We start from the raw sequence: 115,343 nt of genomic DNA, 5'->3' as shown, positions 1-115,343 counted from the left end.
CCGCTGCCCTTGCAGGCAAGCCGCGCGCTGCTCTATCCGGCTTTCTTCGTCGCCGGCGTCACCCTCGGGGCGGCGGGCCTCACGACGGCGCCGTTCGCCGCGCAAGGCGCGCTGGTGCAGCGCTGGCTGGTCTGGTTCGCGTTATCCTATGGCTGCTACGGCATGATTCTGTTCCTGGCTTATGTCCACCACAACTGGATCACCGATTTCGACGCACCGCCGCTGTGGTGGCGCGCGGCCTACGGCATTGCCGTGGCGAGCTTCTGCGCCGCGATGGCCTTCGGGGTGCCGACCTTCTTCCAGCGCTGGGCCGGGGCGCCGCTCGAACTGATGGACCGCATCCAGCCGTCGGCCTACGGCATCTATCTGCTGCACTTCCTGCCGCTGCTGTGGCTGCAATATCTCGTCTATGACCCGGCGTGGCCGGCCGCGGTGAAATTTGCCATCGTGCTCGTCGGCACGCTGTCGGCAAGCTGGCTCGCCGCGGCCGCGTTGCGCCGCATCCCGCTGGCGGCGCGGATCATCTGAAGATGTGCTGCCGTTCGACGCAGCGAACGAAGTCTGCGGGTCGTGCCGTGTAGGGTGGGCAAAGCGGCCGCCGTCAGGCGGCAGCGTGCCCACCGTCGATCAGCACATGCATCGGTGAGACGGTGGGCACGGCGCCACCGCGATCTCGCATGGGGAGGCAGCACGGCTTTCGCCTTTGCCCACCCTACGATTTCGGTGCGCCTGTCATCGACGATCCTCCAAAATCATCGACGCCGCCTTCTCGGCGATCATCGCTGTCGGCGTGTTGGTGTTGCCGGAGGTGATGGTCGGCATGATCGAGGCGTCGGCGATGCGCAGGCGCTCGATGCCGTGGAAGCGCAGTCGTTCGTCGACCACCGCCATCGGATCGTCTGATGTGCCCATCCTCGCCGTGCCGACGGGATGGAAGATGGTGGTGCCGATGTCGCCGGCGGCCTTGGCCAGCGCCGCATCGTCGTCGCCGACGGAAGGGCCGGGCAGATATTCGGCCGGCTGATAGGGCGCCAGCGCCTGCTGCTTCATCAGCCGGCGCGTGACGCGGATGGCGTCGGCCGCGACCTGGCGATCGTCCTCGGTCGCGAGATAGTTCGGCGCGATCGACGGCGCCTCATCGATTTGAGCGGAGCGGATGCGCACGCTGCCGCGCGAGGTCGGGCGCAGGTTGCAGGCACTGACGGTGATCGCGGGAAAGCGATGCAAGGGATCGCCGAACTTGTCGAGCGACAGCGGCTGCACGTGGAACTGGATGTTGGCGCGATCGCGCGTGGTATCCGAGCGCGTGAAGATGCCGAGCTGCGACGGCGCCATGGTCAGCGGGCCGCGGCGGCGGAAGGCGTAGTCGAGCCCCATCAGGCCGCGGCGGACCAGCGAGTAGTAGGTCTCGTTCAGGGTCCGCACGCCGGACACCTTGTAGATCGCGCGCTGCTGCAGATGGTCCTGCAGGTTGCGGCCGACACCGGGCTTGTCGCTGATGATGTCGATGCCGAGATCGCTCAGCAGATCCGCCGGACCGATGCCCGAACGCTGCAGCACCTGCACCGAGCCGATCGAGCCGGCGCTCAGGATCACCTCGCCCTTGGTGCGCGCCTCGATGGTCTCGCCATTCCGCTGGTAGCGGACGCCGACGGCACGGCCGTTCTCGACGATCAGGCGATCCACGAGGACATTGGTTTCGAGCCGCAGATTGGAGCGGCTGAGCGCCGGCTTCAGGAAGCCGCGCGCCGACGACCAGCGCCGGCCGCGCTTCTGGTTGACGTGGAAATAGCTGATGCCTTCATTGTCGCCGGTATTGAAGTCCGGGATGCGGCGAATGCCCATCTGCTCGGCGGCGTCGCCGACCGCATCCAGCACCGCCCATGACAGCCTGGGCGCCTCGATGCGCCAGCCGCCGCCGACGCCATGGTGCTCGCTCTCGCCGAGGAAGTGGTCCTCCAGCTTCCTGAACACCGGCAGCACGTCGGAATACGACCAGCCGGCAAGGCCCAGCTGGCGCCAATGGTCGTAGTCGGCGGCCTGGCCGCGCATCGAGATCATGGCGTTGATCGCCGAGCAGCCGCCGATCACCTTGCCGCGGGGATAGGCCAGCGAGCGGCCGTTCAGGCCGGGCTCGGCCTCGGTGCGAAACATCCAGTCGGAGCGCGGATTGCCGATCGCGAAGAGGTAGCCGACCGGAATATGGAACCAGATCCAATTGTCGTGGCCGCCGGCCTCCAGGATCAGGACGCGGGTCTTCGGATCGGCCGACAGCCGGTTGGCGAGGATGCAGCCGGCGGTGCCGGCGCCTACCACGATATAGTCGTACTCCCCCTCGAGCGGTGTCGGCATCGGTGTTTCCTTCCCATCGTTGGGAGGCTTTTAGTCAGCCAGGACGGGACCGGACAAGTCCGTCGTCATGGTCATGGCTGGTTGACCGAGCCATGCGATGAGCGCAGCCCAGATGTTGGGCGGTGCGGGTTTTGCATGCTAAACAGGCGCAAAGTCCCACCGGAGTTACGAGATTCCCCATGCCCATCGTCAACCGCGTCGCCGATCTGCAGCCCGATATCCAGGCCTGGAGGCAGGATATCCATTCGCATCCCGAGCTGCTCTACGACGTGCATCGAACCTCGGCCTTCGTCGCCGAGCGCTTACGTGAATTCGGCTGCGACGAGGTCGCGACGGGGCTCGGCAAGACTGGCGTGGTCGGCGTCATCAAGGGCAGGAAGCCCGGCAACGGAGACGTGAAGGTGCTCGGGCTGCGCGCCGACATGGACGCGCTGCCGATCGAGGAGGCGACCGGGCTGCCTTACGCGTCGAAGACGCCGGGCATGATGCATGCCTGCGGCCATGACGGCCACACCGCGATGCTGCTCGGCGCGGCGCGCTATCTCGCCGAGACCCGCAACTTCGCCGGCGAGGTCGCGGTGATCTTCCAGCCGGCCGAGGAGGGTGGCGGCGGCGCGGACGCGATGATCAAGGATGGCCTGATCGAGCGCTTCAAGATCGATCAGGTCTACGGCATGCACAATGGTCCCGGCCTGCCGGTCGGCGCGTTCGCGATCCGCCAGGGCCCGCTGATGGCCTCGACCGACGGGATCGACATCACGATCGAGGGCCATGGCGGCCACGCCGCCAAGCCGCACAATTGCATCGACTCGCTGCTGGTCGGCGCCCAGCTCGTCACCTCGCTGCAGCAGATCGTGTCGCGCAGCGTCGATCCGCTGGAGGCTGCCGTCCTCTCGATCTGCGAGTTCCACGCCGGCAATGCCCGCAACGTGATCCCGCAGAGCGCGGTGCTGCGCGGCACCGTGCGGACGCTGACGCCGAAGGTGCGCGAGCTGATGGAGAAGCGGGTGCGCGAGGTCGTGACCGGAGTCGCGCAAATGACCGGCGCCAAGATCGATCTCACTTACGCGCGCGGCTATCCGGTGGTGGTCAATCACGCCGAACAGACGGACATCGCCATTCGTGCCGCCAAGGAGGTTGCAGGCGATGCCAATGTCCACGAGATGCCGCCGATGATGGGCGGCGAGGATTTCGCCTACATGCTCGAAGCCCGCCCCGGTGCCTTCATCTTCGTCGGCAATGGCGACTCGGCCGGCCTGCATCACCCCGCCTACAACTTCAACGACGAGGCCATCGTCTACGGCACCTCGTTCTTCATCAAGGTGGTGGAGAACACGCTGGCGGCGTGAGCCGATGATTGAGGCCGCGAATTCTCCGGTTGAACCCAACGAAAGAGCAAAGGCCCGCGCTGATGGCGCGGGCCTGGCACTACGATCGTTCGTGTCGCGTCAGAACAGCCGCGAGAAGATGAAGTAGAGCGAGCCGGAGAGCAGGATCGCGGCCGGCAGCGTGAGCACCCAGGCCATCAGCAGGTTGCGGATGGTCGCCATCTGCAGGCCTGAGCCGTTGGCCGCCATCGTGCCGGCCACGCCGGAGGACAGCACGTGGGTGGTCGAGACCGGCAGGCCGAAAACGTCGGCGGCGCCGATCGTGGCGGCGGCAACCAGCTCGGCCGAGGCGCCCTGCGCATAGGTCAGATGCGACTTGCCGATCTTCTCGCCGACCGTGATCACGATCCGCTTCCAGCCGATCATGGTTCCCAGGCCCAGCGCGATCGCGACCGCGATCTTGACCCAGTTGGGAATGAACTTGGTCGCGCTGTCGAGCGAGCCCTTGTACGCGGTGAGGACGGCGACGTCGTCCTTGCTGAGATCGTTCTCCTTGTCCTTCATCAGGAAGCGGATCGCCTCGGAGGTCAGGTACATGTCGTTGCGGGTGTTGCCGACCGCGTCCGCCGGCACCTTGTTCAATGAGCCGTAGGTCCGCACCTGGTCGCCGACATCCTTGACCAGCACGGCAAGCGACGGATAGGTGCCTTCGTTGATCTTGCGCTGGGAGACGTAGAGCGTGACCGCCGGACGGGGGTCGCCGATCACGTTGTAGCCGTCGGCCTTCGCCGCGATGACCTTGGACGCGGCCTGCGAGGTCTCCTGGAACTTGGCAATCTGCGACTCCGGCAGCGTGCGGTTCAGGGCATAGGCGGTCGGCACCGTACCGATCAGGATGAGCATGATCAGGCCCATGCCCTTCTGGCCGTCATTCGAGCCATGCGCGAACGACACGCCTGTGCAGGTCAGGATCAGGAGACCGCGGATCCACCACGGCGGGGCCTTCGGGCCTTCCGGGGCGGCGTAGAGGGCCGGGTTGCGGACGACGAATTTCAGAAGATAAAGCAGCAGGGCAGCGCAGACGAAACCGACCAGCGGCGACAGCAGGAGGGCGTAGCCGATCTCCGTCGCCTTGCTCCAGTCCACGCCCGAGGTGCCATCGCGGCCGCGCAGCAGCGCATTGGCGATACCGACGCCAATGATCGAGCCGATCAGCGTATGCGAGGACGAGGCCGGCAGACCGAAATACCAGGTGCCGAGATTCCACAGGATGGCCGCGATCAGGAGCGCGAACACCATCGCGAACCCGGCGCTCGATCCGACCTGCAGGATCAGCTCGACCGGCAGCAGCGAGACGATGCCGAACGCCACCGCGCCGGTCGAGAGCAGGACGCCGAGGAAATTGAAGAAGCCCGACCAGATGACGGCGACTTCCGCCGGTAGCGAATGGGTGTAGATCACCGTCGCGACCGCATTTGCCGTGTCATGAAAGCCGTTGACGAATTCGAAGCCGAGCGCGATCAGCAGCGCAATGAACAGCAGCATGTAAGGCAGGTAGGTCGTGACCTTCACGCCCGTAGCATCGACATCGACGTAGATGCTGTAGGCGACGAAAAGCAGCCCAGCGGCGAGAACGCCGAAGAAGAGGATCATCGTGAGCGGGTTGAAACCCTTGTCCAGGTTCGGCCGTGCGGCCGGCTGGATCGCCGCGCCTTCGCCCAGCGCGGAATTGACGGTCATATCGGTCATGCAAACGCCTCTCGTTACGATGGGAAGCTCCGTTGTGACCGACGGATGCAAAGCCTGCATGACAGCTTGAGGAACGGTTCAGCCTGCTGCTGCGCATTGGCAGGACCGGACACGTTGGAATTGTTCAAACTCACGCCGCGTGCGCGGCATGCTTCATTGCCCGCGCAGCAACCTTCAGATCTTCGACAAACCGCTCATATTCGCGTGCCTTGGCGTCGGCGTCCGGCAGCCGCAGCAGATAGGACGGGTGCACCGTGACCATGGCCTTGGGGCCGTCGGGCAGGTCGATGACATGGCCGCGGCTCCTGTTGACGGGCGTGATCTTGCCGAGCACGCTTTGCGCCGCGGTGGCGCCGAGCGCGACGACCAGGGCCGGACGGACAGCGGCGAGCTCACGCTCGTACCATTGCCGGCAGGCCTTGATCTCCGGCGTGTTCGGCTTCTGGTGCAGCCGGATCTTGCCGCGCGGCACGAACTTGAAGTGCTTCACCGCATTGGTGACGTAGACCTTGGACCGGTCGATGCCGGCCTCGGCCAGCGCGCGGTCGAGCATCTGGCCGGCGGGGCCGACGAAGGGATGGCCGGCGAGGTCCTCCTTGTCGCCGGGCTGCTCGCCGACCAGCATCAGCGGCGCATGTTCAGGGCCTTCGCCGAACACGGTCTGCGTGGCGTCCTTCCACAGCGGGCAGGCGCGGCAGGCGGCGGCCTGCTCACGCAAGCTCTCGAGATCCGTTGTGTCGAGCTCACGTGAGGTCTCAGCATCGGCCTCGCCACGTGCTTTCGGCTTGCGGGTCATCGCGGCGTCCTCGACGCGTTTCTGCGGCTTGTGTGGTTCGGTGCCGGGCTCGGCGATCATGTCGGTGGTGCGCCGGGCGGTGGCGGCGATCAGCGGCTGGATCAGCTTGGCTTCAGGCAGGTTCTGCCAATATTTCTTCGGCATCTCCTTTTCCATCGCCTTCACTTTCAGCCGCGCCGGATTGAAAATGCTGGCGTAATAACGCAGCCACACCTCTTCGAGCCGGTCTTCGGACGGCGCTTCAGCCTTGCTCACACCGGGCGTGAAGGAGACGTGGCTGCCGTCCCAATGCGCACAGATTTCGGGCGTGAGGATCGACCACGGCATGTCGGCGAAGCGGCGCGCGAAGAACGGCGCGGCGCATTCGACGACGTGGTGCTCGGGCTCGAACCAGGCGACGTAGCGCGCCTCGCGCTCGCGGCCGATCTCGCGGAAGCGGACGAAGGCGTGCATCTTGTGAACGTCGCGGCGCACCCCGCGCGCCAGCGCGTTGGCCTGCGCCACGTCCGGATCGGTCGCGATCTCCATCAGGTCGTGGTTGGCCTTGAGCCGCCACAACAGCCGATAGAGCAGGGCGAAGCGGTTGGGATCACGGTGCAGGATCGCGCTCTCGGCGAGCTCCATGAAGCTCGCCGGCACCGAGAACGTGCCCTTGGGCACCTCGGGCAGCTGCGTCTCGGCGGCATCGTCGAACAGATCGGGCGCCGCGCCCTTGACGCGCCAGGTGACATCGGCCGGTCGGACGTCGTTCATCACGAGCGCCCGCGCGGCCGTGCGCCAGCCGTCGAAATCGGTGTCGCTGTCGAGGGTTACGACGTGCATCTGTCTCCTCACGTCATTGCGAGGAGCGAAGCGACGAAGCAATCCAGAGTCTTCAAGTCGCCCCTGGATTGCTTCGGGGCTTCGCCCCTCGCAATGACGGCTTCCGTTAGAATCCAAATCCCAGCTGCTGCGGTTTCGGCCGCAGCCGCGCCGCGAGGCCGGCGCCGTCGAGCAGGGACGGCTGCGGCCGGTGGTCGGAGAGAACGATGAACGGCAGCGCCTTGTTCCGGATCACATTGAGCTGCGCCAGATCCGCAAAGCGGATCGTGGTGGTGCGGCGCGTCGACAGGATGCGCTCCACGGTGCGGGTGCCGAAGCCCGGCACGCGCAGCAGCTCCTCGCGGCTCGCTGTGTTGATGTCGAGCGGGAAACGGTCGCGGTGGCGCAGCGCCCAGGCGAGCTTGGGGTCGATGTCGAGCGGCAGCATGCCTTCGCTCTCCTCGACAATTTCATCGGCATCGAAGCCGTAGAAGCGCATCAGCCAGTCGGCCTGGTACAGCCGGTGCTCGCGCACCAGAGGCGGCGCCTGCAGCGGCAGCGCGCGGCTGGCATCGGGGATCGGGCTGAACGCAGAGTAATACACGCGCCTGAGCTTGTAGGCGCCGTAGAGATTGGCCGAGGTCGACAGGATGGTGCGGTCGTTGGCATCGTCGGCGCCGACGATCATCTGCGTGCTCTGGCCGGCGGGCGCGAAGCGCGGCGGCCGCGCCCGGCGCGCCGTCTTCTTCGCCTCCGCCGTCTCGTCGAGCTTGAGCCGGAGCCGGCCCATGGTGCGGCGGATCGCGCGCTGGTCCTTCTCCGGCGCGAGCTTCGTGAGGCTCGCCTCCAGCGGCGTCTCGATGTTGATGCTGAGCCGGTCGGCATATCGGCCGGCCTCGGCGATCAGCGCCTCGTCGGCCTCTGGAATGGTCTTCAGATGGATGTAGCCGCGGAAGCGGTGCTCCTCGCGCAGTTTGCGCGCCACGCTCACGACCTGCTCCATGGTGTAGTCCGGGCTGCGGATGATGCCGGACGACAAAAACAGGCCCTCGATGTAGTTGCGGCGATAGAAGTCGATGGTGAGCTTCACGACCTCGTCGACCGTGAAGCGCGCGCGGGCCACGTTGGAGGAGGCGCGGTTGACGCAATACAGACAGTCGTAGTTGCAGGCGTTGGTGAGCAAAATCTTGAGCAGCGAGATGCAGCGTCCATCCGGCGCATAGGAGTGGCAGATGCCCATGCCGGGCGCGGTCGAGCCGAGGCCCTTGCCGTCGCGGGAATCCCGCATCTCCGTACCGCTGGAGGCGCAGGAGGCATCGTACTTGGCGGCATCGGCCAGGATCTCCAGCTTGCGGAGCAGCTCCATGCGTTCGAATCCCTTTGATTCCATTGCTTGAATCACACCCGGGGTAATCCCGATTGACTCATCGTCCGGCGTTAGCTTTATATTAGAACATATCATGAACAAAGAGGTTCGTCGCGGGTTCACTGCCCAAGTTGACTGCAAGCCTCACCGCAAAGAACGGCAGCGCCCGCACGATGGATTTTGAGAGGAGCGGCGACGGATGACCGGCGCACGCATGGAGACGCTCGCGCAGTTGCGCGGCCGCATTGCCCGTCTCGAGGTGGCCGATGGCGCACATGACATGCGCAGGGTCGCGCTCGGCCATGACGCGGCCGATGCGACCCTGCAGGGCGGGCTCGCCACCGGCGCGCTGCACGAGGTGTTCGCCGAGACCGAACGTCAGGCGGCGGCCGCGACCGGCTTCCTCTGCGGGCTGGCCGCGCGGGTCGCGGCGCAGCGGCCCTTGATCTGGATCCGGCAGGATTTCGCCGAGCGCGAGATGGGCGCGCTGTCGATGAGCGGGCTCGCCGAGCTCGGGCTCGATCCGCGCCGCATCGTGATCGTGCGCGCGCCCGACCTCGATCACGGCTTACGCACCGCCGCCGACGCGCTCGCCTGCGATGCGCTCGGCAGTGTGATGCTGGAGGTGTGGGGCGAGACGCAAAAGCTCGATCTCGTCGCCAGCCGCAAGCTGACCCTGGCCGCGCAGGAGTCCGGCGTCACCGCGCTCATGTTGCGCATTGCGGCCACACCCGAACCCTCGACCGCCGAGACGCGCTGGATCGTCCGCACCGCGCCGTCGCTGCCCTCGGCGCCGTGGATGGCGTGGGGCGCGCCGCGTCTCGACGCCGAGCTCATTCGCAACCGTCACGGCCAGACCGGACGATGGATCATGGAGTGGACCCCCGATGCGTGCCGTTTCAGCGAACCGGCGGCGGATCCTCAGCCTGTGGCTGCCGCGCCTGCCCATCGATCGCATCATGCGCAGCCGCGCCGCCGCTCTGCCTGATGCCAAGCCGCAGGTCGTCGTCATCAAGGACGCCAATGCGCTGTTGATCCATTCGCTCGACGAGGCGGCGGCGCGCCATGGCGTGAGCCTCGGCCAGCCGCTGGCGAACGCCCGCGCCGTCTGTCCCGACCTCGTCGTGCACGAGGCCGATCTCGCGGCTGACGCTCATATGCTGGAAGGCATCGCCGACTGGTGCGACCGCTTCACCCCGCTGGTGGCGCTCGATTCCCCGCATGGGCTGACGCTCGACATCACCGGCTGCGTCCATCTGTTCGGCGGCGAGGCGAAGCTGATGCAGTCGGTCTGCGATGCACTGACCGCGCGCGGCGTCACCGTGTCGGCGGCAATCGCGTCCAATGCGGTGTGCGCGCGTACGCTGAACCGGCAGGTGCATGGCCGCATCGTGCCGGACGGCGAGGAGGCGGCCACGGTGTCGCTGCTGCCGGTGGCCGCGCTCGGCGGCAGCGAGGCCATCACGCTCGGCCTGCGCCGCGCCGGCCTGAAGACGATCGGCGACGTCGCCGCGCGCGGCCGCAATGAGATCACGGCGCGCTTCGGCGCCGGCTTCACCCGCGTGCTCGCCCAGGCGCTGGGCGAAGCCGATGCGCCGATCAGCCCGCGGAAAGTCCCGCCGGACTACATCGTCGAGAAGCGCTTCGCCGAGCCGGTCGCGACCGACACCGTGATCGCGGCCAGCCTGTCCAGCCTCGCCGCGATGCTGGTGAGGGCGATGGCGCAGCAGGGCAAGGGCGCGCGGCGGCTGGAGGCCTGCTTCTTCCGTACCGATGGGCTGGTGCGGGTGATCGCGGTCGAGACCGGCCAGCCGGTCACCGAGGCCACGGTCATCGACCGGCTGTTCCGCGACCGCCTGGAGGCCCTGAACGATCCGCTCGATCCCGGCTTCGGCTTCGACATGATCCGGCTGTCGGCGAGCCGCAGCGAGATCGTGGTGCAGCAGCAGCGCGATCTCGATGCCCATGTTCATGACAATGACGAGCTGGCGGCCCTGATCGACCGTATCGCCGCGCGCATCGGCGGCAGGCGCGTGGTCGTATATCTGCCGGTGGAGACCCACATCCCGGAGCGGGCGACGCTGCCGTTACAGGCGCAGCAGCATCTCGCCGCCGCCACCGCGGCCGATTGGCCGGAGCGTGAGGCAGACGAGCCGCCGCTGCGACCGCTGCGGCTGTTCGCGCAGCCGGAGGCGATCCAGGTGATCGCCGAGGTGCCGGACGGCCCGCCGGCGCGCTTCGTCTGGCGCCGCGCCGCGCATGCGGTGGTGCGCGCCGAAGGACCGGAGCGCATCGCGATGGAATGGTGGCGGCCGGAGGGACAGGGGCTGACCCGCGACTATTTCCGCGTCGAGGACGAGCACGGCCTGCGCTTCTGGCTCTACCGCGACGGGCTCTACGACCGCGAGCTGGAGCAGCCTGAAGGCCGGCCGGTGCAGCCCGCCTGGTACATGCACGGGCTGTTCGCATGAGGGGAGGGGAGATTGCCGCGGTGCCGACGTCTCTCCGCTTGCGGAAGAGCGATCGCATAGGGTCGCTCATTGTCCCCGCCGGCGCGGCCGTCACCATCCTTCGAGATGCGCGCCACGAACTCGGTCTCAATGACTTCGTCATTCCGGGGCATTCGCGCGCAAAATGGCGAAGCCATTTTGGAGCAGCGCGAATGAGCCCGGAATCCATATCCACAGGCCGTCATTTGTCGAAGAAAGATGCCATGCGCAGCCCGCTTCCCACGTCCGGCGGTGGTTATGGATTCCGGGCTCGCGCTACGACTCGAGGCCGACGTGCGTCGGCCTCGATCTCCGCACGCCCCGGAATGACGAGTGGAGAGAATGTGCGTAACCAGTTGAACACGGCCTCGCCATGACACCGGTCCCCTATGCCGAGATCGGCATCACCACCAATTTCTCGTTCCTGCAAGGCGGTTCGCATCCGCAGGACTACGTGCGTCAGGCCGCCGAGTACGGCCTCGAAGCCATCGGCATCGCCGATCACAACACGCTGGCCGGCATCGTGCGCGCCTATAGCGAGCTCGGCAATGACCGGCTGAGCTACAAGCCGAAGCTGCTCTACGGCGCGCGGCTCGTCTTCACCTGCGGCACGCCGGACATCCTGGTCTATCCGCGCGACCGCGCCGCTTACGGCCGGCTGTGCCAGCTGCTCACCCGCGGCAAGCGCGGCAGCGACGCCGACAAGGTCGACAAGGGCGATTGTCGTCTGAGCTTCGATGATCTGTTCGAGTTCATCGAGGGCCAGCTATTGGTCTTGATGCCGCCACATCGCTTCGACGAAGCCGTCCTTACCCCGACCCTGACGCGGCTGAAGGACAGCCGCGCCGAGGGCGTGTGGCTCGCCGGGAGTCTGCTCTATCGCGGCGACGACCGCCGCCGGCTGGCGCGGCTCGCGCGCCTGGCTGCGTCACTGAAGGTGCCGCTGATCGCCACCAACGACGTGCTGTATCACCATCCGCGGCAGCGGATGCTGCAGGACGTGCTGACTTGTATCCGGGAGAAGGCCTCAATCGAGGCGATCGGCCGCCGTCTCCAGGCCAATGCCGAGCGCCACCTCAAGCCGGGACACGAGATGGCGCGGCTGTTCCGCGATCATCCCGGCGCGATTGCCGAGACCATCCGCTTCACCGACCGCATCAGCTTCTCGCTCGACCAGCTCAAATATCAGTATCCTGACGAGCCGGTGCCGCCGGGCAAGACCGCGCAGGGGCATCTGCAGGACCTGACCTGGGCCGGCGCCAAAACCTGTTTCGGTGATGATCTCGACGACCGCCTGCGCGCCGTCCTCGACAAGGAGCTGGCGCTGATCGCCGAGCTCAACTACGCGCATTATTTCCTCACCGTCCACGACATCGTCCGCTACGCGCGCAGCCAGGGCATCCTGTGCCAGGGCCGCGGCTCGGCGGCCAATTCGGCCGTGTGCTACGTGCTCGGCATCACCTCGGTCGATCCGACCAAGATCGATCTCCTGTTCGAGCGCTTCATCTCCAAGGAGCGGCTGGAGCCGCCCGACATCGACGTCGATTTCGAGCATTCGCGGCGCGAGGAGGTGATGCAATATGTCTATCGCCGCTACGGCCGCCACCGTGCCGCGATCATCGCCACCGTCATTCATTATCGTCCCCGCAGCGCCATCCGCGACGTCGGCAAGGCGCTCGGCCTGACCGAGGACGTCACCGCCGTTCTCGCCGACACGGTGTGGGGCAGCTGGGGCGACGGCCTGTCCGACATGCAGGTGCGCCAGGCCGGGCTCGATCCACATAATCCGATGATCCGCCGTGCGGTCGAGCTCGCCTCCGAGCTGATCACCTTTCCGCGCCATCTGTCGCAGCATGTCGGCGGCTACGTGCTGACCCAGGACCGGCTCGACAGCACCGTGCCGATCGGCAATGCGGCGATGGACAACCGCACCTTCATCGAGTGGGACAAGGATGATGTCGACGCGCTGTCGATGATGAAGGTCGACGTGCTGGCATTGGGCATGCTGACCTGCATCCGCAAGAGTTTCGCGCTGATCGAACGGCACAAGGACATCTCTTACGAACTGGCGACGGTGCCGCGCGAGGAGCCCGCCGTCTACGACATGCTGTGCAAGGGCGAGTCACTCGGCGTGTTCCAGGTCGAGAGCCGGGCGCAGATGAACATGCTGCCGCGCCTCAAGCCGCGCGAATTCTACGATCTCGTCATCGAGGTCGCGATCGTCAGGCCTGGGCCGATCCAAGGCGACATGGTGCATCCCTATCTGCGCCGTCGGAATCATCAGGAGAAGGTGACCTATCCCTCGCCGTCGCCGGATCACGGCCCTGCGGACGAGCTGCACAAGGTGCTGCACAAGACGCTCGGCGTGCCGCTGTTCCAGGAGCAGGCGATGCGGATTGCAATCGAGGCCGCCAGGTTCTCGCCGGAAGAGGCCAACGGCCTGCGCCGCGCGATGGCGACGTTCCGCAACGTCGGCACCATCGGCTCCTACGAGGAGAAGATGGTCGGCAACATGATCGCGCGCGGCTATGATCCAAAGTTCGCCAAGAGCTGCTTCGACCAGATCAAGGGCTTCGGCTCCTACGGCTTTCCGGAAAGCCATGCCGCCAGCTTCGCCCAGCTCGTCTATGTCTCGTCCTGGCTGAAATGCTTCCATCCCGACGCCTTCTGCTGCGCGCTGTTGAACTCGCAGCCGATGGGCTTCTACGCGCCGGCGCAGATCGTCGGCGACGCCCGCAAGAACGGCGTCGAGATCCGCGACATCGACGTGTCCCACAGCTTCGCCGACAACACGCTGGAGGAGACGAACGGCAAATACTGCGCCGTGCGTCTCGGCTTTCGCCAGATCGACGGCTTTCGCTGGATCGACCGCGACGAGGAGCGGATCAGGAAGTTGTCGGAGGCGTTGAGGAGCGAGGCGCAGGCGGCTTCCGCATTGTCATTGCTGGACGATGCGCAAGCTCTCTCTACGTCGTCATTCCGGGGCGCGCGCAGCGCGAGCCCGGAATCCATAACCCCGAATCGTGGTTATGGATTCCGGGCCTGCGCCCAAGAGGGCGCATCCCGGAATGACGGCGCGGAGGGAGTCGTTCTTGTCTCGCAACCCGCCGCTGAATTTCGAGGGCTCGACGCTGTCGCGTCGCCCCGCAACGACAACGATAAACACACTCACGCATCGTTCCAGAATGACGATCGCGACGACGACTGGGCCGACCGCATCATCAAGGCCCGCGCCCGCGGGCCGTTCACCTCGCTGGAAGACTTCGCCCGCGACACCGCCTTGCCCAAGCGCGCGCTCTTGCTGCTCGCCGATGCCGATGCGTTCCGCTCGCTCGGGCTCGATCGCCGCGCAGCACTATGGGCCGTGCGCCGGCTGCCCGACGATGTGCCGCTGCCGCTGTTCGAGGCCGCTGTCGCGCGCGAGCAGCCGGACGAGGGCGCGCGGCCATTGCCGCAGATGCCGCTGCCCGAGCAGGTGGTCGCGGACTACCAGACCATCCGCCTGTCCCTGAAGGGCCATCCGATGGAGTTCCTGCGCCGGCGCTTCACTGCCGAGCGCGTGCTGGCCTGCCGCGACGTCAATCATGCCAATGACCGCCGCGTCGTCCGCTGTGCCGGCGTGGTGCTGGTGCGGCAGCGGCCGGGCAGCGCCAAGGGCGTGGTGTTCATGACCCTGGAGGACGAGACCGGAATCGCCAACATCGTGGTGTGGCCGAAGGTGATGGAGTCCTTCCGCAAGGAGGTGATGGGCGCGCGCCTCGTGCTGGTCGAAGGCCGCATCCAGAGCAGCCCCGAAAAGGTCGTCCATCTCGTCGCCGAGCGCCTGGTCGACCGCAGCGCCGATCTTGCGCTGCTCTCCGACGATCGCCTCGGCGCAGCCGTGCCGCATGGCCCGATGCCCGCCGAGCCGCTCAACGACGACCGCCGCGATCACCCCGACCATCCCTCCCAGCGCGTCGGCCACCCCCGCAACGTCCGTATCCTACCGCGCTCGCGCGATTTTCATTGAGGGTCCTTGAATCGTGGAGAGGCGGTGGGCACGGCGCATCGTGCGATGCTTCGCATCGCCGAAGCGCCTTTGCCCACCCTACGATTCTTTGTTAGTTTGTAAGATCGAGCTTACGAATTGTAGGGTGGGCAAAGACGCGGCGCGCATCGCGCGTCGTGACGTGCCCACCGGCCGCAGGCGCGATGGAGGTGATCATGCCGAACTATCGCAGAGCATCCATCAAAGGCGGCATGTTCTTCTTCACAGTCGTCCTGGAGGATCGCACGAGTCGTCTGCTTGTCGATCAAGTCGACCGGCTCCGATCATGCTATCGCCTCGCGCGTGAACGCCGTCCTTTCGAGACGATTGCGATCTGCGTTCTGTCCGACCATCTCCATGCAATCTGGGTATTGCCGGAAGATGACTCCGACTATTCAATCCGCTGGAACATGATCAAGAGCAGTTTCTCCCGAGGACTGAATCCTCAGACGAAATCGCAAAGCCTGTCCGCAAAACGCGAGAAGGGAATCTGGCAGCGCCGCTACTGGGAGCATGTCATCCGCAACGATGCCGATCTGGACCGCCATATCGACTACATCCATTTCAATCCCGTCAAGCACGGGCACGTGGCCCGCGTTGCAGACTGGCCAGACAGCAGTTTCCATCGCTTCGTCGAACGCGGTTGGCTTGCCCCAGATTGGGGAGGAGACGTCAAGGAGATTGCCGGCTCGTTTGGTGAGTGAAGACGGTGGGCACGACGCTCCGTGCGATGCTTTGCATCGCCCGAAGCGTCTTTGCCCACCCTACGGTCCATCATGAGCCGCCGCGATTGCGTAGGGTGGGCAAAGGCACGGCGCGCATCGCGCGTCGTGACGTGCTCACCGGCCGCAGCACGGACTGTCATCGGAGGGTAGCGCCGCGATCCCGAAATTCAGAAAACAGCGACGCTGCGCCCAAAATTTCCGCTTTCTTTTTTTCAGAATTCATGCTCTAGTCCGCGCATCCCGCCTCATCGAGAAGGGGCGTTGCGCGCGATCGTCACGACACGCGGGGCGGGGATGCGATGGCTGTGAGATGCCGCAGCGCGGGGCGACCTGCGCGGACGAACGGCAGCTTGCGGACGTGAAGGCGTGTGGTCCTGGCGCCCCGATGCTGGCGCCAAGTCCGCGGGTGATGATCCCGCTGACGACGGTGGCTAAAAGCCGGACACCGGGGAGAGCGCGCTATAAACGTGAAAACCGTCGCGCAGGGAAGGCCGGGCGTTCTCGGCTGCACCTGTGGTACCTGCCGCCTGCATTTTTTTCGCAGGCGGGCCGCAGGCGTCAGCCGACGCCTGGCCTTCCCTGCGCCCTTCTCACGAGAGGGTGAAACGATCGGCAAGACTCGGACGCATCTGCGCCGCGAGACTACGTATTCATGTGCGCGTCACAGTCACCTGATCGAGGCTGCAATCGATGATCGCACGACGGACCGTCACCAATCGCAGGGCCATGGAAACCATGACTCGATTTTGGCGGAAACGCACCACGTTGCGATCCCGTCCGAGCCGAGACGCAAACCCGGAACATGGATGTGAGGCTGGAGTAGGCGCGTACCCGCAGAGGTTGGCTTGCAGGTCGGCAACACCGTCACGGCGATCCGTCGCGCCCCGATGCTGCCATGGTGCGTCGCGGTGGAACCGCGATTGCCCAAAACGAGCTGAATGCAAGCTGAACGGCTGTCGTTGAACTTTCAAATTTTTAAAGCAAAACAGAGGCGAGTTGGGCGATTTTTAGGTTGTTTAAAGCTCCAGTTCCGCACTATTAGCGCAACGATGAGACCGCCAAAGCCGGAATCGTCGACCGATCAAGCGAGCCGATCTGACCAGCCATGGCGTCTGACATGAACCCATCTCCGCAGATGCTCAGCACCAAGCGGCTGCTGATCGGCCTTGCTGCCCTGGCGATGGCCGGCGCGGGCGGCTATGGCTACATGCAATTCCAATCGGGATCGGCTGCGAAGGACAATATCGAGCTCTCCAGCCAGTCCAAGCGCAACGGCACCACCTTCACGCCCTCGGCGGCGGAATGGGCGACGCTGACGATCGAGCCGGTCTGTGAAAAGATTTTCCGCGCCGAGCACGTCACCGAGGGCAAGGTTGCCGTCGACGAGGACCGCTCGACGCCGGTGTTTTCCCCCTATGCCGGCCGTGTCACCAAGCTGCTTGCCCGCCCGGGCGACAACGTCAAGCAGGGCCAGCCGCTGTTCGTGATCGAGGCCGCCGATACCGTGCAGGCCCAGAACGATTTCATCGCCGCCATCACCTCGATGAACAAGGCGAAGTCCGCGCTCGATCTCGCCGACATCCAGTACAAGCGCGCCAAGGATCTGTTCGAAGGCCGCGCGATCCCGCTGAAGGATTTCCAGCAGGCGGAGGCGACCTCCGTTCAAGCCCAGAATGACATGCGTTCGTCACAAACGTCGCTGGAAGCCGCGCGCAACAAGCTGCGCATTCTCGGCTTCACGGATGCCGCGATCGCGGATTTCCAGAACAAGGGCGTGATCGACCGCGAGATCACGATCTATTCGCCGATCGCCGGCACCGTCGTGCAGCGTAAGGTCGGCCCGGGACAATACGTCAACTCGGGCGCGAGCGATCCGGTGTTCGTGATCGGTGATCTCTCCACCGTCTGGCTCACCGCCTTTGTTCGCGAGAGCGATGCGGCGCTGGTGAACATCGGCGAGGAGATTCTCGTCAACGTGCTGGCGCTGCCCGGCCGGCCGCTCAAAGCCAGCATCAACTACGTCGCCGCATCGATCGACCCGGCGACCCGGCGGCTGCTGGTCCGCGCCACCATCGACAACAAGGATGGCCTGCTGAAGCCCGAGATGTTCGCCAATGTGACGATCTATTCGCCAGGCGAACAGCCCGCCGTCGCAGTGCCCCGGCAGGCGCTGATCTACGAAGGCAACCAGGTTCGCGTCTGGGTCGCCCGCCCCGACAAGTCGATCGAGCTGCGCAAGATCAAGACCGGTTTGATCAATGGCGATCAGGTCGCGGTCGAAAGCAATCTGAGCTCGGGCGAGCAGATCGTCACCAAGGGCAGCCTGTTCATCGATCGCGCAGCCTCGGGCAGCTGAGATGCGGTCCTCCTGCCTGCCTTTCTGAAAGTGCCGATCTGAATGGACCGTCTCGTCGCCATCGCCGTCCAGCGGCGCTTCCTGATGGTCGGAATGTTCGTCGCCGTCCTGATCGGCGGCCTGATCGCGTTCCGCCAGCTCAACATCGAGGCCTATCCCGATCCGACCCCGCCGATGGTCGACATCGTGACGCAGAGCAACGGCCTGTCGGCGGAGGAGATCGAGCGCTACATCACGATCCCGATCGAGACCCAGGTCGCCGGCATCAAGAACCTGCGCACCATCCGCACGATCTCGCTGTACGGCCTGTCCGACGTCAAGCTGCAGTTCTCGTTCGACTACACCTATGACGAGGCGCTGCAGCAGGTACTGAACCGGCTGTCGCAGCTCTCGCCTCTGCCGGGTAACGTGACGCCGCAGATCTCGCCGTTGAGCGCGGTCGGCGAGATCTATCGCTATCGGCTGCGCGGCCCGCCCGGCTACAGCGTGCTCGATCTCAAGACCTTGCAGGACTGGGTGTTGCAGCGCCGCTTCCGCGCCGTGCCTGGAGTCATCGACGTCACCGGCTGGGGCGGCAAGACCAAGACTTATGAGATCCAGGTCGATTTCAACAAGCTTGTCGCCAACGGCCTGACCCTGCCGCAGCTGCTGCAGGCGGTGGGCAATTCCAACATCAACGTCGGCGGCAACACGGTCGATATCGGCACGCAATCCGCTGTCGTGCGCGGCGTCGGCCTGATCCGCTCGATCGACGACCTTGCCAACACGATGGTGTCGCAGAGCGGCGGCAATCCGGTTCTGGTGAGGGACGTTGCCACCGTCACCATCGCGGAAAAGCAGCGGCTCGGCATCGCCGGCCTCAACAACAACGACGACATCGTCCAGGGCATCGTGCTGATGCGGCGCGGCGAGCAGAGCTCGCCCACGATCGCGCGCGTCGAGCAGTTGGTGGACCAGATCAACAGCTCCACCATCCTGCCGCCGGGCGTGCACATCGAACGTATCTACGACCGCAAGGACCTGATCGACACCACGACCCACACCGTTCTGCACAACATGGTCGTCGGCATCGGCCTGATCGTGCTGCTGCAGTGGATCTTCTTGGGGAACCTGCGCAGCGCCCTGATCGTCGGTGCCACCATTCCCTTTGCGCTGTTCTTTGCCGTCATCATCCTGGTGCTGCGCGGCGAATCCGCGAACCTGCTGTCGGTCGGCGCGATCGATTTCGGCCTGATCGTCGATGCCACCGTCATCATGGTCGAGGCGATCTTCCGCCGCCTGTCGCAGACCACGCCGCTGTCCGCAGCCGAGGAGAGCCACATCTCTCCGGAAACCATGATGGGCATGAAGAGCCACGGCATCCTGTCTGCCGCGGCGGACGTGTCGCGCTCGATCTTCTTTGCCGCCGCCATCATCATCGCCGCGTTCCTGCCGCTGTTCACCTTGAGCGGCGTCGAAGGCAACATCTTCGGGCCGATGGCGCGCACCTACGCCTATGCGCTTGCGGGCGGTCTGCTCGCGACCTTCACCGTCACGCCCGCGCTGAGCGCGATCATCCTGCCGGCGCATGTCGAGGAGACCGAGACCCGGCTGATGCGCCTGCTGCACCGGATCTATCTGCCCGCGCTGCGCTGGGCCGTCGGCAACCGCAATCTGGTGATGACCGGCGCAATCGGTCTGGTGGTGCTGACATTGGTGGTCGGCCGGCTGCTGGGACTGGAATTCCTGCCCAAGCTGGAGGAGGGCAATCTCTGGATCCGCGCGACCCTGCCGCCGACGATCTCGCTGCAGGAGGGCAACGCCTACGTCAACGAGATGCGCAAGATGATCCGCGCCCGGCCCGAGGTCGAGGCCGTGGTCTCGCAGCATGGCCGTCCCGACGACGGCACCGATGCTGCCGGCTTTTTCAATGCCGAGTTCTTCGCGCCGCTGAAGCCGGTCAAGGACTGGCCCGGCACGAAGGATAAGGAGCAGCTCACCGCCGAGTTGTTGAAGCAGCTTGATGAGCGCTTTCCTGGCGTCGAGTTTAACTTCTCGCAATATCTGCAGGACAACGTCTCCGAAGCCGTGTCCGGCGTGAAGGGCGAGAACTCGATCAAGCTCTACGGCAACGATCTGCAGGCGCTGACGGACACCGCCAACAAGATCAAGCAGGTGCTGTCCACTGTGCAGGGCGTCACCGACCTTGCGGTGTTCACCTCGCTCGGACAGCCGACGGTCCAGATCGACATCGACCGCGCCAAGGCGGCGCGCTACGGCCTTGCACCGGGTGACATCAACGCCACCATCAAGGTCGCGATCGGCGGCGATACCGCTGGCGACCTCTACGAACCCGGCAGCGATCGGCATTTCCCGATTATCGTTCGCCTGGCGCCGGAGTATCGCAAGAGCGCGGAGGCGATCGAGAATTTGCGCATCGGCGCGCAGGGGCCCAACGGCATCACGCAGATCCCGCTCAGCGAGGTCGCCACCATCAAGCTGGTGTCGGGCGCCGCCTACATCTACCGCGAGCAGCAGGAGCGCTATCTGCCGATCAAGTTCTCGGTGCGCGAGCGCGATCTCGGCAGCGCGATCCAGGAGGCGCAGCAGAAGGTCGCCGACCAGGTGCAGTTGCCGGCCGGCTCTCGCGTCGAATGGGTCGGCGAGTTCGGCAATCTGCAGGACGCGATCAAGCGGCTGTCGATCGTGGTGCCGATCAGTCTCGCTTTGATCGGTGTGCTCTTGTGGTTCAATTTCGGCTCGATGGCCGACACCTTGCTGGCCATGAGCGTGATCCCGATGGCGATCTTCGGCGGCGTCGTCGGCCTCGTTTTGACCGGCATCCCGTTCAGCGTGTCCGCGGCGATCGGCTTCATTGCGTTGTTCGGCATCGCCGTGATGGACGGCATCATTATCCTGTCGCAGTTCAACCAGCTGATCGACGAGGGTGTCGAGCGCATCGAGGCCGTCATCCGCACCGGCGAATTGCAGCTGCGCCCGGTGCTGATGACCTGCGTCGTGGCCGGCATCGGCCTGTTTCCCGCGGCATTGTCGACCGGCATCGGCTCGCAGGTGCAGAAGCCGCTCGCGATCGTCGTCGTCACCGGCATGATGCTGGCGCCGATGGTCATCCTGATCACGCTGCCGGTGCTGATCTCGCTGTTCTCGCGGCGCCGGGCTCGCTAGATCCGCATATGCGCGTCGATGCGGGCGGCGGCGTCGGCATCGACGATGGCGGCATCGACGATCTCGCCGCGCTTGAATACGAGGTAGCGGTCGCTGATCCCGAGCGCGAACGGCAGATGCTGCTCGACCACGATCATGGAGGTGCCGATCTCGCGGCGGACGCGCACCAGCACTTCGGACAAGCGATCGACGACGGAGGGCTGCAGGCCCTCGGTGACCTCGTCGAGCAGCAGCACGTCGGGTTTGGCCATCAGCGCGCGCGCCACGATCAGCATCTTCTGCTCGCCGCCCGACAGCGTTCCCGCCCGCTGGTTCAGCCGTTGTGTGAGCACCGGAAACCAGCCGCCGACCTGCGTGTACTGGGCATCGATGTCCTTGTCGCTGAGCAGGCCGAGCCGCAGATTGTCGCGCACCGACAGGTCCTGGAACAGCGCATGTTCCTGCGGGACATAGACGAGGCCGAGCTTGCGCTTCAGATGCGGGGCCAGGCGCGTCACATCGCGGCCGTCAAGTGCGACGCTGCCGCGCCAGGGCGGCAGGAAGCCGATGATCGCCTTGAGCAGCGAGGTCTTGCCCATGCCGTTCTTGCCGACGATGGCGAGCGTCTCGGCCTTTGCCAGCTCAAAGCCGACATTGCTGATGACCTCCGACGAGCCGTAACCGCTCGCCAGTTCGTTCACTTCCAGCGCGGCGCTCATGCGTGTGACTCCGCATCGGGCACATGCTGGCCGGTGTATATTTCGCGCACCAGCGCGCTGTTCACGACCTCGTCGACGGAGCCGTCGAGCGCGAGCCGGCCCTGGTGCAGCACGATGATGCGCGAGGAGATCTCGCGGACGAAATCGAGATCGTGCTCGACCAGGAGAATGCAGAGGCGGTCGCGGCGGGCGAGGGCGGTGAGGATGTCGGCGAAGCTCTGCCGCTCGGCGCGCGCCAGTCCGGCCGTTGGCTCGTCCAGCAGCAGCACGTTCGGCTCGAGCGACAGCACCATCGCAAGCTCGAGCGCCTGCTTCAGACCGTGGCTCAGATTGCGCGCTTCCTCATCGAGCCGCTCGCTGAGCCCGGACCGTTCGACGACGGACATGGCCGCGGGCGGCAGCGCCAGCGTCGACGCGCGCGACGCCAGGGCAGGAGGATCCGCATGCGTCCGTGCGACGCGCAGGCACTCGGCGACCGTCAGGGTTTCGAACACCGAGGCGGTCTGGAACTTGCGGCCGAGGCCAAACCGAACGACACGATCCGCCGGCAGTCGCGCGATGTCATGGCCGGCGATCGCGACGTTGCCTGCCGAGCGCTCGCGCCCGTCGGACAGGCAGCGGATCAAGGTGGTCTTGCCGGCTCCATTGGGACCGACCAGGCTCAGCAATTCGCCGCGATATGCCGTGAACTCCACGCCGTCCAGCACCGCGAGACTGCCGTAATGCTTGCCGAGCGCACGGACTTCGATTGCGACGGCGTCTGGATCGCCGACCGCCGTGGCGGCAACGGCGGGACGCAACATCGTCGCAGTGGTTCGCCCCGATCCGCCGCCACGTTTGAGCAGGCGCATCGCTGCGCCGAGGAGGCCATCGGGGAAGACGAGGATCACGATGATGAGCGCCAGCCCGACGATCAGCTCCCAGACATATGGAAGACTATTGGCAAGATAGGCGCTTGCCACCTCGATGCACAACGCGCCGATCACTGGACCGATGACGGTGCCACGGCCGCCGAGCGCAACCATGATGACGAGATTGGTGCCGAAGGTGAAGCTGGCGTTTTCAGGGGCGGCGACGCCGCCGAAGCCCGCATAGAAGAATCCGGCGAGCGCGGACACGATCGCAGATAGGACGAGGACGATGATGCGCAGCCGCGAAGTGTCGATGCCGAGATAGGTGCAGCGCGCGTCGTTGTCGCGCAACGCTGCCAGCAGCCGCCCGGTGTCGCTGCGCATGACGATGAGGGCCAGCACCGCGGTCGCCAGCAATCCGAGACCGGCGAGGCGCAGCCAGGTCTCGATCTCCAGATCGAAGCTCTCGAAGCCGACGAGGCCGCTCGACGAGCCGGTGAAGGTGCCGCCGGAATAGAGGATCTGGACCAGCACGATCGGCACCACCAGCGAGATGATCGATGCATAGAGTGGGGTGGAGCCAGGGTAGAACGAGAGCCAGCCGGTGAAGGCGGCGACTGCTGCAGCGACGGCAACCGTGGCTGCAATTGCCGCACACACCTGCCAGGGGCCGAAGCCGTATTCCGTGAACATGATCGCGAGCGCGTAGGCGCCGATGCCGAAAAACGCCGACTGGCCGAAGGTCAGCGTGCCGCAATAGCCCCACATGATGTCGACGGTGATGGCGGCGATGGCGACGAAGCAGGCCCGAACGAGGATGTTGACGAGATAGGTGTCGAGCAGGGCGGGCGCGACGAGGATCGCACCTGCAGCCATCGCAACCAGCAAGGCTGGAACGATCAGGCGCGGCATGGGGCGGCGCGACGCCGGTGTGTCGGGCGAGGCGAGGGGACGCGCATCAGGCACGGGCGAAGCCCTCTGGCCGGATCCGCAGCACGATGGCGGCGCAGATCGCAATGGTCAGCCCGCCGAGGATCGGATTGAGGAAGGTGGAGACCAGCACCTGAAGCGTGCCGAGCACGATGCAGGAGGCGGCCAGCGCCAACAGCGAGCCGCCGGAGACCATCACCAGCATGAACGCGCCGATCAGCCAGGGCACGCCCATGTTCGGATCGACGCTGGACAGCGGCGTGATCAGGGCGCCTGAGAGTGCGGCCAGTCCGCTGCCGAGCGCGAACGTAATGAGCCGCACGCGCGAGGAATCGACGCCTAACCCCTGCGCCAGCATCTCGTTCATGATCACGGCCTTGGTCGATAGGCCGAGCCGCGTTCCGTTGAGCAGACCTGTGAAGAGCAGGGCCACGATCACGGCGGCGACGATCATCACCAGCCGATAGGCCGAATAGTCGGCGCCGAACAGATGGACCGTCCCCGAGATCGGCGCCTGCACGAACTGCACCTCGCGGCCGAACATGAGGGTGATGAGCTGGCCAAGGACGATGCCGAGCCCCCAGGTGGCGAGGATCGCGTCGAGCGGGCGCTTATAGAGACGCCGCACGATCACGATCTCGGTGATGCCGCCGCAAACGGCACCGGCCAGGAAGGCCAGCGGCAGCACCAGGAACCACGGCAGGTTCAGCTGTGCGCCGACCAGCGCGGCATAGGCGCCCACTGTCAGAAAAGCGGCGTGGGCGAAGTTGATGATCTTCATGACGCCGAACACGATCAGCAGACCGGCGGCGATGATGAAGAGCATGGCTGCCGTCGTGACGGCATCGAGGGCGACGGTCAGCATGGTCATTTCCAGACAGGAAAAGCGAGGCGGACCAGGTCCGCCTCGCCGGGATCATAGGCGATCAGGACTTGGCCGGGCACTGCGCGCCGGGATCGACGTTCGGGAAGCTCTGGATCACCTTCACGCTGCCGTCGGCCTGGACCTGTCCGAGATACATGGTCAAGGGCGCATGACGCTGCTTGTCCATCTTGATCGCGCCGCGCGGACCATCCACCGAGACCTCGGCCAGCGCCTTCAGCACCTTGTCCTGGTCGGTGCTGCCGGCCTTCTCGACTGCCGCCTTGTAGGCGTAGACCGCTTCATATTCCGGAACCGAGAGATCGTTCGGGGTCTTCAGCTCACCGCCGAACTTCTTGCTCATCGCCGCCAGGAAGGTCTTGTTGGCGGGCGTGTCGATGCCGGTCACGTAGGACGCCGACAGGAAGATGCCGGTCGCATCCGCGCCCATCCCCTTGGCGGTGCCTTCGTCGACGGCGAGATTGCCGTAAGGAAGGTTGACGCCCGCGGCGCGCAGCTGCTTGGTCAGGGTCACGTTCGGCGCGCCGCCCGCGGTCGAGGTGATCAGCGCATCCGCGCCCGACGCCTTGAGCTTCGAGATGATCGAGGTCCAGTCGGAGCCGTCCATCGGCAGGTATTCCTCGCCGACCACCTTGCCGCCGGTCTTCTCGATATACGTCTTGGTGAAGGCGAGCATGCCGCGGCCGAACGCGTAGTCGGAGCCGATCAGGAAGTAGCTCTTGGCCTTCTTCTCCTTGTTGAAATAGTCGACGATCGGCGGCACCTGCTGGTCCGGTACCCAGGCGTTGACGTAGAGGTACGGGCTGCAGGACCTGCCTTCGTAGAACGAGGTGTAGATGAAGGGCGTCTTGCCGCGGGCGACGATCGGCAGGCCGGCGTTGCGGGCCGCGCTGGTCTCCATCGAGATCAGGACATTGACCTTCTTCTGGAAGATCAGGGCGTCGAATGCCTTCTGGGCGCCGGCCGCGCCCGAGGCATCATCGGCGACCTCGAGCGCGAGCTTGCGGCCGAGCACGCCGCCCTTGGCGTTGATCTCTTCGACCGCGAGCTCGGCTGACTGCACCACGGACGGGGCAACGACGGAGTTGGCGCCGGACAGGCCGACGGGAACGCCGATCTTGATCGGATCGGCGGCCAGCGCCGGCGAGAGTGCCGTGCCGGCCGTAAGGGCGAGCGCCAGCGACGTGGTGATGAGACGTGACGTCATCGATTGTCCTCCATGAATGGTTGAGATTGCAAACTGTGTCGAAGCGGTCAGTACCATCCGCGTTTCACGTCACTGCCGAGCATCTCGTCATAGACGTCGGAGCGGCGGTCGCGCAGAACCTGGTTGAAGGCGTTCCAGTTGCGGGCGCGGCGGGCTTCGCCCAGCGCCACGTCCGCAACGACGATCTCTTCCTTGTCGCGGCTCGCGGGTCCCGCGACCGGCCAGCCGGTGTAGCTGACGATCAGGCTCTGGCCCTCGAATGGCTGGCCGCGCTCAACGCCGACGCGATCGGCGCAGGCGATGAAGATGGAGTTGGAATGGGCGGCGGCCATCGCCAGGATGTTGGCCATCGCCTCGCGGCCCGGCGCCTGTCCGGGAATCGGCACCCAGTTGGTCGGCACGCAGACGATGTCGGCGCCCTGCAGCGCATTGAGGCGATAGCTTTCCGGGAACCAGCCGTCGTAGCAGATCGCCATGCCGATGCGGCCGATCTCGGTGTGGTAGACCGGGAAGCCGAGATTGCCGGGTTCGAAATACAGGTTCTCCTCGTTCCACAGGTGTACTTTGCGGAACGTGCCGATGTAGCCCTTCGGCCCGATCAGGACGGCGCTGTTGTGGAGCTTGGTCCCGTCACGCTCGCAGACGCCGGCGACGAGGTGAAGCCCGTGCTTCGCGGCGATCTCGCTCCAGGCCGTCACCGCGGGGCCGCCGGGCACCGTCTCGGAGGCGGCGAAGGCTTCCTCGCGCGATTTGAACACGTAGCCCGAGGAGGCGAGCTCGGGCAGCACCACGAGCTTCGCCCCCTGCGCCACCGCCTGTTTGATCAAATCGAGGCTGTGGGCGAGGTTGGCTTCCACTTCGCCGACCATCGGCTGCATCTGGATGCAGGCGATCCGCACTTTGCTGTCGTCATCCGTCGTCAAGGCGCGCGTCTCCGTTGCGCCCGCGGGAGCCGCGCGCGCCAAACAAAAAGCCCCCGACTGCGCCTTGCGGCGCAATGCGAGGGCTACATAGCCTGATGTGAAATGGCCGACCGGCCATTGGCGGACATCCGATGTCCGCAACTGTCCCAAGTAACTCTCATGCGCGAAACGAAGTCAACGCTATCGCTTGCAAAAATTTCAGGCCTGTGCTGCCCAACGCATGAGCGCGCAAACACACGTTCAGCGCGACGCGGGGGCATCGAGCACACCCAATCCACCCAGCGTCTCCTGCGCATTGATGATCGAGATCGCGATGTCGGCCATCGCCACGCGCTTCTGCGTCGCCTGCGCGCGGATCAGCTCATAGGCTTCGACCTCGCCGACCTGCTTCAACCCCATCAGGATCTTCACCGCCTTGTCGACGTCGCGCCGCGCCTTCAGCGTCTCCTCCAGCTTCTGCACCTTGCCTTCGAGTCTGCGCGTATAGCCGCGCAGCGAGCGAGCGAGCACCAGCGAGGACAGGATGCCGAACGAGCGGATCGGCTTGTTGACGACGCCATGCGCGTTGCTGTCGAGCAGGCGCTTGAGGATCGTCGGATTCTCGTAGTCGACGATGGCGATGAAGGTGAGGGGATGATCGCTGGTGCCTTCCGGAAAGATCATCTCCTCGGAGGTCTCGATCAGCTGGAACACCGTGTCGATGTCATGTGGGATCGCGGCCGGCGGCGGCCACACGCCACGGACGTTGCAGCCGATGCGCTTGAGTTGGTCAATCAGCGCGTCGCCCTCGGCATCGCGCGGATGAATCACGAGCACGCGCGCGCCGCGCAGATCCTCGATGAGGCGGCGTACGCCCGGCTTCATGCGGTCATCCGGCCTCATGCCGACAGCGCCTCTTCGCTCAGCCAGCGGCCGCCGATCGGCGACACCGAGAGATAGGGGTCGGGCTTGATCGGGCTCTTGCTCTCCCAGACGATGTCGAACTGGCCGTCGGCGCGTACGCGCCCGATCCGCGGCGTGACCCACACGTGGTTGTTGTCGGGATCGATCCGGATCGGGCCCTCCGGCGCTTCGAGGCTGAGACCGAGCGCGGCCTCGACCAGCTTCTGCGTGTCGAGGCTGCCGGCCTGCTCCAGCGCCCGCGCGAACAGCTTGATCTGCGCATAGGCCGATGCGCTCCACATGCTGACCGGCGTGTCGGTGCCGAAGGACGCCGCAAACGCCGTCTTGAAGCGGTCGTTGCTGTCGCGCGCGAGCGTGCCGAAATAGCTCGCCGCGGTCAGGTGGCCGGCGCAGTATTCGGCGCCGATGGCGCGGACCTCGCCTTCGGCCATGGTGAGGCTTGCGATCGGCAGCCGCTTGGGATCGAAGCCTGCGCGCGCATACATGCGATAGAAGCGCTGCGCGGTGCGGCCGACGATGGTCGAGAACACGACGTCCGGGGCTGCGTCCCGGATGGCATCGAGGCCGCGTGCGAGCTCGGCGTCGGTCGCTTCCATCGTCACATATTGCTCGCCGACCACGCGTCCCGCATAGGATTCGACGAGGTCGCGCATGATGCGGTTGGATTCGCGCGGATAGATGTAGTCCGAGCCGATCAGGTAGACGCGCGGGCCGTGCTTGCGCACGATGTATTCGGCGAGCTGGAATGCATTCTGGTTCGGTGCCGGCCCGGTGTAGATTACGTTCGGCGAATATTCAAAACCCTCATAGAGCGACGGATACCAGAGCAGGCCGTTGCGGCGCTCGATCGCCGGCAGCACGGCCTTGCGTTCGGCCGAAGTGGAGCAGCCGAAGATGACGGAGGCGCCGTCCTCGGTGAGCAGGCGGTCGGCCAGCTTGCGGAAGGTCTCGGGCTGCGAGCCCGGATCGTAGGCGATGACCTCGATCTCGCGGCCGAGCACGCCGCCTGCCTCGTTGATCTCCTGGATCGCCAGCGCGGTGCCGAAGAAGTGCTCGGATTCCGTGACCTCCATCAGTCCGCTGCGCGAGAACAGCACGCCGACGCGCCAGACATCCTTGTCGGATGATTTTGCGGTCGGTCTGGTCGTCATCATCATGCCTCCACGTCAACGGGCCGGTCGCGCCGGGTCGCGGACTATTGCGGCTCGCTGCGCGCTTGGCAACAGCCGGGCGCGGCCGGCCGGCGTGTGTCCGAGGAACCCGCGCAGAACGGCGGAAGCGCGGATGTCGGCTTCGTTCGGTGTCGATGTGACGTTCGAAAGCAGGGGGTGATGGCGCATGATCATGATCCTTCACATAACGTCGATGGCCGGATATCCGGGCGAGCTACGGCGATACCGCGACGCTATCAGCGTCCGGGTGATGCATCAGGCGAGCCCTCGCAAAATGATGAGGGCGCAGGGAATGCCGGGCGCTGGCCGCACCCATGGCCCGCGTGCGAAAGAAAGTGCACGCGGCGGTCACCACAGGTTCAGCCGAGACATCCCGGCATTCCCCGCGCGATGGTTTTAACGCTTATACGCGCTCTCCCCGGGGACCGGCGTTCTTGCCCCCGTCGATCGCGGAGTTCATCGAGACTCCGCAACCTTGGCCTCAGCACCGGGAGGCCAGGACCACGCGACTTCGCGTCCGCAAGCGCATCGTTCGTCCGCGCATCACGCGCGTCGGTGCTCTCACGTCCACCGCATTGCCGGCCCAACGTATCGTGACGACGCGTACGCCCCTCATCCGGACCGGAACGCGGGCAGCATACGCCTGATTTGCTGATTTTCAGAAGCGATTTATTTTTCGCGCAGGCTCTTGAAGCGGTGCTTGTCATTGAACGCGCGAGCAAAATCAGCGTTTCGGCGCCCGGCTTCGCCACGTATCCGATCGTCATTCCAGGGCCGCCACGCCAGCGGCCCAGTCCGGAATCCATCGACACGAACGGTCGTCGAGTCCAAACGCCAACTCGAACGTTGACGGTGTTGGCGGCAAGCGATTCGCCGCGTAGAGCAGATCAAGCGGCGGGTCCAAGTGGTGTTCCCGGTCCGATAGGAAATCCACATGCGTAGCTTCGAAGACAGAGTCCTGTTGCTCCTGCTCGTCGCGATATCACTGACGTTCGGGTGGATCCTTCTGCCATTCTACGGAGCCGTTCTGTGGGGTGTTATCGGTGCGATCGTCTTTGCGCCACTTCATCGTCGATTGTCGCGATCGATTCACGAACGTCGTGGCCTTGCAGCGGTCGTGGTCGTGTTGCTCGTCGTCCTGATTGTCATTCTCCCGCTGTCGCTGATTGCGGCGTCGTTGGCGCAGGAGGCGTCCGGTGTCTACAAACAGCTTCAGTCCGGTGAGCTGGACATCGGACAATATTTTCAAAGAATGCTGGACGCGTTTCCCACGTGGGTGGTCGATCTGCTCAACCGTTTCGGGCTCGGCAGCCTGGCTGGGATGAAAGACAAGCTGTCGGCCGGCCTGCTGAAGGGCAGCCAGATCCTTGCAGGCCAGGCGCTCAATATCGGTCAGGGCACCTTCGAGCTGTTCGTCGATCTGTTCTTCATGCTTTATCTGCTGTTCTTCCTCCTTCGTGATGCCGAGACGTTGTCGAAGCGCATCAGGGACGCCATTCCACTGCGCCCGGAACAACTGAATGCGCTGCTGCTCAAGTTCACGGTCGTCATCCGCGCGACGGTGAAGGGCAGTCTGCTCGTCGCTCTGGCGCAAGGTGCGCTGGGCGGCCTGATCTTCTGGTTTCTCGATATCCCCGCGTCCTTGCTATGGGCGGTCGTGATGGCTTTCCTGTCCTTGCTTCCTGCCGTCGGAGCGGGCCTGGTCTGGTTTCCGGTCGCGCTCTATCTTCTCGCGACCGGATCGATCTGGCAGGGCGTGGTTCTGATCGCCTATGGCGCCCTCGTTATCGGCCTGGTCGACAATGTCCTGCGTCCGATCCTGGTCGGACAGGACACCAAGATGCCCGACTACGTGGTGTTGATCTCGACATTGGGCGGGATCGAGGTGTTCGGTCTCAATGGCTTCGTCATCGGGCCCGTGATTGCAGCGATGTTCATCGCGATCTGGGACATGTTTTCCGCCGCGCGACGCGAGGCGGCTGTCGCGGCTGAAACCACGGGTGGGGCGGATGGATGAACGGAGCGCGGTGCGCGATTTGAGGTGATGGCGGCGCCAGGGGGGCTGTGCTTCAGGAACCCGCCAGGCCAGATTGGTTTGCCGTCATTCCGGGGCAGCCGCGCCGTTTTTGACTCAGTAGTATTAGCGGGGCGTAATCCGCCATCGCATGACCACGGGTAGTTGGGCGGGTTACGCTCCGCTAACCCGCCCAACTAACTAACACAGCGTACCCCTCAAAACCCGTACAATCTCGCCGGATTGTCGACCAGGATCTTCTTGCGGATCGCGGCGTCGGGCGCCCAGACCGGCAGCTGATTCATCAGGCGGCCGTCGTCGATCTGATAATAGGGCCTGACGTCGGTGACCTTGAGCTCGGGATGGGCCGAAGAATCCGGGTGCGGCCAGTCGGTGCCCCACACGATGCGGTCCGGATTGGCCTCGATCAGCGTCTTGGCGAACGGGATCACGTCCGGATAGTCCGGACCGCGCGTCGAGGCGCGGTAGGCGCCGGAGATCTTCACATAGGCCTTACCGCTTCGGACGAGCTCGACGAGGTCGCCGAAGCCCGGCTGCTCGAGGCCGAGGGCGGCCTGCGCGCCGCCGAAATGATCAAACACGGCGGGCACCGGCGACTGCAGCACGAGGTCCTTGATCGCCGCGATCATCGGCGTGTTGGTGTAGAGCTGGACGTGCCAGCCGCGTGCCTTCATGCGATCGACCGCGGCCTGGAAGCGGGCGCGGCCGACGGAGGGATCATTGATGCCGCCGGTCGCGAGATTGAGGCGGATGCCGCGGAAGCCGTCCGCGTTCATCGCATCCAGCTGGCCCTCGGTGGTCTTGTCGTCGATGACGGCGACACCGCGCGCATCGTTGCCGCGCGCCTTCATGCCGAACAGCGTCGCCGAATTGTCGGTGCCGTAGACGCTCGGCGTCACGATCACGACGCGCTGGATGTGCAGCGCCTTGTGCAGCGCCGCCATCTCCTCCGGCGAGGCCGGCTCGGGTGTGTAGACGCGGCCGGCGAAGAACGGGAATTTTTCCGGATCGCCGTGAATGTGGGTGTGGCAGTCGCAGGCGCCGGCCGGCACGTCGAAATCGACCGGTGTCGCAGGCTGCGCCGCCTTGGCGCGGACGGCTGTGGTGTCCGTCGTCACTCCGGCGGCGAGCGAAGCTAGCAGCAGGCTGCGGCGGTTCAGCATGGTGATCCTCCCGGGATGTCGCGCGTGCGTTGAGCGTGACGCGCGTGTTGTCGAGGAAGGGTGGACCGGCGCGGAGCAGGGGGCAAGAGCGAACAGCGTCGCAAAAAGCTCGGTGTCATCCCCGCGCACGCGGGGATCCATAACCACAGGAGGTCGTGTGGCGGCACACGCGTGGCTCCGATCTCGTTCCACCACATCGTCCTGGGGGTATGGGTCCCGGGTCGGCGCCTCCACGGCGCTGGCACGCCGTTCCGGCTTGCCCGGGACGACAGCGGAGGGTGAGGTCGCTCGCTCCCATCTCACTGTGGTTTGACGACCGCGAGGCTCGACAAGACCTCGTGAGCCCGCCGCATTGGCCTCATTAAGGCACGATTATGCTTCCCCGATCGGGACACTTATTCGCGCCTCAATTGGCCCTTTGTGGCAGCATCGTGGAATACTGTTCACGATGCGCCGATCGCGCCCTACTGCCCCGACGGCGTGCGCAGGCCGTGCCAGGCGTCGCGGACCTGGTGGTAGTGAACCTCCGGCAGATAGTCCGGCGTGTTCAGATTGAGGTTCTTGACGTCGAGCCGGCCGACGGCGCTGAGCAGCGTGTAGGAGGCGATGACGCGGTCGCGCTGGGCGCCGATCAGCCGCGCCTTGGCCTGGATCAGGTCGGCCTGCGAGTTCAAGACGTCGACCGTGGTGCGCTGGCCGCCCTGCGCCTCGCGCGAGACGCCCTGCAGCGCGACGGTCGCGGCCTTCACCTCGGCCTCGGAGGCGCTGACGGCGACCTTGGCGCCTTCATTGGCGACCCAGGCGCTGACCACGGCGGTGCGGGCCTGGTTGCGGACCTGATCGAGCACGAGGCGGCTCTGCGCCGCGACCTCCTTGGCCTGCCGCGTTTGCGAGGCCGCGGTGCCGCCATCATAGATCGGCGCGGTGACGCTGCCGACGATCGAGGCCTGGTCGGTGCCGAAAGTGCCGAGCGTCTGATCCGAATCGCGGCTGCGGCTGACACTGCCTTGCAAGGTCACGCTCGGCAGCAGTGCGCCCTCAGCGACGTGAATCGAGGTCGATGCGACGTCGACGTCGAAGCTGGCGGCGGCCACCGCCGGGTTTTCCTTGCTGGCGAGCGCGGTCGCATCCTCGCGGCTGCGCGGCAGCAGGCGATCGATCGGGTCGGCTGTGCGGAGCAGGCTCGGCGTCATGCCGATCACCTGCGCGTAGGTGGCCTGGCTGATGGCGAGATTGACCTCGGACGCGTTGAGGTCGGAGAGCCCGCGCGACAGCCGCGCTTCCGCCTGCGCCGAGTCGGTCGGGGTGACGTCGCCGGCGTTGAGGCGGCGTTGCGTGACCGACAGCGTTTCGCGCAGGAAGGCGACGTTCGAGCGCTGCGCCTCGACCAGCGACTGATTCGCGAGCACGTTGGTGTAGGCGGTCACGGCATCGAGCAGGACGCCCTGGCCGACATTGCGCAGCGCCTCGCGGCCCGACTGCACCTGCAGCTCCGCCATCCGCACGCTGTTGGCGGTCCGAAAGCCGTTGAACAGCGTCTGCGTGACGGTCACGCCGATGGTCCAGGGCTTCAAGGTTGCGGTCTGGATCGTGTTGGTGGGCAGCAGGTTGCGCACCGCCTGCAGTCCGGCACCAAGGCTCGCGATGAGCTGCGGCCGATAGCCGGCCAGCGCCTGCGGCACGTTCTCGTCGGTGGCGCGCTGCCGGGCACGTTCGGCGTTGAGGGCCGGGTTGGTCTGATAGGCCTTGGTCAGCGCGGTCGCGAGATCTTCGGCGCGTGCCGGCGAGCAGACTGCGACAAGGCTGGCGGCGATGGACAGGCCAAGGCCGATCCGCCGTGCACGCACCCTGCCGACGCCAAATTCTTTGGCTCGACCCACCATCCGACTCCGCCGCGTCCCATTGTCTTAACCGGTTGTTTACCTGTTTAGGGCGGATGGCTGCCACACACAAACCGCCGGTGTGAAATTCGGCAGGCTTTTCCATGGTTTGTTGTGGCGGTCTCGCCACAGACCAACGGTCGCGGTGCTGCGCGGCATGGCCGCGCGGTAGGCGGGTGGGTGGGTGGAGAGCGATGCCCCAGGTGTGCGTCGCGAATCGCCGTCCAGCTGCAAGCTACTTGGCTCAGTCTCGCTGCTCGCTCGATGTACCTCTCCCGGCTTGCGGGGAGAGGTCGGATTGCATCGCAGATGCAATCCGGGTGAGGGGGTACAGGTCTCACCATGCGCACCACCCGTGCGCCTGCACCTCACCCCAACCCTCTCCCCGTGAAGAACGGGGAGAGGGAGCTGACCGTCTGTGCCGCGACGGTCGGGCTCATCTCACGATGGGCATTCAGCCTGGCTGAACCGTGCCGCTCTCACCGGTTCTTGTTGACCGGCTTGCGCTTCTCGATGAACGCCGCCATGCCCTCGGCGCGGTCCTCCAGCGCGAAGGTGGCGTGGAACAGGTTGCGCTCGACGTTCATGCCTTCCGAGAGCGGGGTCTCGAAGGCGCGGTTCACAGCCTCCTTGGCCATGGCTGCCGCGGGACGTGACATCGCGGCGATCTTCTCGGCCGCCGCCATCACCTCGTCCATGAGCTTGTCGGCCGGCACGATGCGGCTGACGAGGCCGGCGCGCTCGGCTTCCGCCGCATCCATCATGCGGCCGGTGAGACAGAGGTCCATCGCCTTGGCCTTGCCGATCGCGCGCGTCAGGCGCTGGGTGCCGCCGATGCCCGGGATGGTGCCGAGCGTGATTTCCGGCTGACCGAATTTCGCGGTGTCGGAGCAGATGATGAAGTCGCACATCATCGCGAGCTCGCAGCCGCCGCCGAGCGCATAGCCCGACACGGCGGCGATCGTGGGCTTGCGGCAGCGCGCGACGCGATCGCCGCCGATCGCGGTGAAGTCGCTCGAGAACATGTCGATGAAGGTCTTGGGCTGCATCTCCTTGATGTCGGCCCCGGCTGCAAAGGCCTTCTCGCTGCCGGTGATCACGATGCAGCCGATCGCGTCGTCGGCTTCGAGATCGTCGACGGCGGCGGCGATCTCGCCGAACACGCCGAACGACAGCGCATTGAGCATCTTGGGCCGGTTCAGCGTGATCAGTCCGACCGCGCCTTTGCCTTCGACGATGATGTGCTCGTAAACGCTCATGATCCCACCCCGCAAATCAAAACAGCGGGCAATGTGCCCGCTGGACGGTTGCGCATCAAGTAGGAGGACCGCCGTGCGGCGTCTCAGATCATGAACATCCGGGCGGCCGAGCCCAGCGTCAGCAGGGTGCCGCAGGCGATGAAGATCTTGCCGATGATCGAGGCCTTGTCCCAGCCGGAACTGTCGTCATTGCTGACGGTGACGAGGTTCACGGTGGCATCCTCGGTCTGTGCCGCGTCGCCGGCGTCGGCCGATTGCGCGGCAGGCGCAGCCTGGGCGTCGGCCTGCGGCGGCGCCGGGAAGGCGTCCTGCCTGGCCTGCGGCGCGCTGTCCGACCCGACCGGCAGGAACGGGCTGTAGGTCTGCGTCTCGGCCGCGTGCGACAATCCAGTGCCAACAAGGCCCAGAACGAACGCGGCGGCAATGATCAATGCTGAACGTCCACTGGCTTGGATCGTCATCGTTGGTCGTCTCCCCATCCTGCCAGCCCGGGGCGGAGTGAGACCCCCACACATGTCGAGATCGGGGCAGAAAATGGGTATCTTCCTGCCTCTGGGGGCGAAAGCTGGGCGGCGCCGGACTTTTATGACGTCGTCTACAAACCCGATCCTGCAACGCGCGATTCGGTGCTATGGAGCGGTTCCGAGACTTGCCGGCTGGCGTGCTCGCGATGTGGCGTAACTCGGATGGTTCCGAGGCTAAGCCCTTGATCACGAACTAGTGATCAGCTGCATCGCAGAGTAACAATCTGAAAGTTTGGGCGAATTGGTTGGGTGGGAGCGCAGGTGCGCGAACGTGACGACGAGTGGACGGGCTGGATGCGTCAGGCCGTCGCCGGAGACGACGAGGCCTATCATCGTCTGCTGAAGGCGATCACGCCCGTGTTGCGCGCCGCATCACGGCGGGGCTTGGCGCGCGCCGGCCAGCCCCCCGACCAGGCCGAGGATATCGTGCAGGAAATTCTGTTGGCGGTTCACCTGAAGCGACACACCTGGGACGTGAACGCGCCGTTCGCGCCCTGGCTGTTTGCGATCGCCCGCAACAAGCTGATCGACATGCTGCGCCGGCGCGGCCGGCGGGTGTTCGTCGACATCGACGATTTCTCGGAGACGCTGGCCGACGAGCCGCCGGCGCCGACCGTCTCCGCCAGCGAGGTCGAGGCGCAGCTCAACACGCTGCCGAAGCGGCAGCGCGACGTGCTGCAATCGATCGCGGTGGAAGCGAGCTCGATCAAGCAGACGGCGGAGAAATTCGCGATGAGCGAGGGCGCGGTGCGGGTGGCGCTGCATCGTGCGCTCTCGAGCCTCACGGCCAAGCTACGGGACGCATGACCATGGACACCGATCAGCTCATCCGCTCGCTCGCCGCCGACAATGCACAACACGCGCAGCCGGTCGGCATCGTGCTGGCGCTGGCCCTGATGGCGGCGACGCCGGTGTCGACGGCGATGCTGTTTCTCGGCCTCGGCATTCGGCCGGACATCTGGCTCGCCGTGCGCAATCCGTTCTTCGACCTGAAGTTCGTCGTGACCATGGCGCTGGCAATCCCGGCGCTGGTGATCGGCCTGCATCTGTCGCGGCCCGAGGCGTCGCTGCAGGGCTGGAGCTGGCTGCTGATCGCGCCGGTGGTCGTGCTCGTCGGCGGCATCGCGGTCGAGATGATGCTGCCGCAGCGGGCGCCGATGATGGCGCGGCTGGTCGGCCACAATTCGATGCTGTGCGTGAGCGCCATTCCGGTGCTGTCGCTGCCGCTTCTGGCGGCTTCGCTGTTCGGCCTGCGCCACGGCGCGCCGTCGCGCCCTGCCACGGCGGGCGCGATTGCCGGGCTCGTCTCGGCCGGCGTCGCCGCGACGCTGTATGCGGCGCATTGCGTCGATGATTCGCCGCTGTTCGTCGCGACCTGGTACACCGTCGCGACGCTCATCGTCGCCGGGCTCGGCGCCCTGATCGGTGCGCGCGTGCTGCGCTACTGAGCCCAGCTCAGGCCCGCATCGGCGTGGCGGCTTCCTGGACGCGGTGGAAGCGCAGCACCTGCTGCGCGGTGGACCGCCGCAGCCGCTCATAGGTGGCCCTGCTGGCGACGAGATCGGTCGCTGCCGCGCCCGCCAGTTCATCCCGCATCAGGATGATCGACTCGACCGTCGGCCATGACAGGCCTGCGACCTTGGCGAGGATCATCACGCCCTCGGCGCGGCTTTCGATCATGATGCTCTCGGCCACCGCGATCGGCACGTTGGCCATGGCGGCGACCGCGGCGTTGGCCTCGTCGAACTTTCGCGCCCCGGTGAATCGCGCGACCAGCTGGTCGTCGAGCCGGCCATCGGCATGCAGCGAGCGCACCAGCGCGTGCGCGATCTCCGTCTGGCTGGTCAGTGCCACCGCACTCGACCGCGCGCGCCGGCCCGCCGTCCGTACCGCCGAAGAGACCTCCTGCGCCAAATCGGGGTTGGCAGCTTCGAGCCGGGCGCGGACCGTGGCGGACGCCTTGGACACCAGTCTCAGAAACAGATGGCGCGGCAGGTTGGGGCGCATCGCGAGACATGCGGCCAGGCCCTCGTCGAGCGCCGCGCGATCGATGAGCGTGTCGAAGCTGCGCCCCGACAGATCCGCGCCCGGATTGCTGACGGTGCTGTGGATCACCTGGTCGTTGCCGCGCATCAGCAGGATGTCGGTGACGGCCCGGCTCAGCACGCGGCGGATCGAGATCGCGAGCAGATGGGCCTGGCTCTTGGTCTGCGCCGTCCTGATCAGCGCGGCCTCATCGAGCCGTTCGGATCTCGACAGCACCGGACCGGCGACCTCGATCGCATCGTCGTCGGCCAGCCGGCGCAGCGTCCGCGGCGGCGCGCGGTCGTGCGGCGCCAGCCGGGTCGCGAGCAGCGCCCGGGCCGAGGTCTCGATGTGGTCGATCAGGCATTCGAAGACGTCGTCGAACAGCGCAATCTGGTCCTCGGCGAAGTCGACGGCGCCGTCGACGAACAGGTCCGTCACCCTGCGCAGGGTCTCGACCCTGCGCGCAACGGTGCCGTGCGCGAGCGTGTCCTGCAGCTCGTCGAGCAGGCTTTCGTTGGGTGTGGGTGTCGAGCTCATCGTGGCCGAGGCAATTTGCGGACCCGGTCAGGCGCTGGTGACGCGATTGCGTCCCTGGGCCTTCGAGTCGTAGAGCGCGCGATCGGCCCGGGCGAGCAGCGAGTCGGTCGTCTCGTCGCCGCGCGGCGCCGCAACCCCGGCTGAGAACGTGACCTGCAGGCCGGCGGAGAACGCGCTCCAGTCGAGGCCGGCGATGATCTGGCGCAGGCGTTCGGCGAGCCGTGTTGCGGCGTCCGCCGGCGCGCCGGGTAGCACCAGCAGGAATTCCTCGCCGCCATAACGGCCGAAACGGTCACCGCCGCGGATGTTGGCGAACATCGTGATGGCGAAGGTCCGCAGCACGTCGTCGCCGGTCGGATGACCATGCGCATCGTTGATGCGCTTGAACCAGTCGAGATCGATCAGCACGATCGAGCAGGGGGTGCCGTTCTGCCGCGCCTGCGCCATCGCCTCGTCCAGCACCTGCATGATGGAGCGCCGGTTCAACGCGCCGGTCAGCTCGTCGATCTCTGCCAGCTCCTCGATGCGGCGATAGGCCTCTTTCAGCTTCATGCCGCGTTGATACAGCGTCTCGCGCAGCGCGCTCGAGAAGATGCCCAGGAACATGCAGCCGGCGATGGTGAGGAGGAACACCAGCAGTGTCGCGAGCCGCTCCAGCCCGTTGTCGTGCGGCATGCCGAGCGGCTTGTCGGTCAGCAGGAACAATCCGGCCAGCCCGAGCGCCAGGAACGTCCAGCACACCGCGGTCTGGCGCGGGGTCGCCCGGAGCGAGCTGAAGCCGACGACGATGTAGAGGGTGCAGAGGAAGAGGATGCTGACTTCCGGCGCGATGTAGCAGAACGCGACCGTGACCATCATGCTGATCAACGATTGCGGCACGACCAGATAGTGGTCCCTGAAGCGGTCGTTGAAGCCGCTCTCCGACAGCGTGGTCCAAAAGGCGACGGTGAGAATTCCAATTGCCGCGTAGGCCGGCGCAATCGTGACCGGCACGGTGCCCGCCTGCGCATAGATCAGGAGGATGATCGCATCGATCAGGTAGCAGCCTGCGGTCATCGCCAGCATCTGGCGGCGCCGGCCGGCACGTCGGACGCGCAGGTCGGCCGGCGAAGGCGACGTCGAGCCGCCCGCCTCGGCAACGAGCGGTATCGAAAGAGGCGGTGCCATGGTGCCCATTTGTTCGCAAATCGGATCGCCGGGCAAAAATCTACGTGGGAAAGCCTTTAGCTTTGGTATCTATGCAACTGGGACGACGACACGCGGGCGTATTGCCGTGGCCCGGAATTCACGGATTCCGGAGCGGCCGTGGCAGGGATTGGGCGCAACATGGCAGGCGGGAACACACCGGTCGCCGTCGACCGGGCTGAGGCGCGAAAATCTGCAGGTCTGTGCGCCAGCTCACACTTGGGGACGTATCTTTCCGGTATTTTCAAGAATTTTGCGGTTGTATTCGAACCGCAAGCTCGTTCCTCCCGACCAACTTTGCGAGACGGCCATTGAGCGTGACAGCAGCGGCGTCAGATGAAACCCTGATTGCCCGGATCGCTCAAGGCGACCGGCTCGCCATGCAGGTGCTCTACGGACGGCACCATGTCAGGGTGTACCGTTTCGGGCTCAGGCTCGTACGGAACGAACAGGCTGCTGAAGACCTCATCAGCGAGGTCTTTCTCGATGTGTGGCGTCAGGCTGGCAAGTTCGAGGGCCGTTCTGCCGTCTCCACCTGGCTCCTGGCGATCACGCGGTTCAAGGCTCTCTCGGCACTTCGGCGCCGCAAGGACGTTGAGCTGGAAGACGAGGCCGCGAATGCGATCGAGGACACGTCCGACGATCCGGAGGTTGCGGTCCAGAAGAAGAATACCGGGGAAGCATTGCGCAAGTGCCTGACGGCGCTTTCGCCTGACCACCGGGAGATCGTCGATCTCGTCTACTACCACGAGAAGTCCGTGGAGGAGGTGGCCGAGATCGTCGGAATTCCGGAGAACACCGTCAAGACGCGCCTGTTCTATGCGCGAAAGAAACTGGCCGAACTCCTGAAGGCGGCCGGCATTGAGCGAGGCTGGCCATGATGGCTTTGGGCAAGAAGATGCTGGAGTACGAGCCCGGTGAAATCGAACTGCTGCTGCCGTGGTACGCTGCCGGCACGCTGAACGCGCGTGACGTGCGCCGCGTCGAGGAGGCTCTCGCCGCCGATCCCGAACTCGCCAAGCAATACGCCGAGATTCAGAGCGAGTACGCCGAGACCATCGCGCTCAACGAAAGCCTCGGTGCGCCGTCGATGCGGGCGATGCACAAGCTGTTCGCTGCGATCGATGCGGATCCGGTGCAGAAGCCGGCGGTGTCGCGCGGCGTCCGCGCCCGCCTGATGGATTTCGTCGACAGCCTGTCGCCGCGCACATTGGCCTGGACGGTGAGCCTCGGCGCGCTTCTGGTGCTTGTGCAGGCCGGGGTCATCAGCGCGGTGCTGATGCGGTCGCAGACCGCGACCTATCAGACCGCCTCGCTCAGCCAGGACAAGGTTGCGGCCAGTGAGCCGGTGGCCAGGCCCGACGCTGCTGCTCCCAAGGTTGCTGCGCCGCCGCCGAGCGCCGTTGCGCCGGCTCCGCCGGAGCGGGCGGCCGAGAGCATGGCGCGTTCCCGCGTGGCCGAAGCCCCGGCGCCCGCCGCTCCCTTGATCCGCGGTCTCGGACCGCAGCCGGCAGCGCCGGCTGCCCCGGTGCACGCGCTGGTGCGGTTCGCGCCCGATGCGCGCATTGCCGACATCACGGCGCTTCTGGACGGCTATCAGGCGTCGATCCTCGAAAGTGCCAGGGGCGGCCTGTTCAAGCTGCAGCTCGGCGACCGGCCGCTGTCGAAGGCGGAGGCCGACGGCCTGATCGAACGGCTGTCACGGGAGAAGATCGTCAATCTCGCGGTGGCTGCGCCATAGCCTGCGCCGTCCGAGCGGTCATTCGGAGGCTCCATGTCGTTCAGCGCGTTGTTGCGGTCCGTAAGATCTCTGGCGTTGTTGAGCGCAGTCGCCGCGGCTGCCTTCGCGGGCGGCGATTTGCGCGCCCGGGCCCAGGCGATGCTGCGTTCGCCCACCCTCAACATCCCGAGCCGGACGCCGACCGTCACGAACATCCCGAGCCGGACGCCAAGCATTAATGCCGGCGCAGCGCTGCGCGCGCCGCCGCCGCATCTGCCGGGCGTTGCCGTGCGCCCGAGTCTGCCGAATGCGCGCTATTCGCCGAACCTGCAGGCCGCGTGCAGGCCGGCCGATCGCAGCGCATCGGGTGAGTGTCTCGACCGGCCGCCATTGGCGGCCGAGGCCGGCCAGGGCGGATCGGCTGTGGGGACATCGAAGGGCAAGTCGGCAAAGGGCAAGTTGGCCAAGGCGGGGCAACGCCGCGAGCCGGCCGCAGCCGCGGATCCCAAGACCATCGCCAACGAGCTCGTCGTCGAGATCGACGGCAGCCTCTCGACTGATCAGGCCGACGCGCTCGCGCGCCGCCATCGTCTGCAGCGTGTCAGCTCACAGGCCTTTCCGCTGATCGACGCGACCATCGGCCTGTTCCGCATGACCGACCGCCGATCCGTGGAGACGGTGAGCCGCGCCCTCGCGTCGGCTCGAGACGTGCGCTCGGTGCAGCCGAACTATCGCTATGCGCTGCAGGAGCAGATGTCGCCTCGAGCAGAAGGCGATCCAGCCCAATATGCGCTGGCAAAGCTGCGGCTGCCCGAAGCCCACAGGCTGGTGCAGGGCTCGAACGTCACGATCGCGGTGATCGATTCCGGCATCGATCTCAAGCACCCGGAATTCGTCGACGCGTCGTTCGATGCTTTCGATGCACTCGGCGCCGACGAAGGTCCGCAGGTCCACGGCACCGGCATCGCCGGCGTGATCGTGTCGCATGCGCGGCTGATGGGCAGCGCGCCCTATGCGCGGATCATCGCCATCCGTGCCTTCGGTGTCGGCAAGAAGAGTGGCGGCCCTGAGAGCAGCTCCTATGTGATCCTCAAGGCGCTGGACTACGCCGCGCTGCATGGCGCGCAGATCGTCAATATGAGCTTCGCCGGCCCGAAGGACCCGTTGCTCGAGCGGGCGATTGCGGCCGTCGCGGCCAAGGACATCGTGATGGTCGCCGCGGCCGGCAATGCCGGCGCGACGTCGCCGCCGCTCTATCCCGCCGCCAATCCGAACGTCATCGCGGTCAGCGCGACCGATACCAGGGATCAGCTGCTGCCGGCGTCGAACCGCGGCAACTACATCGCGCTCGCCGCACCCGGCGCCGACATCTTCCTGCCCGCGCCCGATGGCAAGTATCAGGTGATTTCCGGGACCTCGTTTTCCGCGGCCTATGTCAGCGGGCTCGCGGCCCTGGTGCTGGAACGCAATCCGGCACTGAAGCCGGAGACGGTCCGCACCGTGCTGACCAGGACTGCACGCGATTTGGGATCGCCGGGGCGGGACGATCTGTTCGGGGCAGGCGAGGCGGATGCCCTGGCGGCGGTCCAGGCGGTGGTGTCGCCACAGGATGCTCCGGCGGCGTCGGCCGCTCCGTCGGTGGAACTGCCGCGCGACATGGGGCAGGAGGCTGCGCCGGCGCGCGAGCTGCGTCCGGCATCGGCCGCCTCGGCCTCGCGTGAATCTGCCGGCGGCACGTTGCTGCTGCCAGCCCAGCAGTAGCTGCAGAGACGCCGTCAACGTTTTCGTGAACGCTGGAAAATTCCCACCCTCGTTTTGAACGTGTGCCGGGGCGGTCACGACAGAAGGTATGTGGGAGCGGTGATCCCCTCCCCAGGCTATATACGGCGCGAGCGCCCATCCACCCCAAGCGCCCATATGGCTCGAGCCGTCCGGTTGTCCCCCCGGACGGCTCTTTCATTTTTGGACGGCTCTGCATCGTCGGGTTGTTTGTCGCCGTGCAGCATCGCGCTGACGTTGTGAGATGCGACGGCCGGGGCGAAAAAATGCGCCAGGAATTCCGAACAACTACGGTTTGGCGCCCAAAGAAGATGGCGTTAGCTAGACTTTATTAACCTTTTCCACAAAATAATCCCGTCACGTTGCGTTGATTCGTGCCGAGTGCGTCCGTCCCTTTTCTCACGGGCTCCTAAATGACACATCGACCGGACGTGGCTTGCAGCCGCGAACTGGCTGCACGCTGGTGCGCGCTCGCCGAAAGGCGGCTCGACCATCTGACCGAACTGTTCCAGAGCGGCCGGTGGCGCCGCTATTACACCGAGCAATCTCTCCTGGACGATATCCGGCATGCCAAGGCCGCGGTGCAGGCCTGGAAGGCGCTGTCCGTCGAACCCGAGGCGGTCAGTATCGTGCCCAGCCAGACGCCGTCCGTGGTCGCGGCCGTCCCACCGGCGCCGACGCGCCCGGCGGTGTCGGAGACGATCGCGTATCGCCCGATCGAGCTGCCGCGCTCGCTCGAAACCATCCTTGCGGAGTCCGAAATCATTGTTCAGGCCGAGATCGAGCTGGCCGGGGATGATCTGGAACCGGACTACGTCATCGAACCGGACTACGTGGTCGAGGAGGACATCGCGCCGGAGCCGACCGCTGCGGCGCCGCGCATCGACATGGCCGCGCTGGAGCAGGCTTTGAGCATCGGCATCGGCCACGAGGTGGAAGACCACGAGCCCATGGTCGATCTCGATGCCATCGAGCGCCGCTATCCGGCGTTGGCGCACGCCTATTGAGCGATCATCGTGGGACGGCGTTGCCGTTGACGCTCAACTGCGCAAATCGCTGCGCGTTCTCCTGGGTCAGGTCACCGGTAACGGCCTTGATGTGATCGAGGCCGATCACGGCGCCACGCGGCGTGCCTGAAATCATGTTGTTGCTGACGATCGCCGTGCCGGCGCCTGGAACGACGGAGACGCCGACGCCCGCCAGGGCATTGCGGATCACGTTGCCGGAAATGACGACGTCCCGGAGATAGCGGCCCCAGCCGGCGACGATGCCGTAGGACGGGGCGTTCTCGACGACGTTGCCGGTCACGGAGGAGTCGGCCTCGACATAGATGCCGATGCCGGCTTCGTCGTCGGGCGCGGTGCCGATCGGCCGCTTTGGAATCAGGTTGCGGATGACGTTGCCCTGGACGACCGCGATACGGCCGCCTTCGTTGAAGTTGCAGACGGAGACGCCGAACGCGGCGCCGTCCACCGTGTTGCCGCTGATGACCGCGCCCTCGAACGAGAATTCCGAATAGAGCGCGACCTCGCGCACGTCGGTGACGCTGTTGCCGACGATCTGGATGTTGGACGCCGAGTTGCCGCGCACCGCCGAGTAGTCGCAGTTCCTGATGCGGTTGCCGCTGATGATCACGTTGCCGGCGCGGAAGGCGTTGATGGCGTTGCCGTACTGGCCGGAGCCGCCGGGGCCGGCCTTGATGTCCTCGATGCGATTGTCTGTCACCATCGTGCCGTCGTCGCCGAGCGCGGTGCGCAGGATCTCGATGCCGTTGTCGCGGGTGCCCCTGATGGTGTTGCGCGCCACGATCAGGCCGAGCGCGTCGAACGATACGATGGCGGTCGAGGCGATGTCGGTGAGGATGTTGCCGCTGAGCTCGCCCGACACCTGTTCGAGCCAGATGCCGGCGCCACCGGACCGGGTGATCTCGCAATCGACGATGCGGGCGTCGCGGACGCCAGCGAGATGCAGCAGACCACGGCGCGGCGGCAGGGCGATGGCGCCGCCGTCGAGCGACACGCCGGCTATGCCGATGCCGTCGGCGCCTTCTGCTGATAGCAGGGATGGACCGCCGCCGGAGAAGACGAGCCTGGTTGCGCCGCGAACGCCGACCAATTGGCTGCCTGCGGCGAGGCGCAGCATCGCGCTGCGATAGGTGCCGGGCGGCAGCGCCAGCGGCATCTGCGCGCGCGCCGCCTCGTCGATCGCGCGCTGCAGCGCGCGGGTCTGGTCATCGGGACTGTTCGGCTTGACGCCATATTGCGTGGCATCGCGGCCAAGCGTGGAGATCAAGGGGGCGGCCCATGCGGCATTCACCGGCAAGGCCACTGCCCCGGCGGCACCGGCAGCCGATCCAGCCAGAAGGCGGCGGCGATGGACGTCCATGGTCAGCGCCTCGCGCAAAAATGACGTGCTGCCGTGACTTAAGCGGAAAGCCTCAATGCTGATGCTGAGGATGAGCGCCGGCGCCTGGGATAGTTGCAGGTAGGGTTAAAGCTTCACATCGGATCGCCGCTGGCATTGGTTGCCCGTCGAACGGGTGAGCCTCTCCCGAGGGAACCAATAGGACTCGCCGACATTGATCCCATAATGGATCGACGAGGAGAGGGTCATGCATCTATCCAATGAGAGCTTACTGGTTATCGTGTTCGTCGGGATCGTCGCCGGGTGGCTGGCGGGACGTGTCATGGAGGGCGGTGGTTTCGGCCTGATCGGCGACCTGCTGGTTGGCCTCGTCGGCGCCTTCATCGGCAATTGGCTGTTGCCGCAGCTCGGCATCCATCTCGGCGTCGGAATTGTCGCCGCGATCATCAACGCCTTCATCGGTGCCGTGGTTCTGCTGCTCATCCTGCGCCTGATCGGCGGAGGATTTGGCGGTCGGCGCCGCTGGAGCGTCTGACGTCGGGCCCTGATCAGTACGGCGTCCCGTCCTTATGGAAATGGCCGGACGCTGTGGCGTGAAGATCGATGTCCGGATAGTGGCATTCATCGTTGCGGGTCACAGGCGAACCGATCTCCAGAACACGTGCGATGGTCTGGGATCGGTTCTGCAGATGATGACCGTTGGCATCATTGGGTAGAAAAGCAGCGCAATCGCCGCGCCGCAGGATGTCCTCGCGCCCTTCGGTCACCAGCACGACCTCGCCGTCGACGACATAGACGAATTCTTCCGCCTGGGTGTGCCAATGCCGTTGGCTCGACCAGGCGCCCGGCGGCAGCTCCAACAGATTGATGCCGACCTGCGTCAGGCCCGCGGCTTTCGCCAGCCGGCGTCGAAACATGTCCCGGCATTGATCATTGAAGCCGTCGGGGTAACGCGAACCCGCCAGAATCGGCGCGGTATCGATGTCCAGTTTCATCGTTCTGCCTCCGCTCTTTTCTTGTCAGTATGCACGGGCGGCGAGCAGACCGATAACGACTCGATCGGATCACGGCGTCCGGTGACATGCCTGACGGGTCAGCTTCACCAGCTCCATCAGCACGGCCTCGCCGGCGTCGACGAGCGCCTCCAGCGTGATGCGCGAGCTGCCGTGCGGCAACGACGTGCCTGCCCTCGGCAGCGGGGGAATATGAATGAACGAAGCGAGCCGCGGCCCCTCGACGGCTCTGGTAGCCTCGATCGCTCGCCAGCTCAGATAGTTACAGAGATAACTGCCGGCGTCGCGTGATGGCCGCGCGTCGATCCCCGTCGCCCGTGCGGCGCGCAGCAGCCGCTCCGTATGCGGCCCGAACGGTATCGCAGCCGCGCCCGCGACGATGGTGCCCTTGCGCGCGACATTGCGGTCGGCGTCGGGGAAGGTGGTCGTGACTGCATTGCGGGCGCGCGTCTCGATCCGGAGATAGGACGTTCGCGCGGCGAGTCCGAACATCAAGAGGGCATGCGGGCGTCGTTCGGCGATCAGCTCGGGCAGCTCGCGATCGACGGTGCGGTAGGTGACGTGAAAGATATGGCTGGTGATGCTGACGTCGTCGAAGGCGGGACGGCGAAGCTCCGACAGCCGCTTCACCAGCGGCATGGTCGGATTGAACGGCGCGCCGGGAAACGGCCCGAAGCCGGTCAGCAGGATACGAAGCGGCTCGCTCATGCCAGCATCTCCGCGAGGCGCTCGGCCGCGAGCGCCGGCGCGACGCGACCCTCCGCGACGTCGGTCTCGAGCTTTCTCACCTTCGCGCGAATGGATGGATCGGTGCGCAGCCGCGCCATCAGGCGCTGCTCCAGCATGGTCCACATCCACTTCACCTGCTGGTCGCGGCGGCGCGCGGCGAACTCGCCGGAAGCGATCATCGCCTTGCGGTGGTCGAGGACCTTCTGCCAGAGCTCGGCAATGCCGGCACCCGCCATTGCGGAATAGGTCACGACCGGTGGATGCCAGTGCTCGGAGCGCGGACTCAGCAGATGCAGCGCGCCGCGATAGTCGGCGGCGGTGATGTTGGCGCGCTTGACGTTGTCGCCGTCGGCCTTGTTGATCGCGATCATGTCCGCGAGCTCGACCAGGCCCTTCTTGATGCCCTGCAGCTCGTCGCCGCCGCCCGGCAGCATCAAAGCGAGGAAGAAATCGGTCATGTCGCAGACCGCAGTCTCGGACTGGCCGATGCCGACGGTCTCGACCAGGACCACGTCGAAGCCCGCGGCCTCGCACAGCAGCATCGCCTCGCGGGTTTTGGCGGCGACCCCGCCGAGCGTGCCCGACGACGGCGAGGGCCGGATGAAGGCGTGCTCGTGATGGGACAGCCGTGCCATCCGCGTCTTGTCGCCCAGGATGGACCCGCCGGTGCGTGCGGAGGAGGGGTCCACGGCGAGCACCGCGACCTTGTGGTCCTGCTCGATCAGGTACATGCCGAGCGCATCGATCGTGGTCGACTTGCCGACGCCGGGCGAACCGGTGATGCCAACGCGGATCGCTTTCCCCGTCTGTGGCAGCAGCGCCTGCACCAGCTCGCGCGCCGCCGCCTGATGATCGGCGCGGCGGCTCTCGACCAGCGTGATCGCGCGCGCCAGCGCGGCGCGGCTGCCGGCGTGCAAGTCATGGGCTAAGGTGGCGATATCCGGGGCGGCGTTCTTCGGCGGGCTCATGCTTTGGTTTACAACGGCTGCGCGGGCGAGGCGAGGGTATCGGGGATAACGGCATGACCGTCGCCGGCCGCTCGGAAATCGGGTGGGTTGCGCGCTCCCTGAACGCCATGGTCGAACGCCTTCAACGGACGGAAAAGACCATGACCGCAGCCTATTACAGCGCCGTTCTCGATCATCCCCTGACCACAGTCTGGTCGCTGATCCGCGACTTCAACAATTACCCGGCCTATATCGAGGGCGTCAGCGAAAGCGTGATCGAAGACGACAGGCGCGGCGACGACGTCGGTGCGATCAGGCGCTTCTGCTACCTCGGCCTCTGGGTCCGCCAGCGCCTTGTGGCCCATTCCGATGCCGCGCATTCGCTGACCTATGCCGGCATCGAACCGCTGCCTTTTCCGGACGAGCTTGCGTCCCGGCCGGTGTCGCCGGTGCGCTATGAAGGCACGATGAGCCTGCGCGAAATCGTGCAGGGCAATCGCACCTTCATCGAATGGTCGGTGGCACTCGAGGCCGAACCGCAGGATGCCGACCGCTGGCAGGCGCTGTTCCAGTCCTGGATCCCCGACTGGACCCATTCGCTGGCCAGAGCGCTGGCGCGTCCGGCCTGAGGTGCTCGCTTTGATCCGCCGGCCGTGGCCCCGGCCTGCGGACGCAAGGCCTTCTTGCACGTCTGCGGGAGATCAATTCTCTTCCGCGTCGCCCTTCGGCCTGGCACCGCCGAAGATCGTTTGGCCCTCGGAGCTGAGATACGGCTTCAGCGTCTCCCATGGCACGAACGCGACGTACTGGCCCTCGGCATAGGGGCCGACTGCGTAAGGCGGATAATGGAAGGTGAGTCCGGAGCTCTTGCCGGGCAGGGTTGACGGCGCCAGCGTCACGGCGCCGATCTTCAAGAGCGTGGGCTGAAGGTCCTTGAACCACTCGGCGGTGGCGGTATCGGCTGCGCCGCGCTTCTTCTTCTCGGCCTTGAGTGCGGCGATCGCCGCGTTGAGCATCGCGGTCATGGTCGGACCGTTGTCGGCCGTCTCGGCGAAGAACGGCCGGATGCTGATCGGCTTGCTCTGGGTCCGGTCCCACAGGATGGTGTTGACGTCGCTGTTGGGATGCGCGGCGCGGGTGTCCATGTAGTCGTCCCTGATGATGCTGACATAGCGGTCGGCCACCACCGAGCGGACGGAATATTTGCGCTCGAACGACCATTTGCCGTCGTGGAATGCTTGCGGATCCTGCTTGCGCTCCTTGGCGGCATCGCCGGCCTGCTTGTCGATCCACTTCCTGCCGTCGGCGAGGCAATAGGCGGCGAGCGGCGCGTCGGCCTTGATCTGGGAATCGAGCGTCACATTGGCCTCGAGCGCCTTGGTGTTGATGGTGGCGTCGGGCTTGGATTCGGCGGCCAGCGCGGAGGACAACGATAGAAGGCCGAGCAGGAGAACAGCGAAAGACAATCTGGCAGAATGCATGGGAAATATGATCCGGTTCCTGGTCGTTCGTGTGCCCAGGTGCCGTAAAGGTTCGGCGCCGCCCAGGCGGACCGCGCGACCACTCGGAGCCGCGCGTCAAGATGTCAGGCGCAATGCGTGGAAATGAAAGCTACTCCGCCGCCTCGCTGTGCCCGAGCCGCGCATTGAGCTTGTGGATCAGCTCCTCGGCGGCGTCGGCGATCACGGTGCCGGGCGGGAAGATCGCCTCGGCGCCGGCCTTGAGAAGCGCGTCGTAATCCTGCGGCGGCACGACGCCGCCGATGATGATCATGATGTCCTCGCGGCCCTGGCTTTTCAGCGCGGCCTTCAGCTCCGGCACCGCGGTGAGATGCGCGGCGGCGAGCGACGACACGCCAAGGATGTGCACGTCGTTCTCGACCGCCTGCCGGGCGGCTTCGTCGGCGGTGGCGAACAGCGGCCCGATGTCGACGTCGAAGCCGAGATCGGCAAAGGCCGACGCGATCACCTTCTGGCCGCGGTCATGGCCGTCCTGGCCGATCTTGGCGACGAGGATGCGCGGCCTGCGCCCTTCCGCCTCCTCGAACGCCTCGATCAGCACCTGCAGCTTCTCGGACTTGCCCGACATCGAGGCGATCTCCCGCTTGTAGACGCCGGTGATGGACTTGATCTCGGCGCGGTGACGGCCGAACACTTTCTCGAGCGCGTCGGAGATTTCGCCCACGGTGGCCTTGGCGCGGGCGGCATCGATCGCCAGCGCCAGCAGGTTGCCGTTGCCGTCGCCGGCCGAGCGGGTGAGCGCGGCGAGTGCGGCGTCCACATCAGCCTGCTTGCGCTCCGAACGGAGCCGCGAGAGCTTGTCGATCTGCAGCCGGCGCACGGTCGAATTCTCGACCTTGAGGACATCGAGCGGCGGCTCGTCCGTGGGCTTGTACTTGTTGACGCCGATTACCGACTGCCGGCCGGTGTCGATGCGGGCTTGCGTCTTGGCCGAAGCCTCCTCGATGCGCAGCTTCGGCACGCCGGCCTCGATCGCCTTGGCCATGCCGCCGAGCTCCTCGATCTCCTGGATATGGCCCCAGGCTTTCGCTGCGAGATCGCGGGTGAGTCGCTCGACGTAATATGAACCGCCCCAGGGATCGATGATGCGCGTGGTGCCGCTCTCCTGCTGCAGGAACAGCTGGGTGTTGCGGGCGATGCGCGCGGAGAAGTCGGTCGGCAGCGCCAGCGCCTCGTCGAGCGCGTTGGTATGCAGCGACTGCGTATGGCCTTGGGTCGCGGCCATCGCCTCGACGGCGGTGCGTACGACGTTGTTGTAGACGTCCTGCGCGGTCAGCGACCAGCCCGAGGTCTGGCTGTGGGTGCGCAGCGACAATGAGCGCGGGTCCTTCGGATTGAACGGCTTCAGCAGCTTCGCCCACAATAGCCGCGCTGCGCGCAGCTTGGCGACTTCCATGAAGAAGTTCATGCCGATCGCCCAGAAGAACGACAGTCGTGGTGCGAAGCGGTCGACGTCGAGGCCGGCGGCGATGCCGGCGCGCAAGTATTCGACGCCGTCGGCGAGCGTGTAGGCAAGCTCGAGATCCTGCGTCGCGCCGGCCTCCTGCATATGGTAGCCGGAGATCGAGATCGAGTTGAACTTCGGCATTTTCTGCGAGGTGAAGGCAAAGATGTCGGAGATGATCCGCATCGAGGGCGACGGCGGATAGATGTAGGTGTTGCGCACCATGAACTCTTTCAGAATGTCGTTCTGAATGGTGCCCGACAGCTTCTCCGGCGGCACGCCTTGCTCTTCGGCGGCGACGACGAACAGCGCCAGGATCGGCAGCACCGCGCCGTTCATGGTCATCGACACGCTCATCTGGTCGAGCGGGATGCCGGCGAACAAGGTGCGCATGTCGTAGATCGAGTCGATCGCGACGCCGGCCATGCCGACGTCGCCGCCGACTCGCGGATGATCGGAATCATAGCCGCGATGGGTGGCGAGGTCGAACGCGACCGAGAGACCCTTCTGCCCGGCGGCGAGGTTGCGCCGGTAGAACGCGTTGGAATCCTCCGCCGTGGAGAAGCCGGCATATTGCCGGACCGTCCAGGGCTGGTTGACATACATGGTCGGGTAGGGGCCGCGCAGATAGGGCGCGATACCGGGCCAGGTGTCGAGGAAGTCGATGCCGGCGAGATCGGCCTCGCCATAGGCCGGCTTGACGGGAATGCCCTCGGGCGTCAGCCATGGCTCGGCGTGGCCGGCAGGCGCGGGGGCGGCCGTTGGCTCGAACGCGATGGCGGTGAAATCAGGAATGCGGCTCATTGCCCGGCGTCCTCATCTCTCAATCATGATCCGGATGCTGATGGCTTGATATGGTCGCCATCTTTTCCGGGCCGTAGTTCTGCTGCGTGGTCTGGCTCGGCAGATTGGCAATCGCGACCACCCAGCCGAGCCGGGATTCCGAGCCATATTGCCGCGTCGGTACCACGCGGTCTGGCCGGTCGAAGGTGCCCGTCATGATCTCGATGCGCGGTCCATCGATGCGGTGAAAGCTCAGCGGGGTGCCGCAGGCGGCGCAGAAGTCGCGCTCGGCGATCGAGGAGGAGCGGAACGTGGCCGGCTTGCCGCGTGTCCAGACGAAGTTCTCGCGATCGATTTCGGCGAACGACGCGAACGGCGCGCCTGATGCCTTCTGGCACATCCGGCAGTGACAGATGCTCACCTTGTTCGGCGCCGTCGTCAGTGCGTAGCGGATGGCGCCGCATTGGCAGCCGCCGGTCAGCACGGGTTTGCTTTCGTCGGTCATGCTCACTCCAGATGCGTATAGGCGTCCTCGAGCGCCTTCAGCGCGTCGCCGCCGGCGAAGACGAAGGCATTGACGCCCGCCTCGCGCAGCGCGGCCTCCTGCTCGCCGCCGCGGCCTGCGACATAGATATGTCGCGCGCCCGCCTTCTGAAGGGCCTTGGCCGCCGCAGCCGCCGCCTCGGCATAGACCTTGTCGGACGAGCAGAGACAGACGATTGGGGCACCCGAGGCGCGGTAGACGGCCGCGAGGGCGGCCGGATCGGACGTACCTTCGCCATCGATCGCCGCAATGCCGCCGGTCTCGAAGAAGCTGCGCGCGAAGGTCGCGCGCGCGGTGAAGTCGGCGGCGGTGCCGAGATTGGCGAGGAAGACGGACGGCCGCTGGCCTTTGCTCTTGAGCAGGCTGTCCGAGCGGTCGCGCAGCCGCTCGAACCCTTCCGCAAGCCGGACGGGCGTCAGCGTCGCGAAGGTCAGCGCGGGTTTCGCAGGCGGCGGCAGGGCCACCGGCGCAACGGCTTCGACCGCCACCTCGGCCTCGCCGAGATTGGGGAACTCGCTGGCGCCGGTCAGCACATCCCGCCGCTTGGCGATGTCGGCCGCGCGCGTCTCGCGGATCGCGGCGATCTTGGCCTGGATCATCCCGGATTGCAGGGCGGCGACAATGCCGCCGGCCTTTTCGATCTCCTGGAATAGCGCCCAGGCCGTCGTGCACAATTCGTTGGTCAGCGCCTCGATGCCGCCAGCGCCGGCGGCGGGATCGGCAACCCGGGCGAGGTTGCTCTCTTCGAGCAGGACCAGCTGCGTGTTACGCGCGACGCGGCGCGCGAACGCATCGGGCAGACCGAGCGCCGCGGTGTGCGGGAGAACGGTCACTGCATTGGCGCCGCCGAGGCCGGCCGCGAACGTCGCGATGGTGGCGCGCAGCATGTTCACATACGGATCGCGCCGGGTGAGCATCCGCCACGCCGTCTCGCCGGAGACGAAGAGGGGCTTTGGTGCCAGCCCACAGGCCTCCTCGATGCGCGCCCACAGCCGCCGCAGGCTGCGGAATTTCGCCAGGGTCAGGAACTGATCAGTGTCGGCGGCGAGCCGCGCTGAGATCAGCTCGCGCGCGGTCTCGAGCGCAACGCCGCCGGCTTCCAGCGTGCGCAGATAGGCGACGCCGGATGCGAGCACGAAGGCGAGCTCCTGCGCCTCCGATCCGCCGGCGTCGTGCACGACGCGGCCGTCCGCAGCGAGGAAGGGGCCGTTGAAGCCGGCGTCATGCAGCTGCTTGACCAGCGAGCCCGAGTTGCCGCCGAGCGTCGACGCGTCATGCGCGCTCGCGCCGCGGCTGGCCGCATCGCCGATCGGATCGAGCCCGAACCGGATGTCGCAGGCTGCAGGCTTGAAGCCGCGCTGCTTGACGTAGTCGGCGAGCAGCGAGGCGGCCGACAGCGACGCCTCTCCGAGCTGCAATTCGATCGCAATCGCAGCGTCGAGATGCACGCCGTCGAGGGCGCGCGCCACTGCGTCTGCGCTCGGAGTGAGGCCGAAGCCATGTGCGGAATTGGCGCCGGCGAACACGAGCGTCAACCCGGTCGCGCCGTTCTCGAGATCGCGCAGCGCCTGCGTGTTGGCTTGGGCCGGATCGGGATGATCGACGCGCTGCATGACCTGCCAGGCCGCAGCAGGGGCGCGGCCGGCGATCGGCGCAGCATTTTTGGCGCGCGTGTAGATCGGCTGGATCTTCAGCCCGTCATAGGTCTTGCCGACCAGCTTCTCGAAAGCCGCGCCCTTCAGCACGCCGTCGACCAGCTTGCGCCAGTCCGCCTCGCTGGCCGGAGCAAAATCGGCGCCCAATCGCAGCTGTTCGGTGTCGGTCGTCATGCGGCTCGCGTCTCCCGGGGGCGTCTGTTCTCGCAGGTTGTTGGGGCGCAAAATGCCACGTCGCGACCGCCAAGCCAAACGGTTGTTTGGCCACGGGTCTTAGCTATTCGGGGGAGGGCAGCGGCCGGATTCCGTCGCGCGAAACGCGCGTCGCGGCCTCGTCGACGCGGCGTCCGGCGATCCGGCGCGCCGGGGCGATTTCGGCGAGCGGTACCAGCACGAAGCCGCGTTCGAACAGGCGCGGATGCGGCAGAGTGAGATCGGGCGTGTCGACGATCACGTCGTCATAGGCGATCAGGTCGAGGTCGAGCGTCCGCGGGCCCCACCGCGTCTCCTGCGCACGATTGCGGCCGAACATGCGCTCGACCTCGTGCAGAATGCCGAGCAGCGGCCGCGGGGCCGTCGCCGTTGCTATCTCGATGCAGGCATTGATGAAGGGCGGCTGCTGCTCCTCGCCCCAGGGCGGGGTGACATAGTCGCAGGAACGCGCCACAAGCGTGGCTTCGGCACGCCGGCATATCTCCGGAATGGCGTTCTGAAAGGTCGCCCTGACGTCGCCGACATTGCCGCCGAGAGCAATGAGCGCGCTGGCCATCGCGGTCACGGATGGCGCGAGCGGGTCAGCACGATGCCGACATCCTCGAAGATGGCAGCGATCGGCGCATGCGGCTTGTGCACCGTGACCTTGACGGCACGGATGCGCGCAAAGGTCGACAGGATCGCGTCGGCCACCGCCCCGGCGGCACGCTCGAGCAGGCGGTAGTTGGTATCCTTGAACGCCGCGGTCGCCGTTTCCACCACGTGGGAATAGGACACGGTGTCTGCCAGGCGGTCGCTGCGGGAGGAGTCCGACAGGTCCGTGTAAAGTTCGAGATCGATGACGAAGCGCTGCCCGACCTCGTTCTCGTGCTCCATCACGCCGTGGCGCGCATGGATGAGGACGCCCTTGATGAAAATCGTGTCCGTCATCGCTGTGCCTCGATCGCTGCAGATACGCGCATGGCCTGAACCGTCTCGGCGACGTCATGCGCCCTGATGATCGCAGCCCCGCGCTGAGCCGCGATCAGATGTGCCGCAATCGATCCGCCGAGCCGCTGCTGCGGCTCGGACGCCACCACCGAGCTGATGAACCTTTTGCGCGAGGCGCCCACCAGCAGCGGCAATCCGAACCGGGCGAATTCGTCCAGCCGCGCCAGCGCCGTCATGCTCTGTTGTGCGGTCTTGCCGAAGCCGATGCCGGGATCGAGCACGATGTTGCCTTGGGGAATGCCGGCCTTGGCGGCGATGTCGAGCGATCGTGCGAAGAAGCCGAGCATGTCCTCGATGATGTCGATCTCCGGATCGACCTCGGCGCGGTTGTGCATCACCACGACCGGCGCGCCATGCGCGGCGACGATGTCGGCCATCGCAGGATCGCGCTGCAGGCCCCAGACGTCGTTTGCGATCTGTGCGCCGTGTTCCAGCGCGTAGCTCACAACCTGGGATTTCATGCTGTCGATGGAGACGGGCACACCGAGTGTGACGATCGCCGGCAGGACGGGTTGCAGGCGCGCCAACTCCTCCGCGGCCGTCACTGGCTCCGCGCCTTTATAGGGCCGGGTGGATTCGGCGCCGATGTCGATGATGTCGGCGCCTTCAGCGATCATGCGTCGGGCCTGGTCGAGGGCTTGTTCGGGCGCATTGAAGCGGCCGCCATCGGAAAAAGAGTCCGGGGTGACGTTGAGGATGCCCATGACCGCCGGAAATGGACGGGCCAGCCACGTCCGCAACAGCGGGTGGTCAGCCGGCGAGCCATTGGCGGGGTAGGGCGACGTCACGCTCATGGCGCCGCTTTGCGCGGTTGCCACGATCGAGTCAAGATGTCGCGCTGCACAAGCCGCGCGCAGGTGAACATCGGCTGATCAGTAGCTGATCTTCGGTTCCAGCCGGCGCGCCTTTTCGATGAGCTGGCCGACGGACTTTTCCGACGGCAGGATGCGCACCAGCTTCCGCCTGGTGTTCACTTCCTTGATGTTCTGCGCCAGGCGGGCGGGATTGCGGTGTGCAAGCTCGCGCACCGTGGTGACGCCGGCTGCACGAACCAGGCCGACCTTGGCCTTGCCCATGCCGGGAATGCGCATGTAATCGGCGACATTCGCCCAATCGAGCAGCTGCTGCTCGCTGATGTCGGTCTTTGCGGCGAGCGCCTTCCGTCCCTTGACGGTGCGGGCGGCTTCGAGAAACGCATCGGTGGTCCGGATGCCAAGCGCTTTCAGCTTGGAGGCATCGAAGGATGTCATGCCTTCGAGTTCGGTGATCGGATATGTCATGATACTCGGCGCGCGAAGGTGCTTCAGGCGAACTGGCTCAGGCCCCGCGTGCCTGCCACGATCGTATCAATCTGGTCCGCTCCGGTTTGGTCGCGGCCGAACTTGAAAAGTTCACGAGCGGGCGGTTCGATCTCGCACGTGTCGATGACCGGACTCACCGGCCGGACGATGTCCGCCATTGCAGCCTGCACGCCCGGCAGGGTTGCGAACGGCTGCTGCAACTGGTGCTGCTGTCCGCTGTTGCGAAGGACGTCAAGCAGAATACTGGCAAGCAGAATGCTGGCGGGCTTTTCGGCAGGTTTTTCTGGAGGCTTTTCAGCCACGGCTCCATCGATGCCGGCCATGCTGGCCAGCGGCTCAATCAGCTCGCACATGTGAACCCCGTCGTCATCCGGTCCCCCAAGACCGGATGTCCTCGCTGGAATTCATCTTGATCGGACGATCCGTGAATTACAAGCGACGAGCAGGTCCGGCCCGCGAATCGATTCGCGATCCACAATGGACTGTTGCAGCGATGCAAGACCAGATGTTGAATCTACGGATCAGCGTGCGTGTTGCGCGGCGTCACGTGGTATGGAGAGCGAGCGCACTGCGAAGAACTGAGGCAGGGGACACTGGTTCCAAACTGCGAAACTAAAATATGTTACCACGCGAGATGCTGTGCACCTCGTGCGATGCGAAACGATCATTCTCGAAAGACCGACCATCATGGCATCATCCGGAAAATCACTGGCCGATACCGACGATAAGATTTTCGTGGGTGCTGGCGAGCAGCCGGCCTGGTTGACGCTGGCGTTTGCCAACCGCCACGGCCTCGTCACCGGAGCAACTGGCACCGGCAAGACCGTCTCGCTGCAGGTGATGGCGGAAGGCTTTGCCCGGGCCGGTGTTCCGGTCTTCGCATCCGACATCAAGGGTGACCTGTCCGGCATCTCGCAGATTGGCGAAGCAAAGGACTTCATCGTCAAGCGTGCGAGCGATCTCGGCCTCACCTATCAGCCCGATCAGTTCTCGACGGTATTTTGGGATGTGTTCGGCGAGCAGGGTCATCCGGTGCGCGCGACCGTCACCGAGATGGGACCGCTGCTGCTCGCGCGGATGCTGGATCTGAACGACGTCCAGGAAGGCGTGCTCAACGTCGCGTTTCGCGTGGCCGACGAGAATGGTCTTGCCCTGATCGACATGAAGGATCTGCGCGCGCTGCTCGACGCCATCATTCCGGAATCCGGCAAGAAGGGTGCGGACGCGGAAGCGGATCCGCTTGCGCCGATCCGCAAAGCCGCACAGTCGTTCGGCAACGTGACGCGGGCGACGGTTGGTACGATCCAGCGCCAGTTGCTGGTGCTCGAGAACCAGGGCGGCACCAAATTTTTCGGCGAGCCTGCGCTGACGCTGGCGGACTTCATGAAGACCGATCGCGACGGCCGCGGCATGATCAACATTCTCGTCGCCGACAAGCTGCTGCAAAATCCGCGACTCTACGCGACCTTCCTGCTGTGGATGCTGTCCGAGCTGTTCGAGGAACTGCCCGAGGTCGGCGATCTCGCCAAGCCCAAGCTGGTGTTCTTCTTCGATGAAGCGCATCTCCTGTTCAACGACGCGCCGAAGGCGCTGCTGGACAAGATCGAGCAGGTGGTGCGCCTGATCCGATCGAAGGGCGTGGGCGTCTATTTCGTCACGCAGAACCCGCTCGACGTGCCGGATCGGGTGCTCGGACAATTGGGCAACCGGGTGCAGCACGCGCTGCGCGCCTTCACGCCGCGCGATCAGAAGGCCGTGGCCGCGGCTGCCGACACGTTCCGTCCCAATCCGAAGCTCGACACCGCCAAGGTGATCATGGAACTCGGCAAGGGCGAGGCGCTGGTGTCGTTCCTGGAAGGCAACGGCACGCCCGCGATGGTGGAGCGCGTCCTGATCCGGCCGCCATCGGCGCGGATCGGCCCGGTCATGCCGGACGAGCGCAAGGCGATCATGGATGCGAGCCCGTTCAAGGGCAAATACGACACCGAGATCGATGCCGAGTCGGCCTACGAGCTGCTGCAGAAGCGGATTGCCGGAACTGCGGCGATGGCGGAAGCCTCGTCCGGCGGCGTGCTGGGCAAGATCGGCGACATCGCGGCGACGATCTTCGGCACCAACGTCAGGCGCGGCCAATTGTCGACCACGCAGGTGATCGCACGCAACGTCGCGCGCTCGGTGACGGACAAGGTCGTGGGCGGCATCGCCGCTGATCTCGGCAAGCAGGTCGGCGGATCGCTGGGCGGCTCGATCGGCCGCTCCTTGGTGCGTGGTGCGCTGGGCGGATTGCTGCGGCGATGATCCTCAATTCCTTCGCTGCCGGCATGATGTCCTGATGTCCGAAAAATCGCGCGTGTTGAGATGGCCCTCGCCACGGGTGCCGGTCGACCTCCTGTTCTTTCTCTGCTGCATCCTGCTGGCCGGTGACGTGCTGGTCCCGGAGCTCTGGGGCAGCGGCAAGACCAAGGACTATCCGCTCTGGTACTGGGCCGGGCAGCAGGTGCTGCAAGGCAAGGATCTCTATCCGAGCCAACTCGGCGATTATTTCGCCTTCATCTATCCGCCGCTGCCCGCCGTGCTGCTCGCCATTCCCGCCTGGTTCGGCAAGGTCGCGCTCTACGCGTGCCTGTCGCTGCTCAACATCGTGGCGTGGTGGACAACGGCGCAGTTCTCGCACGCGATGACCGGATCGGGCAGGGTGCCCAACCAGTGGCTCTATTTCCTGCCCGGCTTCGTCACGATCAGTTTCGTGTTCGACATGTTCGATCTCGGGCAGCCGAACCTGATGCTGCTCGCGCTGATGCTGTACGGATTCTGGCTCATGCAGCAGGCGCGACCCTGGCTCGGCGGATCCATGTTCGCGCTGGCCACCGCGATCAAGGTGTTCCCCGTCGCGGTGCTGCCTTATCTGGTCTGGCGCCGGCAATGGGCCGCGGCCGCAAGCATGACCGTGTTCACGCTGGTGTTCCTGTTCGTGGTGCCGGCGCCGGTGCGCGGCCTGCAGCACAATGCCGCGGAGCTGACGACCTGGTATCGCGGCATGGTCGGCGCGAGCTCCGAGAAGGGGTTTGGCCAGCGTGATGAGCAGAACTGGTCGTGGGTCAACCAGTCGATCATCGCGATGACCCATCGGCTGACGCGGCCTGTCAACTACAACCAGGACGACCCGTCCCGGCCCGCGCGCACGATGAACGTGGTCGATATTTCGTTCGGCGCGGCAAACATGGTCGTGCTCGTGGTCTGCGCCGTGCTCGGGCTCGCCTTCGTGCTTGTGATGCCCCGCGAGAAGAAGCGAACGCCACGCTCGGACGCCGAGGAACTCGGCATCCTGTTCTGTCTCATGACGGTGGCCTCGCCCTTGGCGCGGCAATATTACTTCATATGGCTGTTCTTCCCGATCACCGTGCTGATCCACCGGGCCGCCTACGATCCGCGGTCGCGCGTGAGGACGGGCACGTGGCTGGCGCTCGCGCTCGCCGGCCTCCTGCTGTTGCTGGCGCTGCCGCCGTTTCCCAAGGACATCCAGGCCTGGGGCAACAATCTCGCCGCCACCGTCGTGATATCAGCTGCGCTGGCCTGGCATCTGCTGCATCCGGTGCCGCGTGAGAACGCTGGCCCGGACGGCGCAACGGAGCTACAAGCGAGCCAATAGCAGTCAAAGCTCGAAGGATACTCTGGCCATGGCCGATGCGCAGCTTCAATCCGTTCTCGACCACATCGATGCCGATTTCGACAACAGCCTGGAACGGCTGTTTGCGCTGATCCGCATCAAGTCGATCTCGGCCGATCCGGCTTTCGCGGGCGATTGTAAGGCGGCGGCCGACCATGTCGCCAAGGATCTTGCGACCGTGGGCTTTGCGACCGAGGTGCGGCCGACCGCCGGCCATCCTGCCGTGGTCGGCAAGAGCAACGGCCACGGAGCGGCCAAGCCGCATGTTCTGTTCTATGGCCATTACGACGTGCAGCCGGTCGATCCGCTCGATCTCTGGCATCGGCCGCCGTTCGAGCCGGTCGTCACCGATCATGCCGACGGCCGTAAGATCATCGTGGCGCGCGGGGCCGAGGACGACAAGGGACAGCTGATGACCTTCGTCGAGGCCTGCCGCGCCTGGAAAAAGGTCACCGGTTCGCTGCCGCTCGATGTCACCGTGCTGATCGAAGGCGAAGAGGAGGTCGGCTCGAAGAACTTCGTGCCGTTCCTCGAAGCCAACAAGGACGAGTTCAAAGCCGACTTCGCGCTGGTCTGCGACACCGGGATGTGGGACCCGAACACGCCGGCGATCACGACCTCGCTGCGCGGGCTCCTCTATGAAGAGGTGAAGATCAAGGCCGCTAATCGCGATCTGCATTCCGGCGTGTTCGGCGGCGGCGCGCGCAATCCGATCCGGGTGCTGACCGAAGTGCTCGGCGGCCTGTTCGATGCCGACGGCCGCATTACCATTCCAGGCTTCTATGATGGCGTGAAGGATCTGCCGCCGGACATTCTGGAGCAGTGGAAGAAGCTCAACCTGACGGCGGAATCGTTTCTCAAGCCGATCGGCCTGTCGATCCCGGCCGGCGAGAAGGATCGTCTGCTGATCGAGCAGATCTCCTCGCGGCCGACCTGTGACATCAATGGCATCTGGGGCGGCTATATCGGCGAGGGTTCGAAGACCGTGATTCCCTCGCTGGCGCATGCAAAGGTTTCGTTCCGTCTGGTCGAGGGCCAGGACCCGCTCAAGATCCGCAAGGCGTTCCGCGACTATGTGTCGGCGCGGATTCCGGCCGACTGCTCGGTCGAGTTCGGCGATCATTCGGCCGGCGCTGCGATCGCGCTCGACTGGACCATGAAGCCGCTGGCGGCCGCCAAGCGGGCGCTGACCGAGGAGTGGGGCAAGGAGACCATCCTGATGGGCTCGGGCGCCTCGATCCCGATCGTGACCGACTTCAAGAAGACGCTCGGCCTCGACTCGCTGCTGGTCGGCTTCGGTCTCGACGACGACAACATCCACTCGCCGAATGAGAAGTACGACCTGAAGAGCTACCACAAGGGCATCCGCTCCTGGGCGCGCATCCTCGCGGCGCTCGCGGAGATGCCGCGCTAACGGCGAAGTCCGGAGTTCGCGCGCGTTGATCGTCGTCGCGCGCGGCCGACGGCTCGAGAGGCAGGCTCAGGCCGCGGCCCCGATGGCCGTGGCCTTGAGGCTGCCGGTGCTGAATTTGCGCAAGGCGGCGAGGTTGGCCTCGGCGGAGGCCAGCCTCCAGCACGATTTTCCGCTCGATTTGGCCTCGTAGAGCGCGGCGTCTGCTGCGAACAGCAGCGCCTCCGGCTCGGAGCCGTGATCGGGCGCGACCGCAATGCCGGCGCTGACGCCGATGTGGACGCTTGCGCCACCCGGCAGCGCGACCGGCGCCGTGATCGCCGAGATCACGCGTTCGGCGAGCGCCAGCGCGTGATCGGTCGCCGGACCGCTTGCGAGCACGACGAACTCGTCGCCTCCGATCCGGGCGATGATGTCGGTCGGAGCGACCACGTCCCGCAGTGTCGCGCCCACCATCTTCAGCAACTCATCGCCTGCGGCATGGCCAAAGGTGTCATTGACGGGCTTGAAACCATCGAGATCGAGGTAGAGGACGGCGAAGTTTCGCTGTCCGCGGTCTTTGTCCTCGAGCCGGGTTTGCAGCGCGTCGATCAAGCCGGCGCGGTTGAGCAAGCCGGTGAGCGGATCGAGCCGTGCCAGCTCATCGCTCTCGCGTTTGGAATGCATGACGGTCACCAGCATCTTGTTCAGCCGGAAGGCCGCGCCCGTCATCGCGAGGAAGTACACCGGCATCTGCACATACATCACGAACAGCAGCGGTTCATGCGAGATGGCGACGCCGGGGATCACGGGGCCGACGCTGCACAGGATCATCGCCCCGGCGAGGCGCGGCGCGCTGAAATTGCGGAAGCAGATTCCGCCGACCATGGCGGCAGAGGAAATGCAGGCGAGTGAAGCTGCGACCCAGTCACCGGATGCCAGACTGACCCCGACGCCGAATCCGACGCTGGCACTCCATGCGACGGCCAGCAGGACATGCAGATTCGTCGGAGTGGGGCGATGCTCCCGCGCACGGCGATAGGCGATGATCATCACGATGAGCCGTGACAGGCAGATCGCGACTTCCAACACGAACCAGGCGATGAAGGGGGCGGTCTGGATGCGCAGCGCGAGCGCTGCGGCAACGGCGACCGTGTTGATGACCCCGCCCGCGAAAACGGACCAGCAGCCGTAGAGCTCGCCGATCAATGCGAGACGAATGTCTGAAGATACCGGGTATCCCGGGTCTGCCAGCCAGCGCGTCACGCGCCAGCGCGGCAAACTAAAGACCAGCCCATCACCCCGCATATCGATACCTCCCACGGGGGCGCACTAAGCAGCGCGGCGCTTAACAGGTCTTTAGGGAGGTATCGGCGTCTCGTTGCATGCTTGATGCGCGGTAAACCCTTACTCCACGTGGTGTATTGGCTCAACGGGCGACTGAAGGTTGAATTTGCCTCAGCCGGATGTTCGCACTCTCGTCTTCTCATCAGGCACGGGCGCAACCTCGACGGTCGCGTTGCCGAGCGCGCGGTCGCGCTCGAAGACGAGGCGGACGCGCTGACCGACCGGCGTCAGCCCGATCAGATTGCGCACCTGGGTCGCGCTGCGCACGGGCATGTCATTCGCCTTCACGATGATGTCGCCCCTGCGCAGGCCGGCGCGCTCGGCCGGCGAGCCGGCGCTGACGTCGGCGACGCGCGCGCCCTGAACACGGCCGTCGGCTGGCGAGTCCAGGTCGAGCAGAGTGACGCCGATGCGGCCGCGGTCCACGCGCCCGCTCTGCATCAGCTGCTCCATGACCCGGCGCGCCATGTTGATCGGCACGGCAAAGCCGATGCCGACATTGCCGCCGCCCGGCGAGATGATCGCCGTGTTGATCCCGACCAGCTCGCCGCGCAAATTGATCAGCGCGCCGCCGGAATTGCCGGGATTGATGGCGGCGTCGGTCTGGATGAAGTCCTCATAGCCCTGCTTGCCGAGTCCCGTACGTCCCAGCGCGCTGACGAGGCCGGAGGTGACGGTCTGGCCGAGTCCGAACGGATTGCCGACGGCGATCACGAAGTCGCCCACTTCCAGCGCGTCGCTGTTGCCGAGCGCGATGGCCTTGAGATCGGTGGGATCGTCGATCTGCAGCAGCGCGATATCGGTTGCGGGATCACGCCCGACGAGGCGCGCGGCGAATTTGCGGCCGTCCTTCGTCCTGATCTGCGCCACGTCGGCATGTTCGACGACGTGGTTGGCCGTCATGACATAGCCGCGCTGCGCATCGACGATGACGCCCGAACCGGTGGCGCTGATCTGCCTTTCGATCTGCTTGGGGACGTCGGTGAAGTCGCGGGACCGCGGGTTCTGATAGAGTGGATTGTCCTGTCGGATCTTGCCCTCGACCGAAATGTTGACGACCGCCGGCGTGACCTCCTTCACCAGCGGCGCCAGCGTCGGCACCCGGCCGAGCTTGAGGTCGGGAATCTGGGCCAGGGCAGGACCCGTCACCACACAGAGCAGAATGACCGGCGCCAGCAGGAGGGGCGGGAGATACCGCGGAAGCTGCATCATGGTCTCCAAGGACATGCTACGAGGGTTTCTGGCCACGGGAGAGCTGGGAGACGCGATCGCGCGGATCAAGGGCCGCCCTGTCAGTCGTGTCCCGCCGAGTGCCAGAAATTCGTCGCGAGCCTCTTGCAGGAAAAGTTCGGCTTTCCTAGGTCGTTTTCCGCCCGGGAGCCTGATGCGACCCGGGTCTTATGACATCGCTGATCCGTATAGGAGGATGTGCATGCATGTCCGTCCATGGCATGACCGCGTGCTCGTGCGCCGTATCGACCAAGCTGAAGCGCACGTTCGAGAACGTCGTTGCGCGGATGACGGGCATGACCGCCGATCTCGGCGGTCATGGCACCACGAACGGCCGTTACGGTTTGACGAGAAATCCAGCTCCGGCAAAGAAAAAGCAGTTGGCTGCCGCGGCTGGCCGTGGATCGGCCATATCGCACAGCTATCAAACAGGTCTACGACCGCAGTCCGTCCATAACCCGCCATAATTGTCGATGGGGCCGGGGATTCGACGAACCGACGGTCGACGGGAGGTGCGGTTGGGCGCTGTCGCGCTACCCCGGACGTTGGCCTGAAGTCGGGTCGCAGCGCAGCTCGTGTTCGCAGGGGCGATCATGCCTGCCTGGCAGTACGATCATCCACCACCCAACCCGACGTCCGTCATGGGAATGACTGATCCCAGACGCCTGACGCGTTTTCTCATCGAGAGCGAACAACGCGTGGTTGCGCATTGTCAGGCCGTTCTGTCGCGTGGCGATCTCGACCATCGCGAGCGCGATCGGCTGGTCAGCGTGTTGCGCGAGGCAACCATGCGGCTGCAACGGCTGTCGGCGGCCGCCGCCTGACGACGCGGCATGCTCCGCCAGGGCGTGGCAAAAAAAGTTGCGAGAGGTCCTTGAAACCGGCTTCCGTTTTTCTAAGTCGTTTGCTGCCGCTGTCCGCGGTGCCGGGTGCCTCTCGGGCCCGGCTGCTCTCTGGGCGCTGACCGGTTGTCTGGTTCTCAGGAAGTCCTGCCAGGAAGTCCTGCATCGGTCCGGCGCTCCTTCGTATCCATCTTGCTCTTTGGAGGACTTGGCTATGAGGACGTACGACTTCACCCCGCTGTGGCGTTCGACCATCGGCTTCGATCGTCTGTTCGACCGTCTCGACGAGACGCAGCGCGCGGTCGAGGACAACTATCCCCCTTATGACATCGAGCGGCTCGGCGATGACCGCTACCGGATCTCGCTGGCGCTGGCCGGGTTCGCGCCGGACGAATTGGCCGTCACCGCGGAGCACGGCGTGCTCACGGTGGAGGGCCGCAAGAGCGATCAAGAAAGCCGCGAGTATCTCTACCAGGGCATCTCGTCACGGCCCTTCAAGCGGCAGTTCAATCTCGCCGACTACGTGCAGGTGACCAGCGCGTCGTTCGACAACGGCCTGCTGCGCATCGAGCTGGTCCGGGAGATTCCGGAAGCCATGAGGCCGCGCCGCATCGCGATCGGCACAGTGCCGGTCGAGCAGATCGCACAGCAGAAGGCCGCCTGAACCTGCTCATGGGGCTGCGCGGACGCCGTCGTCCGCGCGGTCCGATCATCCGTCTGTGTTTGAAAGGAGCGTTAGGAGGAGAGACGACATGAGCGAGCGCAGTTTTTCGATTGCGGCCGGCAGCACCGCTTTTCACCCCGTCGCGCACTATGCATGCCCGGCCGACGTGCTGAATGACACCAGGCTTTCCGCCGCCGAGAAGCGGTTGATTGTCTCGTCCTGGGCCTCGGACATGTACGCGGTCGAGTCCCAGCCGCATCTGCGGAAGATCCCCGGGATCGCACGGCCGCTGCATCTGGCCGACATACTCGGTGCGCTGCGGCGCCTGGACCGCGAGGATCAACCGCCACGTCCGCGAGGCGGGGCCGCCATGCGCGTCGTTCCCCGCGTCGTGGTGGAGGCTGATGGTGGCGCATCGGACGCCGCTCGCGGCGCGGCTGCCGTGCGGCTGCGGCCCGCCGCACGCTTGCGATTTTCGCGGGAAGCCAATGTGCGGCGTTATCGCAAGCTGCTCGCCACTCGGCTTGCCGACCATGAGCGGCGCTTCGTCGAGCGCCGGCTGGCGGAGGAGCTGCAGCAACTGCAAGATAGGCCGGACTTCGCCCGCACAGGGCACAGCTGAGGGGCACCACCGCATCTGAGCAATAAGAAACGCCGCCCGGAATTGGGCGGCGTTTCATTCCAAAAAGCGTAGAGGGTGATGGCTCTTGTTAGCCGATCAACGCGCGGAAATCAATTCCGGTAGCCGGGATTGACGCGGTCGAGCTTGCGCAGGAGCGGCGGCCAGACCAGCTGATTGGAGCGCAGCTCGACGCGATCCTGGTTGTCGAACAGCTTCGCGTTCTTGTCGACGACCTCGTCGCGGACCGGGTAGGCTGAGGGTCCGAGCGTTCGCGTGCGGACCTGGATCGAGCAGGCGCGCTCCAGGTGATACATGCGCTCGAACGCGGAGGCGACCGAGCGTCCCACGGTCAGCGTGCCGTGATTGCGCAAGAGCATGTGGTTCTTGGTGCCGAGGTCGTGCTGCAGCCGCGGCCGTTCGTCATGATCCAGCGCCACGCCTTCGTAGTCGTGATAGGCGAGGTCGTGGGTGACGTATTGCGCGATCTGGTTCAGCGGCAGCAGGCCATCGGCGCAGCTCGAGACGGCAACTCCATCGATCGTGTGCAGATGGATGACGCAACCGGCATCCTCGCGCACCTCGTGGATCGCGGAGTGGATGGTGAAGCCCGCCGGATTGATGCTGTACTCGCTCTCGGACAGCTGGTTGCCGTAGAGGTCGACCTTGATCAGGCTCGACGCGGTGATCTCCTCGAACAGCAGGCCGTAAGGGTTGATCAGGAAATGATGCTCGGGGCCGGGCACGCGGGCCGAGATGTGGGTATCGACCAGATCGTCCCAGCCGAACATCGCCACCAGGCGATAGGCGGCCGCGAGGTTGACCCGCTGCGACCACTCGGCCTCCGTCATGTTCGACGGCACTTCCTTCAGGCGGGCTTCCGCGGGCGACATGGCGTTCTCCGATCTCGAAATCTTGATTGAAGCCTAGGCGGCCTGGGCGCGCCCGGCAAGGCGCATGGCGCGGAGGCGGCCATGCGCGCGTTGCGGCCATTTGGCAGCGATTGCTTCCGTTGCCGCCGAGGACCGTCGCGGCTGTAGACCCGGGCGCGGTGAGGGCGCGTGCGGATCCCTTGATTCCCCTCAATGTGCACAAGCAGGCGCACCATAGCCTGGGTTTGCACATGCCCGGGTCGTGACTCCGAAGCGTTCCGCAGGAACTCGTCAGGGGGATGAGCAGCGGGCAAGAGGGCGCCACGGAGTACGACGAATGACCTACCAGACCATCAATCCATATACGGGCGAGACCCTCGCTTCCTTTCCGGACGCGACCGACGGCGAGGTGCGCGCGGCGATCGCCAGCGCGCATGATGCGTTTCTGGGCTGGCGGCGAACGTCCTTTGCCGAGCGCGGCCGGATCCTGCAGAACGCTGCGGACATCCTCCGCCGGGACAGCGATGCCTATGCGCGACTGCTGACCTTGGAAATGGGCAAGCTGTTCGGCGAGGCCAAAGCCGAAGTCGAATTGTCGGCGAAGATCCTCGAATATTACACGCGCCATGCCGAGGCGTTGCTGGCGCCGGAGAAGCTTCCGGTCCTCGACCCTGCCGAAGGCGATGCCATTCTCGTCTGTGAGCCGCTCGGCGTCCTGCTTGCGATCGAGCCTTGGAATTTCCCCTACTATCAGATCGCGCGCATCCTGGCCCCGCAGCTGTCGGCGGGCAACACGCTTCTCCTGAAGCACGCCTCGAACGTCCCGCAATCTGCGGCGGCCTTCGAGAAGCTGATGGCAGAGGCCGGATTGCCGCGCGGCGCTTTCAGGAATCTCTACGCCACCCGCTCCCAGGTCGAGCTCATTCTCAATGACGACAGGGTTCACGGGGTTGCCCTGACGGGCTCGGAGGGCGCGGGATCGGTAGTGGCGGCGCAAGCCGGCAAGGCGCTGAAGAAGTCGACGATGGAACTTGGCGGCGCCGACGCGTTCGTCGTATTGCCGGACGCCGATCTGGAGAAGACCACAAAATGGGCCGTGTTCGGGCGCCACTGGAATGGCGGCCAGGTCTGCGTCTCGTCGAAACGCATGATCCTGATCGATCCCATCTATGACGAATTTCTCACCCGTTACCGCAAGGGTGTCGCCGGTCTCGTCGCGGGCGACCCGTTCGATCCGAACACGACCCTGGCGCCGCTGTCGTCGCAGGGCGCTGCCGATGAGGTGAAGGACAAGATCCGCGAGGCCGTCAAGCTCGGCGCAAAGGCCGAGGAGGTGGGACCGTCAGTGCCAAATCGCGGCGCCTTCGTGCAGCCGACAATCCTGACGGATGTTCGCGAGGACAATCCGGCACGCCACTGGGAGTTCTTCGGTCCGGTGTCGATGCTGTTCCGGGCCAAGGACGAGGACGACGCGGTGCGCATTGCCAATGATTCACCGTTCGGTCTCGGTGGATCGGTGTTCACGGCGAATCCGGCCCACGGCGCAGAGGTCGCCAAGCGAATTTCGACCGGTATGGTGTTCGTGAACCATCCGACCAAGGTGGAGGCCGATCTGCCATTCGGCGGCATCCGGCGATCCGGCTATGGCCGTGAACTGATCGGGCTCGGTCTGAAGGAATTCGTCAATCACAAGCTGATCGACGTGGTCGACATCGACGCGCACTTCTGAGCGCGGTCTTCCGAAGTTCGTGCGGCCAGGATGGCGCACGAACTTCGGGGTACCGGTGCTAGGGCGCCGGGATCGACAGCAGGCTCGAAATGCTCCGGCCGCGGATGTCGTACACCCGTGCGAACACGACGTCGTCGCGCTTGATCTCGACCATGACGGGGGCGGTCAGTCCCTTGCAGTAGAACTCGCCGAGCGTCATGGCGAAATCGGCACCATGGCTGTCCCAGCCGATCGTGAAGTCGGGGCCGAGCGCGACCTGGGCCGGTCGCTGCGGGCCGCAGACGGCGACCTTCCATTTGTGCCCGATCGGCGGCACTTCCTGGCGCTCGTCGAGCTGTTCCTTGAGGCCATCCGAGGCCTGCTTCAGCGCGAGCCCCCAATAATCCAGCATGAAGCGCGTGTCGGCTTCGCGCACGGTCCCGGCGATGTAGTTGAAGTGGGTGTATTGATAGGGATGCAGCCGGATCATCTCCGCGAGCGGCAGCAGCAGGCCGAAACACAAGGCCGCGATCGCCACCGGCTGCCAGCTGCGCCGCTCGTCGGCGTTGAGCCAGGACAACAGCCAGGCGAAGGCGAGGCCGCCGAGCAGCGCCATCGGCGGGATCACGAACACGAAGTGACGGATGCCGTTGTAGAGCGCCGGACGTTTGACGATCGCGATCAGGATCGGCAGCGTCGCAGCCAGGGTCAGCATCAGGAGGATGCTCTTCTGGCGGGCTGGCACGTCCGGCCGCGATAGCGACATCACCGAGGCGATGGCGCCGGCCACGAACAGCCCGATCATCAATTCGGGCAGCTGCAGCGCGAACAGGGTCGGCAGATACGACCAGGGCATGTCAGGCACCGAGACCAGCGCCCCGTCGAACATCTCCTTCCACGGCTTCTCGAAGAAATGCGAGAAATAGGTCAGCGCCCGGAATGGATTGGCTGGTTCGATGATCGACCAGGGCCAGATCAGGCCCATGACCAGATAGCCCAGGATCAGGCCGGGGATCAGCACGTAGAGCACGTGGGCAAAGCGGCGGACCGCCTCGCGGGCGCCCTGTGTGCGGTATTCCTCCATGAACAAGGGCATGAAGCCCACGACGGCGTAGACCACGGCCATGCCGCCCAGGATGCGCGAGCCGATCGCGAAGCCGGCGCCGAGCCCGAGGATCAGGATAGTGCGCGGCGAGGGATAGGGATATTCATCGGCCAGCCGGACGAGCCCCATCAGCAGCACCACCATGGCGACCGCGAACGGAGCATCCTTCGGGTTCATGAACATGTGGCCGTAGAAGATCGGGCACAGCGCCAGCAGCACCAGGGCCGACAGGCCGGCCACGGCGCCGCCGATGCGGCGCGCCAGGCGCCAGGTTACGCCCAGGCCGACAAGACCAATGACGGCGCCGACCAGCCGGCGCGTCTCGAACAATTCCAACGGCAAAATCTTGTGCAGCAGCGCTGCAACCATGTCGAAGCCGCCGCCGTACATATACAGATTGGCAAAGGAGAGCGCCGCCGTGTCCCTGAAACCGGAACCGTACATGCGCAGCAAGAGATCGGCATATTCGGCGTGGGTGTAGTCGTCCCAGCCGAGGCCATAATCACGGAAGGTCAGTCCGGCGACCACGGCAACCGCGGCGAGCACGAACATCGCAAGATCGTCGCAAGTCCGCTCGAGTGAGCGCCGCGTCGGCGTCTCGAGGACCGAAGTGGTTATCGATGACATGGCTGATGATGACCCGGCGTCCCCTAACGACCCCGCTCCCGCGCTTCAGGCCTGTTTCCCCGACCTGCGTATAGCGCGTCCAGGTTTTCCAGGAATTGGAAATATGAACCCAAGCTTGTATTGCAACGCAACATGGGTCAGATTTTCGGCTGCTTCGCGCCATAATGGCAAAGCCATATGAACGCGCGCTGAACCGCGCTGGCAGGAGGGAACCGCGAAGGAACCTCAATGGGCTTCGAGGGTTGGCCGGGAGGTAATGTGGCGGTATCGTGGCGCCACTACCGCGACGGATTGGGGGGCCTGAAGCCCCTGGCCGAACTTCTGCTGCAATTTGTCGCGGCTTTCGACTAGAATCCGCGTCCAAGGGGACGCGGGCAACCGCAGCTATCTAATGTGATTTCGGGCGGCGCGCCGTCCGGAATCGATGCATTAGGGGATGGGTTCGATGATGAGTGCCATGTTGGCCGCTGGGGCCCTTGCCGTGTTGGCCGGGCTCGGAGCGATTGCCTATGGAATTCCGTTCAAGGAGTTCAGCGTCGGCAGCACGATGATCCTGTCGGGAACCATCAGTGTCTGCAGCGGCCTCATCCTGTTCGGGCTGTCGGCCGTTCTCGGCGAGCTGAAGATGCTCTCGCATCGGTTGCGGCCGCGCGCCGGGACCGAATCCGACGTCAGACCGCTGCAATTGCCGGCCAGTCATCGGGCCGAGCTGGAACCGCCGCCGGTGCCGCCGTCCGAGGACCTCTGGCGCGAAGGGGGATCGCCGCGCAGCCGCCCTCGTATGCCGGACCTGTCTGCGCCTCTGTCGTCGACTTTGCGCAACGCCGAACCGGAGCCAGCGGCGGATGAGCCGGCTGCAGAGCCGGCCGACCGGCCCAAGCGCAACCTGCTGTTTGCCTCGACATCTCGCAGAGAGCGGGAGCGGGCAGACAAGCGCAGCGCCGAAGCGCCGGTCCCCGATTTCCGGTCGCCGCCCCTGAGCGAGCCACCGCCCGTTCCGCTCGACGAACCGGCAGCCGCCGAGTCTGCTCCAAGGTTCGGGGATGGCTGGCCGCGCCCGGAGCGGGCCCGCACGCCGGATCCGTCGCGGCCGCCTTTTCCCCGCCGGTTCGCGCGCGCCGCGCCCACCTTCGTCGAGCCGGAACCGGCACCCGCTGCCGAAGAACCGGTGCCAGACGCGCCCGCCGCGAGCATCATCAAGTCCGGCGTCGTCGATGGGATGGCGTATTCGCTCTACTCGGACGGCTCGATCGAGGCGCAGATGCCCGAGGGAATGATGCGTTTCGCATCGATCGACCAGCTGCGCACGCATCTGGAAGGCGGGCCTGACACGCGTCAGGGTTGAATAGGGCTGGTATACGGTACACAGTACTTGGGTGTGGACAGACTTCCCAAGAAGAAGTCCTCACCTTCTTGTCATTTTGCCAGTCATTTGCCCATATTGCTTGGAGAATCGGAAGACGACGCGGGCACTCGGTTCGGGTGATACTTGCGAACGAAAGTCACCGGGCGGGGCGGGGGTGCAATGACGGACGTGGCCAGCAAGAGCTTTATCGATCTGACGGCCGATATCGTCTCGGCCTATCTGAGCAACAATCCGACGCCGGCCGCCGAGATTCCCTCGCTGATCAGCCAGGTGCACGCAGCGCTCACGCGGGTCGCGGCTGGGCGCAGCGAGCCGACGCCTGAACCGGCAAGGCCCGCCGTTCCGGTGAAGAAGTCGATCCACCCGGATTATTTGATCTGTCTCGAGGACGGCAAGCGCTTCAAATCGCTGCGCCGGCATCTGCGGACGCAATACAGCATGACGCCGGAGCAGTATCGCGACAAATGGAACCTGCCGCCGGATTATCCCATGGTGGCGCCCAACTACGCAGTCACCCGCTCGCAGCTCGCCAAGAAGATGGGCCTTGGACAGCAGCGTCCCGAGCGCGAGAAGTAGCTGATCAGGACGCTGCTGCGAGCGCCTCGCGGGCGTCGGTGCGGATCCGCTCGACCATCGAGCGCAAGCCGTTGGAGCGCTGTGGCGTGAGGTGGTCGCGGAACCCGAGCTCGTCGAACACCGCGGGTGCGTCGATGCTCATGATTTCTTGCGGCGTCCGCCCCGAATAGAGCGTCAGCAGGATCGCGATCAGGCCACGGACGATGTGGGCATCGCTATCGCCGAGATAGTTCAGCACCGGTGTCGCGCCGTCGCCATCGACGTGTCGCGACAGCCAGACCTGGCTGGCGCAGCCCTGCACCTTGTTGGCGGCGGAGTGCTCGTCCTCGGGCATCGGCGCCAAGGTGCGGCCGAGCTCGATCACGTAGCGATAGCGGTCGTCCCAATCGTCCAGCAGGGCGAAATTGTCGCGGATTTCGTCGATCGTCATGGTGCCCTTCGGTCCCGTCCGAGCTTTGATATAGGCGTTCGGCGGGACGAAAGCGACAGCCTGTTGCCGACGATCAGGGCGTCGGCGGCAGCTGCCATTCCGCCGCGAGATCATCCGCCGACAGCGTGTCGGCCGGGGCTCCGCTGCTGGGAGCCGGTTCGATCGGGGGCGCGTCGATCGAGCCGGTATGATCGTTGGAGCGCTTGTCGAGACTGGCCGGCTTCACGGGGCCGATGAGCTTGTCGGCGGCGGTCGGCTTCTCCGCGGTCTCGGGCTTGTCGGTGATGATCTGATAGATCTTGCGCGCGCCTTCCTGGGCACGGTGACCAATCACGGTCGCGGCCTGTCCGCCCACTTCGCATGCCTGGGGCTGGCGCTTGCAGAACTGACCGACGTCGGAGACGGCTGCGGTCGCGGCCTGCACGGCCTCATGCGCGTTGATCTGAGGCAGCTTGTCGGCGTCGGAACTCTTCTCGCGCGGCAGCAGCACCAGCACGAGCCCGAGCCAGAATGCCATCCGAAGCAGAAAGAACATCACGCAACCCCGACCGTACTGCTGATCTCGCGTCTGTCCCTAACCGCGCAAGCGAGATCGCAGCTGCTTTGTTTTATGTCGCGACTGCTTGCATTGGGCTTAATTGGTTGAGATTTCGCGAAACCGGGCCCAGAACTTTTTTCGGCGTAAATTTTCTGTTGGCACGCGGCGCGTGCATCGTGCAACCGGCTGTAGATCGCGGCGCTTTCGCAACCGTCGCCGCGGCCGGAAACGATGCATTCACCATCCCGGTTGAATGGCGTTGCCACCGCAGCCGTGCCCTTAGCGTTCGCTTAATGCGAGTCTGACACGGTGACTTCCGACGACAGGGGGCGTCCCGGCGCGTTCTCTCTTATTGAGAACGACCGACAGCCGAGGCGCGAGAGCCGTGAGTGTGTTGAGTATCATCCGCGATTGTCTCGATGCATTATTGCATCCATCGGCTCGAACTGATGCGATGACGCGCGCGCGCCACCGCGCCTTCATCGCGCCGCGCCTGCTCGGCAGCCTCGCCGTCTTCGCGGCGTTTCCAGCCTATCTCGCGATGCGCGGCGCGCCGAGCGCGCTGGAGGTCGGGGCCCTGGCGTGGCTGATCGCGCCAATCCTGCTGTCCTGGTTCCTGTCGCGTACCGGGCGCTACGAGAGCGCCTGCGCGTTGTCGTCGCTCGCGATGTCCGCACTGATCATGGCGGTGTCGATCGAGACTGGCGGCATCGAATCCTTTGTCGCCGTGTGGCTGATCGTCGTTCCCCTGGAGGCGGCGTTCTCGGCGTCGCGCCGCGTCGTCGTATTCGCCGCCGCGCTCGCGCTGTCATGCGCGCTGCTGTTGATCCTCATCGGGCATTTCGGCTGGCTACCTACTCCGGAAACCAATCCGGAGTTGCGGACCGCGCTGCTCGCCTTCGGAGTTGCTTCCGCGACGCTCTACGCGGCCGTGCTCGCCTTCGCCGCCGACACGCTCGCGCGGACCAGCGTGACGCTGCTGTCGATGGAGGAGGAGCGCTATCGTCTGCTGGCGCGCAACATGAGCGACGTGATTTCCCGCCACCGCCGCAACGGTGCGGTCATGTTCATTTCGCCTGCCGCCGAATGCCTGCTCGGCGCGCCGGTCGCACAACTGCATGGGCACGGCCTGTTCGAACGGGTTCATGTCGCGGACCGGCCGGCCTATCTCACCGCGCTCTCCGAAGCGGCGCGCGGCAGCGAAGCCTCCAGCGTCGAGTTCCGCCTGCGGCGCGATGCGCCCGGCGAGCCGCGCGGCGTCCACCATCCGGTCGATTTCATCTGGGTCGAAATGCGCTGCCGTCCGCTCGATCACGCCGGCCCAACGCCGACGGGCGCGGAGCAGGAAGTCGTCGCGGTGATGCGCGACGTCACCGATCGCAAGCTGCAGGAGCAGGCACTCGAATTGGCGCGGAGCGCGGCGGAGCGCGCGGACGCCGCCAAGACCCGGTTCCTCGCGACCATGAGCCACGAGCTGCGCACGCCGCTGAACGCCATCATCGGCTTCTCGGATATGCTGATGCAGGAGCAGGTGCTGGTGCTGAACGCGGCACGCCGCCGCGAATACGCGCAGCTGATCAACGATTCAGGTCAGCATCTGCTGTCGGTCGTGAACGGCATCCTCGACATGTCGAAGATGGAGTCCGGCAATTTCGAAATCACGCCGGAACCCTTCGCGCCGCGCGCCGCGCTGATCAACTGCTGCAATCTGCTGGCGCTGCGTGCGCGCGAAAACGGCATCGATCTCTCCGCGGATGTCCCGCACGATCTGCCGGTCGTCACCGGCGATCCGCGCGCCTTCAAGCAGATCGTGCTCAATCTGGTGTCCAACGCGATCAAGTTCACGGAGCGCGGCGGCCGGGTCACGGTGTCCGCCGGTGTCGACGGTCCGCAACTCGTTCTGCGAATCACCGACACCGGCGTCGGTATCGCGGCCGACGATCTCAAGCGGATCGGCGATCCGTTCTTCCAGGCGGGCAAGACCTATCAGCGTCGTCACGAGGGAACCGGCCTGGGTCTCTCGATCGTGAAGAGCCTCGTGAACTTGCATGGCGGCGAAATGTCGATAGAAAGCAAGCTCGACGAGGGGACGACGGTCGCGATCGCCCTGCCGATCAACTTCGTGGCAGCGGAAACCGCCGGCGCCAATGTCACGCCGCTCTCACCCTCGCGGTCGGCCCAGGCAGGGCAGGTGATTCAGGTGAAGAAGAGTGCCTAGACGAGTTGCAGACGATGACGAGGCGCGGCCGCGACGTCGCAGGCGCGCCAGCGCAGCCGTTGTCGAAGCCGCGGACGAGCGCGGCTGGCTGATGCGCGCCATGCTCTACAGTCCGAAGGATCTGTTTGCCGGGATGCTCGCCTGCGCTGCCGGCAGCGCGATCATCGTCAATGCCGTGTTCCTGCAATCGGGACCGCATCCGGCGCCGATGTTCGGTTCGATCGTGACCATTCCGCCCGCTCTCGCCAGTTCCAATCCGCTGCCGCGGGCCCGCCCGATGGAGGCCGATATCTCTCCCTTCGACCCCAAGGTCATCGAGACCAGGTCGGCCGAAACCAGGGCGAGCGAGGCCAGAGCAGCCGAGTCGAGATCGGCGGATGCGCGCACCGATCAGAAATATGCCGATCCGCTGGCTGATCTGGTCAGGTCGGTCAGCGGCGGGCAGGGCACGTCACGCACGCCGTCGACGCAGCAGGGCGGCAACGCGCGTCGCGTCGCCGCCGTTCAGCGGGCGCTGACGGAGTATGGCTACGGTCAGCTGAAGCCGACGGGGATGATCGGGTCGGACACGCAGGTCGCGATCCAGAAGTTCGAGCGCGAGCGCAAATTGCCGGTGACGGGCCAGGTGTCGGATCGTCTGGTGCGCGAGCTTGCGATTGTCATCGGACGTCCGATCGAATAGAGCAGGACCTCCATCGGCTCGAACTGCGGCGCCCTTGCGCCTGCCGTGAAGTTCTCAATGCGATTGAAATCGAGCATCTGGGTCAGCGCCTATCTGCGCCGCTGCCAGTCGGCGGGCGTGTTCGGCGCGATTCGTCGGCGTGGAGCCGAAGAGGCCGGTGCCGTCTTCGTCAAGGTCGCGTTCATGGATGGGACGGCGCAGCTTTATATCCCGGCACCCCAGACCGTCTACGACGACAGCCGGCCGATCGACCGCTTCTTCGTTCCGGTGTCACCGCAGCCGATGCCCGAAACCGAGGTCGACGAACGTCTCGTGAAGGAGCTGCGCTTCGATTCCGATGCCTGGATCGTCGAGACCGAGGACAAGGAAGGCCGCCACTTCCTCGACCTCGTGAGCGAAAAGCCGTAGCCGCGATCCAAATCGAGTCCGGTGGAGCGCGCGTGTCGCGACGCGGCGCCCGTCAGCGCTTGAAGCCGTCGGTTCCGGTGCGCACGATCGGCCTCGCGGGCGCCTGGGTGCCGGTTCGCGCCGAGCCTGCGCGGAGCGCCTGGCGTTCATCATCGTAGAGCGCCGGCCGGTGTTTCGCCCGGGCTGCGGCCATGGCAGAGCCACGCCACGCCGCCAGCATGATCAGGGCAGCGCGCTCGCTGAGGCGCCCGTAGAAGCGCGACAACCTGAAGACGGTCTGGACGGACTCTCCCATCTCGGGCTTGAGGAACAGCAGCACGCGCTCGAACACCGGCGCCGGCATGCCCAGCGCCTTGGCGGCGCAGGCCAGCGGCTCGCCGCTCGGATCATTCACGACTTCGATGGCCATGCGCGCCGGCAGGATCAGGCTTTCGCCGAGCTCCGTCGTGAACGTCTCGACGTCGGCGTTGAAGGCCGCCATCTCCAGCGCCTCGATCGCGTGCGCCGCCCGGTGCAAGGGAATCGGCGCCGCCGGCTTCAGCGGCGTCGTGGCGAGGTTCTGCAGGATGGCGATGCGCTCGTTCGGACTGGCGCGCAGGAACATCTCGCTCAGCTCGGCCGCATCCTTCGGCTGCATCGACAGGCTGGCGGATGCCGTGTCATCCCGCGTCGCCGCCTTGGAGGGCGGTGATCGAAGCGATGGCGGAATCGGGCCGGCGAGCGGCAGCGCCGCCTCGTGCTGCACGGGGCGCAGCCCGAGCTTCTTCAGGATCTCGATCGGGGTCGACGGATAGATCGCGAGACGGGCGCGGACGGCCGCGCGGGTCGCATCATCGACGTCATCGACGAGACGCGAGGCCAGCTCGACGAACTGCCGCTCCTCGTCTGCCGAGTGGGCGCTCGCCTGGACATAGAGGTCCGTCAACACGCGCAGCAGGGTGGGTTTGATGTCGACGCCCTCGCGGCGCGACAGCGTAAGCAGCCCGTCGAAGCCCGGGAATAGCGATGATCGTGTCATGTCGGGTTACGCAACTCAGGCAATCGTTGCACCGATTAGAGCCGAGTTGTTTTAATGGGGCGTTAAGGAAAACAATCGGTGAAGATCGGCCGAAACTGCCCGGTGACATCCCGGTGAGACAAAGGCGCAACGCTTGCTTGCCATCTCCGTCACCTCTGCACGCGATCCGTGTTGCCCGCCTCGTGCATTAAGAACCTCTTAACCACGTCCTGATCTTAATCGACCCGTTCGAGGATCGGCTCCTGGTGTTGCCACGCCGGCGGCCTGATCCTGTCTCACCGCGTCGAATGCCGTCTCGTCTCTTCATCTCCAGGCGCGGCATCGGGATCGTCAGTTGTGCGTGCTCTCTGGCCTGCGAAGTTCGGGCAAGGGGGAGGTTGGGGGTACGAACTTCGGGGCACGAAAGAGAGCTGACATGGCGACCATCATTGAATTCCCGGCGGATGTGGCGCGTCGCGCGCGACCTGCCGTGACAGGCGCGCCGCAGGAGGGCATGGGCACGATCCTGATTCTTCCCGTCATTCGGATCGAGCGTGAGAGCACGACCGACGATCGCGGTCCCCGCGAGGGCGCCGCACCGAGCCGCCGCCGCCGTCGCCGCTGACAGATCAGGGGAATTGGAATGCCGGCCATGATGCTTCCGGTCCGGCGTACCGCGCCGGTCCTCGCACTTCTTCTCGTCGGCGGACTGCTCGGCGCCTGCAGCGGCGGCGATTTCGGCCGCACCCGCGCCGACATGCGCAACGACGACATGCATAAATGGATCGGGGCGGAAGCCACCGCCAGCGTGGGTGTCAAGCCATCGCAGTTCCAGCTGACCGACAATGAGCGCCAGCTGCGCGATCTCGCTTATCCGCTGATCGAGCCGCCGCATTCGCGCCCGGCCTGGAAGAGCGTGTTCGGCGACTACCAGCCCTCGGCGTCGCCCTGGCGCCAGAAGGTCGCGTTCGACCGCACCGCGTATGGCCGCGCCCTGATCGACGAGCCGCACCGGTCCCATGCCTCGCGCTATACGCAGCTGATCGACGACGTGCGCGACGATATCACCCGTTTCGAGCCGTTCTTCGCCTCGGCCATCCGCGTCATCGATCTCGACCGCAAGCGCGATGCCAGCATGAAATACATGACCGAGCTGTCGCCGCGCGAAAAGTCCGATGCGGTCGCGCGCATGCAGGAAAATTCACTGATCGTGCAGTGGGTGCAGATCAGCCTGGAGCAGCGGGTCTCGTCCTATCGCTGGGCGCTGGAGCGCCTGGTGCTGCAGGCGCCTGACGGAATGGCCGCCGACGCCGATCGCCTGATCGGTGAGCTGGCCGCGCAGACCGCCAATCCGCCCGTGGCGGCGCGGCCCCTCATCGAGCGGCCGCTGACGACGCGCGGCTAGCCGTCGAGCTGTCGCTCCTCGCAACGACGCGTGGCGATACCGGTCATCAGCGATCGATATCCGACGGCAGCGGCCGAATGACGCTGAACGCTTCCTCCAGCAGATGCGGCGTGTGCTTGCCGGTCGAGTCCCGGCAGGCACGTTCGAAGTAATCCGTCAGCGCCGGCCTGAAGCGCTGATGTGCCGCCTTCTCGATGATGATGCGGGCGCGCTGTTTCGGCGACAGGCCGCGCAGGTCGGCAAGCCCGTGTTCGGTCACGAGGATCTGCACGTCGTGCTCGGTGTGGTCGACATGGGTCACCATCGGAACGATGCTGGAGATGGTGCCGTTCTTCGCAGTCGACGGCGTCATGAAGATCGACAGATACGCGTTGCGTGCAAAGTCGCCGGAGCCGCCGATGCCGTTCATGATGCTGCTGCCGCGGATATGGGTCGAATTGACGTTGCCGTAGATGTCGGCCTCGATCAGTCCGTTCATCGCGATGACGCCGAGCCTGCGGATCACTTCCGGATGGTTCGAGATCTCCTGCGGCCGCAGCACGATGCGATCGCGCAGGAACTCGATCTCCTGGTTGAACTGCACGGCCGCCTCGGAGCTCAGCGAGAGCGCCGTGGCAGAGGCGAGATCCATGCGGCCGGAACGAATCAGGTTGAGCATGCCGTCCTGCAGGACCTCGGTATAGGCGGTCAGATGCGGAAACGGGCCGTCATCGAGCCCGGCCATCACGGCGTTCGCGACATTGCCGACGCCGGACTGCAGCGGCAGCAGGTTGCGGGGCAGGCGACCCTGCTTCACCTCGTGCGCGAAGAACTCCAGGATGTGCCCGGCAATTGCGCCGGAGATAACGTCTGGCGCTGCGAAGCTGGTGTTGCGGTCCGGTGCATGGGTCTCGACGACGGCGATGACCTTGTCCGGATTGCAGCGATAGGTGGTCTCGCCGATACGGTCGCCGGGCGCCACGATCGGGATTGGCTTGCGATGCGGCGGCAGCCGCGTGCCGTAGTAAATGTCGTGCATGCCGAGCAGCGCCGGGTTCATCCACGAATTCACTTCGATGATGACGCGGTCCGCCAGATCGAGCCAGGTCTTGTTGTTGCCGATCGACGTCGACGGGATCAGCCGCCCGTCCGGCAGGATGCCGGCGCATTCGATCACGGCGACGTCGAGATGGCCAAGAAAGCCGAACCACACGAACTGTGCGACGTGGCTGAGATGGAGATCGATATAGTCGATGCTCCCGGCATTGATGCGCTGCCGGGTCGTCGGATCGGACTGATAGGGCAGGCGGAGGTCGATGCCGTTGGCCCCGGCGAGCGCGCCATCAAGCTCGGGCGCAGTGGACGCGCCGGTCCAGACGCCGATGCGGAACGGCTCGCCGCGCGCGTGCGCGGCTTCGATGTGGCGCGCGAGCGCCAGCGGCACGGCCTTGGGATAGCCCGAGCCGGTGAAGCCGCTCATGCCGACATGGTTGCCGGGCTTGACCAGCGCGGCCGCATCCTCCGCCGACATGATCTTGGCGCGCAGCGCCTGCGACATCACCTGGGATGAACTCATCGTGCCAACTCCGTGCGCGATCGTTCAGACCGCCAAAGCCCGCGCTGTTTAAGATGGGCCTCGCACGGGTGATTTGACACGGGTCAAGCCGCGGGGAATCGTCCGCGCATCACAGGCTTGCAAGACCCGCGCGCCGCAGTTCCCGAACCTTCGCCGCTCGTGAACGCGCCGTCAGCATGTTGCTCTTGCTGTAGCGCGGATCGCCGGTGACTTCCTCGCCGACCCAATCCGGAATCGTGACGATGGTCGTTTCGGTCGGGATCTCGATCTCGGCGATGACAACGCCTTCGAGGGCCCCGTGGTATACGTCGACCTCCCAGACACCGCTGTCGCCCGGTACGTAGTGACGCGTCTTCTCGAGGATGCGCCCCTCGCAATGCGCGAAGATCGCGTCCGCGTGGTCGGCGGGAATGTCGTATTCGAATTCCTCCCGCGACAGGCCGCGCCGGCCGCTCTTCACGCAAAGGGTCGTTCGACCGCCATAGCAGCGGACCCGAACCTTGAGGCCGTCCTGACGCGCGATGAGGCCGTCACGAAGGCGCTCGCTGTGCGTCGCCTGATCTCGCCAAGCGTCGGACCTGACGAGAAACTTCCGTTCGATTTCGAGGGGCATGACCTGATGTTGAGCGAAGCTCCGCTGTCCTGATACGTCATAGCAGCGGAGTGAGACAACGACTATGCCACCAAGGATGAAGAGAGCGTTGTCGAATTGATCTAAGGTCCGCGTAACGGTCTACCGCTTACCGCGCGGCTTTTCCGCCTTGGTCGGAGGCTCGATCTGCACGCCGCAGCTGGCGGCTGCAAGGGAGGTCTGCGCCTGCGGCATGAGACCCGGCTCGGCGGCCAGTGCCTTCAACACGATCAGTCCGGTGGTCGTCGGCGAATCGATGATGAGCCGGTCGGCTGCCGTTATCTCTTCGTCCTCTGGCAGATCCTCATGCTGGTTCTCGGTCATCAGATCGAGCTCGATGACGCGCTTGCCCGCGGAGCGGTCGTTGATCGCATAATAGGCAATCTCGTTGCGGGTGTAGAACGACACCGATGTATAGGCCTGGCTCACCGGGACCGTGAGCTTGAGCGGACCATCCGAGAGGTCATAACGGCAGATCGCCATCGCGAAGGCCGGGTCCATGAACGGCATCGGCGAGGTGCTGGGATCCGTCAGCGGCAGCGGCGTCACGGCATTGAGCTTGGTCATCGGCGTCAGCCGCGAATAGGCGTCCTGGGTCGAGATGCGCGGCAGCGCCAGCACGCTGACGAGATGAACCACGCCGCCGAGCAGCACGCCGACCAGGATGGTGAACAGCAGCCGGATCATGATGGGCAGCCCACCGTCGTGATCGAAGGCATCGGGGCGTCGCGCTGGGTGCGGGTGGCGACGCCGACCGGCGTATCATACAGCCGCAGCATCAGCGCATAACGCTCGATGCCGCCGGTCGGCAGCCAGTTGCCGGACCGCGAACGCGAGGCCACCCGGATCTCGAAGGATCCGTCGGCGCCGCGCACGAGCTCCTGGCTGGTGAAGCCGTAGCGCTGCAGCGTATTGGCAACGAGATGGCCTTTGCGATCGTACAGGGTCAGCGTCCAGAAGCGGGCAGGCGGCGTCACGCCACTGACGAGAATGTCGCAGCGGCCGTCGAGCGGCTTCTTCTTGTCGTCAGCGGTGGCGGTGAAGGCCACGCCGTCGCCGGTGCCGATCGGCAGCTCGCCGTTGCGGGTGATGGTGGCGCGCGCATAGGGATCGACGTCGGCCGTGCCGGTCTTCGGACGCGCCGTCCAGGCGCCGATCGTCAAGGTGCCGAATTCGGTGCCGCGCGTCGTGGTCATCCAGGTCGCGCCGATGCCGACGCCGGTGGCGATCAGAAGCGCGAGCAAGGTGATGAAGAGCAGCCGCACGGGGATCGCCGACGTCAGTTCTTGCGCAGGGCAGGGGTGGTCACGCCATCGGCCGTCGCCGCGGCGTAGTTCTCCGGAAAGGCGAGCGCGCTCGACGACACCGGCTTGGCCGGCTTGCGCGGATCGGCAGGCGCGGCCTTTTCGGCGACGCGGGCCGCGTCGTCGAGCAACTTCTCGACCTGGACCAGAACCTCGGCGCCGCGACGGGTCAGAACAGGCGGCGGGCCCGGTTTGATTTCCAGCGTCTTCGGCGCGCCGGCCTGCGCCATCGCGCCATTGGCGACCTGCGGCAGCTTCTCGCCCATGCCGACCCCCGGCAGTTCCTTGACTTCTACGCCTTGGTGCGCTGCGACCATGATGTCGTGCCAGGTTTGCGCCGGCAGCGAGCCGCCGGTCATGCGGTTGGTCGGCGAGTAGTCGTCATTGCCGTACCACACCGCGCAGGTGAAGTTGCCGGTGTAGCCGACGAACCAGGCGTCGCGGTAGGCGTTGGTGGTGCCGGTCTTGCCGGCGGTCGGAATGCCGTCGAGCGCAGCGCGGCGGGCGGTGCCTTCGCTGACGACGTGGCTCATCATCCCCGCCATGTCGGCGGCGACGGAAGCTGGGATCGCCTGGCGCGGCTTCGGACCGTCACGGTCCCAGCGCCACACCGGGTCGCCGGCGCCGGTGCGCACCTCCAGCACGGAATGCGGCGTCACCGCCTTGCCCTTGTTCGGGAAGGTCGCATAGGCCACCGCGTGTTCCAGCACCGTGACCTCGTCCGAGCCGATCGGCATCGAGGGGGTATCGGGCAGCGGCGCCTTGAGGCCGAAGCGACGGGCGACCTCGATGATCTTGGCGCGGCCGGCCTTGGGGCCTTCCTTGCCGCCGAGCGCGATCGACAGCTTCACCGGCACGACGTTGATCGAGCGGGTGATGGCCTGGGTCAGCGTCACCGAACCGGAATAGGAGTGGCCATAGTTCTGCGGACACCAATTGCCGATGCACACCGGGCCGTCGACCACGATCGAGGTCGGCTTGAAGCCGTTCAAGAGGGCGGTGGTGTAGACGTAGGGCTTGAACGACGAGCCCGGCTGTCGATAGGCATCGGTGGCGCGGTTGAACTGGCTCGAACCATAGTCGCGACCGCCGACCATGGCACGGATGCCGCCATCGATATCGGACACCACGGTTGCCGCCTGGGTCGCATGGTAGTCGCGGCCGAATTGGCGCAGCTGGTTTTCGATCGCCTCGTCCGCGGCATGCTGCACAGTCATGTCGATCGAGGTCCGGACCACGAACACGCGCTCGGTGTAGGATTTCGGGAACGTATCGACCAGCTTGCGCATCTCGTCGAAGGCGTAGTCGAGGAAATAATTCGGCGAGCTCTCGTCGCGGCGGTCGACCGCAAAGGCCGGGTTGCGGCGGGCGCCGAACACCTGACCCTCGGTCATGAAGCCGGCATCGACGAGATTGTCGAGCACGACGTTGGCGCGGGCGCGCGCCGCCGGCAGGTTGATGTGGGGAGCGAATTTGGTCGGCGCTTTGAACAGGCCGGCCAGCATCGCCGCTTCCGACAGGTTGATGTCGCGCACCGACTTGTTGAAATAGAAGTGCGCGGCGCCGTCGACGCCGAAGGTGCCGCCGCCCATATAGGCGCGGTCGAGATACAGTTTGAGGATCTCGTTCTTGGTCAGGCGGGTTTCCAGCCAGATGGCCAGGAACGCTTCGTTGACCTTGCGCTCGATGGTGCGCTCGTTGGACAGGAACAGGTTCTTGGCGAGCTGCTGGCTGATCGAGGAGCCGCCTTGGCGGACGCCGCCGGCCTGGGCGTTGGTGACCAGCGCGCGCGCCGTGCCAGCGATGTCGATGCCGAAATGGTCGTAGAAGCGGCGGTCCTCGGTGGCCAGCGTCGCCTTGATCAGATTGTCCGGAAAGTCTTCCAGCGGAATCGAGTCGTTATGCTTGATGCCGCGGCTGCCGATCGGGTTGCCGTAGCGGTCGAGGAAGGTGACGGCGAGGTCGGACTTCTTGAGCCAGTCCTCGTCGGCGGTTTCGCGGAACGCGGGGATGGCCAGCGCCAGCAACAGGACAAGGCCGCCGAGGCCGATCGTGGCGGCTTCCGACAGCGGCTCGACGAACACCCAGCGCTTCCAGCCGCCGACATAGAAGCGGTCCATGAAGGCCGAATAGCGCTCATACAATTCGCGGGTGCCGCGCAGCGAGGAGAACAGCGCCGAATCGAACCGCGCATCGAGATCCAGGCGGAAATTATTGATCCGCTTCTTCCAATTGTCTGGAATGATCTGCCGCACGGGAACCCTGGTCGTTTCGAAAGCGTGTCAGCTGGCTTCGAAAGCACTCAGCACGCGGCTGGGGCCATCGAAGGGTCTTGCGCGATTGTTGCGGCAAAGCCAAGGCATTTGCGCCAGAGCCCTCGAGCCAAGGTCGGTCGGATTCGAAACTCCGGAACTCGAGCCGCACTGCCGGCGCCGCCGCTGGAGTGACTCATTGTTGCTCATTCTATCTAGCCGAGCGGGGGGGATAAACCAATGGTTCCCCTCACAATTCGATACACAAAGCTAACGTCGTGCTTGAACGGACCGGACGCCCCTTGCGCCGCTCCGGGCAGGGCACCTAGATGGCGGCCACGCCGCGCCCCGATTGGATTCGCCCGATGACCGCACCGCTCAAACGTCCCTCGGGCCAGGAGGGATTGTTCTGGAAAACCAAGACCTTGGAAGAGATGTCCGAGGCGGAATGGGAAAGCCTGTGCGACGGCTGCGGGCGCTGCTGTCTGGAAAAGCTCGAGGACGAGGATACCGGCAAGATCTACTTCACCCATATTTCCTGCAAGCTCCTGGATGCCGGCCTATGTGGCTGCAAGGACTACCCGAACCGCTCCGACCAGGTCTCGGACTGCGTTCGCCTGACACCTGAGAACGTGCGCACCCTCACCTGGCTGCCGCCGAGCTGCGGCTATCGCCTGATTGCCGAGGGGCACGATCTCTATTGGTGGCATCCGCTGATCTCGGGCGATCCTCAGACGGTACATGAAGCCGGTGTCTCGGTACGCGGCCGGGTCGAGGGCACCGAGGAGGACGTTCCGGACGACCAGCTTGAGGATCACATCGTGCAATGGCCGGTGCTGCTGCCGAAGCGCGCCAAGCTGAAGCGCCGTCCGAAATAGCCTCGATCACTTCGCGCTCGCAGCAGTTCACGTTGCTGCGACCCGTCCTCGTCCTCTCGGGATGCACCCATGCGCCCAACCCGCTGCCGCAAGGGAAATTTATCCCTTAAGTAGTTCGCTATCCAGCGAATCCACACGGCGTTTGCCGCGCACGGCACAGCATTTATTCCCATGAACAAGTTTGATCGGCAGAGCCGCTATCCTGCCGCGTCCCAATCCTTGCCCGAAGAGATCGCCGCCGAGCTGCCGGCCATTCCGCCGCAGGTGCAGGCAATCGACGATGCTCCGTCGCTGACGCCATCGGTGCCGCTGACCCCGGCCGAGGTCCGCACCATCCTGATGAGCCTGCTGCTGACGATGTTCCTGGCCGCGCTCGACCAGACCATCGTCGCGACCGCGCTGCCGACCATCGGCCGCGAGTTCCAGGACGTCACCAGCCTGTCCTGGGTGATCACTGCCTATCTGCTGGCCTCGACCGCCGTGGCGCCGGTGTTCGGCACCTTGTGCGACATCTATGGCCGGCGCTCGATGATCATCACGGCGCTCAGCCTGTTCGTGGTCGGCTCGGTGGTGTGCGCGCTGGCGCCGAACATGCCGGTCCTGATCCTCGCCCGCGGCCTGCAGGGGCTCGGCGGCGGCGGCATCATGCCGGTCGTGCAGACCGTAATCTCCGACGTGGTCAGCCCGCGCGAGCGCGGCCAATACCAGGCCTATTTCAGCGGCGTCTGGCTGCTCGCCGGCCTGCTCGGGCCGGTGATCGGCGGCTTCTTCGCCGACCATCTGCACTGGTCGATGATCTTCTGGATCAACGTCCCGCTCGCCATCGCCGCTCTCGCACTGCTGCTGCCCAAGATGGCGCGGCTGCCGGTCTATCACCGGCTGCGCAAGGTCGACTGGGCCGGCGGCCTGCTGCTGATGGCCTCCGCCGTCATCTTCATGCTGGTCCTGACCTGGGGCGGCCACAAGCTCGCCTGGTTGTCGCCGACGATCCTGGCGATGCTCGGCAGCGGCGTGGCGCTGGGGCTCGGCTTCGTCTGGCACGCGCGGCGGGCGGATGAGCCGTTCCTGCCGCTGTCCCTGATGGGCGGCGCGGTGGTGCCCTACGGCATGCTGGCCAGCGGCTGTGCGCTGGGCGCGCTGATCGGGCTCACCGTCCACCTGCCGCTGTATTACGAGCTGGTCTATCATTTGACGCCGAGCGAGGCCGGCCTCGGCCTGATCCCGATCGCGGCGATCTCGACATTCGGGGCGGCGATTGCAGGCCGCACTATGGCCCGGGTGAAGCACTACAAGCGCGTCGCGATCGTCGGCACCCTCATCGGCACCATCGCGGCCGCGGTGATGACGGTCACGACGCCGTCGCTGTGGGTCCTCCTGGTGCTGCTGTCGATCTTCGGCATCGGGCTCGGAACGGCATTCCCGATCTCGGTGGTCTCGCTGCAGAATGCGGTCGACCGCTCGCAGATCGGCACCATCACCGGCGCGATGAACTTCTTCCGCTCGATGATGTCCTCGTTCACGGTGGCGGCCTTCAGCGCTATCCTGCTGATGGTGCTCGGCGCCGACATCTCGCTGGCCGAGGGCGCACACGGTGCGGTCAGCGGCATCGCGGAAGCGGACATGATCCACGCCTTCCGCTTCGTCTATGGCGCGGCGACGGCGATGCTGGCCTGCGCCTCGGTCTGCATGATCCTGATGGAGGAGCGGCCGCTGGCCGGTCCGTCGCGCAGCGAGCCGGTCGAATTGGCGGAGTAACGGAGCAGGGTGGGCAAAGCCGCCGCCGCAAGGCGGCAGCTTGCCGACCGTCCATCCACAAACTCATCAGCAAGACGGTGGGCACGGCGCCACAGCGATCTCAGATGGGGAAAGAGCGCGGCAGCGCCTTTGCCCACCCTACGGCTCCTCCACATTTTTCGTCTTCATTTCGTACTGGTCGCCGGCGCCGTCCTAATCGCCCGGCTGGACGATCTTGATGTTGTCCTGCCCGCGCGAGCCGTCGTCGCGCGACGATTTGACCAGCCCCGCTTCGACCCGCCGGGCGAATTCGGTGCTGCCGCCGCTCGCCAGCTCCTTGGCCTGGGCGATCCATTGCTCCCGCTCGATCCGGCCGGCGAACGCCAGATAGGAGCCGACCCATTTGGCATGCGCAGCGGTCCAGGCTGCGATCTGCTCGAAGTGCCAGATGCCGAGGCCATGCAGGCGAGCCTCGTTCTGCTTGCCGATGCCCTTGATCAGCTTGAGGTCGTCAGCTTCGCCCCCGCGTGGGGCAGCGAGGCCAAGTGGCCGGGCTCCGGCATACTTGTCCTCATTCTCGACTTTCGGCATCAGCACCGGCAGCTGCGCGCCCAGGGCGTTCGCCTCGTCCTCACTCAGGGGGGCGTCGGCCTGATCGTCGATCGTGATCGCGCCCGACTTTACCGCGGTCGAATGCGCGGTGTCGAAACCTGCCGCCAGCAGCTTCGCCTGGGCGATCCAGTGCTCGCGCTCGATCCGGCCGGGGAAGGCCATGTGGTCACCGACCCAGCTCGCATGAGCGGGGGACCACTCCGCGATCTGGCTGAAATGATAGACGCCGATGTCGTTGAGGATACGCTCGTTCTTCGGCCCGATGCCCTTGAGGAGTTTGAGATCATCCGCCGTGCCGTCGGGAGCGGGCAGGGCCGGTGGCCTGTCATCGGCAGCGGCCGTGGTCAGCGGCGCTGACGCTGCGACCTCGGCCGCAAGGCGGTCGGCTTCAGCCTCCGCGGCGGCCTCCGCCGCGACACGCTCGGCTTCTGCTTCCGCTTCTGTTTCCGCTTCTGCTTCCGCGGCAAGCCGATCAGCCTCGGCTTTCGCGGCAGCTTCGGCCGCGAGACGATCCGCTTCGGCCTTCGCTGCGGCTTCCGCCGCGAGGCGCTCGGCTTCCGCTCTTGCGGCAGCCTCAGCGGCGAGACGCTCGGCTTCGGCTTTGGCTGCTGCCTCAGCGGCGAGGCGCTCGGCTTCGGCTTTGGCCGCTGCCTCTGCGGCGAGACGCTCGGCTTCGGCTTTGGCCGCTGCCTCTGCAGCGAGACGCTCGGCTTCGGCTTTGGCCGCTGCCTCTGCGGCGAGACGCTCGGCTTCGGCTTTGGCCGCCGCTTCTGCGGCGAGACGATCAGCTTCTGCCTTTGCGGCATCCTCCGCCGCGAGGCGCTCCGCTTCGGCCTTTGCCGCGGCTTCGGCCGCGAGACGCTGGGCCTCGGCTTTCGCCGTGGCCTCCGCAGCGAGGCGCTCAGCCTCCGCCTTTGCTGCGGCCTCGGCGGCGAGACGGTCGGTCTCGGCCTTGGCTTCCGCTTCGGCTGCCAGACGATCGGCCTCGACGCTGGCTGCCGCGTGGGCCGCGAGCGCTTGTGATGGGCTGTCGGCGACAGGATGTGGCGCGGCGGTGTCGGCTACGGACGCAACGCGGTTTGCAGGGGGCGACGGCGCCGCCGCCTTGGCGTCGTCGAGACCGAAGAAATCCTTCAGCTGTCCGCCGATGAGGCAGCCGAACACGTAGCCGCCGACCATCAGCAGGGCGACCTCGAGCCACAGCCCCGCACGCCCGGGCAGCACGTTCAACAACGCCATCAGAACGCCGATGGCGAAGGCCAGCGTCGCCGGCAGCAGCCAGCTTCTCAGCCAGTCCGGACGCGGCGCGTCCGACCGGGTGCGCCAGCCGACGAAGCCGCCGATCACGAGGGCCAGGAGGATCCAGAGCAGGAATGTCGCGAGGTCGTACATCATGATGTCAGCGCCTCACTTGACGACGAATTCGATGCGCCGGTTCTGCGCACGGCCTTCGGGCGTATCATTGGAGGCGATCGGCCTGGTCTCGCCGTAGCCTTCCGCGGTCATGCGTGAGGTATCGATGCCGGCCCCGCCGATGTAGCCGAGCACGGCTGCCGCGCGCCGCTTGGAGAGGTCGATGTTGTTCTCGGTATCACCGACGCTGTCGGTGTGGCCTTCGATCGCGATCTCGGCCGCCTTGCAGCGCTGCGCGACATCGACCAGGTGATCGAGCAGCGCCAGCGACTCCCGGCTGAGCTCGGCGCTTCCGGTGCTGAAGTGGATTCGTCCCTTTTCGAGCAGCCCGCTGAAGGCCGGCTGGCACGCGTCGACGGGAAGCGGCGGGCTCTCCGGCTTGATGCCGATCTTGACGTCGCCGAGCTTGAAGCCGTCGCCGGCTGCGTCGGCAAGCTCCTTGCGGACCTGCTCGCCCGATTTGTCATAGATGGCCTGGCCCTCGATCGTGATATCAGCGTCTTTCGCTGCGAGCGTCGTCGACCACAGCCGGGCCAGCGCCGGGAATGTCGTCTTCAGCGATCTGGCGAAATCCGTCGGCGCGCCGTCACCGATCTTCAGGCCGTCCTCGACCGTCTCGGTGACGAAGCTCGCGGTGGCCGCGCCGACCAGATCGCGCCGGGCGGCCTCGTCCGGCACATAGCCGCTCAGCCGGACATGGCCATCCTGCTTCTGCAGTCCAAAGACATAGGGCGAGACCGGGCCGTCGCGGACGTCGACCACGGCAATCGCAAACGGCGCGGGCAGGGCGCCGGCGAGCTCCTCGCGCACCGATGCACCGGTGACGTTCGCAAGCCCCACGCCGCCGATCGAGACCTGGGTCTCGTTGATTTCAGCACGGCCCTCGGAGAGCTTGGCGAGCTCCTTCAGCAGGCTCGCGCTCGCCTTGGCCACGTCGCCATCGGGAGCCCCGCGGGCAATTTCGAGTTGGCTGAGCACGCGCCTTCCGGCGAAAGGTCCGACGGCATAGCGGAGGATCGTGTCGCGAACGGCCGAGCTTGGAGCCAGTCCAGATAGAGTGACGCCAGCCGCATCGAGCTGCGCCGACCAGCGATAGGGCTTGATCTCCGGCGGCAAAATGTCGGCCTTTGCCAGGGTCAGACCGCCCGGCAGCTTGCCGGCAGCTGCCATCGCTTCGTCATAAGCCGCGCTGGAGGGCGCTTCGCCCGAGATCGTGTAGTTGGCGTCGGAGATGACGACGCGCCCCGTGCTCAGCCGCGCCAACTCTCCGAGCGCATAAGACGTGTAGGCATTGAAATTGCCGGCCGGAGCGCCACGCGCAATCTGCATATGATGCATGACGGAAAGCCCGGGCCATGCCTTCACGGCGGCAGCTTCGAGCGCGCGCCTGATCTCGTCGTTCGGGACGACGCCGGACATCACCACCGACTTGCCGTCGCGCACCGCGCTCCAGATGAACGGCCTGGCCTCCGGCGGCAGGATGGCGACGTTGGCGAGCGCGGCACCGCCCGGCAGCTGCCGCGTCGCGGCGATCGCTGCCTCATAGACGTCGGACGAGGCTGCTGCGCCGGCGATCGAATAGGCCTTGTCCGCGAGCGAGAACGTGCCGCCGTTAAGTATTCCGGCCTGGACCAATCCGTGGCCGGCGATCGCGGCGAACTCGGCCGGAGCCCCCAAGGCATAGCCGAGGCGATCGACGACCTCGCCGCCACCGGCCGCGGAGCGGGCGGCAGTGAGAACGGCATCCCGGATCGCGGGCGTTGGCACGCCGCCTTCGAGCACCAGCTGGCCGCCGTTGCGCGCGGCGCGGAATGCGTATGGCTTTGGGGTCGGAAGCTTGTCGTAGCTGCCGTCGACGAGCCGGACGCCGTTCACCGTCGCCGCCTCGTTCAGCCGGTTGGGCTGATCAGGACTGAACTCCGGTCCTTCGATGCGCACGTCGCGCCCGGACACCGAGACCTTCAGCGCCGCGGCGGTATCAGGTGCAGCAGCTGCAACCGCGGCGCGCGCCCGCGGCGCAATATCGTCTTCCACGCCCGACGTCTTGAAGATCATGGCCGCGAGCCAGAGCACGGCAACGACGATCAGTCCCGCCCACCATTTCGATGGTTGATGCATGTGAGAGCCCCCGTTTCCCCACCTGCGCCCGGTTCACCCGGATCGATCCGTTGTCGTGAACCACGCGTCGAGCGTATCAGAATAGCCCTCGGAGACCAGCCGTCTGCGCGTTGTGTCTGTCGCTATGCACAAGCTGTGAGAGCGCCGTCTTCTGCAAACCTCGGCCGAGCTTGACCCTCCCGAGGGTGCGATCAAAGTATGACCGTTCGACGACGAAGGCCGCAGGCGGGAAGCCTTCGCAACCAAGCCGATCGCGTCACTCCTCCAGCGCCCGCCTGAGACGGCGGATGATGACGCCGCGGGCGCGGTCGTCCGCCGCCTGCTCGATGCGCGCGTGGATGTCGAGCAGCAGACCCGACATGTCGTTGTGCCAGTCGAGCCGGGTGACCGCCTCCGGCGCCAGACGCCGCCGGCGTGCAACATCGAGCAGCGTCGGCACCGCACCGGTGAGCTCATAGGCATCGTCGAGCAGGGGCGAGAACACCTTGGCCGACGGCACGATCCGCTCGGCGACGCGCATCGCCAGCGCCGCGATCGCAGCCTCTTCGCCATGGGACAGGAAAAGACCGCGCGTGATCGGGCGGCGGGCCGCGATCCAGCGCGCGATCTCGGCGCCGTCGGCGTGGCCGGAATAGTCGTCGATCATGCGGATGCGCGCCGCGACCTTGATCTCCTCGCCCTGGATGCGCACCGCCTTGACGCCGTCCTGCAAAAAACGTCCCAGCGTGCCGTTGGCCTGATAGCCGACCAGCAGCACCGTCGCACGGCTGTTCCACAGCCAGCGCTTCAGATGATGGCGGATGCGGCCGGCGTCGCACATGCCGCTGGCGGCGATGATGATGTGGAAGCCGGTCAGCTTGGCGATGGCCTTGCTTTCGTCGACGGTTTCCGTGAAGCGCAGATGCGGCGACGACAACAGCCGGCCGACGTCGCTGCCGCCGTCGAGGCTGTCGGCGTGCGCGCGAAACACCTCGGTGGCGTGGATCGCCAGCGGCGAGTCCAGGAAGATCGGCGCGGCCGGAATCTCGGCACGCTCCATCAGGCCGACGAGGTCGACGATCAGCTCCTGGGTCCGTTCGACCGCGAAGGCCGGGATGAGCAGCGCCCCCTTGGCGGCTGCGGCCTCGCGCACCTCGCCGGCCAGCCGTCCGCGGCGCAGCTCGGGCGTGGTCGGCTCGCGAATGCGGTCGCCGTAGGTGGACTCGGAGATCACGTAGTCGAAACCTGCGGGCGCCTTCGGATCCGGCTGCAGCAGCTTGGCGTCGGGGCCGACGTCGCCGGACGCTAGAAGCCTGAGCGGCGCGCCATCGGTCCCTTGTCCGGCGAGCTCGATCTCGATCGAGGCCGAGCCCAGCAGATGTCCGGCATTCCAATAGCGGGCGCGTATCCCGGGGATCACGTCGGTCCAGCTCTCGTAGGCGACCGCCTGGAAATATTGCAGCGAGGCCATGGCGTCGGCCTGCGTGTAGATCGGGATGACCTCGTCGCGTCCGCGCGCCGCGTTGCGCCGGTTCAGCGCCAGCACCTCCTGCTCCTGGATGTTGCCGGCGTCGGGCAGCATCCACGAGCAGAGATCTATGGTGCCGCGCGTGGCGAAGATGCGGCCGTCGAAGCCCATGCGCACCAGCTTCGGGATCAGGCCGCTATGATCGATATGCGCGTGCGTCAGTAGCACGGCATCGATCTCGGCGGGCCGGAACGGGAAGTCGCCGTAGTTGAGCTCCTTCAGCGTCTTCTGGCCCTGGAACAGGCCGCAGTCGATCAGGATCCGACCCTGGTCGGTCTGGAGCAGATAGCAGGACCCGGTCACCGTATGCGCGGCACCGCAGAAGCGAAGGGTCACACTCATGCGTCGGCCTCCCGAGAAAAATGGATCGATGGTCAGCGAAAGCTCATCACGGACGACCGTTCGGCTTGCCGGCGAGGGCGTAGCCGTTGTCGGCGCCGGCTGCCGCTGCGGCGAGATCATGCTCGGACGGATCGCAGGTGAACACGCGGTAGAGCGGCTCGCCCTGGTCGACGCGGTCGCCGATCTTCTTGAACAGCCTGATCCCGGCGCCCTTGTTGACCGGCGCGCCCGCGGTCCGTGCGAGGCGGTTCAGTCGCAGACAGTCGATCGCCGAGACGACGCCGTCGCTGGCGGCCCTGACGTCGAAGGCGAGATCGCCGAGCTCGCTGCGGCACTCCGGCGGCCCCTGCGCGTCGATGATCTTCTGCATCTGCTTGAGCGCCGCGCCGCTGTCGAGCAGGTCGCGCGCCCTGTTATAGCCGGCGCCGCCGCGCAGCTTCGGATCATATTCGAGCAGGTGCGCCGCAAGCCGCAGCGATTTCTCGCGCAGATCGGCCGGGGCCTGTGGCTCGTTGCCCAGCACCGCCATGACGTCGCGCGCCTCCAGCACCGGCCCGATGCCGTTGCCGATCGGCTGGCGGCCGTCGGTCGTGATCACCTCGACTGCGATGCCGAACCTGTCACCGACGAACTCGAACAGCTTGCGCAGCCGCATCGCCTCGGCGCCGCTGGTGAGCTTGGCCGTCGGACCGACGGGAAGGTCGAGCAACAGATGCGTCGAGCCGGCCGCGAGCTTCTTCGACATGATCGAGGCGACCATCTGCTCGCGCGTATCGAGGCTGAGCGGGCGCTCGACCGAGATCAGGATGTCGTCGGCCGGCGACAAATTGACGTGTCCGCCCCAGATCAGGCAGCCGTTGCAGGCCGCGACGATCGACTTCATTTCCTCGGCGCCGACATTCACCCGCGCCAGCACCTCCATCGTATCGGCGGTGCCTGCGGGCGAGGTGATCGCGCGCGAGGAGGTCTTCGGAATGGTCAGGCCATGGGCCGCGACGATCGGCACCACCACCATCGAGGTCCGGTTGCCGGGAATGCCGCCGATGCAATGCTTGTCGACCACGATCGGGTCGGGCCATTTCAGCTGGGTGCCCGCGTTGGCCATGGCGCGCGTCAGCGCGAGCAGCTCACCGGAGGTCATGAAGCTGGCCGACCCGATCAGGAACGCCGCGATCTCCATGTCCGAATAGCGGTAGTGGGTGAGGTCCTCGATCACCGCCGCGATGGCCTGGTCGCTCAGCGTCTCGCCCCGGATCTTGGCCCGGACCGCCTCCATACTGTCGGGCGACGTCGCGGGCGATACGGTCGCGAGCGTGCCGGCCGGCTCGGCGAAGCGCCGCAGCGCCGGCTCCGACAGGCCGATCTCGTCGGGCCCGACCAGCGCGTCGTCGTCGGTGATCAGGAGCGTGGCCAGCAGCGTCCGCGAATTGCAGCGCAGCTCGACGCGGCTGAAGCCGCGGAAGACTTCGGGTCGCAACGCCTTCGAGCGGCGGGAGATCACGACAACGTTCTCGCGGCCGGTGTCGAGCGCGACGCTGCGGATCTTGAGCTGGGGGCGGGCGGAATCTGCTGTATCCATGGCGGCAAGGATAACTCTAGAGGCCGTGCACGCCGTGACCGTTGACCCAGATCATGACGCCGGCATTCCGCGGCCAAGCCGAATTTTTTCTGAATGTGTCTGAGGCAAATTCTGACGCCCGGATTTGTTCTGCCGTCCCTCCGGTTCGCGAAGATTCGAGGTAAATTCAACGAATCCAAGTATTTACATGTTTTTCTGGGGCTGGAAGGTGAGCGAGGCCGGAGCCGCGATGTCAAAGCCGAGGGCGGAGTCGGAGCGCGGCCAGTACCTGATCAGGTTAACTATTTGTTCAAGCCGATGACCGAGGGTTCCGTTGGGGCCTCCATCCCCGCCATTGCGCGCGCACGCGCGGCGCGTCAGACGATTTGAGCCCGACCGGAGAGGCCGATGCGGCAGTTGATTGCGAGCTTTCTGAAGGATCAGGCCGGCGCGACCTCGATCGAATACGCGATCATTGCCGGTGGGCTGAGCATCGTGATTCTTGCGGCGGTCAATGGCGTCGGCTCGACGCTGAGCAGCAAGTTCACCTCGATCAATACCTCGATCAAGTAACGGGCGTCGTACGCGCCAAGGTCACTGCTGCGTTCTGCCGTCCATGCGAGACGGGCCCCGCCTGCGTCGACAGCACAAACCTCCGGCGGGGCATCGCCGGAGGTCCGTGGAGCAGCTGGAGGTTTAACAGTTCAGCTTCACCAATTGCGCTGAGCACGCACCAGCATGCTCACCGTGTCTTGATCCTTGAGCTGATAGAAGGCGGCCGGCTTGGCGACGCTTGCGATCGTCGGCGCCGTCACCGTGCCCGAGTATTTCTGGTCGAGGTGACTGTAGGTCACGTCGGTCGAGAAGGTCAGGCCCTTGACCGGCGTCCATCGAGTGATGACGCCGACCTGCGCGATGTTGAAGTCGGGGTTGCAGGTCGAACCGGCGGACAGCATGCCGGTGGCGGCGATGCCCGCGCAGATCTGCGTCGATCCGGTGGCACCGTAGCGGACCTGGGCGTAGGCACCGTAGACCGCCGTGTTCCAGTTGGCGTTCCAGTTGTGGGTTGCGCCACCGCGCATGCCCCAGGTCTTGACCGTCGACAGGCCCGTGCCCGGTGCGAACACCGCATCCGCCACGCCGGCGAAGCCGATGCTCTGATAGGTGTTCCCCGAGCCGCCGCCGTACATCGCGTAGGATGTGTTGGCCAGGCTCTGGAAGTTGTAGCGGCTCGCGCCGTCGGTATAGACGGCCTGCAGGTTGATCACGTCGCCGGGGCCGGTCGGAATGTTCTTGATCGACAGCGCCAGCTGCGCGGCCCAGCCCCATTTATCTTCGGGATGGCCGGTGACTTCGGTCGCGCCGTAATAGCCCGCGTGGTTGTCATGCGCTGCGAACGAGGCCTGGAACAGACCCCAGGCCTGGTCGATGCGGACCATGCCGATGATGTCAGGCGCGACCTGACCGCCGATGCTGTTGGTGCCATAGGAGCCGCCCAGCACGCCGCTGGCGCTGATGCCGGCGGTGTTCCAGATGTTGGTCGTGAAGAACTGCGACTGATCCTCGGCGGAGATCGCCGCCGTGATGCCCTGGCCGAAATCGGCGGTGTAGGTGATCTGGTTGACACCGTTCACGCTGCCGCTGCCGCCGACGAGGCCGTCGAAATTGTTCGCGGGGTAGTTCGTCCACGGCGCGTCGAATGTCGAGACCGCCTTGCCGAAAGTGAAGCCCGCGAACTGGATGAAGGCATAGTAGACGCCCAGCGAGCCGCCCGAGATGCCGTCGTTGCTCAGAGCGTTGACGGAGGTCAGGCCGCTCGAGTTCGCCGCCCCGGTCGAGTACTGGGTGCCGCCGTTGCCGACGCCGCTGTAGCTTCCGGACGTCCAGGTGAAAACGGCATCGAAATAGGTACGCACCACGCCATATTCGGTCGCAGTCCGCGTATCGATGTTGAGATCCTCGCGCGAGCGCGTCTGCATGCGGTTGCTGAGGCGATTGTCCGCGCCGGCCACGCCGCTATAGGCGCCGCCGTAGTTGCTGTTGGTCCACAGCGCCGTCTCGGCGCGCAGATATCCGCCTAGCTTGATGCATGTGTCGGTGCCGGGAATGTAGTAGAAGCCCGAGCCATACAGCGAGCACACCTTGACGTATTCGACGGCCTTGGCCTTCAGCGGAAGATCCGCGGCCTGAGCCGCCGCAGCGGAAAGTATGACTGCTCCTGATACGAGAAGCAGGCCCCTCAACATTTTCATTTCAGTTCTCCGGTTGATCGGCGATTCACACGTCCCCCGCGTGTCGCCTCTGGCACGGCCAGATTTCGTTCCCACACCTGCAATCCGATCCCGGCTCGAGCTGGTCGGCTCGACCTTCGGAACGAATGAAGATGTGCGCATGAGCCAATTTCGATTTGATGAATGTGCTCTCGCTTGCTTGCGTGTCGCTCGGCGTTGTGAATGCGCCGTTAGCTCGCACCAGTTTCGACACGCTCGCGCCGTTCTTTTGAACGCCTGGTATCACTTTGTTAATGTCGATAATTGTGAATAGGCTAGGTGGGATTCCCGAACAATCGCGGTCGCCAATATGACACTGCCGTGTATGGCGCCGCGCTTTCCCGCGCGCCGTCAGCGCCGGCCTGGAACAGCCGGCGCGGCATCAGATGTCAGCGCCGACTTGATTCGGCGTGCAGCGACGAAGATTGCAGTGTCGCCGCGACCAGCTCGTTTCCGCCGTATTGCATCATTGACGTGATTGCATCCGTCATCCCGCGACTGCGCCATCTCTTGACGAAATCGAGAAAGACCTGAAGCGGCATGGGCGGTTGCCGGCGGCTCGGATGATACAGGAAGAGCCCGGGGGTGGTGTAGCTCCAATCCGGCAGCAGCCGCACCAGCCGTCCTTCGGCGAGGTGCGGCTGGATCATCGGTTCGACGAGGTAGGCAACGCCGACGCTATCGAGCGCGGCATTCAGGAGCAGATCGAAGTCGTTGGCGATGAGAGATCCGTCCACGGCAATTTCGGCGCGCTGGCGGCCCTTGTCGAAAATCCATGGCTGCAGCGTATCATCAGCGGGAACGCGATGTCGGAGGCAATTGTGGGTCTGAAGATCTTCGGGAACCGAGGGCGCCGGATGTACAGCGAGATAGTCGGGCGAAGCAACCGCAACGAAGCTGCAATCGTCGAACACGCGAATGACCTTCATGTCGCCCTCGACCCTGTGTCCAGCGCGAATGCCCGCATCGAAGCGGTTGCGTACGATGTCGCTGTTGGTGTCGTCGATGGCCAGCTCAAGACTGATTGCGGGGTATTCTGCCAGGAACGGCCTGATGAGGGGGCCGAGGCCTCTCAGGGCGAAAACGCGAGACACGGTCAATCGCAATGTCCCCATCGGCTTGTCGCGAAAGACGTTGATGCTCTCGATGGCCTGATCGACGCGCTCGAGAATCGGATGGATCTCCGCCAGCAGCCGCTCGCCTGCCTCCGTCAGCGCCACGCTGCGCGTCGTGCGATTGAACAGCCTGACGTCCAATCGCTCTTCCAGATTCTTGATCGTCTGGCTCATGGTGGGCAGGGAGCACCCGATATGAGCAGCAGCCTTGGTGAAACTCAGCGAATCCGCAACGGCGGCGAACGCAGAGAGCTCTGACAGTTGAACCCGCGCCATTATCTATCCGTGCAGCGTCCGGCGTTTGTCCTCAGCGCGCTGAAACATTGACAGTCCCCCTGATACGCCGTGGCGCTCTGCTGGGACGACGCCGCCATCGTCGTTCCCCGCCACCACCTACCAGGCACATCGTTCCCTCGAGAACCGTGCCGGTGATTACCCGCGCGGCACAGCTAGGCGCGACCGGCTCGGTGTGCAAGTGTCGAGGCCATGTGGCGGCGATCACAAGTTCGCGCCCGATCGGAGGCTGAGAATGTGATCAACTCAGCTGACCGGCGCCAGCGGTCCCCCATTGCGAATCAGCCGCTGAGTCTCGATGAGGACATGCGTATGGGTTCGCCCGTATTGGTTCGCCGACGCATCCGTAGATGCAAACCAGCCACTGTCAATGCCGGTCAGAGAACGCGTGCCTCGGACAGGCTTTGGATATGGAGAGGCGAATATGGAGAGGCGTCGATACGGTCTCGCCGTACGGAACGACGAGAAGATTCGAAATGTCCGACCTGCGTCGGGTCTCGGACCGTATCCGTCAGCCGGCCTTGCGTGAGCGCGTACCCGTCCGCGCCGGCTTCTCCGTTTTCTTCGGTTCTTCGACCTTCTTCGGCTCGTCCTTTGCCTTCTTGCCGCTGATCGGAAGCAGCATCTCGCGCTGTCCTTCGACGCGCTTCTTCGGCTTCTTGGCCTTCGCCTTGGGCGTGGCCGCAGCGGGTGTCTGCGCCTCGGTGGCCAGGCTGCGCTTCAAGGCGTCCATCAGGTTGATCACGTTGCCGCTCGACTTCGGCGCCGGCTTGGCGGTGATCGTCACGCCGTTGCGCTTCTTGTTGATCAGGTCGATCAGCGCGGCTTCGTAATGATCCTCGAAATTCCCAGGCTCGAACTCGGCCGATTTTTTTTCGACGATGTGCTTGGCGAGATCCAGCATGTCCTTCGTGATCTTCACGTCCTGGATGTCGTCGAAATAGTCCTGCTCGTTGCGGACCTCGTACGGGTAGCGCAGCAGCGTTCCCATCAGCCCCTTGCCGAGCGGCTCGAGCGCGATGATGTGCTCGCGGTTGGTCAGCACGACGCGGCCGATCGCGACCTTGTCCATGCTGCGGATGGTCTCGCGGATCACCGCGAATGCGTCATGGCCGACCTTGCCGTCGGGCACCAGATAATAGGGGCGGATCAGATAGCGGCTGTCGATATCGGTGCGGGGCACGAACTCGTCGATCTCGATCGTGTGTGTCGATTCCAGCGCGATGTCGTCGAGCTCGTCCTTGGTCACCTCGATGTAGGTGTCGGTGTCGACCTTGTAGCCCTTGACGATGTCGTCATTGGCCACTTCCTCGCCGGTCTCGGCGTCGACCCTGCTGTACTTGATGCGGTGGCCGGTCTTGCGATTGATCTGGTTGAACGAGACCTTCTCGGACTCCGACGTCGCCGGATAGAGCGCGACCGGACAGGTCACGAGCGACAGCCGCAGAAAACCCTTCCAATTGGCGCGCGGGGCCATGTGACCTACTCCAATTACTCCGAACTGACAGCTTACTCAGGACCGGGCTGCTGCGGGACGCAATGCTGAGGCGCCGGGGAGGATAACACCCGCGCCCCCGGATTCAACAGGGCCGGTGGGCAGATTTGCTGATCGGCGTTAACTGGTCGCAGCCGGGCGCGGTGGCCGGAACATCATCACACCCCCGACGTTGCCACCGGGAGTACGTGAGAGCGCGAAACCGAATTGAACGTGAAATAGCAGTGAGCGGAGGGCGCCATGGCAACCAGACGACAGCCGCAGATCGTCGAAACCCCCACCGAAGCGCGGCAAGGCGAACCGGGCCCCTCGGTGTTGGCAATCCTGGCCATCTCGACGGGGCTGGCCCTGCTGATCCTGGGCCTGGTGTGGTTCGTGTTCTTCCACACCTGAGGGACTGGTGCCCACCGTCAGTCCGTTACCTTGAGAGATCGCAAGGTCGTAATCTGGTCGCCGCTGTGCATGGCGGCCTCATTCTGGCCGGCTAACCCGTTCGGCAGGGCTTCTCATCCCCACCTCCAAGAGCTTATATCTGCCTCAATTCTGTCGGCCCTTGCCGACGGGCTCGATCGAGATGACCAAAAAGTAACGTGGTCGGTCGGGTTCCGTTCATGCACGGTTCACGGCCTTCCGGTTCATCTTGAGGGCGGAAATCGTGCAGTTCAGCTTTGGAGGCAAGCGTGCGTCTGCTCGTTGTCGAGGACGATCCGGATCTCAACCGCCAGCTCACCACGGCGCTGAGCGACGCCGGCTACGTCGTGGACCGTGCGTTCGACGGTGAAGAGGGGCATTACCTGGGCGACAGCGAGCCCTACGACGCCGTGGTGCTCGACATCGGCCTGCCCAAGATGGACGGCATTTCGGTCCTGGAAGCCTGGCGGCGCAATGGCCGGGCGATGCCGGTCCTGATCCTGACGGCGCGCGATCGCTGGAGCGACAAGGTCCAGGGCTTCGACGCCGGTGCCGACGACTATGTCGCCAAGCCGTTTCACTTGGAGGAGGTTCTGGCGCGCATTCGTGCGCTGCTGCGCCGCTCGGCCGGTCACGCTCAGAGTGAGCTGACCTGCGGGCCGGTGACCCTGGACACCCGGACCGGCAAGGTCAGCGTGTCGGGCAACCCGATCAAGATGACCTCACATGAATACCGCCTGCTGTCCTATCTGATGCATCATTCGGGGCGCGTCGTCTCGCGCAGCGAGCTGGTCGAGCATCTCTACGACCAGGACTTCGACCGCGACTCCAATACGATCGAGGTCTTCGTCGGCCGCATCCGCAAGAAGCTCGATTGCGACGTGATCCAGACGGTGCGCGGCCTGGGCTACCTGCTCACCCCGCCGCCGGCCGCGGGGGCTTGATCCGACCGCTGTGCCCGCCATTCCCCGGTGGTCGGGTGCCGGTCGTTTCGCTAATGATCGGTCATGCGCCAAAGTTCACTTGCCACCCGGTTGTTCCTGTCCGCGACCGCGTGGCTCGTGGTCATCCTCGCCATCACCGGCATCGTGTTGTCCTCGGTCTATCGCAATGCGACCGAGCGCGCCTTCGACCGCCGGCTCAATCTCTATTTGCGGACGCTGATCGCCGAGGTCGCCACCCCTGACGATCCGCCGGATCGCCAGTTCCAGTCACTCGGCGAGCCGCTGTTCGAGCTGCCGCTGTCGGGCTGGTACTGGCAGATCACCCGCACCGACACCGAGAAGCCGGAGGTGCGGGCCTCGCGCTCGCTATGGGACAAGAAGCTGCCCAAGCTGGAGGAGCAGAGCATCGAGCTCACCGCGGCCGGTATCCGGATCGGCTATGTCGAGGGGCCCGAGAATCAGGATCTGCGCATGGTCGAGCGTCCGGTCGATCTCGGCTCCGACGGCAAGTTCCTGGTCGGCGTCGCCGGGGACGCCTCCGAGATCTTCGACGAGACCCGCAGCTTCGATTATTATCTGGGTGGCACCTTCACCGCGCTCGGCGTCGTGCTGTTGCTGACCACGGTATTCCAGGTCCGTTACGGCCTGGCGCCGCTGAAGCGGATCTCCGAGGCGATCGCCGACATCCGTTCGGGCCGGGCGGAGCGGCTGGAGGGCGCGTTTCCGGTCGAGATCGCGCCGCTGGCGCGCGAGACCAACGCGCTCATCGATGCCAATCGCGAGATCGTGGAGCGGGCGCGGACCCACGTCGGCAATCTGGCGCACGCGATCAAGACGCCGCTGTCGGTCATCGTCAACGAGGCAGCGACCCATGCGGCCGATCCGTTTGCGGCCAAGGTCATGGAGCAGGCCGAGGTGATGCGCGACCAGGTCGCCCATCACCTCGAGCGGGCGCGCATCGCAGCGCGGGTCACCATCGTGTCGACCGTCACCGAGGTGGCGCCGGCGCTCGAGGCGCTGCGCCGCACCATGGAAAAGATCTATCGCGAGCGCAGCATCACCGTGGAGGCGACGGCCGATCCCGCTGCCAAGTTTCGCGGCGAGCGCCAGGACCTTGAGGAAATGGTCGGCAACCTGGTCGATAACGCCTGCAAATGGGCGGCTTCGCGGGTCTCGATCGAGGTGACGGTCGAGCCGCCGGCGCAGCCGGGGGCGACCGCCATGTTGCGGATCATCGTCGACGACGACGGCCGGGGCCTTTCCGCAGCCGAACGGGCCCAGGTGTCACGCCGCGGCCAGCGCCTCGACGAATCCAAGCCTGGATCGGGGCTCGGATTGTCGATCGTCAATGATCTGGCCGCCCTCTATGGCGGCCGCCTGACCCTGAGCGACGCTCCGACCGGCGGCCTGCGGGCCGAGCTGAGGTTGCCCGGCGTGTGAGGGGACGTTGAAGTTTGCGATCCTAAAGGTGTTCTTAATAACGCGGACGCTATGGTCGGAGCCGGGGATGCGCAATTGGCGCTCTCGCCGTGGAAATATGCACGCCGGCGCATGGGTCAGACAGCTCACGAGCGGTTAAGGGAATATCTCGGGCAGCTGCCGCCGAACGCGCAGTCGCTCCTGATGCGTGAGTTCGAGCGCGCGATCGAGCGCGGCCAGGACGTCGCGGTGGCCACGCTGGTGCTCGAACAGTTGCGCAAGGTGGCGCGTCCGGCGCCGCCCGCCGCTCCGCCGGCGGAGGCACCGCGTCCTCAGTCGCCGGTCGAAGCCGTGCGTCCCGCGTCGCGCGATGATCGCCGCCAGAGCGGCGACGGGGCCCGCCGGCTGTTCCGGCCGCTCGAGCCGTTCCTCACCGATTCCACCGGCCCGCTGCGCCCCGGCCAGATTCGCCGCGCCTCGCTGCTCGCCGTCTGGCAGTGGCTCGGACGCGAAGGCGCGCCCGAGAAATATGCCGAGTTCGACGCCGCGATGTCGGCCTCCCATGACGGCTCGCGCGAGGTCGAGATGGCCGCCCGCAAGCTGCAGCTCGCCACTGCCGAGGCGCTGATGAAGCTCGTCGGTCCCAATGCGACCGGCGACCGCCAGCGCGCGCTCGCCCGCATCGGTGCGCCCAGCGTGATCGAGGATCTGCTGCCGATCGGGCTGGTGCTGCAGAACCGCGAAGCGCTCGACGGGCTCAACGGCCGGCTGCCCGGCATCATCCGCGTGCTCGGCGATTCCCAGATCGCCTCCGTCAACGAGGCGATCAACGTGCCCTCGCTGCAGACGCCGCTGATGCTGCCGTTCGCGCTGTCCCTGGTGATGCAGCGGCTGGCCGCGCCCTGGCAGATCATCCGCCTTGCGACCAAGATCGCCGCATCCGACGACGAGATAAGGGTGGCCGCGACCCCGTTCGGCGTGGCCGTGACCATTGCCTTGAATGATCTCGCGGGGCTCGCCTCGGTGTTGCGCGCCGACATCCGGCGCGGGCATTTCGCCAATCTCGGCGATACGCTGAAGACGCTCCATGACGGCGTCCGCGGCCTGCGGACCGAGCTCGACCTGCGCTCGGAATCGAATTGGGGCAAGCAGCTCACGGCGATCCGCGCCGACATCTCCAATGCGCTGCAGTCGGAGATCGACAGCGTGCCCGGCCGCGCGCGCCGCATCCTGCGCCAGCGCGCCGACAAGGACATTCCGGCCGGCGCCGGCGTCGACGGCAGCGAGGTCGAGGAGGTGGCGGCGCTGATCGAGTTCGTCGCGGTGTGCCGCAATTATGCGAGCGAGCTCGCGATCAACGAGGTGACGCTGCGGACCTATTCCGATCTGCAGCAGTATGTCGAGAAGGCGACCGAAGCGCTGGTCCAGTCGCTGCGCTCGGGCGATGCGCGGGCGCGCGCCTATCGGCAGTCGCAGGTCTCGGCCGCGATCCGCTTCTGTCACGTCCTGTTCGGCAACGACTATGCCCAATTGATGAGCCGGTCCGCCGAAAATGCCCTCAATGGCGAGCGAAAATCCTCACGCGCCGGCTGATCTCCTTGCTATAATCGGGTTGTTTTCTTCTGTGCAATTTTAGGTTGACCCCACCCCGGGGCCACGCATAGTTTCCCGTCATCCAATCCAGACTTTTTCATCAAGACCATGATTTCCGTCATCAACTTCGTCGAGGTCGAGAACCGCGTCGTGTGCGCGACCTATCGCAACCTCATGATCAAGGCCAGGGTCGTGCTCGTCGACAAGACGAGCGGGACGCAGCTTCCCGATCCCGTCACCACCATCGCCTCGCCGGTCCCGGTCGGCTCGCTGCGGATCAGGCTGACCGACCACGTCAGGCCGGGAACCTACTTCCTCGTGGCCCTGAACGGGCACGGCAGCTATCTCGCCAAGAGCGCCGAGTTCGAGGTCCCCTAATTACGTAATCTTCCTGAGTTTTTTGTCCCGTACGGCTGGGCTACCAGGGCGGCAATTGTGAATTGCCGCCGGGAACGCCGCTGGTTAAAAGCGGCGCGAGGCGCGCCTGCCGGTGGGCGCTGACTGGAACTCTGCCCGATGACTCCTTGGTTCGTGTTCGCCGTCATGACGGCCGCGGCGATCTTCGCTGTCCTGCTGCCGCTCGGGCTCGGCGCGCGGGTTCCGTCGGACGGGCACGAAGTCGCCGTCTACAAGGACCAGCTGGCCGAGATCGAGCGCGATGTGGCGAGCGGGCTGATCGGCAAGGTCGAGGCCGAGGCGGCGCGGATCGAGATCAGCCGCCGGCTCCTGGCCGCGGCGGATCAGGAGGGCGAGGCGCCGGCCAAGGCGAACCTCGGCATGCGCCGCGCTGCGGCCGTGCTGGCGCTGGTCGCGCTGCCGATCGTGGCGCTCGCCGTCTATCTGCCGCTCGGCTCGCCGCAATTGCCGGATTTCCCGCTCACCGCGCGTGCGGCCCCGCCTGACGGCTCGCAGCCGCTGCAAACGCTGGTGTCGCAGGTCGAGCAGCACCTGCAGAAGAACCCGACGGACGCGCGCGGCTGGACCGTGCTGGCCCCGGTCCTGGCGCGGCTCGGACGCACCGAGGACGCAATCCGCGCCTATCGCAACGTCATCACCTATGCCGGCGACGGCGCGGCCAAGCGCGCCGATCTCGGCGAAATGATCGCGGCCTCCGCCGGCGGCGTCGTCACGGCCGAGGCCAAGGCCGAGTTCGACCGCGCCCACGCGCTCGACGCGGAGGAGCCGAAGTCGAACTACTATCTCGGACTCGCCGCCGAGCAGGACGGCCGCGCCCAGGATGCCGCCGCGATCTGGCGCGCGATGCTGGCCAAGGCGCCTGCCGACGCGCCGTGGCGGCCGCTGGTGACCGCCGCGCTCGGCCGGGTCGGCGGCGGCGAGGTGCCGGCGCTGCCGAGCGAGGCGATGGCGGCGGCCAAGGGCATGAGCGACGGCGACCGCGAGACGATGATCCGCGGCATGGTCGACCGGCTGGCGACGCGGCTGAAGCAGGACGGCGGTGACGTCGAGGGCTGGCTGCGCCTGGTGCGTGCCTATGTCGTGATGGGTGATCTCGACAAGGCCAAATCCGCGTTGTCGGATGCCCGGCAGGCGGTGTCGGGCGACGCCGAGCGGTTGCGGCAGCTCAACGAGGGCGTCAAGACTTTCGGCTTGGATGGATGAGCGGCGCTTCGGCCGCCAACGGGATGACGGGATGACACGCAAGCAAAGGCGTTTGACGATCATCGGCGGGGCGCTGTTCGTGCTCGCGGTCGCCGCGGCGCTGGTTCTCAACGCGCTGCGCGACTCCATCGTGTTCTTCTCGACCCCGACCATGGTCGCGGAGAAGCATGTCGGCCCGGGCACGCGCTTCCGCCTCGGCGGCCTGGTGCAACCGGGATCGCTGAAGCGCGGCGACGATCTCGCGGTGACGTTCGAAGTCGCCGATGGCGGCGCCAAGCTGCCGGTCGCCTACAAGGGCATCCTGCCCGATCTGTTCCGCGAAGGGCAGGGCGTCGTCGCCGAGGGCGCGCTCGATGCTGCCGGCGTGTTCAAGGCCGACACCGTGCTCGCCAAGCATGACGAGACCTACATGCCGAAGGAAGTCGCCGACAGCTTGAAGAAGCAGGGCCACTGGAAGGACGATTACGGCAAGCCGCAAAGCGCCGCCAAGCCGGCCGGCGCAGCCAGTCCGGCCGGCGCAGCCAGTCCAAGCCCGGTGTCGATGCGCGAGGGCGCTGACAAGAGCGCTGCAGGAGCGACCCAGTGATTGCAGAGAGCGGACATTATGCCCTGGTGCTGGCGCTGGCGCTGGCCCTGATCCAGTCCACCGTGCCGATGCTCGGCGCCCGCCTGCGCGACGTCGCGCTGATGAACGTGGCGCGCTCGGCGGCGCTGGCGCAGCTCGTGTTCGCCGGCCTGTCCTTCATCGCGCTGATCACCTTGCACGTGACGTCGGATTTCTCCGTCGCCAACGTGTTCGAGAACTCGCATTCGATGAAGCCGCTGCTCTACAAGATCACCGGCGTCTGGGGCAATCATGAAGGCTCGATGCTGCTGTGGGTGTCGATCCTGGCGCTGTTCGGCGCGATGGTCGCAGCCTTCGGCAACAATCTGCCGCTGTCGTTGCGCGCGCGCGTGCTCGGCGTCCAGGCCTGGGTCGCGAGCGCGTTCTATCTCTTCATCCTGATGACCTCGAATCCGTTCGCGCGGCTCGCCACGCCGCCGATCGAAGGCCGCGATCTCAACCCGGTGCTGCAGGACATCGGCCTCGCGGTGCATCCGCCGATGCTCTATCTCGGCTATGTCGGCTTCTCGATCTCGTTCTCGTTCGCCATCGCAGCGCTGATCGAGGGCCGGATCGATGCGGCCTGGGCGCGCTGGGTGCGGCCGTGGACGCTGATGGCCTGGATCTTCCTGACGCTCGGCATCGCCATGGGCTCGTACTGGGCCTATTACGAGCTCGGCTGGGGCGGCTGGTGGTTCTGGGACCCGGTCGAGAATGCCTCGCTGATGCCCTGGCTCGCCGGCACCGCGCTGTTGCATTCTGCCGTCGTGATGGAGAAGCGCAACGCGCTCAAGGTCTGGACCATCCTGTTATCGATCCTGACCTTCTCGCTGTCGCTGCTCGGCACCTTCCTGGTGCGCTCCGGCGTCATCACCTCGGTGCATGCGTTCGCCAGCGATCCCACGCGCGGCGTCTTCATCCTCGGCATCCTGGTGCTGTTCATCGGCGGCAGCCTCACGCTGTTCGCGGGGCGCGCCACCGCGCTGAAGCAGGGCGGGCTGTTCGCGCCGATCTCGCGCGAGGGCGCGCTGGTGCTCAACAATCTCCTGCTCACGGTGTCCTGCGCCACCGTGCTGTTCGGCACGCTCTATCCTGTCATCATGGAGGCGCTGGACTTCAAGCTCTCGGTCGGCGCGCCGTTCTACAATCTGACCTTCGGTCCGTTGTTCGCGCTGCTGCTCCTGATGGTGCCGTTCGGCCCGATGCTGGCGTGGAAGCGCGGCGATCTCGTCGCCGCCACGCAGCGGCTGCTCGCGGCGGGCGTGGCCTCGCTGGTGGCGATCGCGATCGCCTGGGCCTGGGCGCGCGGCGGCAGCGCATTGGCGCCGCTCGGCATCGGCCTCGGCGTGTTCGTCATCACCGGGTCCGTCGTCGATCTCGTCGAACGCACCGGTCTGGCCCGCGTGCCCTTCAAGACCGCGCTGCATCGAACCCGCGGCCTGCCGCGCTCGGTGTGGGGCACGGCGTTCGCGCATGCCGGTCTCGGCGTCGCGCTGCTCGGCATCGTCTGCGAGACCACCTGGAACAGCGAGCTGATCAGCACGCTCCGTCCCGGCGACGTCCGCAACCTCGCCGGCTACGAGATCAAGTTCGACGGCATGACCCAGCGCCAGGGCCCGAATTTCAGCGAGGTCGTCAGCACCTTCATCGTCAGCGAGGACGGCAAGCAGCTCAGCGTGATGACGCCGTCGAAGCGCAGCTTCGCCACGCGCGGCATGTCGACCACGGAAGCCGCGCTGATGACGCGCGGCGTCAGCCAGCTCTACGTCTCGCTCGGCGACACCACCGCCGACGGCGGGCTTGCCGTGCGTATCTATCACAAGCCGCTGGTGCTGCTGATCTGGTTCGGTCCGGTGCTGATGGCGTTCGGCGGGCTGCTGTCGCTGTCGGATCGCCGCTTGCGCGTCGGCGCCCCGCAGCCGGCGCGTGCTGTTCGCGGCCTGCAGGCGGCGGAGTAGGGCGGATGCGCCGTCATCTCGGCCTCGCCTGTCTCGCGCTGCTCCTGCTCGGCGCGCCCGCCGCGCAGGCCGTGCAGCCCGACGAGATCATGGCGGATTCCGCCAAGGAGTCTCGCGCGCGCGGTCTGTCGCGCGAGCTGCGCTGCATGGTCTGCCAGAACCAGTCGATCGACGATTCCGATGCGCCGCTGGCGCGCGACCTCAGGCTGCTGGTGCGCGAGCGTCTTGCTGCAGGTGACAGTGATAATCAAGTGCTCGACTTCCTGGTCGCGCGCTACGGCCAGTTCGTGCTGCTCAAGCCGCGCTTCGAGCGCCAGACCTTGTTGTTGTGGCTGCTGCCGCCGGTGCTGCTGCTCGGCGGCGGCCTCGTGCTGTGGCTGCAGGTGCGGCGGCGTGGTCAGCGCGGCACCGAGGTCACGCCGAAGCTGACGGCGGAGGAGGAGGCGCGGCTCGCCGCGCTGATGTCAGCCGAGGAGCCGCCGCCGGCGTCGTAAGCCGGAATTCTACGGGGAAATTCCGCAGGGATTCCTGCGAATTCTTCGCGGATCGCAGTTGTTAGTTTTCATCTTATTTTACCTTTGTCTGAAAGGCTGGCGCGAACCTTCGTCTGACGCGTCCGGGTAAACTCGATGTTCTCAAACAGCAATCTGACGATCCGCTTCCTGGTCGGAGGCGTCGTCGCCTCGCTTCTGATGCTGTTGGCGATCGGCGGCGGCACCGGCTTCATCGCGGTGCTCTATCTCAACAACCAGATCACCAGCCTGTCGTCTGATTTCGCGACCCTCAGTGGCCCGGCCCGCGATCATGCCATGCTGATCTATCAGCAGGCGCAGTCGGCGTTCTCCTACTTCCTGATGGCCTGCGTCGCGATCGCCGTGTTCGCCAGCGCCGTCTGCCTGATGACCTATTCCGCCGTGCAGAACGGCATCCTGCGCCCGCTCGCCTCGATGGTCCAGGCCATGCGCGACGTCGCCGATCAGAAATACGACATCCGCATTCCCGGCCTCGGCCTGTCCAACGAGATCGGCCAGCTCGCCGGCGCGCTGGAAGTGTTCAAGACCAACGGCCTCGAGCGCCAGCGCCTCACGGAGCGCGAATTGCAGGAAGCGCAGCGCCAGGGCGAGCGCTCGCGCTATCTCGACGGCCGCATCCAGAGCTTCAACGAGCTCGTGGCCAACGTCGTCGGCAGCGTGGCGTCCTCGGCCATCCGGCTGAAGAGCAATGCCGAGACCTTGTCAGGCGCCGCCAATGACACCACGACCAAGGCCAATGCGGTCGAGGCCGCGGCCAACCACGCCAATCGCAGCGTCCAGACCGTGGCCGGCTCGACCGAGGAGATGACGAGCTCGATCGGGACCATCAGCCGCCGCGTCTCCGACGCCACCCAGCGCGCCGAGGGCGCGGCGTCGCAGGCCGAGAAGAGCAAGAACACCATTCACGCGCTGTCGGATGCCGCCGAGAAGATCGGCGCCGTCGTGCAGCTGGTGCAGGCGATCGCCTCGCAGACCAACCTGCTGGCGCTGAACGCCACCATCGAGGCCGCGCGCGCCGGCGAGGCCGGCAGGGGTTTTTCGGTGGTCGCCTCCGAGGTGAAGAACCTCGCCAACCAGACCAGCAAGGCGACCGACGAGATCTCGGCCCACGTCGCCAGCATCCAGGGCATCACGGCGGAGACCCGCGGCGCCATCGACGGCATCTCGACGACCTTGAGCGAGATCAGCGCCATCATGTCCGGTATCGAGGTCGACACCTCGCAGCAGCGCAACGCCACCCAGGACATCTCCAAGAGCGTCCAGGAAGCCGCCCGCGGCACGCTCGACGTCTCCAACCACATCGCCCAGATCACCTCGACCTCGGCCGAGACCGGCCGCATGGCCAACGACGCCCGCGACGCCGCCGGCGAGCTGTCGCAGCAGGCCGAGACGCTGAAGCGCGAGGTGGATGCGTTCATCATCAGCGTGAAGGCGAGCTGATCAGGCGGCGCACGCGCGCCATACGCACAGCGGTCATCTCCGCGAAGGCGGGGATCCAGTACGCCGCGACCTCTCGATGAATCGCGACCGTCTCCTGGGACTCGGTCTACCCATGCCGCAGCTAGCAATCTATCGATCGAGAGGCCGCGGCATACTGGGTTCCCCGCCTTCGCGGGGAACGACATTTGAGAAGGGCCGCGCGAGCTTGCGTCACGGCGTCAGGGCCAACGGCGCGCGTCGCCCGCGGTACTCTCTAACCCGGCATTAGCAAATATCCCTCATCGTGCAGATGCGCAGCTGCGAGTCGCCGGACCAGGCGGCCGATGTTGCAAGGCAGGTGCGTGGCGATATCGGCTCGCCCGCCTGCCGCTCTTTGGGGGAGGGGCGGACAGGGAAAATGATGAGCTTCCGTTTGAAGATCAGAGGGCGTCTCTACGCCGGCTTTGCCGCGCTCGTGGCGGTGAGCGTGATCATGGCCGCCGTGGCGGTGTGGAATCTGTGGGCCGTGCGCGACCAGGTCGCCAGCATGTCGGCACTGTCCGACAGCACCGCGCGGATCCTGCAGATCTCCAATCACCTGCAGGCGATCCAGCGCGCCAATTTGCGCTATATCCATGACGCGAACGAGCCGGCCCTCAAGGAGGCCGCGGACCGCGAGAGCGCGGCGACCGAGCTGCTGCAGGCGGCCACGAAGGACCCGCTCTCCGCGGAGCGGCGCAAGCTCTATAACGATCTCGCCGGCAACATCGCCCGGATGAAGACGCAGCGCGACGCGCTGCAGGACGCCGTCAAGCAGATCAAGACGGGCCGGGCGGCGCTGCTGCCGGGTGGCGAGGATCTCGCCGCCAAGACCGCAAAACTCTCGATCGCGGCGCGCAGCTCCAAGGAGCCCGAGATCATGACCGCGGTCGCGGACATCGACTCCCGGCTCCAGCTCGTCCGCATCGCGACCTGGCGTTTCCTGGCGCTGCGCGACACCAAGTCGGCCTCTGCCTTCCGCGCTGGCGTCGACAATGTCGAGCAGCGGCTGGCCGCGCTGGAGAGCGCGACGCCGCCGGCCAACGTGCAGTCGGCGATCGCGCCGGTGAAGGCCTCGCTGGAGCTCAACAAGAACGCGTTCGAGGCGACCGCTGCCGCGGCGCTCAAGTCCGAGGACATCTACGCCAACGCCATCGAGCCGCTGATCGCAGGGAGCATCGACACGCTCAAGGCCGCGGAAGCAAACGTGAATGCCGAGTATCACGCCTCGCGCGCGACGGCCGAGAGCGCCATCGCGAGCACGACCTCGCTGCAGATCAAGGTCGGCGCCGCCGCCATCCTGTTCGGCTGCCTGGTCGCCTTCCTGATCGCCCGCGGCATCGTCGGTCCGCTGGCGTCGATGACAACAGCGATGGGATCGCTCGCGAGCGGCGATGTTGCGGTGGAAATTCCCGGACGCGGCCAGCACGACGAGATCGGCGCCATGGCGACGGCGATCCAGGTGTTCAAGGACAACATGGTCGAGACCGAGCGGCTGCGCGCCGAGCAGACCGACGCCGAGGCGCGGCAGGCGGGACAGCGCAAGGCCGATATGGCCAAGCTCGCCCGTCAGTTCGAGCAGGCGGTCGGCGAGATCGTCGATGCGGTGTCCCACGCTTCGAGCGAGCTCGAAGCTTCCGCCGGCACCTTGACCAGCACGGCCTCGCGCGCCCAGGACCTGTCGACCGAAGTGGCTGCCGCGTCGCAGGAGGCGTCGTCCAACGTGCAGACGGTCGCCTCCGCGGCCGAACAGCTGTCGTCCTCGGTGAGCGAAATTTCCCGCCAGGTGCAGGAATCCGCGCGCATCGCCGGCGAGGCGGTGACGCAGGCCAACCGCACCAATGAGCGCGTCGGCACCTTGTCGAAGGCGGCCGCGCGCATCGGCGACGTGCTCGAGCTGATCAGCAACATTGCCGGCCAGACCAATCTGCTCGCCCTGAACGCCACCATCGAGGCGGCGCGCGCCGGCGAGGCCGGCCGCGGCTTCGCGGTCGTCGCCGCCGAGGTCAAGGCGCTCGCCGAGCAGACCGCAAAGGCCACCGGCGAGATCGCCCAGCAGGTCTCCGGCATCCAGGCCGCCACCGAGGAGTCGGTCGGCTCGATCAAGGAGATCGGCAGCACCATCGGCCGGCTGTCGGAGATTGCGGCGGCGGTCTCCGCCGCAGTCGAGGAGCAGGGCGCCGCGACCCAGGAAATCTCCCGCAACGTCCAGCACGCCGCCAGCGGCACCCAGCGCGTCTCCCGCAACATCGACGACGTGCAACGCGGCGCGTCGGAGACCGGCTCGGCGTCCTCCCAGGTACTGACGGCGGCAAGGTCGCTGTCAGCGGAAAGCGGGCGGCTGAAGAGGGAGGTGAGCCGGTTCTTGGGGTCATTGCAGGCGGCGTGAGGGGGGCGATGTGTTGCCCGGCCAGCGACGCGTAGGGCGGATTAGCGCAGCGTAATCCGCCATCTCTACCCGAGCACGAGCGGCGGCTTACGCCTCCGGCTAAGCCGCCCTACGTACTGCCCATGGGGCGGGCTGTCCCCGTAGCCCTGATGAGCGCAGCGACATCCGGGTTCACATGAGCTTTAGAGATGGCCCCGGATGTCGCGGCGCTCATCCGGGCTACGGGCTTAACTCGCAGTCGTCATATGGGATTAGCAAGCCATTTGATGATTGTCCGTTTGCGCCGCGATGCGGGCCAGCCGAGTGTGCTGAGTAGCTTGTGACTGAGGTTGTGCTTGGCCCATTCGTATCCGTGGAGATAATCAAATAGGTACAAGATGTCTGACACGTCATTTAAACAAGAAGTCAGGTCGTCAGGTTTGATTTCGATCGCCCCCGTATGGATAAGTTTGTTTCGAGTGGTTGCGTATTGCTCCACTCTCTTGAAGACTGGCTTTAGCTTATCCCAATAGTTTACTGGCCGTCCGCGGCTAGCATGAAGCTCAGGAATATAGGATCTTAGAATTTTATGGATGGGAGGCGATGGGAGTTCGGCCAGTAGCCATTGCATCTCGGGCGAAAGATTGCCGAGATATGTTTTAACGCCGACTTCAAGCGCAGAAATCGCGACTATATAAGCGCTTCGCGGCGAATTGCCTCGCAATGCCCTTGCTTCCCTAAGTAGCTCGTGCGCAATCCCTTCCTCCGCGGTCCCGTTGTCCCATGCACTCTTCAAGTCGGCTTGGTCTTCCTCTTTCCACTCGATTCCCGCGGGACCCTCGAATGTCTTTTCCTGGGCGCGAGCACGCACGAGATGGTAGGAGCCTCCCTCAGTGCTCCAATAGAGTGATGAATGAGATCTGGAAAAGATCCAGTGCGGCCCGTCGATGCTTTGCTGCCATCGAAGAAGTCGAACGAACCTTTCGGCCTTGCTCGATAGCGTCGACTTTACTGACTCAAAAAGGTTCTGAACCTCGGGCGGATAAAGTTCAAAAGGTACACCGAATCCTTCAGATAGATTTCCATGCGCGTCGATAAGGGTTCTCTCGCCACGATGATATGGAAGCGTTATTGGCATTCGGTCGTACGTTTCAAACTTGCGAGCGCCGAGCGAAGTAATAAATCTCTTTGCGCTATGAGAGGCCGGGGCGCTCGTCTCGGCTTGAAACACCAATGGTCTAAAAGGGTCGATTGCTGGGTTCCGTGGGAAAAGCTTGATCTTTATTCCCGTGCTTTCATCCGTGAAGTGTAGACCTCCGGGAAGCTCTGGGTTGAAGCTGATTTCCTCGAGTTCGCCTTCCAGCAAGAACTGAATGTTTGACGCTTCTGTACCGTTAGAAGCTTCGCTCATGCGAGATAGCTCCGTCACTGCCTATGGCCGTTGCGGCTAACTTTCCGTCTTGAGGCACCCGCTAAGTGTAACATGTACGCGTCGCGCGAAGATCATTATATTCGTTGAACTGTCCATAGATTCCGAAAATCAAAAATCCTCTTGCCTCCCCACCCAAATCACCCGTATGTTCGCCCCCGTTCCGTTCCGCTGAGGGAGCGTATCGCGATCGTCACGGACGCGGGTTTCGGAATGCGATGGACGCGGGCTGCCGCAGCGGGGCTTTGGCTTCGCCGACGAACGGCGGTGTGCGGACGTGAAATCGTGTGGTCCTGGTCGCCCGACGCTGCGGCCAAGCCGGTGGTGATGATCCGCCGGTCGCGGGGGCAAGACAGCCGGTCCCCGGGGAGATCACGTATAAGCGTTAACACCATCGCACAGGGAGGGCCGGGCGTGTTCGGCCAGACCTGTGGTACCTGCCGCCTGCATTTTTTTACGCAGGCGGGCCACGGGCGCGGCCAGCGCCCGGCCTTCCCTGTGCCCTCGCTGTGAGGGTGCGAGTTCAAGGGCATGACTCGGGCGCGAAATGCGTCGCGAGAGCGATGATGCTTATCCCCAGGGCTGTTTGATAGTTTGGATCGTGATCTCACCGCGTGTCATTGCGAGCGCAGCGAAGCAATCCAGAGTCCCTCCGCGGAAAGATCCTGGATTGCTTCGCTGCGCTCGCAATGACGGAGATTGGGACGGGCAGCCTCGCCCCAAAGACACGGTCATCCTCCGTGAAGGCGGAGGATCCAGTACGCCGAGGCGGTGATTGCTGAGCCGGGAGGCGCGGCGTACTGGATTCCCCGCTTTCGCGGGGAATGACAGTTGAGGATGGGGCGGGAGCTTGTGCGAGAGCGACAACGGCGGTGATTCCCGCATGTCGCTTCGCTCATGCGG

Annotated in this window: 96 protein-coding genes (1 of these 96 cut by a window edge); 46 read left to right on the top strand and 50 right to left on the bottom strand. The window is 65.6% G+C overall.

Features of this window, described 5'->3' with window-relative positions; translation table 11 throughout:
• Positions 1-528, top strand: partial view of an acyltransferase family protein gene (locus LQG66_RS11170; protein ID WP_231326277.1) — the 3' portion only. 645 nt of this gene lie to the left of the window's left edge; 528 of the gene's 1,173 nt are visible here — the last part of the coding sequence; the start codon falls outside the window, past its left edge; it ends in the stop codon at positions 526-528.
• A gap of 204 nt (positions 529-732) precedes the next feature.
• Here the strand turns inward: LQG66_RS11170 and LQG66_RS11165 are convergent, their stop codons facing one another.
• The gene (locus LQG66_RS11165; protein ID WP_231326276.1) at positions 733-2,352 is read right to left on the bottom strand and encodes a GMC family oxidoreductase; all 1,620 of its coding nucleotides are present in this window, start codon (positions 2,350-2,352) and stop codon (positions 733-735) included.
• Between the two features lie 179 nt (positions 2,353-2,531).
• Here LQG66_RS11165 and LQG66_RS11160 point away from each other — a divergent pair, with 179 nt between their 5' ends.
• A complete protein-coding gene (locus tag LQG66_RS11160) occupies positions 2,532-3,701 on the top strand; it encodes a M20 aminoacylase family protein (RefSeq protein ID WP_231326275.1) in 1,170 nt (389 codons plus the stop codon).
• 99 nt (positions 3,702-3,800) lie between these two features.
• Here LQG66_RS11160 and LQG66_RS11155 read toward each other — a convergent pair whose 3' ends face one another.
• The 3 genes from LQG66_RS11155 to LQG66_RS11145 form a co-directional block, all read right to left on the bottom strand.
• A complete protein-coding gene (locus LQG66_RS11155; RefSeq protein ID WP_231326274.1) occupies positions 3,801-5,429 on the bottom strand; it encodes an inorganic phosphate transporter in 1,629 nt (542 codons plus the stop codon).
• A 130-nt stretch (positions 5,430-5,559) separates the two neighbouring features.
• Positions 5,560-7,047, bottom strand: a complete 1,488-nt coding sequence (locus tag LQG66_RS11150) for a UdgX family uracil-DNA binding protein (protein ID WP_231326273.1) — start codon at positions 7,045-7,047, stop codon at positions 5,560-5,562.
• 106 nt (positions 7,048-7,153) lie between these two features.
• Positions 7,154-8,392, bottom strand: a complete 1,239-nt coding sequence (locus LQG66_RS11145) for a putative DNA modification/repair radical SAM protein (protein ID WP_231326272.1) — start codon at positions 8,390-8,392, stop codon at positions 7,154-7,156.
• A 199-nt stretch (positions 8,393-8,591) separates the two neighbouring features.
• On the opposite strand from LQG66_RS11145, the gene LQG66_RS11140 reads away from it, so the two are divergent.
• The 6 genes from LQG66_RS11140 to LQG66_RS11115 all read left to right on the top strand — a co-directional run bounded on the left by LQG66_RS11140 (position 8,592) and on the right by LQG66_RS11115 (position 21,154).
• The gene (locus LQG66_RS11140) at positions 8,592-9,380 is read left to right on the top strand and encodes an ImuA family protein (RefSeq protein ID WP_231326271.1); all 789 of its coding nucleotides are present in this window, start codon (positions 8,592-8,594) and stop codon (positions 9,378-9,380) included.
• Complete coding sequence (locus LQG66_RS11135; protein WP_231326270.1) at positions 9,280-10,863, top strand: Y-family DNA polymerase; 1,584 nt, start codon at positions 9,280-9,282, stop codon at positions 10,861-10,863. Before LQG66_RS11140 ends, LQG66_RS11135 begins: the two co-directional genes overlap by 101 nt.
• A gap of 391 nt (positions 10,864-11,254) precedes the next feature.
• Entirely contained in the window at positions 11,255-14,890 is a 3,636-nt protein-coding gene (locus tag LQG66_RS11130; protein ID WP_231326269.1) for an error-prone DNA polymerase, read from the top strand.
• A gap of 194 nt (positions 14,891-15,084) precedes the next feature.
• Positions 15,085-15,612 carry an REP-associated tyrosine transposase gene (locus tag LQG66_RS11125; RefSeq protein WP_231326268.1) on the top strand — a complete coding sequence of 176 codons (528 nt, stop codon included), beginning with the start codon at positions 15,085-15,087 and terminating at the stop codon, positions 15,610-15,612.
• A gap of 1,138 nt (positions 15,613-16,750) precedes the next feature.
• Positions 16,751-17,989 (top strand): efflux RND transporter periplasmic adaptor subunit, encoded by a 1,239-nt coding sequence (locus LQG66_RS11120; RefSeq protein WP_425601303.1) that lies wholly within the window; start codon positions 16,751-16,753, stop codon positions 17,987-17,989.
• A gap of 42 nt (positions 17,990-18,031) precedes the next feature.
• Positions 18,032-21,154, top strand: coding sequence for an efflux RND transporter permease subunit (locus tag LQG66_RS11115; RefSeq protein ID WP_231326266.1), 3,123 nt, complete (start codon positions 18,032-18,034; stop codon positions 21,152-21,154).
• Here LQG66_RS11115 and LQG66_RS11110 read toward each other — a convergent pair.
• The 7 genes from LQG66_RS11110 to LQG66_RS11080 form a co-directional block, all read right to left on the bottom strand.
• Positions 21,151-21,852 (bottom strand): branched-chain amino acid ABC transporter ATP-binding protein, encoded by a 702-nt coding sequence (locus LQG66_RS11110; RefSeq protein WP_231326265.1) that lies wholly within the window; start codon positions 21,850-21,852, stop codon positions 21,151-21,153. The two genes, LQG66_RS11115 and LQG66_RS11110, sit on opposite strands and share 4 nt — an antisense overlap.
• Positions 21,849-23,615, bottom strand: coding sequence for a branched-chain amino acid ABC transporter ATP-binding protein/permease (locus LQG66_RS11105; protein ID WP_231326264.1), 1,767 nt, complete (start codon positions 23,613-23,615; stop codon positions 21,849-21,851). Before LQG66_RS11105 ends, LQG66_RS11110 begins: the two co-directional genes overlap by 4 nt.
• Positions 23,616-23,661: 46 nt before the next feature.
• A complete protein-coding gene (locus LQG66_RS11100; protein WP_231326263.1) occupies positions 23,662-24,498 on the bottom strand; it encodes a branched-chain amino acid ABC transporter permease in 837 nt (278 codons plus the stop codon).
• Positions 24,499-24,559: 61 nt separating this feature from the next.
• On the bottom strand, positions 24,560-25,723 hold the full coding sequence (locus LQG66_RS11095; RefSeq protein WP_231326262.1) for a substrate-binding protein: 1,164 nt from the start codon (positions 25,721-25,723) through the stop codon (positions 24,560-24,562).
• A 47-nt stretch (positions 25,724-25,770) separates the two neighbouring features.
• Complete coding sequence (locus LQG66_RS11090; protein ID WP_256460614.1) at positions 25,771-26,646, bottom strand: nitrilase family protein; 876 nt, start codon at positions 26,644-26,646, stop codon at positions 25,771-25,773.
• Positions 26,647-26,886: 240 nt separating this feature from the next.
• Complete coding sequence (locus tag LQG66_RS11085; RefSeq protein WP_231326261.1) at positions 26,887-27,510, bottom strand: ANTAR domain-containing response regulator; 624 nt, start codon at positions 27,508-27,510, stop codon at positions 26,887-26,889.
• A gap of 14 nt (positions 27,511-27,524) precedes the next feature.
• Positions 27,525-28,700 (bottom strand): transporter substrate-binding domain-containing protein, encoded by a 1,176-nt coding sequence (locus tag LQG66_RS11080; protein ID WP_231326260.1) that lies wholly within the window; start codon positions 28,698-28,700, stop codon positions 27,525-27,527.
• A gap of 955 nt (positions 28,701-29,655) precedes the next feature.
• Here LQG66_RS11080 and LQG66_RS11075 point away from each other — a divergent pair.
• Positions 29,656-30,738 (top strand): AI-2E family transporter, encoded by a 1,083-nt coding sequence (locus tag LQG66_RS11075; protein ID WP_231326259.1) that lies wholly within the window; start codon positions 29,656-29,658, stop codon positions 30,736-30,738.
• A gap of 215 nt (positions 30,739-30,953) precedes the next feature.
• Here the strand turns inward: LQG66_RS11075 and LQG66_RS11070 are convergent, their stop codons facing one another.
• The 4 genes from LQG66_RS11070 to LQG66_RS11055 form a co-directional block, all read right to left on the bottom strand.
• Positions 30,954-31,919, bottom strand: coding sequence for an amidohydrolase family protein (locus LQG66_RS11070; RefSeq protein WP_231326258.1), 966 nt, complete (start codon positions 31,917-31,919; stop codon positions 30,954-30,956).
• Between the two features lie 464 nt (positions 31,920-32,383).
• Positions 32,384-33,802, bottom strand: a complete 1,419-nt coding sequence (locus LQG66_RS11065; RefSeq protein WP_231326257.1) for a TolC family outer membrane protein — start codon at positions 33,800-33,802, stop codon at positions 32,384-32,386.
• 476 nt (positions 33,803-34,278) lie between these two features.
• Positions 34,279-35,058 (bottom strand): enoyl-CoA hydratase, encoded by a 780-nt coding sequence (locus tag LQG66_RS11060; RefSeq protein WP_231326256.1) that lies wholly within the window; start codon positions 35,056-35,058, stop codon positions 34,279-34,281.
• A gap of 83 nt (positions 35,059-35,141) precedes the next feature.
• Positions 35,142-35,519: a hypothetical protein gene (locus LQG66_RS11055; protein WP_231326255.1), complete on the bottom strand. Its 378-nt coding sequence runs from the start codon at positions 35,517-35,519 to the stop codon at positions 35,142-35,144.
• Between the two features lie 324 nt (positions 35,520-35,843).
• Between LQG66_RS11055 and LQG66_RS11050 the strand changes: the two genes are divergently transcribed.
• Both LQG66_RS11050 and LQG66_RS11045 read left to right on the top strand, forming a co-directional pair.
• On the top strand, positions 35,844-36,389 hold the full coding sequence (locus LQG66_RS11050) for a sigma-70 family RNA polymerase sigma factor (protein ID WP_256460613.1): 546 nt from the start codon (positions 35,844-35,846) through the stop codon (positions 36,387-36,389).
• A gap of 2 nt (positions 36,390-36,391) precedes the next feature.
• Entirely contained in the window at positions 36,392-37,030 is a 639-nt protein-coding gene (locus LQG66_RS11045; protein ID WP_231326254.1) for an NrsF family protein, read from the top strand.
• Between the two features lie 7 nt (positions 37,031-37,037).
• Here LQG66_RS11045 and LQG66_RS11040 read toward each other — a convergent pair whose 3' ends face one another.
• Together LQG66_RS11040 and LQG66_RS11035 are read right to left on the bottom strand one after the other, a co-directional pair.
• Positions 37,038-38,147 (bottom strand): DUF2336 domain-containing protein, encoded by a 1,110-nt coding sequence (locus LQG66_RS11040; protein ID WP_231326253.1) that lies wholly within the window; start codon positions 38,145-38,147, stop codon positions 37,038-37,040.
• Positions 38,148-38,174: 27 nt separating this feature from the next.
• Entirely contained in the window at positions 38,175-39,323 is a 1,149-nt protein-coding gene (locus LQG66_RS11035; RefSeq protein WP_231326252.1) for a sensor domain-containing diguanylate cyclase, read from the bottom strand.
• Positions 39,324-39,643: 320 nt separating this feature from the next.
• On the opposite strand from LQG66_RS11035, the gene LQG66_RS11030 reads away from it, so the two are divergent.
• From LQG66_RS11030 to LQG66_RS11015, 4 genes are all read left to right on the top strand, one after another.
• Positions 39,644-40,213 carry a sigma-70 family RNA polymerase sigma factor gene (locus LQG66_RS11030; RefSeq protein ID WP_231326251.1) on the top strand — a complete coding sequence of 190 codons (570 nt, stop codon included), beginning with the start codon at positions 39,644-39,646 and terminating at the stop codon, positions 40,211-40,213.
• Positions 40,210-41,073 carry a hypothetical protein gene (locus LQG66_RS11025; RefSeq protein WP_231326250.1) on the top strand — a complete coding sequence of 288 codons (864 nt, stop codon included), beginning with the start codon at positions 40,210-40,212 and terminating at the stop codon, positions 41,071-41,073. The genes LQG66_RS11030 and LQG66_RS11025 overlap by 4 nt, the downstream gene beginning before the upstream one ends.
• A gap of 33 nt (positions 41,074-41,106) precedes the next feature.
• A complete protein-coding gene (locus LQG66_RS11020) occupies positions 41,107-42,813 on the top strand; it encodes a S8 family serine peptidase (RefSeq protein ID WP_231326249.1) in 1,707 nt (568 codons plus the stop codon).
• 431 nt (positions 42,814-43,244) lie between these two features.
• A complete protein-coding gene (locus tag LQG66_RS11015) occupies positions 43,245-43,838 on the top strand; it encodes a TIGR03809 family protein (protein WP_231326248.1) in 594 nt (197 codons plus the stop codon).
• Positions 43,839-43,842: 4 nt separating this feature from the next.
• Here LQG66_RS11015 and LQG66_RS11010 read toward each other — a convergent pair whose 3' ends face one another.
• On the bottom strand, positions 43,843-45,216 hold the full coding sequence (locus LQG66_RS11010) for a TIGR03808 family TAT-translocated repetitive protein (RefSeq protein WP_231326247.1): 1,374 nt from the start codon (positions 45,214-45,216) through the stop codon (positions 43,843-43,845).
• Between the two features lie 226 nt (positions 45,217-45,442).
• Here LQG66_RS11010 and LQG66_RS11005 point away from each other — a divergent pair, with 226 nt between their 5' ends.
• Positions 45,443-45,730 carry a GlsB/YeaQ/YmgE family stress response membrane protein gene (locus LQG66_RS11005; protein ID WP_231326246.1) on the top strand — a complete coding sequence of 96 codons (288 nt, stop codon included), beginning with the start codon at positions 45,443-45,445 and terminating at the stop codon, positions 45,728-45,730.
• 13 nt (positions 45,731-45,743) lie between these two features.
• On the opposite strand, the gene LQG66_RS11000 is transcribed toward LQG66_RS11005, so the two are convergent.
• From LQG66_RS11000 to meaB, 3 genes are all read right to left on the bottom strand, one after another.
• Positions 45,744-46,190: a cupin domain-containing protein gene (locus LQG66_RS11000; RefSeq protein WP_231326245.1), complete on the bottom strand. Its 447-nt coding sequence runs from the start codon at positions 46,188-46,190 to the stop codon at positions 45,744-45,746.
• 69 nt (positions 46,191-46,259) lie between these two features.
• Positions 46,260-46,916, bottom strand: coding sequence for a pyroglutamyl-peptidase I (locus tag LQG66_RS10995; RefSeq protein ID WP_231326244.1), 657 nt, complete (start codon positions 46,914-46,916; stop codon positions 46,260-46,262).
• Positions 46,913-47,905 carry a methylmalonyl Co-A mutase-associated GTPase MeaB gene (meaB, locus tag LQG66_RS10990; protein WP_231326243.1) on the bottom strand — a complete coding sequence of 331 codons (993 nt, stop codon included), beginning with the start codon at positions 47,903-47,905 and terminating at the stop codon, positions 46,913-46,915. Before meaB ends, LQG66_RS10995 begins: the two co-directional genes overlap by 4 nt.
• Positions 47,906-47,958: 53 nt before the next feature.
• On the opposite strand from meaB, the gene LQG66_RS10985 reads away from it, so the two are divergent.
• Positions 47,959-48,513 (top strand): SRPBCC family protein, encoded by a 555-nt coding sequence (locus tag LQG66_RS10985; protein ID WP_231326242.1) that lies wholly within the window; start codon positions 47,959-47,961, stop codon positions 48,511-48,513.
• Positions 48,514-48,585: 72 nt separating this feature from the next.
• Here LQG66_RS10985 and LQG66_RS10980 read toward each other — a convergent pair whose 3' ends face one another.
• The 9 genes from LQG66_RS10980 to LQG66_RS10940 form a co-directional block, all read right to left on the bottom strand.
• The gene (locus LQG66_RS10980; RefSeq protein ID WP_231326241.1) at positions 48,586-49,365 is read right to left on the bottom strand and encodes an RsiV family protein; all 780 of its coding nucleotides are present in this window, start codon (positions 49,363-49,365) and stop codon (positions 48,586-48,588) included.
• A gap of 130 nt (positions 49,366-49,495) precedes the next feature.
• Entirely contained in the window at positions 49,496-51,652 is a 2,157-nt protein-coding gene (gene scpA / locus LQG66_RS10975) for a methylmalonyl-CoA mutase (RefSeq protein WP_231326240.1), read from the bottom strand.
• Between the two features lie 19 nt (positions 51,653-51,671).
• Positions 51,672-52,136, bottom strand: a complete 465-nt coding sequence (locus tag LQG66_RS10970; protein ID WP_231326239.1) for a GFA family protein — start codon at positions 52,134-52,136, stop codon at positions 51,672-51,674.
• Between the two features lie 2 nt (positions 52,137-52,138).
• Positions 52,139-54,004 (bottom strand): methylmalonyl-CoA mutase subunit beta, encoded by a 1,866-nt coding sequence (locus LQG66_RS10965; protein WP_231326238.1) that lies wholly within the window; start codon positions 54,002-54,004, stop codon positions 52,139-52,141.
• A gap of 103 nt (positions 54,005-54,107) precedes the next feature.
• Positions 54,108-54,599, bottom strand: coding sequence for a 2-amino-4-hydroxy-6-hydroxymethyldihydropteridine diphosphokinase (gene folK, locus LQG66_RS10960; RefSeq protein ID WP_231326237.1), 492 nt, complete (start codon positions 54,597-54,599; stop codon positions 54,108-54,110).
• A gap of 5 nt (positions 54,600-54,604) precedes the next feature.
• The gene (gene folB / locus LQG66_RS10955; protein WP_231326236.1) at positions 54,605-54,973 is read right to left on the bottom strand and encodes a dihydroneopterin aldolase; all 369 of its coding nucleotides are present in this window, start codon (positions 54,971-54,973) and stop codon (positions 54,605-54,607) included.
• The gene (gene folP, locus LQG66_RS10950; protein WP_231326235.1) at positions 54,970-55,827 is read right to left on the bottom strand and encodes a dihydropteroate synthase; all 858 of its coding nucleotides are present in this window, start codon (positions 55,825-55,827) and stop codon (positions 54,970-54,972) included. The genes folB and folP overlap by 4 nt, the downstream gene beginning before the upstream one ends.
• A 78-nt stretch (positions 55,828-55,905) precedes the next feature.
• Complete coding sequence (locus LQG66_RS10945; protein ID WP_231326234.1) at positions 55,906-56,313, bottom strand: DUF4332 domain-containing protein; 408 nt, start codon at positions 56,311-56,313, stop codon at positions 55,906-55,908.
• 23 nt (positions 56,314-56,336) lie between these two features.
• Positions 56,337-56,687, bottom strand: coding sequence for a hypothetical protein (locus tag LQG66_RS10940; protein ID WP_231326233.1), 351 nt, complete (start codon positions 56,685-56,687; stop codon positions 56,337-56,339).
• Between the two features lie 334 nt (positions 56,688-57,021).
• Here LQG66_RS10940 and LQG66_RS10935 point away from each other — a divergent pair, with 334 nt between their 5' ends.
• Genes LQG66_RS10935 through LQG66_RS10925 form a run of 3 tightly spaced genes read left to right on the top strand, consistent with a single transcriptional unit; the run spans position 57,022 to position 61,415 of the window.
• Positions 57,022-58,632, top strand: a complete 1,611-nt coding sequence (locus LQG66_RS10935; protein ID WP_231326232.1) for a helicase HerA-like domain-containing protein — start codon at positions 57,022-57,024, stop codon at positions 58,630-58,632.
• Between the two features lie 34 nt (positions 58,633-58,666).
• Complete coding sequence (locus tag LQG66_RS10930; protein WP_231326231.1) at positions 58,667-59,983, top strand: glycosyltransferase family 87 protein; 1,317 nt, start codon at positions 58,667-58,669, stop codon at positions 59,981-59,983.
• 28 nt (positions 59,984-60,011) lie between these two features.
• Positions 60,012-61,415 carry a M20/M25/M40 family metallo-hydrolase gene (locus LQG66_RS10925; protein WP_231326230.1) on the top strand — a complete coding sequence of 468 codons (1,404 nt, stop codon included), beginning with the start codon at positions 60,012-60,014 and terminating at the stop codon, positions 61,413-61,415.
• A 66-nt stretch (positions 61,416-61,481) separates the two neighbouring features.
• On the opposite strand, the gene LQG66_RS10920 is transcribed toward LQG66_RS10925, so the two are convergent.
• Positions 61,482-62,699 (bottom strand): GGDEF domain-containing protein, encoded by a 1,218-nt coding sequence (locus LQG66_RS10920; protein WP_231326229.1) that lies wholly within the window; start codon positions 62,697-62,699, stop codon positions 61,482-61,484.
• 150 nt (positions 62,700-62,849) lie between these two features.
• The gene (locus LQG66_RS10915; RefSeq protein ID WP_231326228.1) at positions 62,850-63,947 is read right to left on the bottom strand and encodes a trypsin-like peptidase domain-containing protein; all 1,098 of its coding nucleotides are present in this window, start codon (positions 63,945-63,947) and stop codon (positions 62,850-62,852) included.
• 227 nt (positions 63,948-64,174) lie between these two features.
• Here LQG66_RS10915 and LQG66_RS10910 point away from each other — a divergent pair, with 227 nt between their 5' ends.
• The 4 genes from LQG66_RS10910 to LQG66_RS10895 all read left to right on the top strand — a co-directional run bounded on the left by LQG66_RS10910 (position 64,175) and on the right by LQG66_RS10895 (position 66,096).
• On the top strand, positions 64,175-64,435 hold the full coding sequence (locus tag LQG66_RS10910; protein WP_231326227.1) for a hypothetical protein: 261 nt from the start codon (positions 64,175-64,177) through the stop codon (positions 64,433-64,435).
• Between the two features lie 180 nt (positions 64,436-64,615).
• Complete coding sequence (locus LQG66_RS10905; RefSeq protein WP_231326226.1) at positions 64,616-64,792, top strand: hypothetical protein; 177 nt, start codon at positions 64,616-64,618, stop codon at positions 64,790-64,792.
• A 232-nt stretch (positions 64,793-65,024) separates the two neighbouring features.
• Positions 65,025-65,474, top strand: coding sequence for an Hsp20 family protein (locus LQG66_RS10900; RefSeq protein ID WP_231326225.1), 450 nt, complete (start codon positions 65,025-65,027; stop codon positions 65,472-65,474).
• Positions 65,475-65,562: 88 nt separating this feature from the next.
• Positions 65,563-66,096: a hypothetical protein gene (locus LQG66_RS10895; RefSeq protein ID WP_231326224.1), complete on the top strand. Its 534-nt coding sequence runs from the start codon at positions 65,563-65,565 to the stop codon at positions 66,094-66,096.
• 110 nt (positions 66,097-66,206) lie between these two features.
• Here the strand turns inward: LQG66_RS10895 and LQG66_RS10890 are convergent, their stop codons facing one another.
• Positions 66,207-66,986 carry a class II aldolase/adducin family protein gene (locus tag LQG66_RS10890; protein ID WP_231326223.1) on the bottom strand — a complete coding sequence of 260 codons (780 nt, stop codon included), beginning with the start codon at positions 66,984-66,986 and terminating at the stop codon, positions 66,207-66,209.
• A gap of 316 nt (positions 66,987-67,302) precedes the next feature.
• Between LQG66_RS10890 and LQG66_RS10885 the strand changes: the two genes are divergently transcribed.
• On the top strand, positions 67,303-68,694 hold the full coding sequence (locus LQG66_RS10885) for an NAD-dependent succinate-semialdehyde dehydrogenase (protein WP_231326222.1): 1,392 nt from the start codon (positions 67,303-67,305) through the stop codon (positions 68,692-68,694).
• 58 nt (positions 68,695-68,752) lie between these two features.
• Here LQG66_RS10885 and LQG66_RS10880 read toward each other — a convergent pair whose 3' ends face one another.
• A complete protein-coding gene (locus tag LQG66_RS10880) occupies positions 68,753-70,405 on the bottom strand; it encodes an ArnT family glycosyltransferase (RefSeq protein WP_231326221.1) in 1,653 nt (550 codons plus the stop codon).
• Between the two features lie 445 nt (positions 70,406-70,850).
• On the opposite strand from LQG66_RS10880, the gene LQG66_RS10875 reads away from it, so the two are divergent.
• On the top strand, positions 70,851-71,750 hold the full coding sequence (locus LQG66_RS10875; RefSeq protein WP_231327744.1) for a hypothetical protein: 900 nt from the start codon (positions 70,851-70,853) through the stop codon (positions 71,748-71,750).
• Between the two features lie 180 nt (positions 71,751-71,930).
• A complete protein-coding gene (locus LQG66_RS10870) occupies positions 71,931-72,347 on the top strand; it encodes a Ros/MucR family transcriptional regulator (RefSeq protein ID WP_231326220.1) in 417 nt (138 codons plus the stop codon).
• Between the two features lie 4 nt (positions 72,348-72,351).
• On the opposite strand, the gene LQG66_RS10865 is transcribed toward LQG66_RS10870, so the two are convergent.
• A complete protein-coding gene (locus LQG66_RS10865; protein WP_231326219.1) occupies positions 72,352-72,777 on the bottom strand; it encodes a SufE family protein in 426 nt (141 codons plus the stop codon).
• 73 nt (positions 72,778-72,850) lie between these two features.
• Complete coding sequence (locus tag LQG66_RS10860; RefSeq protein ID WP_231326218.1) at positions 72,851-73,312, bottom strand: DUF5330 domain-containing protein; 462 nt, start codon at positions 73,310-73,312, stop codon at positions 72,851-72,853.
• Positions 73,313-73,769: 457 nt separating this feature from the next.
• Between LQG66_RS10860 and LQG66_RS10855 the strand changes: the two genes are divergently transcribed.
• Genes LQG66_RS10855 through LQG66_RS10845 form a run of 3 tightly spaced genes read left to right on the top strand, consistent with a single transcriptional unit; the run spans position 73,770 to position 76,623 of the window.
• Positions 73,770-75,533 carry a PAS domain-containing sensor histidine kinase gene (locus LQG66_RS10855; protein WP_231326217.1) on the top strand — a complete coding sequence of 588 codons (1,764 nt, stop codon included), beginning with the start codon at positions 73,770-73,772 and terminating at the stop codon, positions 75,531-75,533.
• Positions 75,526-76,215 carry a peptidoglycan-binding domain-containing protein gene (locus tag LQG66_RS10850; protein WP_231326216.1) on the top strand — a complete coding sequence of 230 codons (690 nt, stop codon included), beginning with the start codon at positions 75,526-75,528 and terminating at the stop codon, positions 76,213-76,215. Before LQG66_RS10855 ends, LQG66_RS10850 begins: the two co-directional genes overlap by 8 nt.
• 57 nt (positions 76,216-76,272) lie before the next feature.
• Complete coding sequence (locus tag LQG66_RS10845; RefSeq protein WP_231326215.1) at positions 76,273-76,623, top strand: DUF1491 family protein; 351 nt, start codon at positions 76,273-76,275, stop codon at positions 76,621-76,623.
• A 52-nt stretch (positions 76,624-76,675) separates the two neighbouring features.
• On the opposite strand, the gene LQG66_RS10840 is transcribed toward LQG66_RS10845, so the two are convergent.
• Complete coding sequence (locus LQG66_RS10840; protein WP_231326214.1) at positions 76,676-77,641, bottom strand: DUF2336 domain-containing protein; 966 nt, start codon at positions 77,639-77,641, stop codon at positions 76,676-76,678.
• 415 nt (positions 77,642-78,056) lie between these two features.
• Between LQG66_RS10840 and LQG66_RS10835 the strand changes: the two genes are divergently transcribed.
• Together LQG66_RS10835 and LQG66_RS10830 are read left to right on the top strand one after the other, a co-directional pair.
• Positions 78,057-78,245, top strand: coding sequence for a hypothetical protein (locus LQG66_RS10835; RefSeq protein ID WP_231326213.1), 189 nt, complete (start codon positions 78,057-78,059; stop codon positions 78,243-78,245).
• 30 nt (positions 78,246-78,275) lie between these two features.
• Entirely contained in the window at positions 78,276-79,025 is a 750-nt protein-coding gene (locus LQG66_RS10830; RefSeq protein WP_231327743.1) for a hypothetical protein, read from the top strand.
• 46 nt (positions 79,026-79,071) lie between these two features.
• On the opposite strand, the gene scpC is transcribed toward LQG66_RS10830, so the two are convergent.
• The 5 genes from scpC to LQG66_RS10805 all read right to left on the bottom strand — a co-directional run bounded on the left by scpC (position 79,072) and on the right by LQG66_RS10805 (position 84,770).
• Entirely contained in the window at positions 79,072-80,580 is a 1,509-nt protein-coding gene (gene scpC / locus LQG66_RS10825) for a succinyl-CoA:acetate CoA-transferase ScpC (RefSeq protein WP_231326212.1), read from the bottom strand.
• 109 nt (positions 80,581-80,689) lie between these two features.
• The gene (locus LQG66_RS10820) at positions 80,690-81,193 is read right to left on the bottom strand and encodes a CYTH domain-containing protein (RefSeq protein WP_231326211.1); all 504 of its coding nucleotides are present in this window, start codon (positions 81,191-81,193) and stop codon (positions 80,690-80,692) included.
• Positions 81,194-81,313: 120 nt separating this feature from the next.
• On the bottom strand, positions 81,314-81,898 hold the full coding sequence (locus LQG66_RS10815) for a DUF1254 domain-containing protein (protein ID WP_231326210.1): 585 nt from the start codon (positions 81,896-81,898) through the stop codon (positions 81,314-81,316).
• Positions 81,895-82,476, bottom strand: a complete 582-nt coding sequence (locus LQG66_RS10810) for a DUF1214 domain-containing protein (protein ID WP_231326209.1) — start codon at positions 82,474-82,476, stop codon at positions 81,895-81,897. The genes LQG66_RS10815 and LQG66_RS10810 overlap by 4 nt, the downstream gene beginning before the upstream one ends.
• 14 nt (positions 82,477-82,490) lie before the next feature.
• The gene (locus LQG66_RS10805) at positions 82,491-84,770 is read right to left on the bottom strand and encodes a transglycosylase domain-containing protein (protein WP_231326208.1); all 2,280 of its coding nucleotides are present in this window, start codon (positions 84,768-84,770) and stop codon (positions 82,491-82,493) included.
• A 362-nt stretch (positions 84,771-85,132) separates the two neighbouring features.
• On the opposite strand from LQG66_RS10805, the gene LQG66_RS10800 reads away from it, so the two are divergent.
• Together LQG66_RS10800 and LQG66_RS10795 are read left to right on the top strand one after the other, a co-directional pair.
• A complete protein-coding gene (locus tag LQG66_RS10800) occupies positions 85,133-85,645 on the top strand; it encodes a YcgN family cysteine cluster protein (protein WP_231326207.1) in 513 nt (170 codons plus the stop codon).
• A gap of 171 nt (positions 85,646-85,816) precedes the next feature.
• Complete coding sequence (locus LQG66_RS10795) at positions 85,817-87,400, top strand: MDR family MFS transporter (RefSeq protein ID WP_231326206.1); 1,584 nt, start codon at positions 85,817-85,819, stop codon at positions 87,398-87,400.
• Positions 87,401-87,592: 192 nt separating this feature from the next.
• On the opposite strand, the gene LQG66_RS10790 is transcribed toward LQG66_RS10795, so the two are convergent.
• The 4 genes from LQG66_RS10790 to LQG66_RS10775 all read right to left on the bottom strand — a co-directional run bounded on the left by LQG66_RS10790 (position 87,593) and on the right by LQG66_RS10775 (position 94,950).
• Positions 87,593-89,386: a cell envelope biogenesis protein TolA gene (locus tag LQG66_RS10790; protein ID WP_231326205.1), complete on the bottom strand. Its 1,794-nt coding sequence runs from the start codon at positions 89,384-89,386 to the stop codon at positions 87,593-87,595.
• Between the two features lie 12 nt (positions 89,387-89,398).
• The gene (locus LQG66_RS10785) at positions 89,399-91,522 is read right to left on the bottom strand and encodes an OmpA family protein (protein ID WP_231326204.1); all 2,124 of its coding nucleotides are present in this window, start codon (positions 91,520-91,522) and stop codon (positions 89,399-89,401) included.
• Positions 91,523-91,778: 256 nt separating this feature from the next.
• Positions 91,779-93,371 (bottom strand): MBL fold metallo-hydrolase, encoded by a 1,593-nt coding sequence (locus tag LQG66_RS10780; RefSeq protein WP_231326203.1) that lies wholly within the window; start codon positions 93,369-93,371, stop codon positions 91,779-91,781.
• A gap of 46 nt (positions 93,372-93,417) precedes the next feature.
• Positions 93,418-94,950 carry a thymidine phosphorylase family protein gene (locus LQG66_RS10775; RefSeq protein ID WP_231326202.1) on the bottom strand — a complete coding sequence of 511 codons (1,533 nt, stop codon included), beginning with the start codon at positions 94,948-94,950 and terminating at the stop codon, positions 93,418-93,420.
• 387 nt (positions 94,951-95,337) lie between these two features.
• On the opposite strand from LQG66_RS10775, the gene LQG66_RS10770 reads away from it, so the two are divergent.
• Entirely contained in the window at positions 95,338-95,502 is a 165-nt protein-coding gene (locus LQG66_RS10770; protein WP_231326201.1) for a Flp family type IVb pilin, read from the top strand.
• Between the two features lie 137 nt (positions 95,503-95,639).
• On the opposite strand, the gene LQG66_RS10765 is transcribed toward LQG66_RS10770, so the two are convergent.
• The 3 genes from LQG66_RS10765 to ku form a co-directional block, all read right to left on the bottom strand.
• Positions 95,640-97,181 (bottom strand): porin, encoded by a 1,542-nt coding sequence (locus LQG66_RS10765; RefSeq protein WP_231326200.1) that lies wholly within the window; start codon positions 97,179-97,181, stop codon positions 95,640-95,642.
• Positions 97,182-97,588: 407 nt separating this feature from the next.
• A complete protein-coding gene (locus tag LQG66_RS10760; RefSeq protein ID WP_231326199.1) occupies positions 97,589-98,590 on the bottom strand; it encodes a LysR family transcriptional regulator in 1,002 nt (333 codons plus the stop codon).
• A gap of 529 nt (positions 98,591-99,119) precedes the next feature.
• Positions 99,120-100,085 carry a non-homologous end joining protein Ku gene (gene ku, locus LQG66_RS10755; RefSeq protein ID WP_231326198.1) on the bottom strand — a complete coding sequence of 322 codons (966 nt, stop codon included), beginning with the start codon at positions 100,083-100,085 and terminating at the stop codon, positions 99,120-99,122.
• A 258-nt stretch (positions 100,086-100,343) separates the two neighbouring features.
• On the opposite strand from ku, the gene LQG66_RS10750 reads away from it, so the two are divergent.
• The 11 genes from LQG66_RS10750 (at position 100,344) to LQG66_RS10700 (ending at position 113,032) form a co-directional block, all read left to right on the top strand.
• A complete protein-coding gene (locus LQG66_RS10750; RefSeq protein ID WP_231326197.1) occupies positions 100,344-100,496 on the top strand; it encodes a hypothetical protein in 153 nt (50 codons plus the stop codon).
• A gap of 287 nt (positions 100,497-100,783) precedes the next feature.
• Entirely contained in the window at positions 100,784-101,458 is a 675-nt protein-coding gene (locus LQG66_RS10745; RefSeq protein ID WP_231326196.1) for a response regulator transcription factor, read from the top strand.
• A gap of 63 nt (positions 101,459-101,521) precedes the next feature.
• A complete protein-coding gene (locus LQG66_RS10740) occupies positions 101,522-102,898 on the top strand; it encodes a sensor histidine kinase (protein ID WP_231326195.1) in 1,377 nt (458 codons plus the stop codon).
• A gap of 111 nt (positions 102,899-103,009) precedes the next feature.
• Positions 103,010-104,470: a hypothetical protein gene (locus LQG66_RS10735; RefSeq protein ID WP_231326194.1), complete on the top strand. Its 1,461-nt coding sequence runs from the start codon at positions 103,010-103,012 to the stop codon at positions 104,468-104,470.
• A gap of 108 nt (positions 104,471-104,578) precedes the next feature.
• The gene (locus LQG66_RS10730) at positions 104,579-104,848 is read left to right on the top strand and encodes a hypothetical protein (RefSeq protein WP_231326193.1); all 270 of its coding nucleotides are present in this window, start codon (positions 104,579-104,581) and stop codon (positions 104,846-104,848) included.
• A gap of 138 nt (positions 104,849-104,986) precedes the next feature.
• Positions 104,987-106,090, top strand: a complete 1,104-nt coding sequence (gene ccmI / locus LQG66_RS10725) for a c-type cytochrome biogenesis protein CcmI (protein ID WP_231326192.1) — start codon at positions 104,987-104,989, stop codon at positions 106,088-106,090.
• Positions 106,091-106,121: 31 nt separating this feature from the next.
• Positions 106,122-106,676, top strand: coding sequence for a cytochrome c maturation protein CcmE (gene ccmE / locus LQG66_RS10720; protein ID WP_231326191.1), 555 nt, complete (start codon positions 106,122-106,124; stop codon positions 106,674-106,676).
• Positions 106,673-108,652 carry a heme lyase CcmF/NrfE family subunit gene (locus tag LQG66_RS10715; RefSeq protein ID WP_231326190.1) on the top strand — a complete coding sequence of 660 codons (1,980 nt, stop codon included), beginning with the start codon at positions 106,673-106,675 and terminating at the stop codon, positions 108,650-108,652. Before ccmE ends, LQG66_RS10715 begins: the two co-directional genes overlap by 4 nt.
• Before the next feature lie 5 nt (positions 108,653-108,657).
• Entirely contained in the window at positions 108,658-109,146 is a 489-nt protein-coding gene (locus tag LQG66_RS10710; protein WP_231326189.1) for a cytochrome c-type biogenesis protein, read from the top strand.
• 135 nt (positions 109,147-109,281) lie between these two features.
• Positions 109,282-110,625: a methyl-accepting chemotaxis protein gene (locus LQG66_RS10705; RefSeq protein ID WP_231326188.1), complete on the top strand. Its 1,344-nt coding sequence runs from the start codon at positions 109,282-109,284 to the stop codon at positions 110,623-110,625.
• A gap of 397 nt (positions 110,626-111,022) precedes the next feature.
• Positions 111,023-113,032, top strand: coding sequence for a HAMP domain-containing methyl-accepting chemotaxis protein (locus LQG66_RS10700; protein ID WP_231326187.1), 2,010 nt, complete (start codon positions 111,023-111,025; stop codon positions 113,030-113,032).
• A gap of 241 nt (positions 113,033-113,273) precedes the next feature.
• On the opposite strand, the gene LQG66_RS10695 is transcribed toward LQG66_RS10700, so the two are convergent.
• Positions 113,274-114,422, bottom strand: coding sequence for a hypothetical protein (locus LQG66_RS10695; RefSeq protein WP_231326186.1), 1,149 nt, complete (start codon positions 114,420-114,422; stop codon positions 113,274-113,276).
• Between the last annotated feature and the right edge of the window lie 921 nt (positions 114,423-115,343).

This window comes from Bradyrhizobium ontarionense (assembly GCF_021088345.1).
GTDB lineage: Bacteria > Pseudomonadota > Alphaproteobacteria > Rhizobiales > Xanthobacteraceae > Bradyrhizobium > Bradyrhizobium ontarionense.
Note: the sequence above shows the minus strand (reverse complement) of the source record. Positions and strands in the feature narration are given on the sequence as shown.

Excerpts from the sequence above, each read along its gene's own strand:
- LQG66_RS11165 (WP_231326276.1), bottom strand. The coding sequence starts at position 2,352 with ATGCCGACACCGCTCGAGGGGGAGTACGACTATATCGTGGTAGGCGCC.
- LQG66_RS11160 (WP_231326275.1), top strand. The coding sequence starts at position 2,532 with ATGCCCATCGTCAACCGCGTCGCCGATCTGCAGCCCGATATCCAGGCC.
- LQG66_RS11155 (WP_231326274.1), bottom strand. The coding sequence starts at position 5,429 with ATGACCGATATGACCGTCAATTCCGCGCTGGGCGAAGGCGCGGCGATC.
- LQG66_RS11150 (WP_231326273.1), bottom strand. The coding sequence starts at position 7,047 with ATGCACGTCGTAACCCTCGACAGCGACACCGATTTCGACGGCTGGCGC.
- LQG66_RS11145 (WP_231326272.1), bottom strand. The coding sequence starts at position 8,392 with ATGGAGCTGCTCCGCAAGCTGGAGATCCTGGCCGATGCCGCCAAGTAC.
- LQG66_RS11140 (WP_231326271.1), top strand. The coding sequence starts at position 8,592 with ATGACCGGCGCACGCATGGAGACGCTCGCGCAGTTGCGCGGCCGCATT.
- LQG66_RS11135 (WP_231326270.1), top strand. The coding sequence starts at position 9,280 with ATGCGTGCCGTTTCAGCGAACCGGCGGCGGATCCTCAGCCTGTGGCTG.
- LQG66_RS11130 (WP_231326269.1), top strand. The coding sequence starts at position 11,255 with ATGACACCGGTCCCCTATGCCGAGATCGGCATCACCACCAATTTCTCG.
- LQG66_RS11125 (WP_231326268.1), top strand. The coding sequence starts at position 15,085 with ATGCCGAACTATCGCAGAGCATCCATCAAAGGCGGCATGTTCTTCTTC.
- LQG66_RS11120 (WP_425601303.1), top strand. The coding sequence starts at position 16,751 with ATGAACCCATCTCCGCAGATGCTCAGCACCAAGCGGCTGCTGATCGGC.
- LQG66_RS11115 (WP_231326266.1), top strand. The coding sequence starts at position 18,032 with ATGGACCGTCTCGTCGCCATCGCCGTCCAGCGGCGCTTCCTGATGGTC.
- LQG66_RS11110 (WP_231326265.1), bottom strand. The coding sequence starts at position 21,852 with ATGAGCGCCGCGCTGGAAGTGAACGAACTGGCGAGCGGTTACGGCTCG.
- LQG66_RS11105 (WP_231326264.1), bottom strand. The coding sequence starts at position 23,615 with ATGCCGCGCCTGATCGTTCCAGCCTTGCTGGTTGCGATGGCTGCAGGT.
- LQG66_RS11100 (WP_231326263.1), bottom strand. The coding sequence starts at position 24,498 with ATGCTGACCGTCGCCCTCGATGCCGTCACGACGGCAGCCATGCTCTTC.
- LQG66_RS11095 (WP_231326262.1), bottom strand. The coding sequence starts at position 25,723 with ATGACGTCACGTCTCATCACCACGTCGCTGGCGCTCGCCCTTACGGCC.
- LQG66_RS11085 (WP_231326261.1), bottom strand. The coding sequence starts at position 27,510 with ATGAAGCCGGGCGTACGCCGCCTCATCGAGGATCTGCGCGGCGCGCGC.
- LQG66_RS11080 (WP_231326260.1), bottom strand. The coding sequence starts at position 28,700 with ATGACGACCAGACCGACCGCAAAATCATCCGACAAGGATGTCTGGCGC.
- LQG66_RS11075 (WP_231326259.1), top strand. The coding sequence starts at position 29,656 with ATGCGTAGCTTCGAAGACAGAGTCCTGTTGCTCCTGCTCGTCGCGATA.
- LQG66_RS11070 (WP_231326258.1), bottom strand. The coding sequence starts at position 31,919 with ATGCTGAACCGCCGCAGCCTGCTGCTAGCTTCGCTCGCCGCCGGAGTG.
- LQG66_RS11065 (WP_231326257.1), bottom strand. The coding sequence starts at position 33,802 with ATGGTGGGTCGAGCCAAAGAATTTGGCGTCGGCAGGGTGCGTGCACGG.
- LQG66_RS11060 (WP_231326256.1), bottom strand. The coding sequence starts at position 35,058 with ATGAGCGTTTACGAGCACATCATCGTCGAAGGCAAAGGCGCGGTCGGA.
- LQG66_RS11055 (WP_231326255.1), bottom strand. The coding sequence starts at position 35,519 with ATGACGATCCAAGCCAGTGGACGTTCAGCATTGATCATTGCCGCCGCG.
- LQG66_RS11045 (WP_231326254.1), top strand. The coding sequence starts at position 36,392 with ATGGACACCGATCAGCTCATCCGCTCGCTCGCCGCCGACAATGCACAA.
- LQG66_RS11040 (WP_231326253.1), bottom strand. The coding sequence starts at position 38,147 with ATGAGCTCGACACCCACACCCAACGAAAGCCTGCTCGACGAGCTGCAG.
- LQG66_RS11035 (WP_231326252.1), bottom strand. The coding sequence starts at position 39,323 with ATGGGCACCATGGCACCGCCTCTTTCGATACCGCTCGTTGCCGAGGCG.
- LQG66_RS11025 (WP_231326250.1), top strand. The coding sequence starts at position 40,210 with ATGATGGCTTTGGGCAAGAAGATGCTGGAGTACGAGCCCGGTGAAATC.
- LQG66_RS11020 (WP_231326249.1), top strand. The coding sequence starts at position 41,107 with ATGTCGTTCAGCGCGTTGTTGCGGTCCGTAAGATCTCTGGCGTTGTTG.
- LQG66_RS11015 (WP_231326248.1), top strand. The coding sequence starts at position 43,245 with ATGACACATCGACCGGACGTGGCTTGCAGCCGCGAACTGGCTGCACGC.
- LQG66_RS11010 (WP_231326247.1), bottom strand. The coding sequence starts at position 45,216 with ATGGACGTCCATCGCCGCCGCCTTCTGGCTGGATCGGCTGCCGGTGCC.
- LQG66_RS11005 (WP_231326246.1), top strand. The coding sequence starts at position 45,443 with ATGCATCTATCCAATGAGAGCTTACTGGTTATCGTGTTCGTCGGGATC.
- LQG66_RS11000 (WP_231326245.1), bottom strand. The coding sequence starts at position 46,190 with ATGAAACTGGACATCGATACCGCGCCGATTCTGGCGGGTTCGCGTTAC.
- LQG66_RS10995 (WP_231326244.1), bottom strand. The coding sequence starts at position 46,916 with ATGAGCGAGCCGCTTCGTATCCTGCTGACCGGCTTCGGGCCGTTTCCC.
- meaB (WP_231326243.1), bottom strand. The coding sequence starts at position 47,905 with ATGAGCCCGCCGAAGAACGCCGCCCCGGATATCGCCACCTTAGCCCAT.
- LQG66_RS10985 (WP_231326242.1), top strand. The coding sequence starts at position 47,959 with ATGACCGTCGCCGGCCGCTCGGAAATCGGGTGGGTTGCGCGCTCCCTG.
- LQG66_RS10980 (WP_231326241.1), bottom strand. The coding sequence starts at position 49,365 with ATGCATTCTGCCAGATTGTCTTTCGCTGTTCTCCTGCTCGGCCTTCTA.
- scpA (WP_231326240.1), bottom strand. The coding sequence starts at position 51,652 with ATGAGCCGCATTCCTGATTTCACCGCCATCGCGTTCGAGCCAACGGCC.
- LQG66_RS10970 (WP_231326239.1), bottom strand. The coding sequence starts at position 52,136 with ATGACCGACGAAAGCAAACCCGTGCTGACCGGCGGCTGCCAATGCGGC.
- LQG66_RS10965 (WP_231326238.1), bottom strand. The coding sequence starts at position 54,004 with ATGACGACCGACACCGAACAGCTGCGATTGGGCGCCGATTTTGCTCCG.
- folK (WP_231326237.1), bottom strand. The coding sequence starts at position 54,599 with ATGGCCAGCGCGCTCATTGCTCTCGGCGGCAATGTCGGCGACGTCAGG.
- folB (WP_231326236.1), bottom strand. The coding sequence starts at position 54,973 with ATGACGGACACGATTTTCATCAAGGGCGTCCTCATCCATGCGCGCCAC.
- folP (WP_231326235.1), bottom strand. The coding sequence starts at position 55,827 with ATGAGCGTGACGTCGCCCTACCCCGCCAATGGCTCGCCGGCTGACCAC.
- LQG66_RS10945 (WP_231326234.1), bottom strand. The coding sequence starts at position 56,313 with ATGACATATCCGATCACCGAACTCGAAGGCATGACATCCTTCGATGCC.
- LQG66_RS10940 (WP_231326233.1), bottom strand. The coding sequence starts at position 56,687 with ATGTGCGAGCTGATTGAGCCGCTGGCCAGCATGGCCGGCATCGATGGA.
- LQG66_RS10935 (WP_231326232.1), top strand. The coding sequence starts at position 57,022 with ATGGCATCATCCGGAAAATCACTGGCCGATACCGACGATAAGATTTTC.
- LQG66_RS10930 (WP_231326231.1), top strand. The coding sequence starts at position 58,667 with ATGTCCGAAAAATCGCGCGTGTTGAGATGGCCCTCGCCACGGGTGCCG.
- LQG66_RS10925 (WP_231326230.1), top strand. The coding sequence starts at position 60,012 with ATGGCCGATGCGCAGCTTCAATCCGTTCTCGACCACATCGATGCCGAT.
- LQG66_RS10920 (WP_231326229.1), bottom strand. The coding sequence starts at position 62,699 with ATGCGGGGTGATGGGCTGGTCTTTAGTTTGCCGCGCTGGCGCGTGACG.
- LQG66_RS10915 (WP_231326228.1), bottom strand. The coding sequence starts at position 63,947 with ATGCAGCTTCCGCGGTATCTCCCGCCCCTCCTGCTGGCGCCGGTCATT.
- LQG66_RS10910 (WP_231326227.1), top strand. The coding sequence starts at position 64,175 with ATGTCCGTCCATGGCATGACCGCGTGCTCGTGCGCCGTATCGACCAAG.
- LQG66_RS10905 (WP_231326226.1), top strand. The coding sequence starts at position 64,616 with ATGACTGATCCCAGACGCCTGACGCGTTTTCTCATCGAGAGCGAACAA.
- LQG66_RS10900 (WP_231326225.1), top strand. The coding sequence starts at position 65,025 with ATGAGGACGTACGACTTCACCCCGCTGTGGCGTTCGACCATCGGCTTC.
- LQG66_RS10895 (WP_231326224.1), top strand. The coding sequence starts at position 65,563 with ATGAGCGAGCGCAGTTTTTCGATTGCGGCCGGCAGCACCGCTTTTCAC.
- LQG66_RS10890 (WP_231326223.1), bottom strand. The coding sequence starts at position 66,986 with ATGTCGCCCGCGGAAGCCCGCCTGAAGGAAGTGCCGTCGAACATGACG.
- LQG66_RS10885 (WP_231326222.1), top strand. The coding sequence starts at position 67,303 with ATGACCTACCAGACCATCAATCCATATACGGGCGAGACCCTCGCTTCC.
- LQG66_RS10880 (WP_231326221.1), bottom strand. The coding sequence starts at position 70,405 with ATGTCATCGATAACCACTTCGGTCCTCGAGACGCCGACGCGGCGCTCA.
- LQG66_RS10875 (WP_231327744.1), top strand. The coding sequence starts at position 70,851 with ATGATGAGTGCCATGTTGGCCGCTGGGGCCCTTGCCGTGTTGGCCGGG.
- LQG66_RS10870 (WP_231326220.1), top strand. The coding sequence starts at position 71,931 with ATGACGGACGTGGCCAGCAAGAGCTTTATCGATCTGACGGCCGATATC.
- LQG66_RS10865 (WP_231326219.1), bottom strand. The coding sequence starts at position 72,777 with ATGACGATCGACGAAATCCGCGACAATTTCGCCCTGCTGGACGATTGG.
- LQG66_RS10860 (WP_231326218.1), bottom strand. The coding sequence starts at position 73,312 with ATGTTCTTTCTGCTTCGGATGGCATTCTGGCTCGGGCTCGTGCTGGTG.
- LQG66_RS10855 (WP_231326217.1), top strand. The coding sequence starts at position 73,770 with ATGACGCGCGCGCGCCACCGCGCCTTCATCGCGCCGCGCCTGCTCGGC.
- LQG66_RS10845 (WP_231326215.1), top strand. The coding sequence starts at position 76,273 with ATGCGATTGAAATCGAGCATCTGGGTCAGCGCCTATCTGCGCCGCTGC.
- LQG66_RS10840 (WP_231326214.1), bottom strand. The coding sequence starts at position 77,641 with ATGACACGATCATCGCTATTCCCGGGCTTCGACGGGCTGCTTACGCTG.
- LQG66_RS10835 (WP_231326213.1), top strand. The coding sequence starts at position 78,057 with ATGGCGACCATCATTGAATTCCCGGCGGATGTGGCGCGTCGCGCGCGA.
- LQG66_RS10830 (WP_231327743.1), top strand. The coding sequence starts at position 78,276 with ATGCTTCCGGTCCGGCGTACCGCGCCGGTCCTCGCACTTCTTCTCGTC.
- scpC (WP_231326212.1), bottom strand. The coding sequence starts at position 80,580 with ATGAGTTCATCCCAGGTGATGTCGCAGGCGCTGCGCGCCAAGATCATG.
- LQG66_RS10820 (WP_231326211.1), bottom strand. The coding sequence starts at position 81,193 with ATGCCCCTCGAAATCGAACGGAAGTTTCTCGTCAGGTCCGACGCTTGG.
- LQG66_RS10815 (WP_231326210.1), bottom strand. The coding sequence starts at position 81,898 with ATGATCCGGCTGCTGTTCACCATCCTGGTCGGCGTGCTGCTCGGCGGC.
- LQG66_RS10800 (WP_231326207.1), top strand. The coding sequence starts at position 85,133 with ATGACCGCACCGCTCAAACGTCCCTCGGGCCAGGAGGGATTGTTCTGG.
- LQG66_RS10795 (WP_231326206.1), top strand. The coding sequence starts at position 85,817 with ATGAACAAGTTTGATCGGCAGAGCCGCTATCCTGCCGCGTCCCAATCC.
- LQG66_RS10790 (WP_231326205.1), bottom strand. The coding sequence starts at position 89,386 with ATGATGTACGACCTCGCGACATTCCTGCTCTGGATCCTCCTGGCCCTC.
- LQG66_RS10785 (WP_231326204.1), bottom strand. The coding sequence starts at position 91,522 with ATGCATCAACCATCGAAATGGTGGGCGGGACTGATCGTCGTTGCCGTG.
- LQG66_RS10780 (WP_231326203.1), bottom strand. The coding sequence starts at position 93,371 with ATGAGTGTGACCCTTCGCTTCTGCGGTGCCGCGCATACGGTGACCGGG.
- LQG66_RS10775 (WP_231326202.1), bottom strand. The coding sequence starts at position 94,950 with ATGGATACAGCAGATTCCGCCCGCCCCCAGCTCAAGATCCGCAGCGTC.
- LQG66_RS10770 (WP_231326201.1), top strand. The coding sequence starts at position 95,338 with ATGCGGCAGTTGATTGCGAGCTTTCTGAAGGATCAGGCCGGCGCGACC.
- LQG66_RS10765 (WP_231326200.1), bottom strand. The coding sequence starts at position 97,181 with ATGAAAATGTTGAGGGGCCTGCTTCTCGTATCAGGAGCAGTCATACTT.
- LQG66_RS10760 (WP_231326199.1), bottom strand. The coding sequence starts at position 98,590 with ATGGCGCGGGTTCAACTGTCAGAGCTCTCTGCGTTCGCCGCCGTTGCG.
- ku (WP_231326198.1), bottom strand. The coding sequence starts at position 100,085 with ATGGCCCCGCGCGCCAATTGGAAGGGTTTTCTGCGGCTGTCGCTCGTG.
- LQG66_RS10750 (WP_231326197.1), top strand. The coding sequence starts at position 100,344 with ATGGCAACCAGACGACAGCCGCAGATCGTCGAAACCCCCACCGAAGCG.
- LQG66_RS10740 (WP_231326195.1), top strand. The coding sequence starts at position 101,522 with ATGCGCCAAAGTTCACTTGCCACCCGGTTGTTCCTGTCCGCGACCGCG.
- LQG66_RS10735 (WP_231326194.1), top strand. The coding sequence starts at position 103,010 with ATGGGTCAGACAGCTCACGAGCGGTTAAGGGAATATCTCGGGCAGCTG.
- LQG66_RS10730 (WP_231326193.1), top strand. The coding sequence starts at position 104,579 with ATGATTTCCGTCATCAACTTCGTCGAGGTCGAGAACCGCGTCGTGTGC.
- ccmI (WP_231326192.1), top strand. The coding sequence starts at position 104,987 with ATGACTCCTTGGTTCGTGTTCGCCGTCATGACGGCCGCGGCGATCTTC.
- ccmE (WP_231326191.1), top strand. The coding sequence starts at position 106,122 with ATGACACGCAAGCAAAGGCGTTTGACGATCATCGGCGGGGCGCTGTTC.
- LQG66_RS10710 (WP_231326189.1), top strand. The coding sequence starts at position 108,658 with ATGCGCCGTCATCTCGGCCTCGCCTGTCTCGCGCTGCTCCTGCTCGGC.
- LQG66_RS10705 (WP_231326188.1), top strand. The coding sequence starts at position 109,282 with ATGTTCTCAAACAGCAATCTGACGATCCGCTTCCTGGTCGGAGGCGTC.
- LQG66_RS10700 (WP_231326187.1), top strand. The coding sequence starts at position 111,023 with ATGATGAGCTTCCGTTTGAAGATCAGAGGGCGTCTCTACGCCGGCTTT.
- LQG66_RS10695 (WP_231326186.1), bottom strand. The coding sequence starts at position 114,422 with ATGAGCGAAGCTTCTAACGGTACAGAAGCGTCAAACATTCAGTTCTTG.